Origin of the sequence: Rhizobium sp. BK060, assembly GCF_014193145.1 — a bacterium.
GTDB lineage: Bacteria > Pseudomonadota > Alphaproteobacteria > Rhizobiales > Rhizobiaceae > Rhizobium.
In genome coordinates this window covers 1-112,232 of sequence record NZ_JACHYW010000006.1, presented here as the reverse complement: position 1 = coordinate 112,232, position 112,232 = coordinate 1, and the positions used below count along the sequence as shown (strand labels likewise).

General features: G+C 60.4%; 108 protein-coding genes, 1 tRNA gene, 1 other RNA gene, 1 pseudogene and 1 riboswitch (1 of these 112 running past the window's edge). Of the genes and pseudogenes, 61 read left to right on the top strand and 50 right to left on the bottom strand.

What is annotated here, in order from left to right; all coding sequences use genetic code 11:
* From FHT71_RS08730 to FHT71_RS08705, 6 genes are all read left to right on the top strand, one after another.
* Window positions 1–295, top strand: partial view of a CheR family methyltransferase gene (locus FHT71_RS08730; protein WP_132589210.1) — the final stretch only. 560 nt of this gene lie to the left of the window's left edge; 295 of the gene's 855 nt are visible here — the last part of the coding sequence; the start codon falls outside the window, past its left edge; the stop codon is at window positions 293–295.
* An 11-nt stretch (window positions 296–306) separates the two neighbouring features.
* Complete coding sequence (locus FHT71_RS08725) at window positions 307–1,401, top strand: chemotaxis response regulator protein-glutamate methylesterase (protein ID WP_132589211.1); 1,095 nt, start codon at window positions 307–309, stop codon at window positions 1,399–1,401.
* 166 nt (window positions 1,402–1,567) lie between these two features.
* Window positions 1,568–2,368, top strand: coding sequence for an inositol monophosphatase family protein (locus tag FHT71_RS08720; protein WP_132589212.1), 801 nt, complete (start codon window positions 1,568–1,570; stop codon window positions 2,366–2,368).
* Between the two features lie 100 nt (window positions 2,369–2,468).
* Complete coding sequence (locus FHT71_RS08715) at window positions 2,469–3,569, top strand: flagellar motor protein MotA (RefSeq protein WP_132589213.1); 1,101 nt, start codon at window positions 2,469–2,471, stop codon at window positions 3,567–3,569.
* A gap of 3 nt (window positions 3,570–3,572) precedes the next feature.
* A complete protein-coding gene (locus FHT71_RS08710) occupies window positions 3,573–4,604 on the top strand; it encodes a peptidoglycan -binding protein (protein ID WP_132589214.1) in 1,032 nt (343 codons plus the stop codon).
* A gap of 194 nt (window positions 4,605–4,798) precedes the next feature.
* Window positions 4,799–6,439, top strand: coding sequence for an FAD-binding dehydrogenase (locus FHT71_RS08705; RefSeq protein ID WP_165933071.1), 1,641 nt, complete (start codon window positions 4,799–4,801; stop codon window positions 6,437–6,439).
* A gap of 30 nt (window positions 6,440–6,469) precedes the next feature.
* Here FHT71_RS08705 and FHT71_RS08700 read toward each other — a convergent pair whose 3' ends face one another.
* The 3 genes from FHT71_RS08700 to FHT71_RS08690 form a co-directional block, all read right to left on the bottom strand.
* Window positions 6,470–6,658 (bottom strand): YegP family protein, encoded by a 189-nt coding sequence (locus FHT71_RS08700; RefSeq protein ID WP_007802528.1) that lies wholly within the window; start codon window positions 6,656–6,658, stop codon window positions 6,470–6,472.
* 150 nt (window positions 6,659–6,808) lie between these two features.
* Window positions 6,809–7,033 carry a hypothetical protein gene (locus FHT71_RS08695; RefSeq protein ID WP_132589215.1) on the bottom strand — a complete coding sequence of 75 codons (225 nt, stop codon included), beginning with the start codon at window positions 7,031–7,033 and terminating at the stop codon, window positions 6,809–6,811.
* Window positions 7,034–7,181: 148 nt separating this feature from the next.
* On the bottom strand, window positions 7,182–8,984 hold the full coding sequence (locus tag FHT71_RS08690; RefSeq protein WP_132589216.1) for an ABC transporter transmembrane domain-containing protein: 1,803 nt from the start codon (window positions 8,982–8,984) through the stop codon (window positions 7,182–7,184).
* Window positions 8,985–9,176: 192 nt separating this feature from the next.
* Between FHT71_RS08690 and rpmE the strand changes: the two genes are divergently transcribed.
* On the top strand, window positions 9,177–9,398 hold the full coding sequence (gene rpmE, locus FHT71_RS08685) for a 50S ribosomal protein L31 (protein WP_007527409.1): 222 nt from the start codon (window positions 9,177–9,179) through the stop codon (window positions 9,396–9,398).
* 164 nt (window positions 9,399–9,562) lie between these two features.
* Here rpmE and FHT71_RS32300 read toward each other — a convergent pair whose 3' ends face one another.
* From FHT71_RS32300 to FHT71_RS08665, 5 genes and pseudogenes are all read right to left on the bottom strand, one after another.
* The gene (locus FHT71_RS32300) at window positions 9,563–9,760 is read right to left on the bottom strand and encodes a winged helix-turn-helix transcriptional regulator (protein WP_348632817.1); all 198 of its coding nucleotides are present in this window, start codon (window positions 9,758–9,760) and stop codon (window positions 9,563–9,565) included.
* A gap of 43 nt (window positions 9,761–9,803) precedes the next feature.
* Window positions 9,804–9,872: pseudogene (locus FHT71_RS32295) on the bottom strand (transcriptional regulator); the annotation flags it as partial.
* A gap of 468 nt (window positions 9,873–10,340) precedes the next feature.
* On the bottom strand, window positions 10,341–10,856 hold the full coding sequence (locus FHT71_RS08675; RefSeq protein ID WP_007802538.1) for a DUF1465 family protein: 516 nt from the start codon (window positions 10,854–10,856) through the stop codon (window positions 10,341–10,343).
* 376 nt (window positions 10,857–11,232) lie between these two features.
* On the bottom strand, window positions 11,233–11,424 hold the full coding sequence (locus FHT71_RS08670) for a DUF1192 domain-containing protein (RefSeq protein ID WP_007802539.1): 192 nt from the start codon (window positions 11,422–11,424) through the stop codon (window positions 11,233–11,235).
* Window positions 11,425–11,446: 22 nt separating this feature from the next.
* Window positions 11,447–12,727 (bottom strand): MFS transporter, encoded by a 1,281-nt coding sequence (locus FHT71_RS08665; protein WP_007802542.1) that lies wholly within the window; start codon window positions 12,725–12,727, stop codon window positions 11,447–11,449.
* Between the two features lie 172 nt (window positions 12,728–12,899).
* On the opposite strand from FHT71_RS08665, the gene FHT71_RS08660 reads away from it, so the two are divergent.
* On the top strand, window positions 12,900–13,064 hold the full coding sequence (locus FHT71_RS08660) for a hypothetical protein (RefSeq protein ID WP_007802544.1): 165 nt from the start codon (window positions 12,900–12,902) through the stop codon (window positions 13,062–13,064).
* Here the strand turns inward: FHT71_RS08660 and FHT71_RS08655 are convergent.
* The 8 genes from FHT71_RS08655 to tkt all read right to left on the bottom strand — a co-directional run bounded on the left by FHT71_RS08655 (window position 13,061) and on the right by tkt (window position 22,670).
* On the bottom strand, window positions 13,061–13,978 hold the full coding sequence (locus FHT71_RS08655) for a PhzF family phenazine biosynthesis protein (protein WP_132589217.1): 918 nt from the start codon (window positions 13,976–13,978) through the stop codon (window positions 13,061–13,063). The two genes, FHT71_RS08660 and FHT71_RS08655, sit on opposite strands and share 4 nt — an antisense overlap.
* Before the next feature lie 140 nt (window positions 13,979–14,118).
* Complete coding sequence (locus tag FHT71_RS08650; protein WP_132589218.1) at window positions 14,119–15,144, bottom strand: class I fructose-bisphosphate aldolase; 1,026 nt, start codon at window positions 15,142–15,144, stop codon at window positions 14,119–14,121.
* Window positions 15,145–15,365: 221 nt separating this feature from the next.
* Window positions 15,366–16,568, bottom strand: coding sequence for a phosphoglycerate kinase (locus FHT71_RS08645; protein WP_183719470.1), 1,203 nt, complete (start codon window positions 16,566–16,568; stop codon window positions 15,366–15,368).
* 69 nt (window positions 16,569–16,637) lie between these two features.
* Entirely contained in the window at window positions 16,638–18,488 is a 1,851-nt protein-coding gene (locus FHT71_RS08640; RefSeq protein WP_132589220.1) for a potassium/proton antiporter, read from the bottom strand.
* A gap of 361 nt (window positions 18,489–18,849) precedes the next feature.
* Complete coding sequence (locus tag FHT71_RS08635; RefSeq protein ID WP_007802556.1) at window positions 18,850–19,170, bottom strand: hypothetical protein; 321 nt, start codon at window positions 19,168–19,170, stop codon at window positions 18,850–18,852.
* A gap of 92 nt (window positions 19,171–19,262) precedes the next feature.
* Window positions 19,263–19,403 (bottom strand): hypothetical protein, encoded by a 141-nt coding sequence (locus tag FHT71_RS08630; RefSeq protein WP_007802558.1) that lies wholly within the window; start codon window positions 19,401–19,403, stop codon window positions 19,263–19,265.
* 122 nt (window positions 19,404–19,525) lie between these two features.
* Window positions 19,526–20,536 (bottom strand): type I glyceraldehyde-3-phosphate dehydrogenase, encoded by a 1,011-nt coding sequence (gap, locus tag FHT71_RS08625; RefSeq protein WP_007802560.1) that lies wholly within the window; start codon window positions 20,534–20,536, stop codon window positions 19,526–19,528.
* A 154-nt stretch (window positions 20,537–20,690) separates the two neighbouring features.
* Window positions 20,691–22,670: a transketolase gene (gene tkt / locus FHT71_RS08620; protein ID WP_183719468.1), complete on the bottom strand. Its 1,980-nt coding sequence runs from the start codon at window positions 22,668–22,670 to the stop codon at window positions 20,691–20,693.
* A gap of 335 nt (window positions 22,671–23,005) precedes the next feature.
* Between tkt and FHT71_RS08615 the strand changes: the two genes are divergently transcribed.
* The 7 genes from FHT71_RS08615 (at window position 23,006) to FHT71_RS08585 (ending at window position 31,511) form a co-directional block, all read left to right on the top strand.
* Window positions 23,006–23,281: a DUF4164 domain-containing protein gene (locus FHT71_RS08615; RefSeq protein WP_024315384.1), complete on the top strand. Its 276-nt coding sequence runs from the start codon at window positions 23,006–23,008 to the stop codon at window positions 23,279–23,281.
* A gap of 13 nt (window positions 23,282–23,294) precedes the next feature.
* The gene (locus FHT71_RS08610; RefSeq protein ID WP_007802567.1) at window positions 23,295–23,672 is read left to right on the top strand and encodes a cell division protein ZapA; all 378 of its coding nucleotides are present in this window, start codon (window positions 23,295–23,297) and stop codon (window positions 23,670–23,672) included.
* A 59-nt stretch (window positions 23,673–23,731) separates the two neighbouring features.
* Window positions 23,732–23,890: non-coding RNA, 6S RNA (gene ssrS / locus FHT71_RS08605), on the top strand.
* A gap of 128 nt (window positions 23,891–24,018) precedes the next feature.
* The gene (gnd, locus tag FHT71_RS08600) at window positions 24,019–25,038 is read left to right on the top strand and encodes a phosphogluconate dehydrogenase (NAD(+)-dependent, decarboxylating) (RefSeq protein WP_132589222.1); all 1,020 of its coding nucleotides are present in this window, start codon (window positions 24,019–24,021) and stop codon (window positions 25,036–25,038) included.
* Window positions 25,039–25,145: 107 nt separating this feature from the next.
* The gene (locus tag FHT71_RS08595; protein WP_183719466.1) at window positions 25,146–27,275 is read left to right on the top strand and encodes a mechanosensitive ion channel family protein; all 2,130 of its coding nucleotides are present in this window, start codon (window positions 25,146–25,148) and stop codon (window positions 27,273–27,275) included.
* A 253-nt stretch (window positions 27,276–27,528) separates the two neighbouring features.
* Window positions 27,529–30,132, top strand: a complete 2,604-nt coding sequence (gene mprF / locus FHT71_RS08590) for a bifunctional lysylphosphatidylglycerol flippase/synthetase MprF (RefSeq protein WP_183719464.1) — start codon at window positions 27,529–27,531, stop codon at window positions 30,130–30,132.
* Window positions 30,129–31,511 (top strand): virulence factor family protein, encoded by a 1,383-nt coding sequence (locus FHT71_RS08585; RefSeq protein ID WP_165933072.1) that lies wholly within the window; start codon window positions 30,129–30,131, stop codon window positions 31,509–31,511. The genes mprF and FHT71_RS08585 overlap by 4 nt, the downstream gene beginning before the upstream one ends.
* A gap of 22 nt (window positions 31,512–31,533) precedes the next feature.
* Here FHT71_RS08585 and FHT71_RS08580 read toward each other — a convergent pair whose 3' ends face one another.
* The 4 genes from FHT71_RS08580 to ruvC all read right to left on the bottom strand — a co-directional run bounded on the left by FHT71_RS08580 (window position 31,534) and on the right by ruvC (window position 34,415).
* Complete coding sequence (locus FHT71_RS08580; RefSeq protein ID WP_183719462.1) at window positions 31,534–32,097, bottom strand: DinB family protein; 564 nt, start codon at window positions 32,095–32,097, stop codon at window positions 31,534–31,536.
* A 37-nt stretch (window positions 32,098–32,134) separates the two neighbouring features.
* A complete protein-coding gene (gene ruvB / locus FHT71_RS08575) occupies window positions 32,135–33,175 on the bottom strand; it encodes a Holliday junction branch migration DNA helicase RuvB (protein WP_007802580.1) in 1,041 nt (346 codons plus the stop codon).
* 78 nt (window positions 33,176–33,253) lie between these two features.
* Window positions 33,254–33,871, bottom strand: coding sequence for a Holliday junction branch migration protein RuvA (gene ruvA, locus FHT71_RS08570; protein ID WP_007802582.1), 618 nt, complete (start codon window positions 33,869–33,871; stop codon window positions 33,254–33,256).
* 31 nt (window positions 33,872–33,902) lie between these two features.
* A complete protein-coding gene (gene ruvC / locus FHT71_RS08565; protein ID WP_007802584.1) occupies window positions 33,903–34,415 on the bottom strand; it encodes a crossover junction endodeoxyribonuclease RuvC in 513 nt (170 codons plus the stop codon).
* A gap of 240 nt (window positions 34,416–34,655) precedes the next feature.
* On the opposite strand from ruvC, the gene FHT71_RS08560 reads away from it, so the two are divergent.
* From FHT71_RS08560 to FHT71_RS08525, 8 genes are all read left to right on the top strand, one after another.
* Window positions 34,656–36,965: a methyl-accepting chemotaxis protein gene (locus FHT71_RS08560; protein ID WP_132594195.1), complete on the top strand. Its 2,310-nt coding sequence runs from the start codon at window positions 34,656–34,658 to the stop codon at window positions 36,963–36,965.
* A gap of 126 nt (window positions 36,966–37,091) precedes the next feature.
* Window positions 37,092–38,093 carry an LLM class flavin-dependent oxidoreductase gene (locus tag FHT71_RS08555; protein ID WP_037084471.1) on the top strand — a complete coding sequence of 334 codons (1,002 nt, stop codon included), beginning with the start codon at window positions 37,092–37,094 and terminating at the stop codon, window positions 38,091–38,093.
* A 190-nt stretch (window positions 38,094–38,283) separates the two neighbouring features.
* Window positions 38,284–38,670 carry a cytochrome c family protein gene (locus FHT71_RS08550; protein WP_007802591.1) on the top strand — a complete coding sequence of 129 codons (387 nt, stop codon included), beginning with the start codon at window positions 38,284–38,286 and terminating at the stop codon, window positions 38,668–38,670.
* A 145-nt stretch (window positions 38,671–38,815) separates the two neighbouring features.
* A complete protein-coding gene (locus FHT71_RS08545) occupies window positions 38,816–39,625 on the top strand; it encodes a cytochrome c oxidase subunit II (protein ID WP_132594191.1) in 810 nt (269 codons plus the stop codon).
* Window positions 39,626–39,679: 54 nt separating this feature from the next.
* Window positions 39,680–41,455 (top strand): cbb3-type cytochrome c oxidase subunit I, encoded by a 1,776-nt coding sequence (locus FHT71_RS08540; protein WP_183719460.1) that lies wholly within the window; start codon window positions 39,680–39,682, stop codon window positions 41,453–41,455.
* The gene (locus tag FHT71_RS08535) at window positions 41,452–42,162 is read left to right on the top strand and encodes a cytochrome c oxidase subunit 3 (protein ID WP_132594187.1); all 711 of its coding nucleotides are present in this window, start codon (window positions 41,452–41,454) and stop codon (window positions 42,160–42,162) included. The genes FHT71_RS08540 and FHT71_RS08535 overlap by 4 nt, the downstream gene beginning before the upstream one ends.
* Window positions 42,163–42,172: 10 nt before the next feature.
* Window positions 42,173–42,898 (top strand): heme-copper oxidase subunit III family protein, encoded by a 726-nt coding sequence (locus FHT71_RS08530; protein ID WP_007802601.1) that lies wholly within the window; start codon window positions 42,173–42,175, stop codon window positions 42,896–42,898.
* Between the two features lie 9 nt (window positions 42,899–42,907).
* Window positions 42,908–43,243 carry a cytochrome C oxidase subunit IV family protein gene (locus FHT71_RS08525; RefSeq protein ID WP_007802603.1) on the top strand — a complete coding sequence of 112 codons (336 nt, stop codon included), beginning with the start codon at window positions 42,908–42,910 and terminating at the stop codon, window positions 43,241–43,243.
* A gap of 121 nt (window positions 43,244–43,364) precedes the next feature.
* Here the strand turns inward: FHT71_RS08525 and FHT71_RS08520 are convergent, their stop codons facing one another.
* Window positions 43,365–44,111 carry a YebC/PmpR family DNA-binding transcriptional regulator gene (locus tag FHT71_RS08520; RefSeq protein WP_007802605.1) on the bottom strand — a complete coding sequence of 249 codons (747 nt, stop codon included), beginning with the start codon at window positions 44,109–44,111 and terminating at the stop codon, window positions 43,365–43,367.
* 172 nt (window positions 44,112–44,283) lie between these two features.
* Between FHT71_RS08520 and FHT71_RS08515 the strand changes: the two genes are divergently transcribed.
* The gene (locus FHT71_RS08515) at window positions 44,284–44,787 is read left to right on the top strand and encodes a pyridoxamine 5'-phosphate oxidase family protein (RefSeq protein WP_007802607.1); all 504 of its coding nucleotides are present in this window, start codon (window positions 44,284–44,286) and stop codon (window positions 44,785–44,787) included.
* Window positions 44,788–44,919: 132 nt separating this feature from the next.
* Here FHT71_RS08515 and FHT71_RS08510 read toward each other — a convergent pair whose 3' ends face one another.
* Window positions 44,920–45,891 carry a pyridoxal-phosphate dependent enzyme gene (locus FHT71_RS08510; protein WP_132594185.1) on the bottom strand — a complete coding sequence of 324 codons (972 nt, stop codon included), beginning with the start codon at window positions 45,889–45,891 and terminating at the stop codon, window positions 44,920–44,922.
* Window positions 45,892–45,980: 89 nt separating this feature from the next.
* Here FHT71_RS08510 and FHT71_RS08505 point away from each other — a divergent pair, with 89 nt between their 5' ends.
* Entirely contained in the window at window positions 45,981–46,442 is a 462-nt protein-coding gene (locus FHT71_RS08505; RefSeq protein WP_132594183.1) for an Lrp/AsnC family transcriptional regulator, read from the top strand.
* Between the two features lie 67 nt (window positions 46,443–46,509).
* Here the strand turns inward: FHT71_RS08505 and FHT71_RS08500 are convergent, their stop codons facing one another.
* From FHT71_RS08500 to FHT71_RS08470, 7 genes are all read right to left on the bottom strand, one after another.
* On the bottom strand, window positions 46,510–47,346 hold the full coding sequence (locus tag FHT71_RS08500; RefSeq protein ID WP_132594181.1) for an MBL fold metallo-hydrolase: 837 nt from the start codon (window positions 47,344–47,346) through the stop codon (window positions 46,510–46,512).
* A 118-nt stretch (window positions 47,347–47,464) separates the two neighbouring features.
* Window positions 47,465–48,289, bottom strand: coding sequence for a TIGR00282 family metallophosphoesterase (locus tag FHT71_RS08495; RefSeq protein WP_007802617.1), 825 nt, complete (start codon window positions 48,287–48,289; stop codon window positions 47,465–47,467).
* A gap of 2 nt (window positions 48,290–48,291) precedes the next feature.
* Window positions 48,292–48,879: a 5-formyltetrahydrofolate cyclo-ligase gene (locus FHT71_RS08490; RefSeq protein ID WP_037084472.1), complete on the bottom strand. Its 588-nt coding sequence runs from the start codon at window positions 48,877–48,879 to the stop codon at window positions 48,292–48,294.
* Between the two features lie 96 nt (window positions 48,880–48,975).
* A complete protein-coding gene (locus tag FHT71_RS08485) occupies window positions 48,976–49,707 on the bottom strand; it encodes a hypothetical protein (RefSeq protein ID WP_132594177.1) in 732 nt (243 codons plus the stop codon).
* A gap of 77 nt (window positions 49,708–49,784) precedes the next feature.
* Window positions 49,785–50,669 carry an NAD(P)-dependent oxidoreductase gene (locus FHT71_RS08480; RefSeq protein ID WP_132594176.1) on the bottom strand — a complete coding sequence of 295 codons (885 nt, stop codon included), beginning with the start codon at window positions 50,667–50,669 and terminating at the stop codon, window positions 49,785–49,787.
* Window positions 50,666–51,490 (bottom strand): glycosyltransferase, encoded by an 825-nt coding sequence (locus tag FHT71_RS08475; protein WP_132594174.1) that lies wholly within the window; start codon window positions 51,488–51,490, stop codon window positions 50,666–50,668. The genes FHT71_RS08480 and FHT71_RS08475 overlap by 4 nt, the downstream gene beginning before the upstream one ends.
* Window positions 51,487–52,707, bottom strand: coding sequence for an NAD-dependent epimerase/dehydratase family protein (locus tag FHT71_RS08470; RefSeq protein ID WP_132594172.1), 1,221 nt, complete (start codon window positions 52,705–52,707; stop codon window positions 51,487–51,489). Before FHT71_RS08470 ends, FHT71_RS08475 begins: the two co-directional genes overlap by 4 nt.
* Window positions 52,708–52,826: 119 nt before the next feature.
* Here FHT71_RS08470 and ybgC point away from each other — a divergent pair, with 119 nt between their 5' ends.
* From ybgC to FHT71_RS08395, 15 genes are all read left to right on the top strand, one after another.
* Window positions 52,827–53,291 carry a tol-pal system-associated acyl-CoA thioesterase gene (gene ybgC / locus FHT71_RS08465; protein ID WP_132594170.1) on the top strand — a complete coding sequence of 155 codons (465 nt, stop codon included), beginning with the start codon at window positions 52,827–52,829 and terminating at the stop codon, window positions 53,289–53,291.
* Window positions 53,292–53,739: 448 nt separating this feature from the next.
* Window positions 53,740–54,459, top strand: coding sequence for a protein TolQ (tolQ, locus tag FHT71_RS08460; RefSeq protein ID WP_007802632.1), 720 nt, complete (start codon window positions 53,740–53,742; stop codon window positions 54,457–54,459).
* Window positions 54,460–54,482: 23 nt separating this feature from the next.
* Window positions 54,483–54,944 carry a protein TolR gene (gene tolR, locus FHT71_RS08455; RefSeq protein ID WP_007802633.1) on the top strand — a complete coding sequence of 154 codons (462 nt, stop codon included), beginning with the start codon at window positions 54,483–54,485 and terminating at the stop codon, window positions 54,942–54,944.
* 8 nt (window positions 54,945–54,952) lie between these two features.
* Complete coding sequence (locus FHT71_RS08450; RefSeq protein ID WP_132594168.1) at window positions 54,953–56,089, top strand: hypothetical protein; 1,137 nt, start codon at window positions 54,953–54,955, stop codon at window positions 56,087–56,089.
* Window positions 56,090–56,111: 22 nt separating this feature from the next.
* On the top strand, window positions 56,112–57,422 hold the full coding sequence (gene tolB / locus FHT71_RS08445; RefSeq protein WP_007802637.1) for a Tol-Pal system beta propeller repeat protein TolB: 1,311 nt from the start codon (window positions 56,112–56,114) through the stop codon (window positions 57,420–57,422).
* A 156-nt stretch (window positions 57,423–57,578) separates the two neighbouring features.
* Window positions 57,579–58,109: a peptidoglycan-associated lipoprotein Pal gene (pal, locus tag FHT71_RS08440; protein WP_007802639.1), complete on the top strand. Its 531-nt coding sequence runs from the start codon at window positions 57,579–57,581 to the stop codon at window positions 58,107–58,109.
* A gap of 160 nt (window positions 58,110–58,269) precedes the next feature.
* A complete protein-coding gene (gene ybgF / locus FHT71_RS08435) occupies window positions 58,270–59,274 on the top strand; it encodes a tol-pal system protein YbgF (protein WP_183719458.1) in 1,005 nt (334 codons plus the stop codon).
* Between the two features lie 11 nt (window positions 59,275–59,285).
* A complete protein-coding gene (gene tilS / locus FHT71_RS08430; protein WP_132594164.1) occupies window positions 59,286–60,611 on the top strand; it encodes a tRNA lysidine(34) synthetase TilS in 1,326 nt (441 codons plus the stop codon).
* Between the two features lie 98 nt (window positions 60,612–60,709).
* On the top strand, window positions 60,710–62,641 hold the full coding sequence (ftsH, locus tag FHT71_RS08425) for an ATP-dependent zinc metalloprotease FtsH (protein WP_007802644.1): 1,932 nt from the start codon (window positions 60,710–60,712) through the stop codon (window positions 62,639–62,641).
* Window positions 62,642–62,880: 239 nt separating this feature from the next.
* On the top strand, window positions 62,881–64,233 hold the full coding sequence (gene glmM / locus FHT71_RS08420) for a phosphoglucosamine mutase (RefSeq protein ID WP_007802648.1): 1,353 nt from the start codon (window positions 62,881–62,883) through the stop codon (window positions 64,231–64,233).
* A 178-nt stretch (window positions 64,234–64,411) separates the two neighbouring features.
* Window positions 64,412–65,179 carry an outer membrane protein gene (locus FHT71_RS08415; protein ID WP_183719456.1) on the top strand — a complete coding sequence of 256 codons (768 nt, stop codon included), beginning with the start codon at window positions 64,412–64,414 and terminating at the stop codon, window positions 65,177–65,179.
* A 183-nt stretch (window positions 65,180–65,362) separates the two neighbouring features.
* The gene (locus FHT71_RS08410) at window positions 65,363–66,163 is read left to right on the top strand and encodes an outer membrane protein (protein ID WP_132594160.1); all 801 of its coding nucleotides are present in this window, start codon (window positions 65,363–65,365) and stop codon (window positions 66,161–66,163) included.
* Window positions 66,164–66,312: 149 nt separating this feature from the next.
* Window positions 66,313–67,491, top strand: coding sequence for a phosphoserine transaminase (locus tag FHT71_RS08405; protein WP_007802654.1), 1,179 nt, complete (start codon window positions 66,313–66,315; stop codon window positions 67,489–67,491).
* Between the two features lie 84 nt (window positions 67,492–67,575).
* Window positions 67,576–69,171 (top strand): phosphoglycerate dehydrogenase, encoded by a 1,596-nt coding sequence (serA, locus tag FHT71_RS08400; RefSeq protein WP_007802656.1) that lies wholly within the window; start codon window positions 67,576–67,578, stop codon window positions 69,169–69,171.
* Between the two features lie 151 nt (window positions 69,172–69,322).
* Window positions 69,323–69,481, top strand: coding sequence for a hypothetical protein (locus tag FHT71_RS08395; protein ID WP_007802658.1), 159 nt, complete (start codon window positions 69,323–69,325; stop codon window positions 69,479–69,481).
* Window positions 69,482–69,542: 61 nt separating this feature from the next.
* On the opposite strand, the gene FHT71_RS08390 is transcribed toward FHT71_RS08395, so the two are convergent.
* Window positions 69,543–69,866 (bottom strand): hypothetical protein, encoded by a 324-nt coding sequence (locus FHT71_RS08390; protein WP_132594158.1) that lies wholly within the window; start codon window positions 69,864–69,866, stop codon window positions 69,543–69,545.
* A 423-nt stretch (window positions 69,867–70,289) separates the two neighbouring features.
* Entirely contained in the window at window positions 70,290–72,515 is a 2,226-nt protein-coding gene (locus tag FHT71_RS08385) for a heavy metal translocating P-type ATPase (protein ID WP_183719454.1), read from the bottom strand.
* Between the two features lie 71 nt (window positions 72,516–72,586).
* Here FHT71_RS08385 and FHT71_RS08380 point away from each other — a divergent pair, with 71 nt between their 5' ends.
* Together FHT71_RS08380 and FHT71_RS08375 are read left to right on the top strand one after the other, a co-directional pair.
* The gene (locus tag FHT71_RS08380; RefSeq protein ID WP_132594154.1) at window positions 72,587–73,009 is read left to right on the top strand and encodes a helix-turn-helix domain-containing protein; all 423 of its coding nucleotides are present in this window, start codon (window positions 72,587–72,589) and stop codon (window positions 73,007–73,009) included.
* 176 nt (window positions 73,010–73,185) lie between these two features.
* Window positions 73,186–75,276 carry a bifunctional diguanylate cyclase/phosphodiesterase gene (locus FHT71_RS08375; RefSeq protein ID WP_183719452.1) on the top strand — a complete coding sequence of 697 codons (2,091 nt, stop codon included), beginning with the start codon at window positions 73,186–73,188 and terminating at the stop codon, window positions 75,274–75,276.
* A 178-nt stretch (window positions 75,277–75,454) separates the two neighbouring features.
* On the opposite strand, the gene FHT71_RS08370 is transcribed toward FHT71_RS08375, so the two are convergent.
* A complete protein-coding gene (locus FHT71_RS08370) occupies window positions 75,455–76,069 on the bottom strand; it encodes a DUF1442 domain-containing protein (RefSeq protein WP_183719450.1) in 615 nt (204 codons plus the stop codon).
* Between the two features lie 298 nt (window positions 76,070–76,367).
* On the opposite strand from FHT71_RS08370, the gene FHT71_RS08365 reads away from it, so the two are divergent.
* Window positions 76,368–77,138: a siderophore-interacting protein gene (locus FHT71_RS08365; protein WP_183719448.1), complete on the top strand. Its 771-nt coding sequence runs from the start codon at window positions 76,368–76,370 to the stop codon at window positions 77,136–77,138.
* Window positions 77,139–77,325: 187 nt separating this feature from the next.
* The gene (locus tag FHT71_RS32290) at window positions 77,326–77,562 is read left to right on the top strand and encodes a DUF2798 domain-containing protein (RefSeq protein ID WP_132594148.1); all 237 of its coding nucleotides are present in this window, start codon (window positions 77,326–77,328) and stop codon (window positions 77,560–77,562) included.
* 43 nt (window positions 77,563–77,605) lie between these two features.
* Here FHT71_RS32290 and FHT71_RS08355 read toward each other — a convergent pair whose 3' ends face one another.
* Window positions 77,606–78,814, bottom strand: a complete 1,209-nt coding sequence (locus FHT71_RS08355) for an MFS transporter (protein WP_183719446.1) — start codon at window positions 78,812–78,814, stop codon at window positions 77,606–77,608.
* 263 nt (window positions 78,815–79,077) lie between these two features.
* Here FHT71_RS08355 and FHT71_RS08350 point away from each other — a divergent pair, with 263 nt between their 5' ends.
* The 5 genes from FHT71_RS08350 (at window position 79,078) to FHT71_RS08330 (ending at window position 84,704) form a co-directional block, all read left to right on the top strand.
* Window positions 79,078–79,893, top strand: coding sequence for a sulfurtransferase/chromate resistance protein (locus FHT71_RS08350; protein ID WP_132594144.1), 816 nt, complete (start codon window positions 79,078–79,080; stop codon window positions 79,891–79,893).
* A gap of 1 nt (window position 79,894) precedes the next feature.
* Window positions 79,895–81,304 carry a chromate efflux transporter gene (chrA, locus tag FHT71_RS08345; RefSeq protein WP_132594142.1) on the top strand — a complete coding sequence of 470 codons (1,410 nt, stop codon included), beginning with the start codon at window positions 79,895–79,897 and terminating at the stop codon, window positions 81,302–81,304.
* Window positions 81,305–81,483: 179 nt separating this feature from the next.
* On the top strand, window positions 81,484–82,683 hold the full coding sequence (gene mnmA, locus FHT71_RS08340; protein ID WP_132594140.1) for a tRNA 2-thiouridine(34) synthase MnmA: 1,200 nt from the start codon (window positions 81,484–81,486) through the stop codon (window positions 82,681–82,683).
* A gap of 109 nt (window positions 82,684–82,792) precedes the next feature.
* Window positions 82,793–82,869, top strand: a tRNA-Met gene (locus tag FHT71_RS08335).
* A gap of 1,097 nt (window positions 82,870–83,966) precedes the next feature.
* Window positions 83,967–84,704: a hypothetical protein gene (locus tag FHT71_RS08330; protein ID WP_007802684.1), complete on the top strand. Its 738-nt coding sequence runs from the start codon at window positions 83,967–83,969 to the stop codon at window positions 84,702–84,704.
* A gap of 4 nt (window positions 84,705–84,708) precedes the next feature.
* Here the strand turns inward: FHT71_RS08330 and FHT71_RS08325 are convergent, their stop codons facing one another.
* Window positions 84,709–85,092: an acyltransferase gene (locus FHT71_RS08325; RefSeq protein WP_224563311.1), complete on the bottom strand. Its 384-nt coding sequence runs from the start codon at window positions 85,090–85,092 to the stop codon at window positions 84,709–84,711.
* A 633-nt stretch (window positions 85,093–85,725) separates the two neighbouring features.
* Between FHT71_RS08325 and FHT71_RS08320 the strand changes: the two genes are divergently transcribed.
* Both FHT71_RS08320 and FHT71_RS08315 read left to right on the top strand, forming a co-directional pair.
* A complete protein-coding gene (locus FHT71_RS08320; protein ID WP_183719444.1) occupies window positions 85,726–86,313 on the top strand; it encodes a hypothetical protein in 588 nt (195 codons plus the stop codon).
* 694 nt (window positions 86,314–87,007) lie between these two features.
* Window positions 87,008–87,268 carry a hypothetical protein gene (locus FHT71_RS08315; protein ID WP_007802691.1) on the top strand — a complete coding sequence of 87 codons (261 nt, stop codon included), beginning with the start codon at window positions 87,008–87,010 and terminating at the stop codon, window positions 87,266–87,268.
* A gap of 51 nt (window positions 87,269–87,319) precedes the next feature.
* Here FHT71_RS08315 and FHT71_RS08310 read toward each other — a convergent pair whose 3' ends face one another.
* The 5 genes from FHT71_RS08310 to FHT71_RS08290 all read right to left on the bottom strand — a co-directional run bounded on the left by FHT71_RS08310 (window position 87,320) and on the right by FHT71_RS08290 (window position 91,918).
* Window positions 87,320–87,934 carry a transglutaminase-like cysteine peptidase gene (locus tag FHT71_RS08310; protein ID WP_245505590.1) on the bottom strand — a complete coding sequence of 205 codons (615 nt, stop codon included), beginning with the start codon at window positions 87,932–87,934 and terminating at the stop codon, window positions 87,320–87,322.
* Entirely contained in the window at window positions 87,934–88,323 is a 390-nt protein-coding gene (locus FHT71_RS08305; protein ID WP_165933218.1) for a hypothetical protein, read from the bottom strand. The genes FHT71_RS08310 and FHT71_RS08305 overlap by 1 nt, the downstream gene beginning before the upstream one ends.
* Window positions 88,324–88,580: 257 nt before the next feature.
* Window positions 88,581–89,204: an outer membrane protein gene (locus FHT71_RS08300; RefSeq protein ID WP_183719442.1), complete on the bottom strand. Its 624-nt coding sequence runs from the start codon at window positions 89,202–89,204 to the stop codon at window positions 88,581–88,583.
* Window positions 89,205–89,406: 202 nt separating this feature from the next.
* Entirely contained in the window at window positions 89,407–90,972 is a 1,566-nt protein-coding gene (locus tag FHT71_RS08295) for an EAL domain-containing protein (protein ID WP_132594924.1), read from the bottom strand.
* 382 nt (window positions 90,973–91,354) lie between these two features.
* Window positions 91,355–91,918 carry a histidine phosphatase family protein gene (locus FHT71_RS08290; RefSeq protein WP_132594932.1) on the bottom strand — a complete coding sequence of 188 codons (564 nt, stop codon included), beginning with the start codon at window positions 91,916–91,918 and terminating at the stop codon, window positions 91,355–91,357.
* Between the two features lie 101 nt (window positions 91,919–92,019).
* A riboswitch (cobalamin riboswitch) is annotated at window positions 92,020–92,092 on the top strand.
* Window positions 92,093–92,141: 49 nt separating this feature from the next.
* On the opposite strand from FHT71_RS08290, the gene FHT71_RS08285 reads away from it, so the two are divergent.
* From FHT71_RS08285 to FHT71_RS08275, 3 genes are read left to right on the top strand one after another with little or no spacing between them, the layout of a single operon-like run.
* Window positions 92,142–92,351, top strand: a complete 210-nt coding sequence (locus FHT71_RS08285; protein ID WP_132594922.1) for a CbtB domain-containing protein — start codon at window positions 92,142–92,144, stop codon at window positions 92,349–92,351.
* A gap of 13 nt (window positions 92,352–92,364) precedes the next feature.
* Window positions 92,365–93,108: a CbtA family protein gene (locus tag FHT71_RS08280; protein ID WP_007801798.1), complete on the top strand. Its 744-nt coding sequence runs from the start codon at window positions 92,365–92,367 to the stop codon at window positions 93,106–93,108.
* 41 nt (window positions 93,109–93,149) lie between these two features.
* Entirely contained in the window at window positions 93,150–93,761 is a 612-nt protein-coding gene (locus FHT71_RS08275; RefSeq protein ID WP_183719440.1) for a hypothetical protein, read from the top strand.
* Here FHT71_RS08275 and FHT71_RS08270 read toward each other — a convergent pair.
* The 3 genes from FHT71_RS08270 to FHT71_RS08260 form a co-directional block, all read right to left on the bottom strand.
* Window positions 93,758–94,393 carry a helix-turn-helix transcriptional regulator gene (locus FHT71_RS08270; RefSeq protein ID WP_244423834.1) on the bottom strand — a complete coding sequence of 212 codons (636 nt, stop codon included), beginning with the start codon at window positions 94,391–94,393 and terminating at the stop codon, window positions 93,758–93,760. The genes FHT71_RS08275 and FHT71_RS08270 overlap by 4 nt on opposite strands.
* Before the next feature lie 333 nt (window positions 94,394–94,726).
* Window positions 94,727–95,389 (bottom strand): sulfite oxidase-like oxidoreductase, encoded by a 663-nt coding sequence (locus FHT71_RS08265; RefSeq protein ID WP_183719438.1) that lies wholly within the window; start codon window positions 95,387–95,389, stop codon window positions 94,727–94,729.
* 111 nt (window positions 95,390–95,500) lie between these two features.
* A complete protein-coding gene (locus tag FHT71_RS08260) occupies window positions 95,501–96,151 on the bottom strand; it encodes a glutathione S-transferase family protein (RefSeq protein WP_007801790.1) in 651 nt (216 codons plus the stop codon).
* Window positions 96,152–96,328: 177 nt separating this feature from the next.
* Here FHT71_RS08260 and FHT71_RS08255 point away from each other — a divergent pair, with 177 nt between their 5' ends.
* Entirely contained in the window at window positions 96,329–97,300 is a 972-nt protein-coding gene (locus FHT71_RS08255; RefSeq protein ID WP_132594916.1) for a DMT family transporter, read from the top strand.
* Window positions 97,301–97,376: 76 nt separating this feature from the next.
* Here FHT71_RS08255 and FHT71_RS08250 read toward each other — a convergent pair whose 3' ends face one another.
* Entirely contained in the window at window positions 97,377–98,192 is an 816-nt protein-coding gene (locus FHT71_RS08250) for a LuxR C-terminal-related transcriptional regulator (RefSeq protein ID WP_183719436.1), read from the bottom strand.
* 194 nt (window positions 98,193–98,386) lie between these two features.
* Here FHT71_RS08250 and FHT71_RS08245 point away from each other — a divergent pair, with 194 nt between their 5' ends.
* From FHT71_RS08245 to FHT71_RS08220, 6 genes are all read left to right on the top strand, one after another.
* On the top strand, window positions 98,387–99,487 hold the full coding sequence (locus FHT71_RS08245; RefSeq protein WP_132594914.1) for an ABC transporter ATP-binding protein: 1,101 nt from the start codon (window positions 98,387–98,389) through the stop codon (window positions 99,485–99,487).
* 23 nt (window positions 99,488–99,510) lie between these two features.
* The gene (locus tag FHT71_RS08240) at window positions 99,511–100,674 is read left to right on the top strand and encodes a spermidine/putrescine ABC transporter substrate-binding protein (RefSeq protein ID WP_132594912.1); all 1,164 of its coding nucleotides are present in this window, start codon (window positions 99,511–99,513) and stop codon (window positions 100,672–100,674) included.
* 79 nt (window positions 100,675–100,753) lie between these two features.
* The gene (locus FHT71_RS08235; RefSeq protein ID WP_132594930.1) at window positions 100,754–101,620 is read left to right on the top strand and encodes an ABC transporter permease; all 867 of its coding nucleotides are present in this window, start codon (window positions 100,754–100,756) and stop codon (window positions 101,618–101,620) included.
* The gene (locus FHT71_RS08230) at window positions 101,620–102,432 is read left to right on the top strand and encodes an ABC transporter permease (RefSeq protein ID WP_132594910.1); all 813 of its coding nucleotides are present in this window, start codon (window positions 101,620–101,622) and stop codon (window positions 102,430–102,432) included. Before FHT71_RS08235 ends, FHT71_RS08230 begins: the two co-directional genes overlap by 1 nt.
* A 12-nt stretch (window positions 102,433–102,444) precedes the next feature.
* Window positions 102,445–103,206, top strand: a complete 762-nt coding sequence (locus tag FHT71_RS08225) for an SDR family oxidoreductase (protein ID WP_132594908.1) — start codon at window positions 102,445–102,447, stop codon at window positions 103,204–103,206.
* Window positions 103,207–103,309: 103 nt separating this feature from the next.
* Window positions 103,310–104,485, top strand: coding sequence for a M20 aminoacylase family protein (locus FHT71_RS08220; RefSeq protein WP_132594906.1), 1,176 nt, complete (start codon window positions 103,310–103,312; stop codon window positions 104,483–104,485).
* Between the two features lie 64 nt (window positions 104,486–104,549).
* On the opposite strand, the gene FHT71_RS08215 is transcribed toward FHT71_RS08220, so the two are convergent.
* The 7 genes from FHT71_RS08215 to FHT71_RS08185 all read right to left on the bottom strand — a co-directional run bounded on the left by FHT71_RS08215 (window position 104,550) and on the right by FHT71_RS08185 (window position 112,012).
* Window positions 104,550–106,340: an adenine deaminase C-terminal domain-containing protein gene (locus FHT71_RS08215; RefSeq protein WP_132594904.1), complete on the bottom strand. Its 1,791-nt coding sequence runs from the start codon at window positions 106,338–106,340 to the stop codon at window positions 104,550–104,552.
* Window positions 106,337–107,257, bottom strand: a complete 921-nt coding sequence (locus FHT71_RS08210; protein ID WP_132594902.1) for a nucleoside hydrolase — start codon at window positions 107,255–107,257, stop codon at window positions 106,337–106,339. Before FHT71_RS08210 ends, FHT71_RS08215 begins: the two co-directional genes overlap by 4 nt.
* A gap of 4 nt (window positions 107,258–107,261) precedes the next feature.
* Complete coding sequence (locus FHT71_RS08205; protein WP_132594900.1) at window positions 107,262–108,287, bottom strand: ABC transporter ATP-binding protein; 1,026 nt, start codon at window positions 108,285–108,287, stop codon at window positions 107,262–107,264.
* The gene (locus FHT71_RS08200; protein ID WP_132594898.1) at window positions 108,280–109,059 is read right to left on the bottom strand and encodes an ABC transporter permease; all 780 of its coding nucleotides are present in this window, start codon (window positions 109,057–109,059) and stop codon (window positions 108,280–108,282) included. Before FHT71_RS08200 ends, FHT71_RS08205 begins: the two co-directional genes overlap by 8 nt.
* The gene (locus FHT71_RS08195) at window positions 109,056–109,883 is read right to left on the bottom strand and encodes an ABC transporter permease (protein WP_183719434.1); all 828 of its coding nucleotides are present in this window, start codon (window positions 109,881–109,883) and stop codon (window positions 109,056–109,058) included. Before FHT71_RS08195 ends, FHT71_RS08200 begins: the two co-directional genes overlap by 4 nt.
* Before the next feature lie 61 nt (window positions 109,884–109,944).
* Complete coding sequence (locus FHT71_RS08190; protein ID WP_183719432.1) at window positions 109,945–110,967, bottom strand: ABC transporter substrate-binding protein; 1,023 nt, start codon at window positions 110,965–110,967, stop codon at window positions 109,945–109,947.
* A 19-nt stretch (window positions 110,968–110,986) separates the two neighbouring features.
* Complete coding sequence (locus FHT71_RS08185) at window positions 110,987–112,012, bottom strand: LacI family DNA-binding transcriptional regulator (RefSeq protein WP_132594892.1); 1,026 nt, start codon at window positions 112,010–112,012, stop codon at window positions 110,987–110,989.
* Between the last annotated feature and the right edge of the window lie 220 nt (window positions 112,013–112,232).

The window sequence follows — 112,232 nt, the reverse complement described above, 5'->3', positions numbered from 1 at the left end:
CGCTAAGCAGCCCGGACGACGCGAGATCCGTATCTCGCCCTTGTTGCGCAGCAGGGTTGGATTTTCCCGGATGAACCTGATGGACGACAAATATCCGGTCGGCGATGTGATGCACATGATCTTCTGCCGCAACGTGCTGATCTATTTCGACAAGCCGACGCAATCGGCCGTGCTGACGAGGCTCTGCAATTGCCTGGCGAAGGGCGGTTACATGTTTATCGGCCACTCGGAATCGATCGCCGGCTTCGATCTGCCGCTGAAGCAGGTCTCCAACACTGTCTTCCAGCGCGTTTGAGTAAGGCCGCCATGGGCAAGAAGATCCGCGTTCTCATCATCGATGATTCAGCCAGCGTCCGTCAGACGCTCGTGCGCCTGTTGCAGGAAGACCCCGACATCGAAGTTATGGGGGTTGCGACCGATCCCTTCATGGCGGCCAAGAAGATCCAGGAAGAGATTCCCGACGTCATCACGCTCGATGTCGAAATGCCGCGGATGGACGGGATCACCTTCCTGCGTAAGTTGATGGCGCAGCGGCCGATCCCTGTCGTGATGTGTTCGTCACTCACCGAGGCCGGCTCGGAGACGCTTCTGCAGGCGCTGGAATCCGGCGCCGTCGACGTCATTCTGAAATCGAAGATCGGTGCGGCGGACAGTCTTGCGGATGATGCGGTTCGCATCCGCGAGGTGGTCAAGAGCGCCTCACATGCACGCCTCGCCAATGTTTGTCGCGCCGCAGGCGCCCTGCGCCCCGGCAGCGAAGCACCGGCACGGAAATTGACAGCCGACGCCATGCTGCCGCCGCCGACCGGCCGTGCGATGGCGAAGACGACTGAGATGGTCGTCTGCGTCGGAGCCTCGACAGGCGGGACAGAAGCATTGCGCGAATTTCTCGAGGCGCTTCCTGCCAACGCGCCCGGCATCGTCGTCGTGCAGCACATGCCGGAAAAATTCACGGCGGCATTTGCCAAGCGGCTGAACGGTCTTTGCGAAGTCGAAGTCAAGGAAGCCTTGGACGGCGATCCTGTCCTGCGCGGCCATGTGCTGATTGCGCCCGGCGATAAGCATATGCTGCTTGAGCGGCAAGGCGCGCGTTACCACGTCTCCGTCAAGCAGGGTCCGCTGGTGTCGCGCCATCGCCCGTCCGTCGACGTGTTGTTCCGCTCGGCTGCGCGCAGCGCCGGCTCGAACGCGATGGGCATCATCATGACAGGCATGGGCGATGACGGCGCAAAGGGCATGCTAGAGATGCATCAGGCCGGCGCCTATACGGTGGCACAAGACGAGGCGACATCGGTCGTCTTCGGGATGCCCAAGGAAGCGATCGCCAAGGGCGGCGTCAATCGCATTCTTCCGCTCGACCAGATTGCGCGTGAGGTGCTGATGGCGCAGCAGAAATTCTAGATACTGTCGACGAGCCTTGAGGGCTGTGCGGCTCTCCTCTTGAAATTTTCCCGATTTTGTGGTCTTGAGGCCGCCAATCTTATCGAGCGCTGCCTTCTCCGGCGATCAGGGACCTTTCCCGCCCTGACAGCGCGTACCGTATTATCGCTCAAGGAAAAGTGCTCACATGGCTCGTTCAGCTCTCCTCAATGTCATGGTTCAGGCTGCCATCAAGGCAGGAAAATCGCTGGGGCGTGATTTCGGAGAAGTCCAGAACCTGCAGGTTTCAGTGAAGGGCCCGGGCGACTTCGTGTCGAATGCCGATCGCAAGGCGGAGAAGATCGTCAAGGACGAACTCCTGAAGGCTCGCCCGACTTACGGCTTCCTCGGCGAGGAGAGCGAGGAAATCAAGGGTACGGACGGTGCGCACCGTTGGATCGTCGACCCGCTCGACGGCACCACGAACTTCCTGCACGGCATTCCGATGTTTGCGGTATCGATCGCGCTTGAGCGCAACAATGAGATCGTCGCCGGCGTCGTCTTCAATCCGGCAACGGATGAGCTCTACACCGCCGAACGTGGCGGCGGCGCCTTTCTGAACGATCGCCGTCTGCGCGTCGGCGCCCGCCGTGTGCTTTCGGATTCCGTCGTTGCCTGCGGCGTACCGCACCTCGGCCGCGGCAATCACGGCAAGTTCCTCGTCGAGCTCCGTCACGTGATGGGCGAAGTTGCCGGCATTCGCCGCATGGGCGCGGCTTCTCTCGATCTCGCGTATGTGGCCGCCGGTCGCTTCGACGGCTACTGGGAAACTGCGTTGTCGGCCTGGGATATTGCGGCGGGTATCCTGCTCATCCGCGAAGCCGGCGGCTATGTGTCCGACTGGGACGGCGGTACGTCCATTCTCGAGACGGGCTCGGTGGTTGCCGGCAACGAGTATATCCAGAGGGCGTTGCTCGAAGTCGCCAAGCGCCCCGTCCCGACCCGGTAAATCGCTGTTGTAAAGACACGGTTTTCGTTTCCGCATACTTCAATTCGGCACAATGTTGCTCTAGTCTCCGGCTGAAATGAATCCGGAGGCTGCGGAACCTATGGAAAATGTGAATGTGGCGGAGTTCGGCTCGACCGAAAAAACCACGGGCAACTACAGCTATAAACTTTCCAGTCCGATGCCGTTTCTTTGGACGATGGTGCTGTTTCTGACCATCGTCGGGTTCATTGCCGCCATCCTCTTCCGGCAGACGCAGACTGCCTTCATGCACAATCCGGGCCTCAACGGCTTGATCCTTGGCATCCTGGCCGTTGGCATCATCCTCGTCTTCAGCCACGTGCTGTCGCTCAGACCGGAAGTGCGGTGGTTCAACTCGTTCCAGGCAGCGGGCAGCGCCGACAAAGTCGGCCGCAACCCCAAGCTGCTTGCTCCGATGCGGACGCTGATTGGCAGCCGCAATGCCTCGGCAGGAATTTCGACGGCGGCGTTCCGCTCAATTCTCGACTCGATTGCCAACCGGCTCGATGAGTCACGCGATGTGTCGCGCTATCTCATCGGCCTTCTGATCTTTCTCGGCCTGCTCGGAACATTCTGGGGCCTCATCGGCACAATCGGCTCGATCAGTGCGGTCATTCAGTCGCTCGATGCGGGAGCGAACGGTTCCAGCGATGTTCTCAGCGCTCTGAAGGAGGGGCTTTCCATGCCGCTTTCGGGCATGGGGCAGGCCTTCTCGTCATCCCTCCTTGGTTTGTCCGGCTCGCTTATCCTCGGCTTTCTCGATCTGCAGGCAGGCCGTGCTCAAAACCGGTTCTACATGGAACTGGAAAACTGGCTTTCCTCGGTAACCGACGTCGGGCACGATGTAGCCATGCCTGCCATCGGCGCGAATTCCGCAGTCTCTCCGGATGACGTTCGCGCGCTATCCGATTACATGCGCCGGATTTCGGAAGAGGGCAGCGGCGGCACCCAGAGATCGGTTGCGGCGATGGCGAACCTTGCCGAAGGCATTCAGGGCCTCGTCAAGAATATGCGCAATGAGCAGCAGATGCTGCGCGACTGGATCGATGCGCAGCAGGACGAGACGAAGGCGATGCGCCGCACGCTCGATCGCCTGGCCGAACGGATCGGTTCTCAGGAAAGGCACGGTTCAAGCGAACGCTCACAGCGGATGCCGCAAACCGAAAAGACCGAGGGCAAGTAAGCCATGGCTCTCGCCCGCAATCGTCGCCCCCAACGCGCGGTGGACTACTGGCCAGGATTTGTCGATGCGCTGTCGACGCTGCTGATCTCCATCATGTTCATTCTGACCGTCTTCGTCGTCGGTCAATACATCCTGAGCCGGGAAATTACGGGCCGGGATGAGGTGCTCAACCGTCTGAACAGCCAGATCAACGAGCTGACGCAGCTTCTGGCCCTGGAGAAGGGGAGCAAGCAGGACCTCGAGGACAGCGTTGCCAATCTGCAGGCCTCCTTGGCGTCGGCTGAGAGCGAGCGATCGCGGCTGAAAGCGCTTCTTGATGCCGGCTCGGGGGGGCAGAGTGCTGCGCAGGCGCGTATCGGCAGCCTCACGAAGGAACTGGACGAACAGAAGCAGATGAGTGACCGGGCGATGAGCCAGGTCGAGCTATTGAACCAGCAGATCGCCGCATTGCGCAGCCAGATTGCTGCCGTGGAAGCGGCTCTGCAGGCCTCCGAGCAGAAGGATCAGACCTCGCAGACAAAGATCGCCGATCTGGGCCGCCGTCTGAACGTTGCGCTGGCGCAGCGCGTCCAGGAGCTCAACCGCTACCGGTCCGATTTCTTCGGCCGCCTGCGCGAAATCCTGTCCGATCGCGAGAACATCAGGATTGTCGGCGACCGCTTCGTCTTCCAGTCGGAAGTGCTGTTCCCCTCTGGCGGCGCGGATCTCAATCCAGATGGGCAGGGCGAGATGGCAAAGCTTGCGACGGCCCTTCTCGACGTTGCCAAGGAAATCCCGCCGGAAATCAACTGGGTTCTGCGTGTGGACGGCCATACGGATAACGTGCCGCTCACCGGCACCGGCAGGTATGGCGACAATTGGCAGCTGTCTTCAGCGCGCGCGATTTCGGTCGTCAAGTTCCTGATCTCGCGCGGTGTCCCTGCCGACCGTCTCGTCGCCGCCGGCTTCGGCGAGTTCCAGCCGATTGCGCCGGGAGACACCCCGGAGGCGCGCGCCACGAACCGTCGAATCGAACTCAAGCTGACCGAGAAGTAGGCGTTCGGCCTGGCGCATCATCAATGCCGTCAGTCTAGCCAGTATCCGAAAGATCGGCTGCTTCGGCACGGCCGGCTGGACGCGGCGTAAGGCGTCTCTCCGCGTCCGGTTGCAAAGAATGTCATCGAGGAAAAAGTGGCGTTGTCGCTGAGCGGGCTCCGCGTGGGCTCGCGGAGATTTTGGGGGAGAATGCTTTGATCGAATGCGATGTGCTGGTCATCGGCGCGGGTCTTGCCGGGCTTGTGGCGGCGGCGGAGGCGGCGGATCGCGGGCGGAATGTCTGCATCGTCGAGCAGGAGGGCGAACAAAGCCTCGGTGGGCAGACATTCTGGTCGCTGGGCGGACTGTTCTTCGTCGACAGCCCGGAACAGCGCCTGCTGGGCATCCGTGACACCCTTAGCCTGGCACGGCAGGACTGGATGGGGTCTGCGTCGTTCGACCGGCCGGAAGACTATTGGCCGCGTCGCTGGGCGGAGGCCTATCTCGAATTTGCCGCAGGCGAAAAGCGCTCGTGGCTTCATCAGCAGGGAATGCGCTGGTTCCCCGTAGTCGGCTGGGCCGAGCGGGGAGGCGGCCTGGCGCACGGCCACGGAAATTCCGTGCCACGCTTCCATGTGACGTGGGGAACCGGGCCGGCTGTGCTTGCGCCATTCATTCGCCGTGTGCGCGAGGCGGAGGCGAAGGGACTTGTCACGCTTCTGTTCCGGCATCAGGTGGATGACCTTCTCGTGCAAGACGGCATCGTATGCGGCGCTCGTGGCACGGTCCTCCAGCCGGACGCTTCCGTTCGAGGGCGGGAGACGAACCGCATTTTTTCGGCACTTTTCGAGATAAGGGCCGACGCGACGATCGTCACGTCCGGAGGCATCGGGGGCAATCACGAGGCGGTGCGCAGGAGATGGCCGATCGATCGGCTCGGACGGCCCCCCGCTGATATGGTCGCGGGTGTGCCTGCCCATGTCGACGGGCGCATGATCGAGATTACCGAGCGCGCGGGCGGGCGAGAGATCAATTCGGATCGGATGTGGCACTATACGGAGGGGTTGAAGAACTGGGATCCGATCTGGCGCAATCACGGCATACGTATCCTGCCCGGTCCGTCCTCCTTCTGGTGCGATGCCGATGGTAATCGCTTTGCCGCGCCTGCGATGCCCGGTTTCGATACGCTGGCGACGCTGAAGGCAATCTGCGCCACGGGGCATGACTACAGCTGGTTCATCCTGACGAAGGCAATCATCAAGAAGGAGTTTGCCCTTTCCGGCTCCGAGCAGAATCCGGATATCACGGGCAAGGATCTTCACCTGCTTCTCAAGCGATTGGGCAAGGAGCCGCCAGGCCCCGTTCAGGCCTTCATGGATAAGGGAGAGGATTTCATCGTTCGCGAGACGCTGGAAGCACTTGTCGACGGCATGAACGGTCTGACGGGCGAAGGCCGCGTGGATGCAAGCCGTCTCAGGACGCAGATCGAGGCGCGCGACAGGGAGATCGGCAACGCCTTTTCGAAGGACGCGCAGGTTATCGCCATTCGCGGCGCCCGACGCTACCTCGGGGACCGGCTGATGCGTACGGCAAAGCCGCATGTGCTGCTTGACCCACGGGCCGGGCCATTGATTGCGGTGCGGTTGCATATCCTGACACGCAAGTCTTTAGGTGGTCTGGAGACGGACCTTTCCGCACGTGTGATTGGCCATAGTGGGGATCCGCTGCCGGGGCTCTATGCGGCGGGCGAGGTGGCCGGCTTTGGCGGTGGCGGTGTGCACGGTTATAACGCGCTCGAGGGAACATTCCTCGGCGGCTGCATCTTCTCCGGCAGGGTTGCCGGTCGGGCAGTGTAAAGGCGGCGCTTTTGGCGCCGCCTGATTTGATCAGGCTTCAGCCTTCGTCGTGTCAACGACTTCTGCGCCGGAAGAATTCTTTTTGATGGATTCGATGGCGCTCAGCGCCGACGCCTTGGCCTTATAGCCTTCTGAGGCGAACATGGATTCACCATTCGGCGCCTTGAAACGGAAACGGAACTCGCCAGCCTTGTCCTTGTAAACTTCGAATTTATACATCGATTTTTCTCCCGGAATCAGGATGTTGTCCTATCTACAGGTGCAGCCTAGAACAAAAGACGCAACTATTCCATCGGGATATTTTTGCGCGTTACAACCAGCACAAGCGAGGCCTCTCGCAGGGCGGAATGCGCCCGAAGTCGAACTCCCTCAGGCTTGAAGATCGAGAAGACCGACGAGAACTTGTTGATCAGGTATGGCGCGAGGAGTTGTCCTGTTGGAAGGGTGTGCCTGCGGCGTCAATGGGGCTCCGGCCGCTTCGGTCTTCGACCAATCGCGGGCCTCCCGAAGCGAGCGATAGCACAGCAGCATCGATATGACGACGGCCACGGCGACGCGTGCGATCAGCGTATCGGCAAAGTCTATCGAGTTCACCAGAGCCTCCCTCACAGCGCGGCGACCTTAAAATCCGTCCATAAACCGAGTGTAATCTCTGCGTGTATAATGGAATATGTACGCAAAGATTACACGTCGATGCAACTGGCGGAGGCTGGCGGCGGACGAGGAACGTGTAATCGGACGATCACTTTACGGCGGCGAGAAAGTCTCCGGCGCCTGTCTCGAACTGCAGCTTGGCGAGCTTGGCATATATGCCGCCGTCTCGAATAAGGGTTTGATGTGTTCCCTCTTCGACGACGCGACCCTGATCCATCACGAGGATCCGGTCGGCCTTCAGCACGGTCGCGAGGCGATGGGCGATGACGAGGGTCGTGCGGCCGGTCATGAGCCCATCGAGGGCCTTTTGCACAAGGGTTTCACTTTCGGCGTCCAGCGCTGACGTCGCCTCGTCGAGGAGCAACACCGGTGCGTTCTTCAGGATCGCACGGGCGATGGCGATACGCTGGCGCTGGCCGCCCGACAGGGTGATGCCGCGCTCGCCTGCCTGTGTGTCGTATCCCTTGTCCAGGCGAGCAATGAATTCGTCGGCCTGCGCGGCGATTGCGGCGGCACGGACCTCTTCGCGGGTCGCCTCGGGGCGGCCGAAGGCGATGTTGTCGTGAATGGAGGCCGCAAAGATCGTGACATCCTGCGGCACGATCGCGAGGCGCTTGCGCAGCTCGTGGGGATCGGTGCTGTGTGCATCGACGCCGTCGATCATCACCGCGCCCTGCTGCGGATCATAAAAGCGGAGCAGCAGCGAGAAGACCGTGCTCTTGCCGGCCCCGGAGGGGCCAACGATCGCCACGGTCTCGCCGGGGGAGACATCGAAGCTCAGGCCATGCAGAGCGGATCGTTCGGGACGCGAGGGATAGGCAAAGTGTACGTCGGTGAACAGGACACGACCTTGCGCCGGAGCGGGCAGAGCAACCGGCGTGGTGGGCGCTGCAATCGGGGAGACTTCATCGAGCAGTTCCGTCAGCCTCTCGGCCGCACCAGCGGCTTGTGAAAGTTCGCCCCAAACTTCGGAGAGAGCGCCGAGAGAGCCGGCGGCGATGACGGCGTAGAGAAGGAACTGGCCGAGCGTGCCCGGTGAAAGCGTGCCGGCCAGGACGTTGTGGGCTCCAACCCAGAGAACGGCGACGACGCTGCCGAAGATAAGGGTGATGGCGATGCCCGTCAGCAGGGCGCGCGAGCGAATTGCGGCGCGGGCAGCGCCATAGGCGGTTTCGACGGCCGTCCCATAACGCGAGGCGGCGGCGTCCTCGCCGCCAAAGGCCTGGACGGTGCGGCTGGCGGCAATCGTTTCGTTGGCGAAAGCAGATGCGTCCGCCAGCGTATCCTGGGCTGAGCGCGAGCGCTTTCGGACAGAGCGACCGAAGCCGACGAGCGGAAAGACGATCAACGGAATCGCACCGATCACCAGGCTGGACAACTTTGGCGAGGTCACGATCATCATGCCCATTGCACCGAGGCAGAGAATGAGGTTGCGCAAGGCGACGGAGGCGGTCGCGCCTACCGCCGACTTGATCTGCGTCGTGTCCGCTGTGAGGCGTGAGACGATCTCGCCCGACTGGTTGACGTCGAAGAAGGCAGGCGACAGCCGTGTCACGTGGCTGAAAACATCGCGGCGAAGGTCGGAGACCACACGTTCGCCGAGCGTGATAACGAAGTAGTAGCGAAGGGCGCTGGCAATCGCGAGCACGATCGCCATGATCATCAGCATGACAAAATAGCTGTTGATGAAGCTGCCGTCGGCCTGTGTGAAGCCATGGTCGATCATGCGGCGGACGGCGAGGGGCAGCGTGAGCGAGGTGACGGCGGCAAGCGCAAGTGAAGCGAGGGCGCCGGCGACCATGCCGCGGTAGCGCGCGACATAGGGCGTCAGCCGGCCGAGCGGCTTCAGCGATCTCGACTTCTTTTCTCCTGCTTGCCCTGGGTATGCCAATTCGTCTCCGATCGCCTACAACACCGCTCGTCCGCGGCTGATGGCTCTTGTTATCCTGCCGCCCTTCATGTATAGGCAGCCCATCCTAATGGGAAGCCGTAGCCTTTGCGTCTGCGGCTTCATTTATTCAATCGGTCCTCTTGTCGCAACGAGTATGCGCCAAATTGGACGTTGCATGGCAGGAAGATTGTTATGAAGGCAGATATCCATCCCGACTATCACACGATCAAGGTAGTCATGACCGACGGCACCGAATACGAAACCCGCTCGACCTGGGGTTCTGAAGGCGCAGTCATGAACCTCGAAATCGACTCCAAGTCGCATCCGGCATGGACTGGTGGTAACCAGCAGCTCATGGACCGTGGCGGCCGCGTTTCCAAGTTCAACAAGCGTTTCGGCGGCCTCGGCCTCTAATCGCTGCCACTTGGTGGAATTTGAAAGAGCCCCGCTTCGGCGGGGTTTTTTGTGGAACTATGTGGCAAATGCCACCCAGCGGATTTCGAACATCCGCCAAGGCAGGTTTGCGCGCCAATTGCGGTCATGCGGCGATAGAAGGCAAATTCTAAACCCCAGCAAACTTACGCGGCAGATGACACTCCCGTGTCTTTTTCCGACAGGTGGTCGTCGCGGGCAACCAGGTTGCGGCGGGTCAACGATCCGTGTCCCCAATCGCGCAAGCCGAGCAGGATCGGTGCCAACGTCCGGCCCTCTTCGCTGATCGAATACTCTACCTTGGGCGGGAATGACGGCGAAGACCTTGCGCTCGACAAGGCCATCCTCTTCGAGCTCCCTGAGCTGCTTGATCAGAAGGCGCTGAGAGCAGTCGCCAAGCTCTCTTTTCAACGCGTTGGTTCGCAAGGTGCCCTTGAGCAGATGGTAGAGGATCATGCCTTTCCATTTGCCGCTGATAAGATTGAGTGCCGCCTGCATCGTGCAGCCGGGTACCTCGTCGTCGTTCCTGTCTTTGTTCATTCAAAACTTTGCGGCTCCTGCTGGACTCGTGAAGCGGCATCCATCCTGGCGGTGAGGATTACCAGCGTTGGCGGTAATATGCCCGGTGACCGTAGAATATTGGCGACGTTCGAACCGGGACCGGATTTTCCGCTGAGGAAACCGGAGGTGAGAATGAGGCGGTCGGGACGTGCGCCCGTGAGAAGCCCTTCGGCGGCACGCGATGTTCGGGAGCTCGTTGCGACAATTGTTTACAGGACGTTTCAACGCTGCCATGTAGCACGGCGTCGGCAAGATTGGTTCCCTTTTCCACCAGCAGCACGTCAAATCCGCTTGCTGGTTGTGGGCACAACAAAAAACGGCTGCACGGATGCAGCCGTTTTCATGAAATCCGACCCAGGCGTTTCAGTTGTTGCCGAAGGCCGTTTGCAGCAGGCTCAGTTGAGCCTGAACGCTGTTCTGGTTATCGGGAACGATCGGGGCCTCGGCCGGGCGATAGATTTCGCGATCGAGCAGGGCAACGCGGTTCTGCAGGCGCAACGAGCGTTCGATCAGGTCGCGGAAGGATTCCGGCAGATCGCCCCAGCCCGGTGCGTTGCGATCGACGTTAAAGCCGTCGAGGCGAACCTTGTTCTTCTCCGCCAGAACCTGATCGCGCGACATCTCGCCATTGTTGACGGCTCGCTGCAGCAGCAGCCAGGAGGCCATCTGCATGAGGCGGGTGGTCAGGCGCATCGATTCTGCAGCATAAAGAACGGACGCCATGCGTGGCAGAACCTTCGAGGCTGCGCGGCCCTGGCCATCGAGGTAGGCGGCGGTTTCTTCAACCAGCGACATGCCTTCCGAATACAGTGCCTTGAACTGCGAGGATGCGGCAGCGCGACCTGCAAAACTGATTGTGTTCAATCCAAGCTCTGACATTTAAACAGTCCCTGTTGCACGCATCTACTTATGGTCAGGTAACATCAGCCGAAGGGAAAAGGGTTCTCCGGCCGCTCTTTATGCTTTTAAGATGGTAGCTTTAGCCGAATTGCGCAAGGCGTTTCTTAAGAAAGGGTTAACTTCCACAGTTTCATGGAAATGGTCCCCAGCGCAATAAAAAAGAAGAGCCGCAAAAGCGGCTCTCAAGGTAAAACAGGGAGAAAAATCAGACCAATTCACCGCATGGAAAACTGTCTGAGATCCAGAGAAGATCTGGATGAGTACAGTAATACCTTATAAGGCTTAATAGCCGCTTAAACCTGTCCCGGATTAACACTTTTCAAGCGCCAGTTTGCTGTAATAGCCCGCTGGCGAATTACGAGCGGAAGAGGCTTTCTGCCGCCGATCTTGTCGATGTCTTGCTGGTGGCCTCTGCTTCGATTCTCACGATCTCGGCTTTGAGCAGCTCGACGCGCGCTCGCAACTCGTCGACCGATAGGGTGGAGAGGTCGCAACCAATCTCGTGCGCAACCTTCTTCTGCGGCCGGCCTTCGTCGATAAAGCTCATCTGTAATCCTCCCTTGTCTGCCTCAGCTATATTTTAGGGCAGGATCGCCAGTTTCGGGAGTCTTGCTAGGTCCGGGGTTGGCAAGCGACATACTTTCGGGTGTCAGCGTTTGCGATGTGGCCGTCGGGATGGTCGTGTAGGCGTCGCGGTCGCCGACCGGAACGGCGGCACGCATGCGGCTGCGAATGATGGCATAGGCGGTGATCAGAACATGGGCGACCGCCGTCACCAGGAAGAGGGCGTGCGGGTTGATCATCGACATGACCGGGCCGCCGATGGTCGGGCCGATGATGGTGCCGATGCCGTAGAGGAGCAGCAATCCGCCTGATACCTTCACGAAGTCCTCGGCGGAAGCATAGTCGTTGGCATGTGCAACGGCGATGGGATAAAGCGTGTTGGCGACGGCGCCGTAGAGCACCACCAGACCGATGATGAAGTAGGGCGAGGAGGGCTGCAGGATCGCCAGCAGCAGCCCAGCGAGAGCAGCAATGGCAGACATTGCCGCAAGTACGTGGCGGCGGTCGATGCGATCGGAGAGGCGACCTGCCGGCAACTGCATCAGGGCACCGGCGAAAATGGTGGCGCTCATCATGATGGCGATGCTGGTATCGGAAAGGCCGGAGCCTGCGCCGAAGACCGCGCCCAGCGTACCATAGGCACCGTTGGCGATGCCGACGAGGAGAATGCCAAGGCAGGAGACGGGGGAGTTGCGGTAGAGGGCCGGCAGATCGAGCTTCACGGCCTTCAGCGGCTGCGGCGAAGCGGCGGTGGAGAGCGTCGTCGGAAGCATCGCGATGCAGTAGAAGATGCCGCAGATCATGAACAGGACAGGCGTGCGTACATCCTCCAGCGGGATCATCATCTGGCCCGCCACGACGCCGAAGAGCGTGATGGCGATATAGAGCGAGAAGATCGCGCCGCGGCTCTCGTTGGTGGCGCGCTCGTTCAGCCAGCTCTCGATGATCATCGACGTGCCGGCGGTCGCAAAGCCGGTGACGGCGCGCAACAGCACCCACCAGACCGGGTGGATGATGATGCCGCTGACGAGCGAGATAATTGCGATAATGGCAATGAAACCCGAAAAGGCGCGGACGTGGCCGACACGGCGCACCAGCTTCGGCGCGACGAGGCAGCCGATGACGAAGCCGGCTGCCCAGGACGTGCCGAGCAGGCCGAGAGTCGTCGTCGCATAGCCTTCCAGGTTGCCGCGCACAGGAAGCAGGATGCCCTGCAACCCGTTGCCCATGAAGAGAAAGAGCGTCCCGAAGAGAAGCGAGGCGACGGACAGCAGATTTCTTTTCATATAACCAGACTCTACGCGTTGAATGTCAAAGGTCATGTGGCGACACGCAGTGTCGCCCAGCCTCGAGAAGATTGATTGTGCCCCCAAATGCCGTTACGGCATGAATAAATGCAGTCGTGACGCGAAAAAATGTCCGTCCTGTGACATTCAGAAAAGATGGAAAAATAAAGACATGACGAAGCTGATCGCGCTGCTGCTCATCCTGGCGATGGCGATTCAGCTGATCAAGCCGCTGGGTGTTCCCGGGCTGCGACGACGCATGGATTTCTGGAAGATCGCGTTGATTGCCTTCGCCATTTGGGCGGTGGCGCTGATCGGGCGCGATCTTTTCGTCTAATACGAGACTTCGCCGCGCATGGCGGGCGTGCAGCTGCCCGAGATCGTCACGTCTGTAACAATGCCGTTCTTCTTGATGACATCGATACCGATGCTGCTGCGGCGTCCCATCTCGACGCCTTGCTCTATGGTCAGCGAAACGTTCATGTTCGCATCCGGCTCGAGCGAAACGAGATAGGCGCCAAGTGCCGCCGAGGCGCTGCCGGTCGCCGGATCCTCCGGCACGTTATCGAGCGGCGCAAACATTCGTGCGCGGATCGTCCATGGTTCTTCTTGAGAGCGAACGTAGACGAACAGCGAGAAGTCGTGGTTGCCTTCGGCCGTCTGTCTGGCTGCATCCTGAAAATATGCAAGGTTTGGGCGGGCACGGCCGAGGGCGGCAAGATCTGCAAGTTCGGCAACGACGAAGCTCAGACCTACCGATGCGAGAACCGGTCGATGCTTTGCTAAGCGGATTTCTTGTGGCTCGATCGCGATGCAGCGGGCAACTGTCTGCTCAGGTATCGCGTTGCCGATGGCGAGCCGCTTCGGTGCGCGAATGGATGCCGACAGCACCTCATTGCCGCTGCGTTTCAAATCGACTTCGACGAGGCCGGCCTTCTCTTCGAAGCGCAGGCTATCGCCGACCGGTCGCCCGAAGACCTGACCCTGCTGGCCGAGCACATAGGCTGTTCCGACGTTCGGATGGCCTGCAAAGGGAACCTCCATGGTGGGCGTGAAGATGCGGACACGGGCGGTGTTTGCCGGATCTTCCGGCGGCAGCACGAAGGTCACCTCCGAATAGCCGAACTCGGCGGCGATGTTCTGCATGTCAGTATCGGCAAGCCCGCGTGCATCCGCCATCACAGCTAGCGGGTTGCCCTCGAAGCGGGTGGAGGTGAAGACATCGACGGTCGTGAAGGCAACGGTTTTCATTGTGGCTCCAAACTGGCTGATGCCACGATCTCTACCGACGATCCGCCGGCTGAAGAAGCGGAAAACTTGTCGCGGTTACAATGGAAAAAACCGGCCGCCTTGGCGACCGGTCTCTTCTGTTTCATCAGTCGAGAAGAGGCTTACGCGGCCTGCTCAAGGTCCTTCTTCCAGCTGCCCTTGGCGGCGAGGCTGTTCATTTCGGCGCGATGGGCAAAGGCGCGCTGGCCGGCGGCGACGTTTTCCGGCTTGCCGCCCCAGGCTTTCAGAGCCGTATCCTGCAGCGCGCGGCCGTAGGAGAAGGTGACAGCCCACGGCAGGTCGTAGCCGGAGTTGATTGCGGAAAGATGCGCCGTCGCTTCTTCGCTGGACTGGCCGCCGGAGAGGAAGGCAATGCCAGGGACGGCGGACGGAACGGTGCGCTTCAGCACCTCGACCGTGCGCTCGGCGACCTCGGCTACCGATGCCTTGCGAGCGTTCTTGCCATCAATGACCATGTTCGGCTTCAGGATCATGCCTTCGAGGCTGACGCGGGCGTCGGCCAGCTCTTCGAAGACAGTGCGCAGTGTCCACTCGGTGACTTCGGCGCAGCGATCAATGTTATGGTCGCCCGGCTTGCCGTCCATCAGGCATTCCGGCTCGACGATCGGCACGATGTTGGCCTGCTGGCACAGTGCTGCGTAGCGGGCGAGCGCGTGGGCATTGGCCTTCATGGAGCCCCAAGTCGGAAGCGTGGAGGAGATTGCGATCACGCCGCGCCACTTGGCGAAGCGGGCGCCTGCTTCATGGTACTTCGCCAGGCGGTCCGCCAGGCCGTCGAGGCCTTCGGTGATGGTTTCGCCCGGATAAGCCGCCATCGCCTTTGCGCCAATATCGACCTTGATGCCAGGAATGCTGTCAGCCGCGCGGATGATATCGACGAAGGGCGTGCCGTCTGCTGCCTTCTGGTGGAGGGTCTCTTCGTAGAGGATCACGCCGGAAATATACTGACGCATCGCGTCGTCCGTGCGGAACAGCATTTCGCGGTAGTCGCGACGGCTCGTTTCCGTCGATTCAAGTCCGATCGTATCGAACCGCTTACCGATCGTGGCTGTCGATTCATCTGCTGCAAGCAGCCCGCGGCCGCCAGCTACCATACGCACGGCAATGTCTTCCAAACGTTCGCTCATATCGTTCTCTCCACAGCAAAAAAATCGTCAACCAATAGATATAGGTCGCGGATAACAGAAGTTTATGGGTGGGAAAACGGCGGCAAAATTGTTTGAAACGTTTGAATTTTTTTTAATCGTTTGAAAGTTTGGGCTTTTGTATTCGTTGTGAGCAAAAGACCACGACGCTTTCGCGCCGCGGTCTATCTACATGTAAAATTTGTTAAATCTGCTTGTGCCGATTACTTGGCTTTGGCCAGGACGGCAACGCCGGGAAGTACTTTGCCCTCCATCCATTCGAGGAAGGCGCCGCCTGCAGTCGACACATAGCTGAAATCGTCGGCAACGCCGGCATGGTTCAGAGCCGAGACCGTGTCGCCGCCCCCGGCAACCGAGGTAAGCTTGCCGGCCTTGGTGCGCTCGGCCGCATATTTCGCTGCTGCAACTGTTGCCTTGTCGAACGGTTTGATTTCGAAAGCGCCGAGCGGGCCGTTCCAGACAAGCGTATTAGCGCGCTCGATCCAGGCCTTGATCGCCTCGATCGATTTTGGGCCGACGTCAAGCACCATCGCATCACTGGGGATTGCATCGATCGCGACCGTTTCATTGGCGGCGTTTGCCTTGAATTCGCGGGCAACGACGCCGTCTTCGGGAAGAATGATGGCGCAGCCGGCCGTGGCCGCTTCGATCATGATCTGCTTTGCGGTCTCTGCCAAATCATGCTCGCAGAGCGACTTGCCGACATTGGTGCCACGCGCGGCAATGAAGGTGTTCGCCATGCCGCCACCAATGACCAGTGCATCGACCTTCTTGACGAGGTTCATCAAGAGGTCGATCTTGGTCGAGACCTTGGCACCACCGACGATGGCGACGACGGGGCGGGCCGGGTTGCCGAGACCGCTTTCCAGCGCCTCAAGCTCGGCCTGCATCGTGCGGCCGGCATGGGCAGGAAGGTGATGCGCGAGACCTTCCGTCGAGGCATGCGCGCGGTGGGCGGCGGAGAACGCATCGTTGACGTAGATATCCCCATTTGCCGCAAGCGCCTTCACGAAGTCCGGGTCGTTCTTTTCCTCGCCCTTGTGGAAGCGGGTGTTCTCGAGAAGCAGGATGTCGCCGTCCTTCATCGATGCGACCGCGGCCGCCGCTGCATCGCCGATGACGTCGCTTGCGGTGGACACGGGGTGATCAAGCACCTCTTCGACCGACGGAGCGATCAGCGACAGCGAGAGGTCCGGCGACGGGCCGTCCTTGGGGCGACCGAAATGCGCGAGCAGGATGACCTTGGCGCCCTTCTGCGAGAGTTCCAAGATCGTCGGGGCAACGCGCTCGATGCGCGTGGTGTCGGTCACTTTGCCGTCTTTGACCGGAACATTGAGGTCAACGCGAACGAGGATACGCTTGCCGGCAATGTCGTTGAGGTCGTCGAGGGTCTTGAAGGAAGGCATGGAAAAGTCCGTTCGTTATTGCCCAAAGATGCGGGGACCATAGCAAGGATGACCGCAGACGCAAGGCGGTCATTGCGGGTTTTCATCGGCCCTGGCTGACGTCGCAGCGGCGGCTGCTTCCCGGTTCCTGCGACCCTTGAGACGGTCGCGGATACGGTCGATGATGTCGTGGAGATTGAGGAAGATCGGCAAGGCGGTGGCAGGCTCCAGAGCCTCGAGCGACATGCCGACCGAGGTAATGTGATCCTGGTCGTCGAGGTCGCGGACGATGAGGATGATGGAGCCGAGGCGCACCCTGTCGGCATAGTCGGCTTTGCCGCCCAGACGGTGTTTCATCAGCTCGGCGATCGTCAGGCCCTTCTCGGATTCGTTCAGCAGGCCTGGGCCATAGGCGGCGTCGAGATCGGCGGCCGGCCGGGCCGGAGACAGCGCGAAGGCGCCGAAGAAATCGGCATCGTCCTCCTCGACCGGCGCGCGGCTGGCAAAGAGCTTGTCGAGAAGCCGCGAATAGGAAGGAACGACGAAGAGATAGACGAGATCATTCTCGCGCAACCGGCCGGCATATTGGTAGCGCATTGACTTGCCGTCGCGGATGACGAGCGACGGCGTTGCCCAGCGCGGGATGCGCTCGCCGCGCAGCACCGGGCTGTCCTTGACGACGCGGTAGGATAGAAGCTCGTGGTTTGCTGCGCCAGGCAGATCGACTTCCACCTTGTCGACGGCGCCCATGCGCGGTGGAATGATGAGCCCAAGCTTCTTGGCGACCGGCTTGATGGTCCAGCCCTGCACCAGAAGCGAGACGAGCACGATGATGAAGGCGGTATTGAAATAGACCGGACCATTCTCCAGGCCGCCGAGAATAGGCATGATGGCGAGCAGGATCGAAACAGCACCGCGCAGACCGACCCACGCGACAAAGCCGATCTCCTGCTGCGTGTAGTCGAAAGGCAGCAGCGAGAGCCAGATGGCGAGCGGGCGCGCGATGAAGATCAGGAACAGGGCGAGCAGCACGGCGGGGATGGCGATCGCCGGAAACTGCGACGGGGTCGCCAGCAGGCCAAGGACGAGGAACATGATGATCTGGGCAAGCCAGGTCATGCCATCCTGGAAGCGCTTGATGGAGGCATAGCCCTGCAGCTTGCGATTGCCCGCGTAGATGCCGGCGACATAGACAGCGAGGAAGCCGCTACCGCCGACCGCGCCGGTAGCCGAGAAGACCAGCAGCGCCAGGGCCAGCACGAAGATCGGGGTCAGGCCACGATCGGTTTCCAGCTGGCTGACGATTAGCGAGATCATCATGCCGCCGAGCAGGCCGAGAATCACGCCGAGGCCCATTTGCTGCACGAACATGGCGAGCATGCCGATGTTGATGCCGTGGTAGCGTTCGCCGCTGGCCAGAATCTCGACGAGGGCGATGGTCAGGAAGATCGCCATCGGGTCGTTGGTTCCGGATTCCACTTCCAGCGTCGAGCGGACCTTGTCGCGAATGTTGATGCCGCCGATGCGCAGCAAGAAGAAGACGGCGGCTGCATCGGTCGAGGCGACGATGGAGCCAAGCAGCAGGCCCTCTAGCCAAGTGAAATTCAGCAGCCACATGGCTGCGACGCCAATGAGTGCCGCCGTCATCAGGACGCCGACCGAGGCGAGCGTCAGAGAGGGCACCGCGGCAAGCTTAAAAGCTTGCACCGGCGTTCCGAAGCCGGAGTCGAACAAGATGACAGCAAGCGCGATGGAGCCGAGGATATAGGCGAGATAATTGTTGGTGAACTCGATGCCGAGACCATCCGTTCCCGCAAGCAGGCCGATCGCCAGAAAGAGCAGCAGCAGGGGAGCGCCGAAGCGGAAGGCGAGCAGGCTGGAGAATGCGGCCAGAAGCACGAGCGTCGTCGATACCAGTACGACGATGTAGAACGCTTCCATGCCTGTCCCCTTACCCACAATTCAATGCAGACCGCCCCCGGTCCCGCAGCCCATTTCTGATCGCCCTTTCGTGGTCACTCAAGCCCGCTATGAGTAAACGGCAAAACAAGCAGGATGGGTAGACCTTGCGGTCAAACCCGTGCTGTTTTGCGGCTTCATGCTGCTGTTTTGGCGTGCCGGACGGCAAAGCCGGATGAGCGCTCGCGAAGGAGCTATGAATCGAGTGTATGAGCAAATCGGGCGATAGCAGGGCAGAAGCCGCGCTCTAGCGCTTTTCCTCGCAATCAGTGATGGCCACAAGAGCCGCGCCGGGCTTCAGCAGGCGCGCTTCTAGAGCGCTCGCTTATCTGATCGCTACGGCTCAGGCGTCGTCGCCCTCATCGTCCCGGTCTTCGGCGATGTCGGAAATCGGGACCAGAAAGACGACAAATTCATCGTCGATGGTGCGCTCCGGATCGTCGTCGAACTCGTAGGCGTGTTCGACTTCGCTTGCCTCTTCGGCAGTCGCCTTGCGCAGCGTGAGCATGGTGGCCCCATCCCAAACCGGCTTGCCCTGCGATTGCAGGACCGTCAGGTCCTCGCGAAAATCCTCGGCCTCGAAGAAATTCTTGGCATCATCGGCATTCTCGGAGCGAAAACTTGCGATCGCTTGTCCGCCGATCTCGATCGTAAAGTAGTCCATCAAATTCTCTTTCGCTTCTGTGCAGTCTGCCTTCGATGGACAGTACGGTGATCGGCCGGGCCGCGCCAGTCCTATCGTTCTCAGGGAGCGGATTATCGAGGCCCCATGACGCGTGTGGACGCCATCAGCGGCTGCCCTTCGGCGATCTGCTTCGAACTGCGCCCGCCAACGACGCTCAAGCTCAACACGCTCGCGACCATAAGGAAAACGATGATCGTCATGAGAATTTTCATGGGTAAATCCGCCAGCCATTCATCCGGCATTTTCTTGTGGCTATGACGCTAGTCAGTTTGGCGCCAAAAGAAAAGCGGCCCGGTTACCCGAGCCGCTTTCGACGATTTATCTCGCGATGCTTTTAGATGAGCTTTGCGAAAGCAACGGCGGTGTCGGACATGCGGCTGGAGAAGCCCCACTCGTTGTCGTACCAGGACAGGACACGCACGAAGTTGCCTTCCATGACCTTCGTCTGATCAGTTGCGAAGATCGAGGAGTGGCTGTCGTGGTTGAAGTCGCGGGAAACGAGCGGCTCGTCGGTGTAGCCGAGGATGCCCTTGAGCTTGCCGTTTGCTGCAGCCTTGATCGCTTCGTTGATTTCGCCGACGGTCGTTGCCTTCTTGGCGACGAACTTGAAGTCGACGACCGAGACGTTCGGGGTCGGAACGCGGATCGAGGTGCCGTCGAGCTTGCCCTTCAGATGCGGCAGGACGAGGCCAACGGCCTTCGCAGCGCCCGTCGACGTCGGGATCATCGACAAAGCCGCAGCGCGGGCGCGATAAAGATCCTTGTGCATCGTGTCGAGCGTCGGCTGGTCGCCGGTGTAGGAGTGGATGGTGGTCATGAAGCCGTGGTCGATGCCGACAGCGTCATCGAGAACCTTCACGACCGGCACGAGGCAATTCGTCGTGCAGGACGCGTTGGAGATGACCAGGTGGTCCTTGGTCAGCTGGTCGTGGTTGACGCCGAAAACGACGGTCAGGTCGGCACCGTCGGCAGGAGCCGAGACGATGACGCGCTTGGCGCCGGCCGCCAGATGGAGGGCCGCCTTGTCGCGAGCGGTAAAGATGCCGGTGCACTCCATCGCGATGTCGACGCCGAGTTCCTTGTGCGGCAGCGTTGCCGGGTCCTTGATCGCCGTCACCTTTATCGGCTTGCCACCGCCTACAGTGATCGTGTCGCCCTCAACCTTTACCTCGGCCGGGAACTTGCCGTGGATTGAATCGTAGCGCAGCAGGTGGGCGTTGGTCTCGACCGGGCCGAGGTCGTTGATGGCAACGACTTCGATGTCGGTGCGGCCGGACTCAACGATAGCGCGGAGAACGTTACGGCCGATGCGGCCGAAGCCGTTGATGGCAACCTTTACAGTCATGTGCATTCACTCCCTAGAGATGGGGCTTGCGGATTGAGATGGAGAGCGCCTGAGCGCTCCCTATAGCGCTCAGGCGCATATGACGCGCGATGGACGCTATAGTACTTGGAAACTGCGCATAATCCTTTCTTCAAATCGGAGCCGATTTGAAGGGTTATGCGCTGAGTTTTGCTTCTGCGGCAGCGACCACGGCGTCCGCGGTGATGCCGAAATGCTTGAAGACGTCCTTGGCCGGGCCGGACGCGCCGAAGCCCTTCATGCCGACGAAAGTGCCTTCCGGCCCGATGAAGGCATCCCAGCCTTCGCGGACGGCAGCTTCGACGGCGATCTTGACCGGCGAGTTGCCGATGACTTCCTTGCGGTAAGCGTCCGGCTGCTCGAAGAATAGTTCCGTGCAGGGGACTGAGACGACACGGACGCTGACGCCCTTGGCTTCGAGCGTTGCACGGGCGGCAACGGCGAGCTCAACCTCGGAGCCCGAAGCGAAGATCGTCACCTTTGCGTCGGCCTTGCCGGCGAGCGTGTAGGCGCCCAGTTCGCAAAGATTCTTCTCGCTGTACTCGGTGCGCACCGTCGTCAGGTTCTGGCGGGTGAGTGCGAGTGCGGACGGATGGTTCTTCGCCTTGATGGCAATCTGCCAGCACTCGGCCGTTTCGGTGGCGTCGGCCGGGCGGAAGACCTGCAGGTTCGGAACTGCGCGCAGGCCGGCGATCTGTTCGACCGGCTGGTGGGTCGGGCCGTCTTCGCCGACGCCGATCGAGTCATGCGTCAGGACGTGTACCACGCGGATGCCCATGAGAGCTGCCAGACGGATCGGGGGGCGGCAATAGTCCGAGAAGATCAGGAAACCGCCACCATAAGGAATAAGACCGCCATGCAGCGCGATGCCGTTCATGGCCGAAGCCATGCCGTGCTCGCGGATGCCCCAGTGCATGTAGCGACCGGCAAAATCCGTCGGCGTGATCGAATGCATCTGGCTGGTCTTGGTGTTGTTGGACGGCGTCAGGTCGGCCGAGCCGCCAAGCGTTTCCGGCAGGAGGCCGTTGATGACCTCAAGCGCGTCTTCCGAAGCCTTGCGGGTGGCGATCGTCGGCTTGGTTTCGACGAGCTTCTTCTTGTAGGCGCTGATCGCGGCATCGAAGCCTTCCGGCAGGTTGCCGGCGAAGCGGCGGCTGAACTCAGCCTTGTGCGCGGACTTGGCGAGCCCGTCTTCCCACGACTTGACGAGGTCAACAGAACGGCTGCCGGCAGTGCGCCATGCATCGAGAACGTCGGAGGGAACGACGAAGGGCTCGTATTCCCAGTTCAGCGCCTTGCGGGTGGCTGCGATTTCTTCGGCGCCGAGCGGGTTGCCGTGGACCTTGTGGGTGCCCTGTTTGTTCGGGGCGCCGAAGCCGATGATCGTCTTGCAGGCGATGAAGGTCGGACGGTCGGACTTGTGGGCGGCTTCGATGGCAGCGGCGATGGCAGCCTGGTCGTGACCGTCGACCTCGATCGTGTTCCAGTGGACGGCCTTGAACCGGGCAATCTGGTCGGTCGAGTCCGACAGCGAGACGGCGCCGTCGATGGTGATCGAGTTATTATCCCAGAAGAGAACGAGCTTGTTCAGCTTCAGGTGGCCGGCGAGCGCGATCGCTTCATGGCTGATGCCTTCCATCAGGCAGCCGTCACCGCAGATGGCGTAGGTGTAATGGTCCTGAAGCTCAGAGCCGAATTCATCGCGTAGCTTGCGCTCGGCGATCGCCATGCCAACGGCGTTTGCAATGCCCTGGCCGAGCGGGCCGGTGGTCGTTTCGATGCCGGTCGCGTGGCCGTATTCCGGATGGCCGGCGGTCTTGGAGCCAATCTGACGGAACTGCTTCAGGTCCTCGATCGTCATGTCGGGGTAGCCGGTCAAATAGAGCAGCGAGTACAGCAGCATCGAGCCGTGGCCGGCCGACAGTACGAAGCGGTCACGGTTCGGCCAATGCGGCTTCTTCGGGTCAAACCGCAGATACTTGGTAAACAGAATCGTCGCCACGTCGGCCATGCCCATCGGCATGCCGGGATGCCCGGAATTGGCCTTTTCGACTGCATCCATGGCGAGGAAACGGATTGCATTTGCCATCCGGTCGTTTTGTTCAGGGGAGGTCATGGCTATTCCACGGGTTCCGTTGTCGGGGGATGGCCTCAAGCCTGTGGAGACCATCAATGAGAGCGGGTGACACATAGCAGTTGGAACGGCCAAGTCAACAAATGGAAGGCGCCCCAAAGGCCTCTCCAATCGATTTTAGACATTTGACCATCAGTTTTTACAAAAGTTGAACGGTGCCGCTGCCGGTAGTTTGATTTTCGTCATCCACAGAATAGGTCGGCAGCCGCGGCGCCGGCTTTATTGACGCACCGTTGGCGAGGTGCGTATCCTTTTGGAAATACTGGATCGGTCTCGGGCGCCGATTCGCGGGTCTTGTGCGGGGAACCGGAAGAGACATGACGCCTACAGGCAAAATCATGGAAGCAGCACTTAACGAGCTGCGGCAAGCAATCTCGGGGCTCGAGAACGCAGTTGAGATGCGTATCGAGCACCAACGAGAGCAAGGCGAGATCGAAGGCGAGGTTCGCCGTATTCATGCCGATCGCTCGAAGCTTGCCCAGGAGCTGGATCAGGCCGAGTTCCGCGCGAACCGGCTCGAGGAAGTCAATCGCGAGGTCTCGCGGCGGTTGGTAACGGCCATGGAGACGATCCGCGCGGTTCTGGACCGATAGAAAGGCGCGGCACATGGCGCAGGTAACTGTAACGATCGACGGCAAGGCCTATCGCATGGCCTGCGAGGAAGGGCAGGAAGATCACCTGACAGACCTCGCGACGCGCTTCGACAACTACGTCGGCCATCTCAAGGGCCAGTTCGGCGAAATCGGCGACCTTCGCATTACCGTGATGGCAGGCATCATGGTCATGGACGAAATTTCGGAGCTGAACCGCCGCGTCGCGGATCTCGAATCCGAACTGGGCACCCTGCGCAATACCAGCGACACTGTGTTGGCGGCGAATGCCCGCACTGAAGAGAGTCTTGCAGCGGCGCTTGGAGAGGTGACGAGCCGTATCCGCGGCATTACCGACAAGCTGAACGGCAGGGCGCCCGCCGAGCTCAATTAAATAAGGGCGGCCTCCCAGGCCCTCTGGCGCGCCGCGGAATTCGGCCTTATATATCGGAATGCGGTCTGCGCCTCTCGACAGGAACCACAATCCCTGGGGCCATACTCGATCCAAAGGGAGCTGTCCCTGACCAGGCTCGTGGGCCTGGACACACGGTGCCCACCTACGTTTGTAGGCGCCCAGGATCGTAAACATCCATCGGTTGCCGTGGATCGCACTTTGCTTTCTACCCCCTTTCGTGCTGTGCTGCTGGCGCAACGCAGATGTGACGGACACTTCACTTGCTTGCAGCGATCCGAATGCTAATTTCCGGAATTATATCGATTTAGTTTCCAGGAGATTTCAGATGCAGCTTGGCATGGTGGGTTTGGGCCGCATGGGCAACTACATGGTCCAGCGATTGTTGCGCGATGGCCATGAATGCGTCGTCTACGACGCCAAGCCGGAAAGCGTTGCCGATCTCGTCGGCAAGGGGGCCGTCGGCAGTGCCTCGCTTGAAGAGTTCGTCTCGAAGCTGTCGCGGCCACGCGCTGTCTGGCTGATGTTGCCGGCAGCCATCACCGATAAGGTCATTGCCCAGCTTCTGCCGCTGCTGCACGACGATGATATCATCATCGACGGCGGCAACTCATACTATCATGACGATATCCGGCGTGGTGCCGAACTGATCACCAAGGGCATCCACTATGTTGATGTTGGTACCAGTGGCGGTGTCTTCGGCCTGGAACGTGGCTATTGCCTGATGATCGGTGGCGAGAAAGGGATCGTCCAGTCTCTGTCGCCGATCTTTGCGTCTCTGGCGCCGGGGCAGGGGGACATCGCTCCTTCCGCGGGTCGTAGTGCGCATCCAGATAGCACTGCGGAGCAGGGCTATCTTCATTGCGGTCCGCACGGCGCCGGGCACTTCGTCAAGATGGTGCACAATGGCATCGAGTATGGCCTAATGGCCGCCTATGCCGAGGGGCTGAATATCCTGAAGCATGCCAATGTCGGTGCGGTCACGCACGAGGTCGACGCCGAAACCGCACCTTTGGCGCATCCCGAATACTATCGCTACGATCTCAATTTGCCTGATATTGCCGAAGTGTGGCGCCGCGGCAGCGTCATTACGTCGTGGCTGCTCGATCTGACGGCCGACGCGCTGCATGCGGATCCCGTCCTCACGAAGTATACCGGCCGCGTTTCCGATTCCGGCGAGGGCCGCTGGACGATCATGGCTGCGATCGATGAAAGTGTGCCGACGCCGGTACTGAGCGCCGCGCTCCACGGCCGATTCTCGTCGCGCGACAATGACGAGTTCGCCAACAAGGTGCTCTCGGCGATGCGTGCGGGCTTCGGCGGCCACGTCGAGAAGCCAAAGGCATAGAGCCGCGATCCCTTGCTATTAATTAAGCCCGCGCAGCGTCATCTGCGCGGGCTTTTCTTTCATACAGCACGATATATTGTTGAGAGATCGTATCGGGGGCAAGGAAGATGGGTTTCGCAATTGGGGCACGTGGGATGTTGCAGCGGCTGATATCGGCGGTGTTCCTGCTTGCCGTCGCGGGGGCTGCTGTCGCCCAAACTGCCACTCCTCCTTCGGTCCCCCCTGCAACCACCGCAGCTCAACCACCGGCGGAAGTTCGGCAGATGCTCGAGCTGATGCAAACGCGGCAGGTGAAAGAGTGGATGGCGACCCAAATGAAGGCGGCGCCGACTGCCACCCAGACAGAAGCTGGCGAAATGTCGGCGCTCTCGGAACTCGTCGGTCACGCCCGCCGCCATGTCGAAATGGTCTCCGATGCCGCAATGGAGCTTCCCGGTGAAGTCGAGTCCGCTTCTGATATCGTCGAGCGTGAGGTTGCGCCGACCGGTTGGGTGCTGATAACGACGAAAGTCATTGCCCTCTTTCTGACCGGAGCGGTTGTCGAGCTGCTGTTCCGTCTGGTCGTGCCGAAGCCGCGAATCCGACGGACCGACGACGAAGTCGTCACCGTTGCCCATCACGCTACAGCAAACCTGCTTTATCGCATTGTCCCGGCAATCGTCTTTTCCATGGCGACATTGGTACCTTTGCTTGCTTTCAACTGGCCGCCTGTCACGCGATCCATGGCCATCGCGATTGCGATCGCGCTCGTGGTTGCCCGCTTTACCATCGCGTTCGGACGGCTCCTAGTCGCCCTTGCCACCTTGCCGCGCGCGGATGGCGAGCGCCAGATTTCGCGAGCCCAGGCCCTTTTCTGGTTCCGGCGTTGCGCGCTCTTCGTGATTTACTTCGCGTTCGGCTGGGCAGCGATCCAATTGATGGTGCCGCTTGGCTTTTCCGAAGGCGCGCGCTACTTCGTCGCCTACATCCTCGGTATCGGACTGTTTGCCATCGCGGTCGAGGCAGTCTGGTCCCGCCCGGTTGAGGAGGGACAGCATCGTAGCATCGGCGTTTCCTGGGGACTGACGCTCTATTTCGCTCTGCTCTGGATTCTCTGGGTTTCGGGGTTCAACCTACTGCTGTGGCTTGGGATTTATGCCGTGCTTTTGCCGCGCGCACTTTCCGTCGCAACGCTGGCGGTTCGTTCCTTGCATCAGGCGGAGGCAGGCTTTCTCGCCGGGCGCCGGATCGCTACCGTGCTGCTTGACCGCGGTGTTCGCGCGCTCATCATCACAGCTGCAGCCTTCTGGTTCGGTCGCATGATCGGGCTCGTGGCCGACCGGATGGCTGCGGGAGAGACCATGATCGACCGCCTTGCCCGTGGTGCGATCGGCGGCATCGTCATCCTGCTGGCTGCCGATTTGTTGTGGCACCTGGCGCGTGCCTACATCAACGGCAAGCTCGATGACTCTCGTATCGAAGGCGCGATGACGGACGAGGAGAGGGCCAGCCGCGCCCGCCTGCAAACCTTGTTGCCGATTTTCCGCAATATTCTCGCCGTCGTTATCGCGGTTATTGCTGTTCTCATGGTGCTCTCGGGCCTGGGTGTCCAGATCGGTCCGCTGATTGCGGGCGCCGGCGTGGTCGGCGTTGCCGTCGGTTTCGGGGCGCAGACCATCGTGAAGGACGTCATCAGCGGCATGTTCTATCTTTGGGACGATGCCTTTCGCGTCGGCGAGTATATCGAGAGCGGCAGCCACAAGGGCGTCGTCGAGGCCTTCAGCCTGCGTTCGGTGCGGCTGCGGCATCACCGTGGGCCGCTGACGACGGTGCCCTTCGGCGAACTCGGCGCGGTCAAGAACCTCAACCGTGACTGGACCATCGATAAGATCACCCTCAACGTGACCTACGACACCGACCTTGTGAAGGCGAAGAAGGTGATCAAGCAGATCGGGCAGCAGTTGCTGGATAATCCCGATTACAGCCCGCACATCATCGAAACACTGAAGATGAAGGGCGTTGAACAGTTCGGCGAGTTTGCGATCGTCATCCGGCTGGCAATGATGACCAAGCCCGGCGAACAGTTCGTCATCCGCCGCAATGCGTTGGCCATGATCCGCAATGCCTTCAAGGAAAACGGCATCGAATTTGCTGTGCCGACGGTGCAGGTTTCCAGCGAAGGGCACGAGGCTGAGGCACACGCCGCCGCCGCCCGTCACCTTTCGCAACGCCCAAGTTCGGATGAGCCTGCAGTGTAGCGTCCGACGTGCTTGCTGTCGGATCAAGCCGACCTCGCGCAATCCTCCTATTGCCGCCCCAGCCTTGTCAACGTTACGAAATTGCAATGTGCGCGGGCGCGCCCTGCGCCAAATTTGCCCCAATTGGAGATGAAGCAGGCGACAACGGTGGGTCAGGGCGGGGCAGGCTACGCATTCATAGAGCTTGCGGGCCGCCCATGTTACGTGTTTCGAACATGATTCCCACCAAACTGGAATATTGCGACGGTACGAGATGTCGGGACACGGCAAGTTGGAAGAAATCGAAGACGCCGACGAATCTTCGGTGCGTGGATTGTTCAGACGCTATCGCGCGCTCCTGACGGCATTGGCGACACTCGCGCTGTTCTGTCTCGTTGGCTTTGCGATTGTGCAGCTGACGAACGAGGTGCGTTACGACGATGTGGTTCAGGCGCTGGCTGAGACCAAGGTCAGCTCGATCGTGCTTGCGCTGGTCTTCACGGGCCTGAGCTTCCTCGCCCTTGTCTTCTATGACGTGAACGCCATCGAATATGTTGGCCGCAAGCTGCCGTTTCCACAGGTGGCGCTGACCGGCTTCAGTGCCTATGCGGTCGGCAACACGGCAGGTTTTGGCGCACTGAGCGGCGGTGCAATCCGATATCGCGCCTATTCGCGCCTCGGCTTGACGCCTGAGGAGATCGGCCGGGTCATTGCATTCGTGACGCTGTCGTTCGGGCTCGGGCTTGCAGGGGTCGCGGCAATCGCGCTCCTGATCATTGCTGATGAAATCGCGCCACTGATCAATGTCGGTAGCCTCACTCTCAGGCTGTTGGCCGGTGCCGTCATCGCGGGCCTTGGCGTCATCATGTTCATGGGGCGCGACGGGCGGGCGATCCACCTTGGGCCGATCGAGATCCGACTGCCGGACTCGCGTACTTGGTCGCGGCAGTTTCTGGTCACCGCCTTCGACATCGCCGCCTCGGCGACCGTCCTCTATGTGCTGCTGCCGCAGGCGGCGATCAGCTGGCCGGTGTTCCTGGCCGTCTATGCGATTGCTGTCGGCCTTGGCGTCTTGAGTCACGTGCCAGCCGGTCTCGGCGTGTTCGAGACCGTTATCATCGCCTCGCTCGGCAGTGCTGTGAACATCGATGCGGTGCTTGGCTCGCTGGTGCTCTATCGCCTGATCTATCATGTTCTGCCGCTGTTGATCGCCGTCCTTGCGGTGTCGGCGACCGAGCTTCGCCGATTTGCGGATCACCCGGTTGCGTCAGGCATCCGGCGGATTGGCATCCGGTTGATGCCGCAGTTGCTCTCGACGCTGTCGCTGCTCCTCGGCGTCATGCTGGTCTTCTCGAGCGTGACGCCGACGCCGGACCAGAACCTCGAGTTTCTTGCGAACTATCTGCCGCTGCCGATCGTCGAAGGCGCGCATTTCCTGTCGAGCGTTCTGGGGCTGGCGTTGGTCGTTGCCGCACGAGGCCTCGGCCAGAAGCTCGACGGCGCCTGGTGGGTATCCATCCTGTCGGCCGCAGCGGCGTTGACGCTATCTCTGCTGAAGGCGATTGCGCTGGTCGAGGCATGTTTCCTCGGCTTCCTGATTTTCGGCCTCTTCGTCAGCCGTCGACTGTTCCGCAGACATGCCTCCCTTCTCAACCAGACGCTGACGGCATCGTGGCTAACGGCCATCGCCGTCATCTGCGTCGGTGCGATCGTGATCCTGCTCTTCGTCTACCGCGACGTCGAGTACAGCAGCGAGCTCTGGTGGCAGTTCGAATTCGCCGATGAAGCGCCACGTGGTCTGCGTGCTGTGCTCGGCATCTCCATCATTTCCTCGGCGATTGCGATCTTCAGCCTCCTTCGTCCGGTGGCGGTCAAACCGGAGCCCGCGTCAACGGATGCCTTGCAGCGGGCGGTGGACATCGTCGAGAAGCAGCGCTTCGCCGACGCCAATCTGGTGCGCATGGGCGACAAGAGCATCATGTTTTCCGAGAAAGGCGACGCCTTCATCATGTACGGCAGGCAGGGGCGATCGTGGATCGCTCTTTTCGATCCGATCGGCGAGCGCAGCGCCATTCCAGAGCTGGTCTGGCGTTTCGTGGAGTCCGCGCGAGCCGCCGGCTGCCGCGCGGTCTTTTACCAGATCTCGCCGGCGCTTCTTTCCCACTGTGCCGATGCGGGCCTGCGCGCGTTCAAACTGGGTGAGCTTGCCGTCGCCGATCTGAAGACTTTCGAGATGAAGGGCGGCAAGTGGGCAAACCTGCGGCAAACCGCGAGCCGCGCGCAGCGTGACGGCCTTGAATTCGAGGTGATCGCGCCGGAAAACGTTCCCGCTGCGATGGATGCGCTTGCCGCGGTCTCGAATGCCTGGCTCGAGGATCACAATGCCAAGGAGAAGGGCTTCTCCCTCGGTGCGTTCGATCCTGACTATATCGTTGCCCAGCCGGTTGGCATCCTGAAGCGTGAAGGCAGGATTGTCGCCTTCGCCAATATCCTGATAACGGCAGCGAAGGACGAGGGGACCATCGACTTGATGCGGTTCTCACCGGATGCGCCGAAGGGGGCGATGGACTTCCTCTTCGTCCAGATCATGGAATACCTGCGCGACCAGGGATTTTCGCATTTCAATCTCGGCATGGCGCCGCTCTCGGGCATGTCGAAGCGCGAGATGGCACCGGTATGGGACCGCATCGGCAGCACTGTCTTCGAGCACGGCGAGCGGTTTTATAACTTCAAGGGCCTCAGGGCTTTCAAATCAAAGTTTCATCCGCAATGGCATCCGCGATATCTTGCGGTTTCGGGTGGAGGCAATCCGATGCTCGCTCTGATGGACGCAACATTCCTGATCGGCGGCGGATTGAGAGGGGTAGTGAGGAAATGATGAAAAGACACCTTCTTGCAGCCGTCTGCGCCCTGTCACTGTCCGTTCCGGCTGCAATGGCGGCGACCGAGACGACGCAGAGCTTTGAGACCGGGCTTATCCCTTCTCCGCATATCTTCCTGCCCGATGGCGACGTGAAAGGGGCCGTCGTGCTGATATCGGATGACGCCGGCTGGGGCGACAACGAAAAGGCGGAGGCCGACCGGCTCGTCGAACAAGGGGCCGTCGTCATCGGCATCGACTTCGCCTCCTACATGGAAGCGCTGAGGAACTACGACGTCAGCCAGAATGATGGCTGCATCTACATGGTGTCCGATATTGAATCGCTGAGCCAGCAGGTCCAGCGCGCGGCTGGTAACAGCGCATACCATCTGCCGATCGTGGCCGGCGTCGGCGAGGGCGGCGCGCTGGCACTTGCGATTGCTGCGCAGACCCCCGATGCGACCATCGGCCAAACGCTGGTGATCGATCCGGTTGCGGGCATCCCGCTTACCAAGGAGCTCTGCACGCCGGCGAAGAAGCAGACGGTCGGCGATCGCATGATCTATGGGCTTAGCGACACATCGTTGCCGGACCCGATCATCGCGTCGTTCACGGCATCAGCAAACAAGGACGGTCGCGCGCATGTCGAGGAGCTCAAGAAGCAGCATTCCGACATCGAGATTCGCGACTCCGGCGATGATGCGCAGACCACGCTTGGCGACACGCTCTCGGACCTGATCGACGCCTCCGGCAGTGCCGACAATCCGCTCGGCCTGCCGCTCACCATTCTGGATGCCAAGCCGGCCTTCGATACGATGGCGATCATTTACTCCGGTGACGGCGGCTGGCGCGACATCGATAAGGAGGTCGGTGCGGCGCTGCAGAAGCAGGGCGTCCCTGTGGTCGGCGTCGACTCGCTTCATTATTTCTGGTCGGAACGGGAGCCGCAGCAAACGGCAGACGATCTCAGCAAGATTATCGAGCTTTATCGCAAGCAGTGGAAGGTGAAGCACGTTTTGCTCATCGGCTATTCCTTCGGCGCCGACGTCGTGCCTGCCGCCTATTCACGTCTGAAGCCTGCCGCCAAGGCGGCTATCGCGCAGATGTCGCTGCTGTCCCTCTCGCACGAGGTGGATTACCAGATCTCCGTCATGGGATGGCTCGGCCAGAAGACCGAAGGTGCCGGTGGCGACCCGGTTGATGACCTGAAGAAGGTCGATCCGAAGATCGTCCAGTGCATCTACGGAAAGGAAGATGACGACGAGGTGGCTTGCCCTGATCTGAAGGACAGCGGTGTGGATGTGATCGCCCTTGCCGGCGACCACCACTTTGATGAGAACTATGAGCTCCTAAGCAAGACGATCATCGACGGGCTGAAGGCGCGACTGCAGGACTAGAGCGCATCGTTCCCTTCACAGGTTAGCGCATCAAATAGTCTTCACTCCAGCCGAGAGCGGCGAGATCGCCGCTCCGGAAGCGACCATCGTCTGCAACGATGAATTCGTCGAGCTGTGGCGGCGGCACGCTCGTTCCCGCCAGCATCGCGTGAACCTGGCCGCGATGATGCGTCTGATGCTGGAACAGATGGTTCAAAACGTCTTCCATCCGCTCGCGCTGGATGCGTTCGCTGCGATGGATCTCGGTCACCGACGCCAGCTTTTCCGGGGTGGCGGCTTCGCAGAGCGCGACCAGCCGACGATCGACTTTGGCCTGCTCGGCTGCAAGCTTTGCGATATCGTCGAACGGTTCCTCGACGTCCCAGGCGGCAGGCCCAAGCATGCCGCCTTCGAGCGCATCGATGTAAAACCAGTCGACCGTCAGAATATGGTTGAGTGTCGCCTTGATCGACGGAAAGAAGCTTACCCGCACAGCCTCGAACTCTCCCGGCAGCAACCGGCCGCAAGCCTCATGCAGCCGGTGGTTCGCAAGCGCATTGTTAAAGGCAAGTTTGCGGGCGGTCCTGCAGGGGTCGAACGTCGGCATCAGATAACTCCCTTCTTGACCGGGCCACCCGCAAGCGTCAGTCGTCTTCCTGGAACAAACGAAACTGCGCCGCTTCGAGATCCTTCGGGGGCTGCATGCCGAGATGCTTCCAGGCGGTCGCCGTCAGAACGCGGCCGCGTGGGGTACGCTGGATGAAGCCCTGCTGAATCATGTAAGGCTCGATGATGTCCTCGATCGCATCGCGCGGTTCGGAGAGCCCCGCGGCGATGGTCTCGATTCCAACGGGGCCGCCGCCGAAATTGACCGCGATCATGTTGAGATAACGCTTGTCGAGCTGGTCGAGGCCCATATTGTCGACGAGCAGCCGCGTCAACGCCTCGTCGGCAATCTCGCGGGTGACGGCCTCGGCCTTCGCCACTTCGGCGAAATCGCGCACGCGGCGTAACAGGCGACCGGCAATACGCGGCGTGCCGCGGGCGCGACGGGCGATTTCCCGCGCACCCTCATCGGTCATGGGAAGGTTCATCAGGCGCGCGCCGCGCCGCACGATCAGCTCCAGTTCCTCGACGGTGTAGAAGCTAAGACGGACGGGAATGCCGAAACGGTCGCGCAGCGGCGTGGTCAAAAGGCCGAGACGCGTCGTTGCCGCGACGAGGGTGAATTTCGACAGGTCGATCTTGACCGAGCGCGCGGCAGGGCCTTCGCCGATGATGAGATCGAGCTGGAAATCCTCCATCGCGGGATAAAGGATTTCCTCGACAGCCGGGTTGAGGCGGTGGATTTCGTCGATGAAGAGCACGTCGCGCTCCTCGAGATTGGTCAGAAGGGCAGCAAGATCACCTGCCTTGGCGATAACCGGGCCGGAGGTGGAGCGGAAATTGACGCCGAGTTCCTTCGCCATGATCTGCGCAAGCGTTGTCTTGCCGAGGCCGGGCGGGCCGACGAAAAGCACATGGTCGAGTGCTTCGCCGCGATTCTTCGCCGCCTCTATGAAGACCTTCAGATTCGCACGCGCCTCCGCCTGGCCGGTGAACTCATCAAGCGATTGCGGCCGCAGCGTCACATCCAGGTCCTCTCCTCGCTTTTCCGAGGATATCAGGCGCGCGGCTTCACTCATGCTGACATTTCCCAATCTTCAAACGCTCGTGACCAATACACCAAGCCAGCGGCTTTGACACCCGCCTGGGCAGAGGGATCAGCGAGCCAATTCCTTCAACCCGAGCCGGATGAGCTTCGCGCTGTCAGCGCCTTCACCGGCGGTTTTCATCGCTGCGGCAACGGCGTTGGCCGCCTGATCACGCGAATAACCGAGGTTTGTCAGCGCGGAAACCGCGTCCGCGACCGGGGCGGCGGCGACGCCTTCGCCGAGCTCCTGCTTGAGGCCGATGGTGCCGGAGGCTTCGCCTGCGAAGGCCGGCGCCTTATTCTTAAGTTCGGTGACGATGCGCACGGCAACCTTGGGGCCAACACCCTGGGCGCGCGAGACGGCCGTACGATCCTGCAGCGCGATGGCGTTGGCAAGTTCGCTCGGGGGCAGCGTCGACAGCACGGCGAGAGCCACCTTCGCACCAACCCCCTGAACGCTTTGCAGAAGATTGAACCATTCCCTCTCCAGGGCGGTCATGAAACCGAAGAGTTTCAATTGGTCTTCGCGAACGTAGGTCTCAATGAAGAGCACGCAGGCCTCGCCCACCGAACCGAGGCGGGACAGGGTGCGCGCCGAGCAGAAGGCGACGTAGCAGACGCCGTGGACATCAACGAGGACATAGTCGTCGCCGATTTCTTCAATGGTGCCTTTAAGCTTGCCGATCATGCATTTGGTCCGTGTGGGTTCTCAGTGAAGATTAGCCGGCAAGCGCTGCCTGCCGCATGCGGCTGCTACCGCGGTTGTGAGCATGGCAGATGGCGATCGCCAGCGCGTCGGCCGCGTCGTCGCCTTTGAATTCGACCTTCGGCATCAGGATCTTCAGCATCATGTGGATCTGTTTCTTCTCGCCGTGGCCGACGCCGATGACCGCCTTCTTGACGGCGTTCGGGGCATATTCGGCAACCGGCAGGCCGGCGCGAGCGGGGACGAGCATTGCAATGCCACGGGCCTGGCCGAGCTTCAGCGTCGCAACGGCATCCTTGTTGACGAAAGTTTGTTCGACGGCAGCCTCATCCGGCTGGTAGCTATGCACGACATCCGCCAATCCATCGTGCAGTTGGCAAAGGCGCGAGGCTAGATCCATGTCTCCGTCCGAGGTCACCGTGCCGGATGCGACAAAGCGCAAGGAGTTGCCGAGCGTGTCGATAATTCCCCAGCCCGTGCGGCGCAGGCCCGGATCGACGCCGATGATGCGAATCGTATTTTGCATGCTTCACCCTATTGCAGTCACGAAATAACTGCCATCGATAAGTGAACAAAACAAAAACATTCGTTGTTTTTCAGGGCGGCTGTTTACGGCAATTTAAGCTCCATAGCCGACTTTGAACCATAAAATGTCAGAGGAGCTCCCTTCCACAGAAGGCAAGGCTCCCGTGTTCTGTTTACAGGTCAACCGGTCGGACGTTCCGCGTTCTGCCGGCATGTGCCGTTCCGGAAGGGTTCATCGTTCATGGTTCAGAGATTTCAATCCCTGTCCTTCAAGGTCATCGCTACCTTCATTCTGCTCACCGCGCTCTCGATTGCGGTCATCAACGTTCTCGCTTACTTCGCCAGCAGCCGTATTTCCGGCGAACAGGCCCTCAAGGCAAAGGAGAGCGTCCTGATCTTCCGCGGCGACATGCTGCAGGATCAGCTGAAGCAACTGGAAAACCAGGCAAACTCGATTGCGCGCATCGAAGCGCTGCAGATGTCGATCACGAGCCTGAAGAGCGGCTGGAAGACCATCGAGAAGACGTCGGGCGATACCCGCGCCGAATTGAAGAAGGTGTTCATTACCAACAATCCGAACCCGGCCGACCAGCGCGAGAAGCTGATGAAGCCGGAAGCGCCAAGCGGCTTCTACTATTCCAACCATGAGACGACGCAGAGCGAAGTGGCTCGGGACCTCGAAAACACCGCCTTCAGCGACCTGCTGATTGCCGATCTCGACGGGAACGTCCTCTACTCCTACAAGAAGAACGACGATTTCGCCGAAAACCTGAAGACCGATGCCTGGAAGTCGACCGGCGCCGGTCTCGCCTTCGCCAAGGCGATCGAGAACACCGCGAAGGCGACGGATGATTCCGCCCCCACGGGCTTCTCCGGTCTTCGCGTCGATGCCGCAAGCGGCAGGTCGGCAATCTTCTATGCCGTGCCGATCGTCAAGCTCGGCGCCGCGAAGGGCGTGATGCTCTTCAAGGTGCGCGAAGACATCATTACCAGCATTCTCGCCAAGGGCATCGTGGCCGACAGCACGGCGCAGGCGGCAATCATCTCGGATGACGGCTCGGCGATTGGCGTCAACGCGACCGGCCAGCTCGTGACGCTCGATACCGCGCCTTTCACATTCGCGAAGGACGCGTTGTCGGCAAAGGGCATGACGGTCGACGACTTCGATCGCGCCGATGGCTCGGCGCGAGCCTATGTCCGCGGCATCGATTATAAGGGTTCGCGCTTCCTCGTCGTGGAAAGCGTGCGCCTCAGCGAGCTTAACGCCGGCTCCTTGGAAATCGCCACTCTGCTGACGATGATCGCGTTCGGTGTCCTCGTCGTCATGGCCGTTGCGACGTGGGCAATCACCAAATTGCTCTTCTCGCCGCTTGCTCGCCTTGCCGGCGCCACCCGCGATGTTGCCGATGGCAACCTGGAAGTCGAGATCGGTAGCCAGAACCGCGGCGACGAAATCGGCACGATGGCCAAGGCCTTGGCGCGGTTCAAGCAGTCGCTGGTCGAAAGCCGCGAGCTCGAAGCTGCCAGCAACGAAACGCGAGCGCGCGCGGAACGGGATCGCCAGCAACATATGGCCGAGCGCGAGGCTGAGGCCCGGACACTGCAGGAGGTCGTTCAAGCGATCGACGAGGGTCTGCACCATCTTGCCAATGGCGATCTTGCCTATCAGATCGAGACGCGCTTCCCGAACGAACTCGAAAGCCTTCGCGTCAATTTCAATGAAGCCTTGGCGGTGCTCAGCGAAACGATGACGGCAATCGGCGGCAACTCCATGGCGGTGCGTGCGGGCTCCGAGGAAATGCGCACCGGTGCCGATGAGCTGGCCGGCCGCACCGAGCGCCAGGCCGCCTCGATCACCGAGACTGCAAACGCCATCGATGCAATCACCCAGTCGGTCCGCGTTCAGATCGAGCGTGCCGAACAGGCCGAACGGATCGCCCGTGACGCCAAGCGGGAGACGACCGGCTCCAGCCAGATCATGCGCGAGACGGTTGCCGCGATGGAGGCGATCCAGGCCTCGTCGCGCCAGATCAATTCGATCATCGCCGTTATCGATGCGATTGCCTTCCAGACCAACCTTTTGGCGCTCAATGCCGGCGTCGAGGCAGCGCGCGCAGGCGAATCCGGCAAGGGCTTTGCAGTCGTCGCCATGGAAGTGCGTGAACTGGCGCAGCGTTCATCGAGCGCTGCAAAGGAGATCGCGAGCCTGCTGCAAAAGTCCACGCATGAGGTGGAAATGGGCGTATCCCTCGTCGAGCGTGCCGGCGACGCGCTGACCGGGATCGGCAGCCATGTCGAGGCGATCAACGGCCAGATCAGCGAGATCATGGAAACGACCCGCGAGGAAGCCGACACGCTGCGCCAGATCAACACGGCGGTATCCGAACTGGAGGCGATGACGCAGCAGAACGCTGCCATGGTCGAGGAAACAACGGCAGCGATTCACCGGCTAGCCACCGAAGCGGTCGAAATGGACCGTCAGCTGGCGAATTTTACGCTGACGCAGGCGCACCAGAGTGCTGCGGTGCACGTCCTTAGACGTCGGGCCTGAGCAGGTCGATTGGCAGCGTGAACGAAAGGGCCGGGAGACCGGCCCTCTTTCTTTTCCGAGTTGTTTGGAATGGGCGGCATCCAGACCTACATAAACCTGTCCTTTCAACGACCGACAGGCTTCGCCATGGTTCCCTTTTCCATTCTTGATCTCTCTCCCGTTCCAGAAGGCGGGACGATCCGCCAGTCGCTCGAGAGTTCGGCGCGCATGGCGCAGAAGGCCGAAGAATTCGGATACAGCCGTTTCTGGCTGGCGGAACATCATGGCATGCCGGGGATTGCCAGCGCGGCGACGGCTGTCGTGATCGGCCATGTCGGCGCCGCGACCAAGCGCATTCGTATCGGCTCGGGCGGCATCATGCTACCGAACCATTCGCCGTTGGTCATTGCCGAGCAATTCGGGACGCTGGAGGCGCTGTTCCCGGGCCGGGTCGATCTCGGTCTTGGCCGGGCGCCCGGCACCGACATGCGTACCGCACAGGCGCTGCGGCGCAATCTCGACGCCGGGGCGCAGAGCTTCCCGAACGATGTCGTCGAGTTGCAGCAGCTGCTTGGCGCGCCGATTGAGAACCAGGCGACCCTCGCTGTTCCAGGCATGAATTCCAACGTGCCGATCTGGCTGCTTGGCTCCAGCCTCTATAGCGCACAGCTCGCCGCGATGCTCGGGCTGCCCTATGCCTTCGCCTCGCACTTCGCGCCGGATTCGCTGCTCGATGCCATCGACATCTACCGCAGCCGATTCAAGCCGTCTGCCGTACTCGACAAGCCCTATGTCATGGTCGGCGTCATGGGTTCAGTCGCCGCGACGGATGAGGAGGCGCAGTATCATTTCACCTCCGCCCAGCAGCAGTTCGTCAACCTGCGTCGCAACGTGCGCGGTCAGTTCCCGCGCCCGGTCGAGGATATGGAGAGCTTCTGGTCGCCGATGGAAAAGCTGACCGTGGAGCATACGCTTCGCTACGCCGTCGTCGGTTCGCAGAAGACGGCTGAAGCAAAGCTCACGCAGTTCCTGGCCGAGACGGAAGCCGACGAGGTCATCATTTCGATGCCGATCCATGACGTCGAGGCAAGATTGAAATCGGTCGAGCTTTTTGCTGGGCTCGGAAACTTCCTCCGCGCTGCGGCCTAATGTCGCGCATCCCGGGCGGTTCAGGTCCCACAGCCATTTGTGTGAATTGACTTAACGCCGCCGGACCATAGCTTTGCTTGATCACACATGTCGTTTGCACGACATTGCGGCGATACAAATGTGATGGACGGCGCACGCCGCAAATCGCGCGCGGTCGGTTTCGAGCAACCTTTGGAGGATCAGGCTTGCTATGCGTTACCGTGGTCTTGCTGTTTTGATTTCACTGATCTGTCTTCCCGCTTCGGCCGCCATTGCCCAAGAAGGCGATGCGGCGGCCGGGGAAACGGTATTCAAGAAGTGCGCGGTCTGTCATGTGGCGGATACCGACAAGAACAAGGTGGGTCCGTCGTTGAACCACCTGTTCGGCCGAACCGCCGGCACGCATCCGAATTTTGCCTATTCGCCCGCGATGAAGGCCGCAGGCACAGCCGGGTTGGTCTGGGATGAAAATTCGTTACGCGATTATCTTCACAACCCAAAGCTGAAGGTTAAGGGCACAAAGATGGTGTTCATCGGTCTGAAGGACGACGGCGAGATTCTCAATCTGATCGCCTATCTCAAGCAATTCTCGAAATAAAATCAGCTTATTGAAGCTTCGTCGACAGTCTGGCGAGGTTCCTCTCGTGCCATTGCCGTGATGTCCTGTTTATGAGATAGTCCTAACGTAAGTGCCGACGGATTGCGGGTATTTTCCGCGGCCGGCAGGGGCTTGGGAGGAACGCATGGTTGTCGTGCTGGTTCTCGTTCTGATCGTTGTCGGGTCGGTGGCATTCCACTTGTTCAGCCCGTGGTGGTGGACTCCGATCGCCTCGAACTGGAACTACATCGACAATACCATCATCATCACGTTCTGGATCACCGGTATCGTCTTCGTCGCCGTGATCTCTTTCATGGCCTATTGCATCTATCGTTTTCGGCATAGGCCCGGTAACCGGGCGGCCTACGAGCCGGAGAACAAGCGCCTGGAATGGTGGCTTGCCGGCAGCACGGCCCTTGGCGTGGGAGCGATGCTCGCGCCGGGCCTCGTCGTCTGGAACCAGTTCATCACCGTCCCGGCGGGAGCGGCAGAAGTCGAAGTCATCGGTCAGCAATGGCTGTGGAATTTCCGGTTGCCGGGCGCCGACGGTCAGCTGGGCAGGGCGGACAATCGTGCCGTTTCCGCCGAAAACCCTCTCGGCGTGATCAGGAACGATCCGGCCGGCCTGGACGACATCATCATCGCAGGCGGCGAACTGCATCTCCCGATCGGCAAGCCGATCCGCGTCCACCTGCGCTCGATCGACGTGCTGCATGATTTCTATGTTCCGGAGTTCCGCGCCAAGATGGACATGATCCCAGGCTCGGTCACCTATTTCTGGTTCACGCCGACGCGAACGGGCACCTTCGAGGTGTTGTGCGCGGAGCTTTGCGGCGTTGCACATGCGCAGATGCGAGGAACGGTCGTCGTCGACGAGGCGGACGCCTATCAGGAGTGGCTGGCGCAGCAACAGACATTCTCGCAGCTGATGGCAGCGGTTGAACCGGCCGAGTAGGCCGGCGTCGCGGCCGAGGAGCGGCCGTGACGGGAGGAGGAAGGAAGGCATGCGATGGTTGATATTCCGACCAGTGCCGGCGACGTCATCCCGCCCGCCGAGGTCGCGGACGTCGAGCTCTATCATCCGAAGAGCTGGTGGACGAAGTATGTCTTCAGCCAGGATGCCAAGGTCATCGCCATCCAGTATTCCCTGACGGCGTTCGCCATTGGCTTCGTAGCGCTCGTTCTATCCTGGCTGATACGCCTGCAGCTCGGCTTTCCCGGCTATTTTTCCTTCATCGACGCGGATCATTATTACCAGTTCATCACCATGCACGGCATGATCATGGTGATCTATCTGCTGACGGCGCTCTTTCTCGGCGGCTTCGGGAACTACCTCATTCCGCTGATGGTCGGCGCGCGCGACATGGTGTTCCCCTATGCGAACATGCTGAGCTATTGGCTCTACCTGCTCGCCGTCATCGTGCTCGTCACGGGCTTTTTCGCGCCGGGCGGTCCAACGGGTGCGGGCTGGACGCTCTATCCGCCGCAGGCATTGACATCAGGCACGCCGGGTGGGCGCGACTGGGGCATCATCCTGATGCTGTCGTCGCTCATCATCTTCATCATCGGCTTCACGATGGGCGGGCTGAACTACGTCGTCACCGTACTGCAGGGGCGCGCGCGCGGCATGACACTGATGCGGATGCCATTGACCGTCTGGGGCATTTTCACCGCGACCGTGATGGCGTTGCTTGCCTTTCCGGCGCTCTTCGTCGCGGCGGTCATGATGCTGTTTGACCGGCTGCTCGGCACCAGCTTCTTCATGCCGGCAATTGTCGAAATGGGCGAGCAACTCCCGTCGGACGGTGGAAGCCCGATCCTCTTCCAGCACCTCTTCTGGTTCTTCGGGCACCCCGAGGTCTATATCGTGGCGCTTCCCGCCTTCGGCATCGTCTCCGATCTTATCAGTACGCACGCGCGCAAGAATATTTTCGGCTACCGGATGATGGTCTGGGCGATCGTGATCATCGGAGCCCTGAGCTTCGTTGTCTGGGCGCACCACATGTATGTCAGCGGCATGAACCCGAACTTCGGATTCTTCTTTGCCACGACGACCCTGATCATAGCCGTGCCGACTGCGATCAAGGTCTACAACTGGGTGCTCACGCTGTGGCGAGGCGACATCCACCTGACACTGCCGATGCTGTTTGCCATCGCGTTCATTGTGACATTCGTCAATGGCGGTTTGACGGGACTGTTCCTTGGCAACGTCGTGGTCGACGTGCCGTTGTCCGATACGATGTTCGTGGTCGCGCATTTCCACATGGTGATGGGAGTGGCTCCCATCATGGTGGTCTTTGGCGCGATCTATCACTGGTATCCGAAGATCACCGGGCGGATGCTGGACGAGGTTCTCGGGAGGATCCATTTCTGGGTCACCTTCGTCGGCGCCTACGCGATCTTCTTCCCCATGCACTACGTTGGTCTCGTGGGTGTGCCGCGCCGCTATTTCGAGCTTGGCGACACGGTCTTCATTCCGCCGTCAGTGCATACGCTGAGCATGTTCATTTCGGTCGCCGCGCTTGTTGTCGGCGCGGCGCAGATCGTGTTCCTGTTCAATCTTGTTTGGAGCCTGTTCCATGGTCGCGAGGCCGGCGGCAACCCGTGGCGCGCGACGACGCTCGAATGGCAGACGCCTGAGACGCCGCCTGCTCATGGCAACTGGGGCAAGGATCTTCCGATCGTCTATCGCTGGGCCTACGATTACAGCGTACCCGGCGCTCCCGAAGACTTCATACCCCAGAACCAGCCGCCCATGGTCGGACTGTCGAGGGCGCCGGCATGACCGTCATCCTCGTCTTTCTCGCGGGAGTAGCCGCGATCATCATCTGGTGGCTCTCCGGGCAAAGGTTGATGTCGAAGCCATGGGCGGAGATCGGGACGCTTGACGACATCCAGGGCGCGGCGAGGCCGCCGATTCCCGTCGCCAAGTTCGGTCTCGGTATTTTTCTCGCGGTTGTCGGTGCACTCTTTTCTCTGTTGGCCAGCGCGTATCTTTCGCGAATGAGCGGCTCCGATTGGTGGGCGATCCCCATTCCGCGGCTTCTATGGGCAAATACAGCCATGCTGATCGGCAGCTGTGCAGCTCTGCAATGGGCTGTCGTCGAAGCGCGCCGCGGCGCCGACGAAGGCGTGCGACTGGGGCTCGACGTGGCGCTCGCCACCACGGTTCTTTTCCTCGCCGGGCAGATCGTGGCCTGGCTGCAGCTCGTCGCGGCGGGCTATCTGCTCGTCGACAATCCGGCGAACAGCTTCTTCTACATGCTGACCGGGCTGCATGGCCTCCACATTGTCGGCGGGTTGGCAGTGCTGGCGCGGACCAGAGGGAGATCGCGCGGAGCGGGCACCGCGACATCAGCCAGGCTGCGCCTCGGCATCGAGCTCTGCGCCACCTACTGGCATTTCATGCTCGTCGTTTGGCTGCTTCTCTTCGCACTCTTCACTGGCTTGGCGAACGACTTCGTCGATCTTTGCCGCCAACTCGTTTCCTAAGGGGTAGACGATGGCCGAATTGACCCGAATGGACACCGAAGATGTAGCCCTTCATCCCCCCGCAGGTCTGCGAGGGGTCGCGGCCGATTTTGCCTCGGACCAGCGGGCATTCAAGAACGTTTCCTGGGGTAAGGCCATGATGTGGATCTTTCTCCTCAGCGACACCTTCATCTTCGGCTGCTTCCTGCTCGCCTACATGACCGCGCGAATGTCGACTCCGGTGCCGTGGCCCAATCCAAGCGAAGTCTTTGCGCTTCATATCGGCGGGCAGGACGTTCCGCTGATCCTGATCGCGATCATGACCTTCGTTCTGATCAGCAGCAGTGGCACGATGGCCATGGCCGTCAACTTCGGTTATCGCCGTGAGCGCGGAAAAACGGCTGCCCTGATGCTTCTGACTGCAATACTTGGCGCCACATTTGTCGGAATGCAGGCCTTCGAATGGACGAAGCTCATCACCGAAGGCGTGCGCCCCTGGGAAAACCCATGGGGGGCGGCACAATTCGGATCATCCTTCTTCATGATCACCGGCTTTCACGGGACGCACGTGACCTTCGGCGTGATCTTCTTGCTGATTACCGCGCGCAAAGTCTTGCGCGGGGACTTCGATACCGGTCGGCGCGGCTTCTTCACCAGCCGCAAGGGCAATTATGAGATCGTCGAGATCATGGGCCTCTATTGGCACTTCGTCGACCTCGTCTGGGTCTTCATCTTCGCGTTTTTCTATCTGTGGTGAGGTCGCAATATGGCACAGGCACAAGCGCATTCCGGCCAACAGCATCCGATCCGGCTCTACCTCGTCGTCTGGGGATTGCTTTTCGTCCTCAGCACCTTTTCCTATCTCGTCGATTATCTCGGCATTCAGGGCTATCTGCGCTGGACGCTCATCATCGTCTTCATGATGCTGAAAGCGGGGCTGATCGTTGCCATCTTCATGCACATGGCATGGGAGCGGCTGGCGCTCGTCTACGCGATAATGTTGCCGCCGCTGCTCGTTCTGGTCTTCGTGGCGATGATGGCGTCCGAGTCGCACTACACGATCTTCACCCGGCTTGCCTTCCTCGGCGGCGCCGGTTCCTGACCGGCGCGCCCTGGCTAGGGATAACCAAGCTGTCACCGATCCATCGGATGTGAATGGACGGCCGAAAACAACAAAGCCGGCCACGTTTCCGTGACCGGCTTGCAGAAAAAATGGTGATTGGTCAAGCCGAAAGCTTGGCCAGAACTTCTTCGTCGACTTCGAAGTTCGAGTAGACGTTCTGGACGTCGTCATCGTCTTCGAGGCTGTCGATGAGCTTCAGCAGCGATTGCGCCTTTTCCTCGTCGACCGGCACGTTGTTCTGCGCACGCCAGACGGCCTTGACGGTCTCGGCTTCACCGAGAGAGCCTTCGAGGGCCTTGGCGACTTCACCGAGAGATTCGAAGGCGGTCGTGATGTAGTGGCCTTCTTCATCGGTTTCGACGTCGTCGGCACCGGCTTCGATGGCAGCTTCCATCACCCTGTCGGCATCGCCAGCGGCAAGCTTGTAGGTGATCTCGCCGACGTGATCGAAAGAGAAGGAAACCGAGCCGGTTTCGCCGAGTGCGCCGCCGGCCTTCGTAAAGATCGAACGGACGTTCGACGCGGTACGGTTGCGGTTGTCGGTCAGGGCTTCGACGATGATCGCCGTTCCGCCCGGGCCGTAACCTTCGTAGCGGACCTCATCGTAATTCTCGCTGTCGGCACCGGCTGCCTTTTTGATGGCGCGGTCGATATTGTCCTTCGGCATGGACTGGGCCTTGGCGTTCTGGATAGCCAGGCGCAGGCGGGCGTTCATCGTCGGGTCGGGCAGGCCGGCCTTGGCGGCAACGGTGATTTCGCGCGCGAGTTTGGAGAACATTTTCGACCGCACGGCATCCTGACGGCCCTTGCGATGCATGATGTTTTTAAACTGTGAATGGCCAGCCATGGCACCCCTGTTCACGTCCTATTGTCGGAATGGGCCGCCTTATAAGAGCGAAATGGGCGGTATTCAAGGGAAAACGGCTTCATTCTCTCGGGACTCGCTCGTCCGGAATTACGGAACAAAGCCCCGAAGTTGGCGTTTCAAAACACGGACCCTTGAAACGGAAGGAAGTGCTATGGCTAGTTTCAACGAGGCGCGGAAACACCCAGCACGTCAGCTCTGGGATCAGGTCAACGACATTCATGCCGGCATGCTCGGCGTGGACGGAGTGGACATGCACATGCAGCCAATGGCGCCACATGCCGATCCGAAGACCAATACGATCTGGTTCTACTCGAAATCGGACGCAGAAATCGCCCGTGCCATCAAGCCGGGCACCAGGGCACATTTCTGCGTCGTCGGAAAGCATCACGACTATCACGCTTGCCTTGCCGGCAAGATCGAGGTGCGGTCCGATCCGTCGAAGATCAATGAGTATTGGAATTCCGTCGTCGCCGCCTGGTATGAGGACGGCAAGAAGGATCCGAAGCTGACGATGCTTGTGATGCATGTTGACGACGCGGAGATCTGGGTCTCTACCGGCAGTAAGCTCAAATTCGGTTGGGAGATTGCCAAGGCCAATCTCGATGATGACAAGATGCCCGATGTCGGCATCCGGCAGCACTTGCAGTTCGCTTGAGAATACTAGACCCGGCGTGATCCCTAGCCCTAACTGGAATATGGAATACTTTCAGTCGCAAATATCTGTCGCGAAATTGGCGAAACAAATTCGGACATGATGGGGAACAGCTAGAAGTCGATTTGCTTTGCTCTAACAGGCGCTGTCCTTTACGGCAGATGGAAGCCATACCTTGATCTGTTGATCCGTGAGGTTAGCACCACACAACATGGTCGCTACACGGCAGCCTTTCAGGGCAGATGCCTGCACAAGAATGGCCGCGAGCCCCGCCGCCCCGGCCGGCTCGACGAGACGCTCCCAAGCATCATGAGCAAACCGCATTGCGTCCAGAAGTTGATCATCATCAACGAGAACGATGTCATCGATAGTATCTTTGAGCCATTCGATCGCGGACGGCACGGGATTCCGGACGGCAATTCCATCGGCAATCGTGCGTGCCTCCGACGTCGAGATCACGTCACCCGCATTGTAGGACAGAGCCATGCATGGCGCACCCTTTGCGGCGACGGCGATGACCCTTGTTCGCGGTGATCGCGATTTGAACCAGCATCCTATTCCGGCCGCCAAAGCACCGTTTCCAAGCGGGATGAAAACGGCGTCGATGTTTTCGACGTTTTCAGTCAGTTCCGCCGCAATCGTTCCAGCCCCTTCCGCAATGGCTGCACTCGCGCCGTCCTCGACGAACTGCAGCTTCCGTTCGAGGGCGTAGATTTTGGCAGCCTCCTTCGCAGCGTCAAAATCCTCCCCGGCGAGAAAGACCACTGCCCCAAACCTGCGCATGGCCTCGATCTTCAGCGGATTGGCGTTTAGACTGGCAAAGACAATCAGAGGTCGCCCATGCCGCGCGGCATTATAAGCAAGCCCCTGACCGAAGTTCCCGGCCGATGCCGAGACCAGAGGAGTTCTCTCGTCGGCGAGATCGGCGAGAAAATATCCCGTACCTCGCCCCTTGAAGCTGCGGATCGGATTTTCCGTTTCGTCTTTGACGACTAGCGACAGCGCGAGCCTATCGGAACACAGCAAATTGGTGTTCAGAAAAATCGGATCGATGCGCTTGCGTGCGTCTTCGATGTTGATGGCTGAGAGAGGTGCTTGTTTTGTCATGGAGCGATGGTATGAATTTATGACGCGTGAAAATCGCGCCAATAACAAATTTATAGCGGATTTTCCGCGTGGAAGCTTGGTTATGCGCTGTGGACGATATTGACCGAACTATTCTTTCGATGCTGCAGGAGAATGCCGACATTCCCGGCAAGGTCATTGCTGATGCGGTCAATCTTTCTACCTCGGCCATCGAACGCCGAATCAGCAAATTGAAGCAGGATGGGATCATCGAGAGGATCGTGGCGGTGGTCAGTCCGAAGGCCGTCGATCGCACCCTGTCCGTTCTGGTCGAGCTTGAAATCCAGAACGAACATCGACACACACTGCAACAATTGCAGCGATGGTTGGACCGTGCGCCTGAAGTTCAGTCATGCTGGTATGTGACCGGCGATATGGATTATGTGCTGCTTGTAGCCGTCCGCAACCTTGAGGAATATAACAACTTCATTGAGCGACTTATGAGTGAACAACAAGCGCTCGTGCGAAAATACAAGAGCCTGATTGCACTCAAAACGGTCAAGCACGGCCTGGGACTTCCCGTCATTGAATGAAAAGGCCCTTTGCTGGCGTGGCCTATGTAGCGATCCAGTCGAAAGGGGTTGGGGCGATCCAGGTCTTTTAATGCATGCCTTTCGCGACATAGATCAGCGGCTTTTTCGGCAACGTGCGCAGCGACACGGTGATCGTGTTCGTCGGTGCGTAGCTGATATCGAAATCGGGTCCGAACATCGACAGGAAGCTTTGCAGCGGCCTCGGCTGGTGCATCGGCAGGATGAGAGAGGCGCGCAGCCGCTTGATGACCCGGCTCATGCTGTCCGAACCCATCGTCAGGCCACCATCCACCGGAACCATCACGACATCCAGTCTGCCGATCTCCGTGTAGTGGGTTTCCGTCAGTTCGTAGTGCAGATGGCCGAGATGACCGATGCAGAGACCGGCCACCTCGAAGATGAAGATCGAGTTCCCATCCTGCTGCGGCGCGCCGAAACCGCCCCTGATATCGGTAGTGACGTTGCGGATGTAGGTGTCGCCGACCACGAGGTTTACCTTCGCCTTTTCCCCTGGCACGTCGCTCCATCCATGAAGCACGTATTTAATGGCCGGGTCGGTCACCAAACTGTAATGCGAGGAATGGGCGCGATTCATGGTGACGACCATCGGAACGTGCGGCGGCGAATACCAGCCGCTGTAGTCGGTCGCGATCGTTACGCCGCCCGGCGTTTCGATCAGGAAGGTGGAATGTCCGATGTAGGTCAGCGTGACCGATTGGTCGGCAGCGCCGGCGCCAGCAATCGGTGCTGGGCCCGCGAAACTGGCAAAAGTCGCTTGCGGGATCGATTGGGCGATGGCCTGGCACTGGCTGACGTTTCTTCGTTCCTCCTGGGCCGCGGCTGCCTCCGCGGCGACCAAGACCATCAGGCAGGCGATTGCGAAGACAAGAAAACGCGGCGTCATGCCACTTCCTCCAGCGCTCTCACGGTAAGCTCGGGAGGATGCGGCAAGGCGCCGCAGCGGTCCAGTTGAAATCCCGAGCCACTGCTCACTTTTGCGTCATGGCGCGAGGCTGCCTGAACTAACGCCAAAACTCCGGAATGGTTTCGGCGAGCCGAGGACCGAGGCGCAGCGGCGCGATCTTTTCCGCGAGGCCGGTCGCATCCGATATCTCGACGCCGACGCCACAGATGGTGGCCGGGCCGGTCGCCGCCTCCATGCGGCCTTTCGGCATTTTGGAGATGAAACGGTTCAGCGGCTCCTCCTTGTCCATGCCGAGGGAGGAATCGTAGTCACCACACATGCCTGCGTCGGACATGTAGGCGGTGCCGCCGTTCAGGATCTGATGATCGGCCGTCGGGACATGGGTGTGCGTACCGACGACGAAGCTGGCGCGGCCGTCGACGAAATGGCCGAAGCACTGCTTCTCGCTGGTCGCTTCGGCGTGAAAGTCGAAGATGATTGCATCCGCCTGCTCCTTGAGAGGGCAGGCATCCAGGATCGTCTCGGCGGATTTGAAGGGATCGTCGAGTTCGGGATGCATGAAAACGCGGCCCATGACATTTGCGACAAGCACGCGTGCACCGTTGCGGGCATAAAAAAGCCCCGAGCCGCGCCCCGGCGTGCCCTGCGGGTAGTTGGCCGGTCGCAGGAACTGGTCATGACGTCCGGCAAAGGCGACGGCTTCCTTCTGATCCCAGACGTGGTTGCCCGTCGTGACGACATCGGCGCCCGCGTTGATCGTCTCGAGGAAGATATCCTCGGTGATGCCGAAACCGCCTGCAGCGTTCTCGCCGTTGACGACGACGAAATCGAGCTTCAGGTCAGAAATGAGGCCGGGGAGGCGGTTCCAGACGGCGGTGCGTCCGGTCTTACCCACCATGTCACCCAGAAAAAGCAGTCGCATTGCTATCCAATCCAAGAGGCAAAAAAGCGCAGCCCGCTTTCTGTCAGGAGGGCGTCCAGGCTGACGTCGTGCGGCTCGTCGGGCACATGTGCCACTTCCTGGCAGTCGAATGCAATGCCGATCAGTTTCGGATGCAGGCCTTTTTGCCGCAAACGCTCGATGGCGCGGTCATAATGGCCGGCGCCATAGCCGATGCGGTGGCCGCGATTGTCGAAAGCGGAGAGAGGCACCAGCATGATCTCGGGATCGAGCACGGCGGCGTCCGCGGGCGGACCCGAGGTACCGAAGCCGGTGCTGACCAGTGGGACGCCGCGCACCAGCTCGCGAAAGACAATCGTCTGCTTGTCGAGGATGGCGGGTACGCAAAGCCGTGCTCCACGCGTCTGGAACCGTGCCATAAGCGGCCGGATATCCGCTTCGGAGCGGATCGGCAGGAAGCCGGACACGGTCGTCCCGGGCTCGAATGCGACGGCCTCGCCGGCATGCTCGGCCATGGCAAGGCTCATCTCGATGCGAGTATCTTCCGGGATCGCGTCGCGCAGTGCGAGCCGGCCGGTACGCATTTCAGTTTTCAATTCTCTCGGGGTCATGCGGTCCATCGCGCTGTTTTCAGCAGACGATAAAGGTCTTGCCGATCATTTCAACGGGTCAATGCGACCTTTGACCGCCTGCCTGAGTCGATCAGGTCAAATCGTGATACTGGTTGGTCTGACTGAGGCGCCGGCCTGTGCCTCAAGCGGATAGGCGTCCGTGCCCGATCCCTGCTGGCCGGTTCTTGCGCGCAGTTCGCGCATCGCCTTGTCCATCAGCTGCCGGACTTCCTGCAGGATGGCCTTGAACTCTTCCATCGTCTTGCGATCTTCGGTCGAGATACCGGCAGATGCCTGCCTTCCATCTTCGATCACGCTTTGGTAGGCATTGCGTGCGGCGGTTGCGCCATCGGGTATGTCTGTCTGCTCCGCGCTACCGTCGGAGCTATCCGAAGAAGCCGTTTCGGTTGTCGCCGAGGCATAGGTCGTAGCGTCTGTCGCGCTCGCGCCGGTATCGGCGGTTGCAACGGTGGCATTGGCTGCAGATGCAGGGGGCGTTGCGCTGGCAGCGACAGCCGAGGCAAACTCCGCCGCAGCGGCGCTGATCTTGTGAGCAAGTTCGGCCGCAAGCCGGGCGACGACCTCTGGCGGGTAGCCGCCGCTCTTCAGCATTTCGAGCTGCTGCTTGGCTTCCTCAAGCTTGCGTGCGGCACGGGCTTTCGCGGCTTCGGCCGATGTCGTCATGCTTTCGCGCAGGCTTTCCTGTGCCTTTGCCGAATTCTGCAATATCTTCAGTCGCGCGCTGGTGCCGTCGGCCGGCGTATTGAGATTATCGGCCGAGTAGGTGTTGCGCAGGATGTTGAGCGCTGATGCGGAACCGACTTGCATACTATCCTCCGGATTGCACTATCCGTGGCAGTCTGCAACTTCAGGCTTGCGTGGGCCTGTGTGCCGTTACCTGCCGCCTATGTGCCCGTGGCCAGCGCATGGATCGTTTCATTAAACAGGGGCATGCCCCCAGGCAACCAACCGAGCGCGCGGATTTTCGCCGTGTCCATCGGTGTGAGCAGCGATTTGTCGGCGGGGAGCGGCAGCCTGTTCAGGCAATCGTGCTCCCATCGAATGGGTTCCAGGATGTCCCAGGTATCCAGCGCCACGTCGGACACGTTGAAGGTCTCGCCGGAGATACGCGGGGGGTCTGTTTCCAACATGAGCCGCACCGCTTTGCCGACGTCTTTTCCGTGGACCTCGGTGCCGGCACGTGAAGGCAAGGGACGACCAGCGAGGTAATCTCCGATCAGCTTGTCCCATTTGCCGGGTCGAAGGTCGCCGTAGACGCCGGTCAATCGGAGACTGGCCGTTGCGAAACCCGGCGCTGCAAGATGTGCCAGACTGCGTTCGGCATCCAGTTTGACCTGACCATAAAGGGTCTCCGGCTTGTCAAGCATCCCTTCTTTCAGCGTGGTTCCAGGCGCGTGCTCTCCATAGGCGGCACGGCTGGAAATGAAGATGCAACGCCGTGTGCCGGCGCGTTTTGCCGTTTCGAAAAGCCGGACGCTGCCGTCCAGATTGAAGCGCCTGAACGTCTCCGGGTCGTTACCCTCCCCACCGCGGTATTTGCCGGGCACGTGGTGGAAGGCGGCGTGAACGAAGAAATAGGCGTCGTCGAAGGCTTCGATATGATCGTGGGCCGGATCGAGCGAGAGCGGGGCGAACTCGACCGGGCGCGAAAAGAAGCGTGGCAGCGGCGCGTGGCGGCCGCCGATGATCACGGTATAGCCGCCGGCGAGCAGTTCTTCGACGATGTAGCGTCCGACGAAACCCGTTCCGCCCGATACCAGTACCTTCATGCCGCCTCTTTGGGGTTGGCCATTGCCGAGATATCCGGCGGATCATCGCCGGCATAGAACGCGTGCCACAGGTCGATCAGCGGCCGCAGTTTCTCGGCCTTCGGATGATTCGCCTCCCATGGCTTCTCGTACTGGTAGTGCAGGACGGAAATGCTCTGCCAGTCCCAAAGCCGAGGCATGGTGAACCATACATATTGGAGCATGTTGAAATAGACCGGCAGGCCGTGCCAATCCGGGAAAAAATCCTGCAGGAAGGTCTGGTCCGTCCGCTTCCAGAACATGCCTGGCTTATCCAGTCGCTCCAGCATGCGCTGAAACGTGGCTTCGGACGGTTGCGCGACGAAGACGCCGGAATTCAGTCGGTGGAAGTCTGCAAGAGATTCGTAGACATTCGGCGCGGCCGAAAACTCCGGATAGCGAAAGAGCTTGTCGATGTTGCGCAGCACGATCGCATCGGCATCGATGAAGACGCAGCTGGTGTACTCGGTCAGCTGCCAGAGGCGCAGCTTGCAGAAGTTGTCGAGCGGCGAGTGAAACGCCGGCTTGCGTCCCTTCGTGAAGGGGGCCGCGGCGTGCAGATTGGATCGAGCATGGCGCTCATTGAACGCGGCTGACAGCGGCATATGCTTGACCGGCACCAGGCGGCAGTCGAGCTGCAGGAGCGGGGCAAGGCTGGCCAGCTCAGCGCCTGGCGTATGGAGGATGACGATGTCGGCAGGGGTGTCGGTTCGGCGCAACGACGCCGCGAGCGCCTTGGCACCCATGGCGTAGTCGTTGTTGGTGACGAGGGTGACGTAGGCGTGCCGCAGGGACTCACTCATGAAACGGACTTCAGCCTCTTGCCTTCCGGATCGTGGTTGATCGTGGCGGCAATGTCTTTCGTCCAGGCGGAAACGGCGGGCACGCGCGACCGATCGACGCGATAGCTAAACTTCTTGGCGACGTCGACGATTTCACTGAGAAGCCCCGCCCGCAGGGTGATCGGATCGAGGCCAAGATTACGGAACTTCTCGTTCTTGACGATAAGCTCATTCTCCGGCGCCTCCTTGCGCGGGTTCGGCAGCCAGGCGATCTCGGCACCACTCATCTTGGCGATCATTTCCGCCAGATCGCGCACGCGATGCGTCTCCGTCATCTGGTTGAAGATGTCGACACGGGCGCCGCGGGCTGGCGGATTGTTCAACGCCAGCTCGATGCAGCGTACGGAATCCTGGATGTGGATGAAGGCGCGGGTCTGGCCGCCGGTGCCGTGAACGGTCAGCGGGTATCCAATCGCCGCCTGGATCAGGAACCGGTTCAGCACGGTGCCGTAGTCGCCATCATAGTCGAAGCGATTGATGAGTTGGGCGTGCCGGCGCGTCTGCTCGGTGTGCGTGCCCCAGACAATCCCCTGGTGCAGGTCCGTGATGCGCAGACCGTCGTTCTTGGCGTAGAAATGGAAAAGCAACTGATCCAGGCACTTGGTCATGTGATAGATCGAGCCGGGATTGGAAGGATAGAGGATTTCCTGGCTGACGGTCTCGCCATCCGCCGTCTCGATGCCAACGGGCAGATAGCCCTCGGGGATCGCCGCCCCGACCGTCGAATAGCCGTAGACGCCCATCGTGCCGAGGTGGATCAGATGCGCGTCGAGCTGGAGTTCGACGAGCGCATTCAGGAGGTTATGGGTGGCGTTGACGTTGTTGTTGACGGTGTAGTTCTTGTGGCGGTCGCTCTTCATGGAGTAGGGGGCGGCACGCTGCTCAGCGAAATGAATGACGGCATCCGGACGGTTTTCGGCCAGCCACGTCTTCAGGAGCTCGTAGTCCTTGGCGAGATCGATCAGGTTGAAGTGAACGCGCCGGCCAGTTTCGGCGTGCCAAATGCGCGTGCGCTCCTGGATCGAGTCCATCGGCGTCAGCGACTGGACCCCGAGTTCGGTGTCGATCCACCGTCGCGAGAGATTGTCGAGGATATGGATGTCGTGTCCCGCGTCGGAGAGATGCAATGATGTCGGCCAGCCGATGAATCCGTCTCCGCCCATCACTGCAATCTTCATCGGCTCGTCTCCTGCTTGATTGTCTCTGTCAAAAAATACTTAGGAAGCGTGACAATTGTTCAATGCTTGCAAGGCGGAAAGTCTTCCGCCAAAGAGGGCGCGTGACTTTGGAGAAAATTATGGCGGACAACGGTTTTTCGATTTCGGGTGAACTCACGGAAACGGGTCACCGGCTCCTGCAGCGCGTCTATTACGAGGACACGGATTTTTCCGGTCTCGTCTACCATGCTCGCTATCTGCACTTCCTCGAGCGCGGCCGCACCGATTACCTCCGTTGTCTCGGCGTCGAGCAGCGCGAACTCATCAATGCGGACGAGGAGGGGCTTGTCTTCGTCGTCCACCGCATGGAGATCGACTTCAAGCAACCGGCGCGGATGGATGACATCCTGATGGTGCTGACCCACACCGAAAAAGCAGGTGGCGCCAAGATGGTCCTCAATCAGGAAATCCGGCGCGGCGAAACGCTGCTGATCGCCGCCAAGGTGATCATCGCCGTCATCAACGCCAATGCGAGGCCGCGACGACTGCCCGAAGCGCTTGCCGAGAGATTTCTGGAAGGCAGCAAGCCGCTCCGTGGACCGTGAGCCTTTGCGGCCGCAGCCCGATCCCGCCGTTTCAACATCGTTTGCCTGCGGCGATTCGCGCAGGTTGATCGCGAAGCAATGAAAAGACGCTGGATTCCGGCCTTGCATAAACATGAGTTTTGTGTGAAGGAATTCGCGCGCTGGAAGTTAAGCGCTGTTGTGGTCATCGACCTAGATCTGACCAAGTAATCCAAGGGATAACTCTTTCGCCGATAGTTTCGCTGTCATGATCTGGCGCTAACGAACTGTTAACCATAATAGTGTCTTACTCGGATTGTCAGAGTTTGTGCGGTGCACGCCTTCCTTTGACCAAATTTGACGGCAAGGAAGGCGGATAAGAGCTTGGAAGCTTGACCAGGGCTTTGGGCGGCCGCCAGACACTTCTTGCGAGATCACTTTGTGCCGCCCGGTCAAGTACCGGGCGTTTGGATTCGGGGATTTTGGATCAATGGAACAAGTAGGATTGGCAGCAGCAACGGCCGACGTCAGCCTCTGGTCGCTGTTTATGCAGGCAGGTCTCGTCGTCAAGCTGGTCATGCTCGGGCTCATCGCAGCCTCGGTCTGGACCTGGGCGATTGTCATCGACAAGTATCTGGCTTACGGCCGCGCGCGGCGCCAGTTCGACAAGTTCGAGCAGGTGTTCTGGTCGGGTCAGTCGCTGGAAGAGCTTTATCGGACGCTGTCGGAACGCAACAACACCGGCCTTGCCTCGATCTTCGTCTCTGCCATGCGCGAATGGAAGAAGTCGTTCGAGCGCGGCGCGCGCTCCCCGATCGGTCTGCAGATGCGTATCGACCGCGCCATGGACGTCACGCTCGCTCGTGAATCCGAATTCCTCTCAGCCCGTCTCGGCTCGCTGGCGACAATCGGTTCTGCCGGTCCGTTCATCGGCCTCTTCGGTACGGTCGTCGGTATCATGACCTCGTTCCAGGCGATCGCCGGCTCGAAGTCGACGAACCTCGCGGTCGTTGCCCCTGGTATCGCGGAAGCGCTGCTCGCAACCGCAATCGGCCTTGTTGCCGCTATCCCAGCCGTTATCGCCTACAACAAGTTCACTGCCGATGCCGGCAAGCTCTCTGCTCGCATGGAAGGCTTCGCGGATGAATTTTCTGCCATCCTTTCGCGCCAGATCGACGAGAAACTGCAGCCGCGTCAGGCCGCGCAGTAATCGACGGGAACGGAATCAACGATATGGGTATGGGTGCTCCAAGCGGTGGCGGTAGCGGCAGTGGCCGCGGTGGTCGTCGTCGCGGTGGCCACAGAGGTGGTGCCATCTCCGAAATCAACGTGACGCCGCTCGTCGACGTTATGCTCGTGCTTTTGATCATCTTCATGGTCGCCGCACCGATGATGACCGTCGGCGTGCCGGTCGATCTGCCGGAAACGCAGGCGAAGGCGCTGAATTCCGAAACGCAGCCGATCACGATCTCGGTCAAGAATGACGGCCAGGTCTTCCTGCAGGAAACGCCGATCCCGGCCGAGGAGATTGCCGCGAAGCTCGAGGCGATCGCAACGACCGGCTACAATGAGCGCATCTTCGTTCGCGGCGACGCGACCGCGCCTTATGGCGTGATCGCCGACGTCATGGCCCGCATCCAGGGTGCCGGCTACAAGAACATCGGTCTCGTGACGCAGCAAAAGAAGGACCAATAGCAAACGCTATGAAGGCCAGTATCGTCACATCTGCGGCTCTGCACTGTGCACTGCTTGCCTGGGCACTGATCTCGATCGGCTCCCCGGAGCAGTTCAAAGTCGAGGATTTCGAGGCGATGCCCGTCGATCTCGTGCCTGTCGAAGAGATGTCGCAGCTGCAGCAGGGTGACAAGACGGCGCCCCCGAAGGAAAAGGCGGCGCCGAAGCCGACGACCAAGCCGGCGACAGTCGATAACGCGGAAAACATGGGCGATAACAATATCGACCTCAAGACGCCGCCGGTCCCGAACGCCAAGCCCAGCAACAATGAGAGCGCCGCTGCCCCGAAGGCGGCCGAAAAGCCTCTTCCGCAGAACGATCCCGTGCCCAACGAGGTGAAGGAGATCGTGAAGGAGGAGACGGACGTCGAGCCGAAGCAGGTCGCTTCCATCACGCCGCCGAAGCCGGAAATCACCCCGCCGACCCCGACGCCGCCGAAGGCTGAGGAACCGCCGCAGGAACAGGCCGAGCCGCCGAAGCCGGACGCTGAGGCGCTGCCGGACAAGGTTCCGACTCCGGTCGTGAAGCCGCAGCCAAAACCACCGGAACAGAAGCCAGCCGAAAAGCCCCCGGAAAAGAAAACCGAGGACCAGGCGACGGCCGACGACAAGCCGACGGACAAGAAGAAGGCTGAGAAGAAGCAGGAGAAGGCCAAGTCTGCCTCTTCCAAGCAGAGCGATTTCAACGCTGACGATATTGCGGCTCTGCTGAACAAGCAGGATCCTTCTTCCGGCGGTGCCAAGCGCTCGACAGAAGTTGCGTCACTCGGTGCGAAGAAGACCACGAGCGGCTCCAAGCTCTCGATGAGTGAGATGGACGCGCTGCGCAGCGCGATTGCCGGCAACTGGTCGGTTATCCCCGGGATGGAAGGCGCAAGCGAAGTTCGCATCAAGGTCCACATGAAGCTAGACCCTGATGGCAACATCATCGGCTCACCCGATGTTGAAGCGACCGGCGGCACAAACGAGGCGACGCGGATGGCGTTGGCAAGCGGTGCCAAGCGCGCCGTCATGAAGTCGTCGCCCTTCACGAACCTTCCGAAAGACAAATATGACGCCTGGGGCGAAGTTATCGTCAACTTCGATCCTAGCGATCTAGCCCTTTAAAATGCTGAAAGGCTTGTCCTCCATGACCAAGTGTTCCCTCATCCGCGCCTTGATGGTCGCCGTCGGCATGATAACCACTGCGGTTGTCGCCACGCCGGCGAACGCGCTTGTCGAAATCAACATCAACAAGGGTAACGTCGAGCCGCTGCCGATCGCGATCACTGACTTCCTGCAGGGTGACATGGGCGCGCAGGTATCGCAGGTTATCGCTGCCGATCTCCAGCGCTCCGGCCTCTTCGCGCCGATCAACAAGAACGCCTTCATCGAGAAGATCTCCAACCCGGATGCCGCTCCGCGCTTCGAGGACTGGAAGGTCATTAATGCACAGGCCCTCGTCACCGGTCGCGTGACGCAGGAAAGCGACGGCCGCCTCCGCGCCGAATTCCGCCTTTGGGATACGTTTGCCGGCACGCAGATGACCGGTCAGCAGTTCTATACGCAGCCGGAGAACTGGCGCCGCGTAGCCCATATTATCGCCGATGCGATCTACAAGCAGATCACCGGCGAGGAGGGCTACTTCGATACCCGCGTCGTCTTCGTGTCCGAATCCGGCACCAAGCAGGATCGCAAGCGTCAGCTCGCCATCATGGACCAGGATGGCTTCAACGTCCGCATGTTGACGAACGGCAGCGACCTCGTTCTGACGCCGCGCTTCTCGCCGAACCGTCAGGAAGTCACATACATGTCCTTCGCCAACCAGCAGCCGCGGGTCTACCTGCTGCAGCTTGAGACGGGACAGCGCGAGGTCGTCGGCAACTTTCCGGGCATGACCTTCTCGCCGCGCTTCTCGCCCGATGGCCAGAAGGTCGTGATGAGCCTGCAGCAGGAAGGCAACGCCAATATCTACACGATGGACCTGCGTTCGCGCACCACGACGCGCCTGACCTCGACAGCCGCGATCGATACGTCGCCGTCCTATTCGCCGGATGGCGGGCGCATCGTGTTCGAAAGCGACCGCGGCGGCAAGCAGCAGATCTACGTCATGAACGCCGACGGCTCCGGCCAGACGCGCATCTCCTTCGGTGACGGCAACTACTCCACACCGGTCTGGTCTCCGCGCGGCGATCTGATTGCCTTCACCAAGCAGTCGGGTGGCAAGTTCTCGATCGGTGTGATGAAGCCGGACGGTTCGGGTGAGCGCATCCTGACGACGGGCTTCCACAACGAAGGCCCGACCTGGGCGCCGAATGGCCGCGTCATCATGTTCTTCCGCCAGGCGGCGGGTGCCGGTGGTCCGCAGCTCTACTCGATCGATCTGACAGGCTACAACGAGCAACTCATCAAGACCCCGACCTACGCTTCGGACCCAGCCTGGTCGCCGCTTCTCGAGTAGTAAAGCTTGTGAACGTGCCTTTTTGTCGCCGCAAAAATCCCTGATTGGGGCGGCTGAGGGACAAATCAACCATCTGTTAACCATAATTCTTGAATGCCGATTAACCCAACGAGGTTACAGTCCGGCAACCTTAATCAAGTCGCAAGGAGACCGGCCATGAGCCGAATTCACACCCCGGCAATGAGCCGCATGCAGAATTTTGCCCGTAACCCCGTCATGATCGCGCTTGTCGCCGGTCTTGCTCTGGCCGGTTGCGCCAACAAGAAGAACATGGCGAACAGTGCAGGCGACCTCGGCCTTGGCGCCGGCGCCGCAACGCCTGGTTCCGCCCAGGACTTTACCGTCAACGTCGGCGACCGCATCTTCTTCGACACTGACTCCACCTCGATCCGCGCGGACGCTTCCCAGACGCTCGATCGTCAGGCTCAGTGGCTCGCCCGCTATCCGAAGTACGCGATCACCATCGAAGGCCACGCCGACGAACGCGGTACGCGCGAATACAACCTCGCTCTCGGTGCTCGCCGTGCAGCCGCCACCAAGGATTACCTTGCTTCGCGTGGTGTTCCGGCTCAGCGCATGAAGACGATCTCCTACGGCAAGGAACGTCCGGTTGCCGTCTGCGACGATATTTCCTGCTGGTCGCAGAACCGCCGTGCCGTTACCGTTCTCGGTGGCGCCGGTATGTAATTGCCGGGAAATATTACAATTTCGAAAGGCGGCTCCATCGCGGGCCGCCTTTTCTTTTTGAACACACTTTGGCCAGTTTCCGTTGCTTTTTGAAAGCAATTGGCAAAATCTCCTGTTCGCGCCAATGGGCGCGAAGAATCACAGGGACAGGACAAACCATATGAAAAAACTTGTCGTTGCGGGCATGCTGTGCCTCGCGGCCGTGGCCGGGGCGGGCCAATCGGCGAATGCGACGTCGCTCTTTGGGTGGCAGATCGGCGGCAAGGCTGCGGATCGGCAGCCGCAGGCACCGGTTGTAGACGTGCAGGCCGCCGGCGGCGCCGAAGTTCGCGTCCAGCAGTTGGAAGAGCAGCTGCGTCAGCTGAACGGCCGCATCGAGGAGATGAGCTTCCAGCTCCTGCAGATGCAGGAAACGATCCGCAAGGCGCAGGAAGACAATGAATTCCGTTTCCAGGAACTGGAAAAGGGCGGCGGCGGTAGTGCCGGCAGCAGCTCCAAGACGATGAAAAAGAGCGAGGCCAATGTGCCTCCTCCGGTTCAAGGTCAGGGCGGTGGTGACGATGTCGCCCGCGTTATCCAAGCACCGCAGGGAGCCGAGACGGCTCCCTCGACCGATGTTCCGGCAAACGATGGCCTCGGCCAGCCGCCGAAGCAGCTCGGTTCGATGGAGTTCGACCAGAACGGCAATCCGATCGGTGGCTCGGTCAACGAGGGTGCCACAGTTGGATCCGGCCCGCTTCCGGGCGTCGATTCCGGCCGCTCGTCGCAGACTGCCTCGCTCGGCAGCGAAGCCGACCAGTACAAGGCTGCCTATGGCCACGTCCTCTCGGGTGACTACTCGACGGCCGAGCAGGAGTTCACTCAGTACATCGCTCAATACCCGAGCAGTGCTCGAGCAGCCGATGCCAATTTCTGGCTTGGCGAGGCGCTCTACTCGCAGGGCAAGTACAACGAGGCCGCCAAGACGTTCCTCGATGCTCACAAGAAGTATGGCAGCTCTGAAAAGGCGCCGGAAATGCTGCTGAAGCTCGGCATGTCGCTTGCCGCGCTCGACAATATGGAAACCGCATGCGCCACGCTGCGCGAAGTTTCGAAGCGTTATCCCAAGGCTTCTCGTGCCGTGATAACCAAGGTTGCCAGCGAGCAAAAGCGTCTCGCCTGCTAAGGACTTCCGGTTTGCGCCCGGACGGCCCCCTTCTACCCGAGACGGCAGCACGCCGTTTTCTTGACTCGCTGATCAAGCCCTCGCGCATCCTTGTCGCGATTTCGGGTGGAAGCGATTCAACCGGCCTGCTTCTGGCGCTCGCCGAAGCACTCGAGGCCGCGCCCAACTCGAAAATATCCCTTTGTGCCGCAACCGTCGACCATGCGTTGCGCACAGACTCGGCCGAGGAGGCGCACCAGGTTGCAGCCTTCTGTCGGTCGCTCGATATTCCGCACCTCACCAAGACATGGCGCGGTGAAAAGCCCAAGACTGGTACGATGCTGGCGGCACGCGAAGCCCGTTACGCTCTGCTTGCCGATGCCGCTGAAAGCCTGAACGCAGATATTGTCGTGACCGCGCATACAGCCGACGATCAGCGCGAGACACTCGCCATGCGACGGGAGCGTTCAGAACAGCCAAGCACCGGCATTGCCGATCTCGTTCTCTTTGATCGCCGCTTGTGGGTAGCTCGACCGTTGCTTGGTTGCCAGCGGGAGGCGATCCGCGATTACCTTCGCGCGCGGCAGGTCGCCTGGATCGACGACCCAAGCAATGAGGACCCGAAGTACGAACGTGTGCGGATACGGTCGCGCCTTGCTGAAGAGGCTGATGTTGTTCCGGCTCCGGACGAAGTGGGCGATTTACGAGCGGGCGTCGCCGTTTTGGCGGCTCGATGGTTGGATCAGTATTTCGTTTTACATTCTCCCTTGATCGGCCACGTGATCCCGGCCGGGCTCGTCGCCGAAAGGCAGATCCTTAGCTACGCCGTCGCCCGCCTTGCAGCGGTATTTGGTGGGCAAGCGTTCGCGCTCGGTCGCAAGCAGATAGACGATGTGCTGGCGTTTATCGAAAAAGGTGGGGTGGGCCGGATGACGGCGGGGAGGGTGGTTTTCGACCTTCGGCGCGACGGGCTCTTTCTCGTTCGCGAGAACCGCGGCATCCTGCCGTTGACGCTGGCACCCGCCACGCGCGCTGTCTGGGACGGCCGATTCCTGGTTGAAAACGCAGCTCATACGGAAATCGGCATCGTTGCTGGCAAAACAGTGGCACAGAGCGGTCAGCTACCTAGGGGCGTCGTCAGGCGGGCCCTGGTGGCCATCCCACGTATCGTCGACGTGGCAGGGCACGAGGCTCCTGGCAGTATTGCGGAGAAAGTCCGGATCACAGCCTATTTTTCGCCCTTCGACCGTTTTTTGACACGATTTGATTTCATCTTTGCGCAGAGCCTTGCGGCTACCTTTGGAACACGCCCCTATCCAAAACCGCCTTTAGGTCGTATTGACGGAAAATCTATCTAACAGTCCAGTTTGCCTTGGCAATCACCTGCGGCAATCCTATGTTAGAGGCCAAATAAGACGGTCGCCATGAGGCGGTTGTTCCAGTGCTGGGGAGTTCGATGAACCCTAACTTACGTAATTTCGCCTTGTGGGCAATCATAGCGCTTCTGCTGATTGCTCTGTTCAGCATGTTCCAGACGTCGCCGGCGCAGACCAGCTCCCGCGAAATCCCTTACTCGCAGTTCCTGCGTGAAGTGGATGCGGGCCGCGTCAAGGAAGTCGTCGTCACGGGCAACCGCGTTTCCGGCAGCTATGTTGAAAACGGCACCACCTTCCAGACCTATACGCCAGTCGTTGACGACAACCTGCTCGATCGTCTGCAGCAGAAGAATGTTCTCGTTTCCGCGCGCCCGGAAACCGATGGTTCGTCGGGCTTCCTGAGCTATATCGGCACGCTGTTGCCGATGCTTCTGATCCTTGGCGTCTGGCTGTTCTTCATGCGGCAGATGCAGGGCGGTTCGCGCGGCGCGATGGGCTTCGGCAAGTCCAAGGCTAAGCTTTTGACCGAAGCGCATGGCCGCGTGACCTTCGATGACGTCGCAGGCGTGGACGAAGCCAAGCAAGACCTCGAGGAAATCGTCGAATTCCTGCGCGATCCGCAGAAGTTCCAGCGTCTCGGCGGCAAGATTCCGCGCGGTGTTCTGCTGGTTGGCCCTCCCGGTACCGGTAAGACACTGCTCGCCCGCTCTGTCGCCGGTGAAGCAAACGTTCCGTTCTTCACGATCTCGGGCTCCGACTTCGTCGAAATGTTCGTCGGCGTCGGCGCGAGCCGTGTCCGCGACATGTTCGAACAGGCCAAGAAGAATGCGCCTTGCATCATCTTTATCGACGAAATCGATGCCGTCGGTCGCCACCGTGGCGCCGGTCTCGGCGGCGGTAACGACGAACGCGAGCAGACGTTGAACCAGCTGCTGGTCGAAATGGACGGCTTCGAGGCAAACGAAGGCATCATCTTGATCGCGGCGACCAACCGGCCCGACGTTCTCGATCCGGCGCTTTTGCGTCCGGGCCGTTTCGACCGTCAGGTCGTCGTTCCGAACCCCGACATCGTCGGCCGCGAGCGTATCCTCAAGGTGCATGCCCGCAACGTGCCGCTGGCACCGAATGTCGATCTCAAGGTTCTGGCGCGCGGTACGCCCGGCTTCTCCGGTGCCGATCTGATGAACCTCGTCAACGAAGCTGCCCTGATGGCTGCGCGCCGCAATAAGCGCGTCGTCACCATGCAGGAGTTCGAAGACGCCAAAGACAAGATCATGATGGGCGCCGAGCGCCGCTCTTCGGCGATGACCGAAGCGGAGAAGAAGCTCACGGCCTATCACGAAGCTGGTCATGCGATCACAGCGCTCAACGTTGCCGTCGCCGATCCGTTGCACAAGGCAACGATCATCCCGCGCGGCCGCGCGCTTGGCATGGTCATGCAGCTCCCCGAGGGCGATCGCTACTCGATGAGCTACAAGTGGATGGTCTCGCGCCTCTGCATCATGATGGGCGGCCGCGTCGCCGAAGAGCTGACGTTCGGTAAGGAGAATATCACTTCGGGTGCATCCTCGGACATCGAGCAGGCCACCAAGCTTGCCCGTGCGATGGTGACCCAGTGGGGCTTCTCCGACGAACTCGGCCAGGTCGCCTACGGGGAGAACCAGCAGGAGGTCTTCCTCGGCCATTCTGTTTCGCAGTCGAAGAATGTCTCCGAAGCGACAGCCCAGAAGATCGACAATGAAGTGCGCCGCCTGATCGACGAAGCCTACACTCAGGCTCGCGACATCTTGACGGACAAGCACGACGAGTTCGTTGCGCTTGCCGAAGGCCTGCTCGAATACGAGACGCTGACTGGCGAGGAAATCAAGGCGCTGATTCGTGGCGAGAAGCCGTCGCGCGATCTCGGTGACGATGCACCGCCCAGCCGCGGCTCTGCTGTGCCGAAGACCGGTACGCGGCCGGTGGCAAAGGGTGACGAGCCGGAAGCCGGCTTGGAGCCGCAGCCACATTGATTTCTCTTGAAGAATGACGGCAAGGCCGGGGTCCATTCTGGACGCCGGCCTTTTGCGTCGGTAACGCGATGTAATGGGTTTTCTTGCTAATTTACGTGATGGTCACCGCGATTTGTGTCATGCCGGTGACATAGCGAGGCCTCATTTGGGGCTCTTGTAGCGATATTCCGCCTGTGGCGGCTGATTTTTTGCAAGTGATGATGCGCAGCCTGAAGGCGCGCCAAGGCACAGGGGTGCATATGAAAAGACGCTATTTCGGTACGGATGGCATTCGCGGTCAATCCAACGTGTTCCCGATGACACCGGATCTTGCGATGCGGGTCGGCATTGCAGTTGGGACGATCTTTCGCCGAGGCAACCATCGTCACCGCGTCGTCATAGGTAAGGACACGCGCCTTTCAGGCTACATGTTGGAAAACGCGATGGTTGCCGGCTTCACCGCCGCCGGCGTCGATGCGTTCGTTCTCGGTCCTATCCCGACACCGGCCGTTGCGATGCTGACGCGTTCGCTGCGCGCCGACATTGGTGTCATGATCTCTGCCTCCCACAATCCCTATCAGGACAATGGCATCAAGCTCTTCGGGCCTGATGGCTACAAGCTTTCCGACGATCTGGAATCGCAGATCGAAGACCTGCTTGAAAAGGATCTCTCCACGCAGCTTGCGAAGGCCGATGATATCGGCCGCGCCAAGCGCGTTGACGGCGTTCACGACCGCTATATCGAGCATGCCAAGCGTACGCTGCCGCGCGACGTCACATTGCAGGGCTTGAGGATCGCGATCGACTGCGCAAACGGGGCCGCCTACAAGGTGGCGCCTGCCGTGCTCTGGGAGCTCGGTGCTGATGTCGTGACCATCGGCAACGAGCCGAACGGCACGAACATCAACCTCAATTGTGGCTCCACGAGCCCGGTCGCGCTGCAGAAGAAGGTCGACGAAGTGCGCGCCGATATTGGCATTGCGCTCGATGGCGACGCCGACCGTGTCATCATCGTCGACGAGAACGGTGCGGTCGTCGACGGTGACCAGCTGATGGCCGTTATCGCCGAAAGCTATGCCGAGAGCCAGCAGCTTCGCGGCGGCGGTATCGTCGCGACGGTCATGTCGAATCTCGGGTTGGAGCGCTTCCTCGGCGATAAGGGACTTGGTCTTGTGCGTACGATGGTCGGTGACCGTTACGTTGTCGAACACATGCGCCAGCACAACTACAATGTCGGCGGCGAGCAGTCCGGCCACATCGTGCTGTCCGACTATGGCACGACAGGCGACGGTCTCGTGGCGGCCCTGCAGATTCTTGCTGCGGTCAAGCGGACCGGCAAGACGGTGAGCGAAGTTTGCCGTCGCTTCGATCCGGTGCCCCAACTGCTACGCAACGTCCGCATCTCCGGCGGCAAGCCGCTGGAGGATATCCTGGTGCAGAAGGCGATCGCCGATGCAGAGGCCGAGCTTGCCAAGAACGGCCGCCTCGTCATCCGTCCGTCCGGCACCGAGCCACTGATCCGTGTCATGGCCGAGGGCGACGACCGCGCCCAGATTGAACGCATCGTCAATGATCTGACCGGCGTGATCGGTGGGGTGCGCGACGCGGCGTGAAGGCGGCCGCGCATGCGGATGTCGATTCGACCCCGCTATGCACTTTTTTGCCTAAGGTCATGATGAATATCTTGTAAACTTAATCGGACATTAACTCTGATTTGTAAGACTTCGGGACGAATAAGAGCCGTATGCGGTCGATTGGCACGCGGACTATTTGTGTTCCTGGAGAATTATTATGAAGAGATTTTTGATTGCCGTGGCTACGGTGCTGGTGGGAACTACCCCAGTTCTCGCGGCCGATCTCTATGTTGACCCGCCGGCACCGGCGCCTGTCTTCGGCGGATGGTATTTGCGCGGCGAATTGGGCATGAGCAACCAGCGTCTTGGCGGGTTGCAACAAGAATTGTTTGACGAAGTCGAGCTCCATCCATTTCTGGACGATGGCGGCTTCGACAGCGCGCCGTTGGGTGGCCTGGGTGTAGGCTATCAATTCAACCAGTGGCTACGCGCTGACGCGATCGTCCAGTATCGCGGCAAGGCCGACTTCTCCGCACTCGATCGTTATGGACACACCGATGCATCCGGGACGGCTGTTTGGGATGGCACCAATGACTATGACGGTGCCAAGTCGGAATGGCTGCTGATGGCCAACGCCTATGTCGATCTGGGCACCTGGTACGGCATCACGCCATATGTCGGAGCCGGTATCGGTACCTCTCGCAACACCATCTCCGGTTTCAGGGACATTAACGTCCCGACGCAAGGCGTCGCTTATGCCGATAGCGACTCCACCTGGAACTTTGCCTGGGCGCTGCATGCGGGCCTCGGCTATCAAGTGACAGACCGTCTTACCGTCGATTTCGGTTATACCTACCTTGATCTAGGCGATGCAAAGACCGGCCGGATCCACTCCTACGACAACACGGTGGACACCGGGCCGATGCATTTCAACAACATTACCTCGCACGATTTCAAACTCGCCTTGCGCTACTCATTGCAATAACCAGCCACGTTCTTTGTTGCATGAGTTCTCACTTACAAGGCTGCCTTCACGGCAGCCTTTTTCGCGTGGGTCGAACGCTGATCGCAGTTAACGAATATGGTTAACCGCGCGTTAGCATCTCGCTGGAATAATGTCCGCGTAGTCAGTCATGCGGGCGTTCTATTGCCCGGCCGGGAATTTGCAATGAAATCGTCCAAAGTGATCCCCGCCACTGTCGCAAGCCTTATGCTGCTCGGCAGTCCGGTGGCGGCGGAAGAACCACTGATTACGGACGTACCGGAGGTTAGCATTGCCGGCAGCTCAATGACGACCGGATGGTATCTTCGGGGTGATCTCGGCTATGCGCCGTGGACGGGCAACGAAAAACCGACTTATCACGTCGGTGGTGCCGGCGACGGCGAGTTCGATCCGGCGCGCTTCTCCCAGCCCGTTTCCGGTGGCGTCGGGATCGGTTATCAATTCACCGACATCTGGCGCGCCGATTTAACGACGGATTTCTTCAAGAGCGATTTTTCCGGTACAGCACGCCTCGATCTGCCTTGTGCGGCCTCTGCTCCCGCCGGAACCGGTTGCGCCTACGGCACACGTGCCGATGTTCGGGCGTATGGCATCATGACAAACGGCTACGCCGACCTTGCGACCGTTGCCGGCTTCACCCCCTATGTCGGTGCCGGCTTGGGGATAACGAACGTCAGATGGGGGAGCGTGAGATCCCAACCGGAGTGCGTCGACGGCGCCTCGACATGCGCGGCAGCCACGTTCGCCCCACAGAATTTGAATGGCGAAAACAGCTGGCGCTTCACCTATGCCCTGATGGTTGGCGTCAGCTATGAAGTCGCCGATAACATCAAGGTCGATTTTGGCTATCGCTTTTCCGATATTGCCGGCGGCAGCATGTTTACAGGTCCCTACCCGGAAAGCGGGCGCGATCACGGGATGACCCGGCACGAGGTCCGTGTCGGCCTGCGCGTTGCTGGCTGGTAGGCCGGCCGATCCGCGACGCAATGACGCGTATAGACCAAAAATTTCTCTCGTTGCGCCGCCGACTGCTTGACTTCGATCTCACCGCCCTATAACGACGGCGGCGGGACACTCCTCCCCAACGAGGAGCTATCTATCTGGAAGGATAGCACATGGCGAAGACCGCAAAGCCGGACGTACGTCCGCAAAATACCCATTTTTCTTCTGGCCCTTGCTCGAAGCGCCCCGGTTGGTCGCTCGAAGCCCTTTCCGACGCGCCGCTTGGCCGTTCGCACCGCGCGAAGATCGGAAAGACGAAGCTCAAGCAGGCCATCGATCTCACACGTGAAGTGCTTGAAGTGCCCGCGGATTACCGCATCGGCATCGTTCCTGCCTCCGATACCGGCGCCGTTGAAATGGCGCTCTGGTCGCTGCTCGGCGAGCGTGGCGTCGATATGGTCGCCTGGGAAAGCTTTGGCGCCGGTTGGGTCACCGACGTCGTCAAGCAGCTGAAGCTGAAGGACGTTCGCAAGATCGAAGCCGGTTACGGCGAGTTGCCTGATCTTTCGACCATAGATTTCGACCGGGACGTCGTCTTCACATGGAACGGCACCACCTCGGGCGTTCGCGTTCCGAACGGCGATTTCATTCCCGCCGACCGCAAGGGTCTGACGATCTGCGATGCGACCTCGGCCGCCTTCGCGCAGAACCTCGATTTCGCCAAGCTCGATGTCGTCACCTTCTCCTGGCAGAAGGTTCTCGGCGGCGAGGGCGCCCATGGCGTCATCATCCTGTCGCCGCGCGCCGTCGAGCGCCTGACGACCTATGCACCGGCTTGGCCGCTGCCGAAGATCTTCCGCATGACCTCGGGCGGCAAGCTGATCGAGGGCATCTTCACCGGCGAAACCATCAACACGCCGTCGATGCTTTGCGTCGAAGACTATATCGATGCGCTGCTGTGGTCGAAGCAGGTCGGCGGTCTCAAGGGCCTGATGGCCCGCGCTGATGCCAATGCCAAGGTCATCGCCGACTTCGTCGCTGCCAACGACTGGATCGCCAACCTTGCGGTGAAGGCTGAGACGGCTTCGAACACCTCCGTCTGCCTGAAGATCACCGACAAGGACGTTCTGGCACTCGACGCCGACGGCCAGGCGAACTTCGCCAAGGGCATCGTCAGCCTGCTCGACAAGGAAGGTGTCGCCTATGACATCGGCCACTATCGCGATGCGCCGTCCGGCCTTCGCATCTGGGCAGGTGCGACCATCGAAACTGCTGACATGCAGAAGCTGATGCCGTGGTTGACCTGGGCGTTCGAGACCCAGAAGGCTACGCTTTCCCAGGTCGCTGCCTGAGTTGATCGCATCCGGCTCCGCCGAATGGGCGGAGCCTCGCATCCTGATTTCATCCATCGTTGAACTTTTTGAAGGAAGCCCCCAATGGCACCTCGCGTTCTCGTATCCGACGAACTGTCGGAAACCGCCGTCCAGATCTTCCGTGATCGCGGCGTCGAAGTCGATTTCCAGCCGCAGCTCGGCAAGGACAAGGACAAGCTCGCCGAAATAATCGGCAATTACGACGGTCTCGCCATCCGCTCCGCTACCAAGGCGACGGAAAAGCTGATCGCCTCCGCGACCAACCTCAAGGTCATCGGCCGCGCCGGCATCGGCGTCGATAACGTCGACATCCCGGCCGCATCGCGCCGCGGCATCATCGTCATGAACACGCCGTTCGGCAATTCGATCACCACCGCCGAGCACGCCATCGCGCTGATGTTCGCGGTCGCCCGCCAGCTGCCGCAGGCCGATGCCTCGACGCAGGCCGGCAAGTGGGAAAAGTCGAAGTTCATGGGTGTCGAAATCACCGGCAAGACGCTTGGCGTCATCGGCGCCGGCAATATCGGCGGCATCGTGTGCAAGAAGGCCATTGGCCTCGGCATGCATGTTCTCGCCTATGATCCTTTCCTGTCGGCCGAACGCGCGCAGGAAATGGGCGTCACCAAGGTCGAACTCGACGAGCTGCTGGCCAAGGCCGATTTCATCACCCTGCACGTGCCGATGACCGACAAGACTCGCGGCATTCTCGGCAAGGAAAACCTCGCCAAGACCAAGCCCGGCGTTCGTATCATCAACTGCGCCCGTGGCGGCCTGGTTGACGAAGCGGCACTCGCCGAAGCCATCAAGTCCGGTCATGTCGCCGGTGCAGGCTTCGACGTCTTCGAAGTCGAGCCCGCCAAGGAAAGCCCGCTCTTCGGCCTGCCAAACGTCGTCTGCACGCCGCATCTCGGCGCCTCGACCACGGAAGCCCAGGAAAACGTTGCGCTGCAGGTTGCCGAGCAGATGTCGGACTACCTGGTGAAGGGTGCCGTTTCCAACGCCATCAACATGCCGTCGATCACGGCTGAGGAAGCGCCGATCCTGAAGCCGTTCATCCGGCTCGCCGACGTTCTCGGCGCCTTCGTCGGCCAGGTCACGGAAGAGCCGATCAAGGAAATCGAAATTCTCTTCGATGGTGCGACCGCCACGATGAACACGCGCGCCCTGACGAGCGCGCTGCTTGCCGGCTTGATCCGCACGCAGGTTGCCGACGTCAACATGGTTTCGGCCCCCGTTATGATCAAGGAAAAGGGTATCGTTCTCTCCGAGGTCAAGCGCGACAAGACGGGCGTCTTCGACGGTTACATCAAACTGACTGTCAAAACCGACTCGATGACCCGCTCGATCGCCGGCACGGTGTTCTCGGACGGCAAGCCGCGCTTCATCCAGATCAAGGGCATCAACCTCGATGCCGACGTCGGTTCGCACATGGTCTACATAACCAACACCGACGTCCCCGGCATGATCGGTTTCATCGGTACGACGCTTGGTTCTGCTGGCGTCAACATCGCGAACTTCCAGCTCGGCCGTGACAAGCAGGGCGGTGATGCTATCGCACTGCTTTATGTCGATGGCCCGATCGGCGACGAGGTGCTTGCCAAGCTTACGGCGAATCCGGCGATCCGCCAGGCAAAGCCGCTGGTCTTTGCGGTCGATTAAGTGTTGCTCCCAAGGCAATGAGAAAGCCCGGCGCGGGAACCGGCGCCGGGCTTTTTCTTTTGTCTCTCGGTCGACCAAGTTGATCACTGTCACGCGGGCGACTATCGTTATCTTTTAGCGGTTTGTTCCAATATCAATTTCAGGAGCTTCCATGACAAAGTCAGCCGTCGCTATTGCCATTGCGCTCACATCGCTTATTGGGCTCTCTTCATGCGCAAACACCGCGAACGGACTTGCCAAGGATGGCAGGGAGGCGGGCAATGCGCTGGATGCCAGCACGCATCGCATTCTCAAGGCCGGCGCGAACTAAATCGCACTGCCGGCCCTCTGCCTGCGCGTAGCGTAGCCCGCCAGACCAAGCGGGCTCGCGATCACTGCGGCGTTGCCGGAGCCGGAGTAGCCGGGGCCGGAGCGGCGGGAGCTGCAGGGGTTGCCGGAGCTTCAGCGGGTGGGTTCGCTGCTGGTGGCGTTGCTGGTGTTGCCGGTGCAGTCGATGCAGGCGGTGGCGAAGCCGGCTCGGAAGCCGTCGGCGCTGGCGCAGCAGGTGCAGTCGTGGTCGATGTACTCTGTGATCTCGGCCAGTAGGTGGCTGCGAGGGCCACGATGACGACGATCGCTGCCAGCACAATCCATATGGTCTTGCTCTTCGACGCCGACGTGTTCATCGGGTTTGGTTTGTTGAAATCATTTGTCATGTTACTCCTCCTCTAAACGTTAACTCCCTGGCGCGTAAAATGTTCCAATACGCGCAAATCTCCGTGAATGCTCTATGAAGGCTGCCGGCGTGATGCGCTCGTATCGGCGGAAGCTCACAAGGGCTTGCAGGCGCCATCTTAGCGATTTTACAGTAACGAACCTCCAATTTACACTTGCTCGTGTCTCGCTTCGCACCGCCGCTTCGCGTGTATCTGGACCTTGACGGTGGGCGGGAGGCCAGGCTCGACAGCCTTGCTGCGGAGAATCTTTTCGATGTTGGAGGCCGGGTGCGAAGAGTATGACGGCAATCCTCTTTGCGGCTCTCTTCGCGAGCAATGCAGGCATGGCTGAAGCGGTAAGCGAACGAGCGGTGCCTGCGTGATCGGATTTCGCAGAGGATGGATCGCCGGTAACGGCGACCCTCACTCGACCGGTTTCAGCAGTCTCAGCGCATTGATGGTGACCAGCACCGTGGCGCCGGTATCGGCCAGAATGGCGGGCCAGAGGCCGGTAATGCCTGCAATCGTTGTCACCAGGAACACGGCCTTCAGGCCGAGTGCGATGGTGATGTTTTCGACGATGTTTCGCATGGTGCGCTTGGAGAGCGCAATCATTGCCGCAATGTCGCTGACGCGGCCATGCAGGATCGCAGCGTCAGCGGTTTCGAGCGCCACATCGGTGCCGCCGCCCATAGCGATGCCGACATCCGCGGTCGCAAGGGCGGGGGCGTCGTTGATGCCGTCACCGACCTTGGCAACGATCAAGCCGTCACGCTTCAACTCGTTCACGATGCGCTGCTTGTCCTCGGGCATCAGCTCGGCGCGTACCTCGATGCCGAGCTGCCTGCCAATGGCCTCCGCCGTGCGGTGATTGTCGCCGGTGAGCATCACGATCTTGACGCCTGCCTCAGTCAATTCCTCAAGGCCGGACTTGGCGTCATCGCGCGGTTCGTCGCGCATGGCGATGGCTCCCGCCAGCGTGTCGCCGACGATGAGCACGGACACAGTCTTTCCATCGTCATTGAGCGCGCTGATGCGGGTGGTCTGATCGGACGAAAGAGGAATTCGTTCGCCGGCAGCCTTGGGAGATCCGAAGAACACCGGCTGGCCCGCGACCGCCCCGGTGATACCTTTTCCTCCTAGAGCCTTGGCGTCGGTCGCTGCGGGGAGGGTGACCCCCGCCGCTGTTGCCCTTGCCAGGATCGCGAGCGCCAGCGGATGGCTAGATCCTGTCTCAAGCGCAGCCGCATACTTCAGGACTTCCGCTTCGTCTTTTCCAAAAGCGATCACATCGGTCACCTGCGGCTTGCCTTCCGTCAGCGTGCCTGTCTTGTCGAGGGCAACGGCGGTGACTTTGCCAAGGGTCTCAAGGACCGCGCCGCCTTTCAGCAGCAGTCCACGGCGCGCGCCCGAAGAAAGCGAGGCGGCAATTGCGGCCGGGGTCGAAATCACCAGGGCGCAGGGGCAACCGATCAGCAATATGGCGAGGCCCTTGTAGATCCACTCGTCCCAAGCGCCACCGGCAAGAAGCGGTGGCAGGATTGCGACAAGAGCAGCGGCGACGACCACACCGGGTGTATAGTAGCGAGAGAAACGATCGATGAAGCGCTCCGTCGGCGCCTTGGATTCCTGCGCCTCCTCCACCAGCCGGACGACGCGGGCTATCGTGTTGTCGGCGGCCGCCGCCGTCACCTTGACCCGAAGTGCCGCGTCACCGTTGACGGTGCCGGCAAAAACCATGTCGCCTTCGCCTTTGCGCACCGGCGTGCTTTCGCCGGTGACTGGCGCTTCGTCGATTGCGCTCTCGCCGGAAAGGACGGTGCCATCCGCTGCGACGCGGTCGCCCGGACGAACCAGAATAGTCGAACCGACAGAGAGGCTTTCGGCTGGCACTTCCCGGGTCGTACCGCCCTCTTCAAGGAAGGCACGCTTCGGTACCAGCGTCGTCAGAGATTGGATGCTCGCGCGCGCCTTGCCGGCGGCGACGCCTTCCAGCAGTTCGCCGACCAGGAACAGGAAGACCACTGCGGCGGCTTCCTCGCCGGCATCGATGACCACTGCGCCGACCGCCGCGATCGTCATCAGCATCTCAATCGAGAAAGGGGTGCCCGCGAAGGCGGCGACGACCGCGCGCCGAGCGATCGGAACAAGCCCGACGAGCATTGCCACGTTGAATGCATAGGGTGCAATTGCCGGCACAAGGTGACCAATAGCGTAGGCCACAACGAGCGCTGCGCCGGAAAGGATTGTCAGGCGGCCTTCCTTGCTTTGCCACCAAGGTCCGGCCATCGGGGCGTCGTGACCGTGCAGACCTTCAAGTGCGTCCGTCGCCTTTTTCCCTGCGGGTTCGTGGTCGGCATGATCATGATCAGTGTGGACATGATGGTGGTGGGCATGGCTCGTCGGTGGGGTTTCCGCCGGCGACCTTCCGACGAGTTGCGAGACGGAATAGCCAAGGCTCGTCACTTTCCGCTCGATGGCGACAAGGTCGCTGTTGCCATTGTGGCGTACGGTCATCGCTCCTGCCGTCACGGAGACCGAAACGTCTTCGACGCCTGGCATACGCCGCACGGCCGTATCGATCTTGGCTGCGCAGCCGGCGCAATCCATGCCGTCAACCCTGTAACGTTTCTCGACCGTTTCACCCATGATCCGCTTCCTTGTCACAAAGAAGCATCCTTCCTACATCCTCTAGCGACTAGAGGTGCAAGAGGAAAATCATGAAAAAGATTACGATCGGCGAAGCCTCCCGGAAAAGCGGCGTCAAGGTACCGACGATCCGCTATTACGAGAGCATCGGCCTCTTGCCAGAGCCGAACCGCAGCGAGGGCAATCAGCGCTCGTACGAGCTGGCAGATCTACGCAGGCTCGCCTTCATCCGTCATGCCCGAGAGCTTGGGTTCGAAGTGGAAGCAATCCGCACACTGCTGACCCTGCAGGACGATCCACATCAGTCCTGCGCTTCCGCCGACGCGATCGCCAAGGCCCGTCTGATCGAAGTCGAGCAGAGAATCCGCAGCCTGATGGCGCTGAAGGCGGAGCTGGAGCTAATGGTGGAAGGCTGCGGTCACGGTCGCGTCGATCAGTGCCGCGTCATCGAGGTTCTGGCGGATCACGGTCAATGTAGTCACCCGCACGACTGACGGTCGGATACCAGATCGGTAAGCTCCAACGAGACGACAATAGGCTGGAAGATATACTCCGTTGCACAATACAAAGGCGTTGCGCCTAAAGTTTGTGCGAACTATGATTCTGATTTTATTTAGCTTTTTTGTCTATAACCTGTCGATCCGCTGCCATTATTTTATGTGATTTCCTCATGACCGGTCTCCAGAAAGCATTTGTTCCGATCGATGCGCCGAATGATGATTTTCAGTCGCTGTTTGCAACCCATCCGTCGCCGATGTGGGTCTACGATCCCGGCAGCCTTCGCTTCCTGATCGTCAACAACGCTGCCGTCGATCTCTACGGCTATTCGCGCCAGGACTATGCGCGCATGACGGTCCTCGACATTAGGCCGGAGCAGGAGCGCAAGCGAATGCTCGATGCCGTGCAGCGTCGAACCGACATGGAACGCGCCGAGCGTTGGACGCATCTGAAGGCCAACGGCGAAACCCTTGAAGTGCTCACCTATGGACGGGCGGTTCGTTTTGACGGGCGGGATGCGATCCTGGCGATTGTTCAGGACCGGACCGAGGTCAACGCAGCCCAGAGGCAGGTGAGCGATACGCGCTCGATGCTCGACAGCATCGTCGACAACCTGCCCGTCGGCGTCTTCGTGAAGGATATGGAAGAAGACGGACGCTATGTCCTTTTCAACGAGGCGTGCGGTGGCATCGTCGGCTATGATCCGAAGGACATTGTCGGCAAGAGCGATCGCATCATATTCGACGACAGGCAAACGGACATCTTTCGCGAGCAGGACTCCAGGGCTCTTGGGGCCGGAACAACCATCAGCTTCGAGGAGACGATGCAGCGTGCCGATGGGACACCGCGGATTCTGCGGACGATCAAGCGTGCACTCCCTGCGCTGGATGGCGGAGCGCCGCGCTATGTACTCGGCATTTCCCACGACGTGACCGAGGAGCGATCGGTCGAGGCCCGCCTCGCTTATATGGCAATGCATGATGCACTGACCGGCCTGCCGAACCGCGCATTCTTCGCCGATCATATCCAACGGGAAGCACGGATTGCCACCGCGGAAAATCCGCTCGCGCTGCTTTACCTCGATGTCGACCATTTCAAGCACATCAATGACAGCAAGGGCCATGCGGCGGGCGATGCACTGCTCTGCCAGGTCGCCGCGCGTCTGATGCAACTGGTGGCGGACGGCGACCTCGTCGCTCGTCTCGGCGGCGATGAATTCGCGCTTCTTCTGTCTTCGGAGCAACGCGAGAGCATCGAACGCTTTGCCGAACGCCTGCTCAGGTCGTTATCGGCCCCGTTTGATCTCGACGGCGTCAACGAGCACGTCACCTGTAGCATCGGCATTGCGCTTGCGCCTGAGCATGCCGAGGACGACGATGTCCTGATGCGGAACGCGGACCTTGCGCTCTACGCAGCCAAGGAAAGCGGCCGCTCGACTTACCGCTTCTATCTGCCGGAAATGCGCCTGGAAGCAGAGCGCCGGCACATGCTCACGGCCGAACTTCACGAGGCGCTGCTTAAAGGTCAGTTCGAACTTCACTACCAGCCGATCGTGCAACTTGATGACGATGGCCTTGCGGGCTTCGAGGCCTTGATCCGCTGGCGCCATCCCGTTCGAGGACTGGTCCCGCCGATGGAATTCATTCCTCTCGCCGAGGAGACCGGCCTCATCGTTCAGATCGGTGAATGGGTGCTGCGCGAAGCCTGCCGCGCGGCGGCCGCCTGGCCTAGCCATTTGAAGATCGCGGTCAATCTCTCCGTGTGCCAGTTCCGGCACAACAGCCTGCTTGCGACGGTCGTCTGCGCACTCGACGAGACCGGCCTTCGTCCGGAACGCCTCGAGATCGAGATTACCGAATCCGTCTTCCTTGCCGACGTCGAGCAAAGCCTGCCGCTGCTGCGGGCATTGAAGGAACTTGGCATCCGCATCGCCATTGACGATTTCGGCACCGGCTATTCGTCCTTCAGCTACTTGCGGGCCTTTGCCTTTGATAAGATCAAGCTCGACCGCAGCTTCGTCTCTGGCATTGAAACGGATCCGGGCAATCTGGCGATCGTACGTGCGGTCGTCGGTATCGGCTCCGGCTTCAATGCGACGACGCTTGCGGAAGGGATCGAAACCGAGGAGCAACTGCAGAAATTGCGCGCCGAAGGCTTCAGCGAGGTGCAAGGCTTCCTGCTCGGCAGGCCGATGCTAGAGGCCGAGGCGCAGGCTCTGATCGAAGGCGGCGCCTCGCCCTTGCCAATCGGAGCTCGTGGCTGAAATCGATCGCATCGAAGGTGTCGGCGGTCATGCTGCGATAGCATTCCTGATGGCGCAGCAGAAAGAATGGCCGGGCGGTGATGCAACGTGGGCCTGCGTGAGACTTCCTGCCGGCAGCAACGGTGCGACGATGCTGCACGACATCAGTGTTGCTCTCAACGCTCAGTTAATCTCGGTTTCATCGGTGGAAGCGACTGACCTCGATGCCGCTGCCGACGGGCAAAAGCACACTGGTAATGCCCGGCTTAGCCCGGATAGCTTTGCCGTATTGCCTGACGTTCTCGTCGCCCGGGCGCAGCATGTTGTCGGCAACGACGATCGCGCCCGGATTGAGCTTGGGATAAAAAGCCTCAAGGCAAGGCAGGTACAAGTCTTTCCAGAGATCCACCAGGACAAAGTCGATGCCATCCATGAGTTCGCCGATCAGCTGGACTGCGTCGCCGATCCTGAAATCGATCCAATCGGCAAGCCCGGCCCTTGTCGCCATCTCCTTGGCATGTGTCGACTTGTACTCGTGCAACTCCATGGTGATCAGTTTGCCGCCTGCGGCCCGGGCAGCTTCCGCCAGCCAGATGCCGGAATAGCCGAAGGATGTGCCGAGCTCGAGCATGACCGGCTGCTTGAGGCTCTTGGCGAGAATGTTGATGAACTGCCCGGTTTCGCGGCCGACCGCGCGCAAGCGCATGTCCTGCCCTCCGTCGCGACCGCCGGGCGGAAGCTCGCGTGGGCAGTTTTGCTCCTCGCGGATCATGGCATGATAGGTGTCAAGCACGTCCTGGATCTTGCTATCCATGGTTCGTTCCTCGTTCGGGCGGCGTCCTGAGGTAAACCGCTCCAGAGCGGCCTGTCGGTTGGCGAGTTTTGACCGGCTGGAACTCCCGCGAAAGTTAAACTTTCGCAACAATCGACATTTGCTGGCGGCTGTTGTTGCAGAGCTTTGAGATGTCGACTACATCGGGTTCGTCAATGGCCCGGATATCCTGGCCACGTAAGCGTTAACGTCACTCAACGCGTATGATCGAACGGCTCTGCGGCTTCGATCTGCGCGACTGTGTCCTGCGGATCGAGGTGAAGAGCCTCTGAAGGACACAATGGATAACAATCAAAACCCAACTCACAGCCTGCCAGCTCCCCTGGTCGAACGGGTTCGTCACGAACTGCGTCGCCGCTCTCTGACGGTCGCCGAAGTCACCGACATCACGCCGGGCATGCGCCGCATCGTCCTCACGGGTGAAGATCTTGCGGACTTCGTCAGCCTGGCGCCCGATGACCACGTGAAGATTTTCGTTCCCGCGGCCGAGGGCGAAGCGCGCCGCGACTACACGCCACGGCGGTACGACAGCAATGCCCGCACATTGACCATCGACTTTGCCTTGCATGAGGCGGGTCCAGTGACCCAATGGGCGATCGATGCGTCTGCGGGCGATACGCTCTCAATCGGTGGGCCGCGCGGCTCAGCGGTGGTCTCCGCAAGTGTGACAAGGTGGCTGCTGGTCGGCGATGAAACTGCCCTACCAGCCATGGGACGTCGGATCGAGGAAAGCGACACCGATACAGTGATCACCGCGATCGCGGCGGTGACCGGTCCGGCAGAGAGACAGATCTTCGAAACAAAGGCGGACCTGTATATGCATTGGGCGGACCGTCCCCTTTCGGACGCGACGGACGCCCGGCCGCTCCTGAACATCTTGCGCAGTATAGACATCGAGCGCGGGACGTTCGTTTGGGTCGCGGCAGAGGCTTCGGTCACGCGTGCCGTCCGCGAGTATCTTGTGACCGAACGAAGCCATCCGCTGCACTGGATCAAGGCGTCCGGCTATTGGGTGAAGGGGAAGGCAGATACGACTGAGAAGTTCGACTAGAAGCGGGCTTTGAGGCAGGCGACGGCTCGCTGTTCCTTTGCCCTGTCGATTGACAGACTCTGTAAGCCGCAATAACCAGAGCGGGCCGAAAAATGATCGACCGGCTGGTTATTCGGGCCCTCGCACCAGCGGGAATTAGTCGCCAGAAGCGAACCCACGGCACCTGACCTTATCAAGAGGCGGTGCTGTGTCTTCGAAGAAAGCTTCTGGCGCAGTCCACGTCAGCGTGGAGAACAATAATGACCGATACAAAGACCCTGCTGATCGCCCAACTGCTGATCGCCTGCATGATGCCTTTTGCATGACGGGATTGTTTAGCTTCCTGAAACTTCAACTGACAGCCGAATGGTTGCACGAATGGCTGAAAGCTTTCTTCACCGCCTGGCCGCGTGTTCGCTACCGGGCACGCGGATTTTCGTTGTGAGGTTCGTCATTCATTCAATACGCCGGATCACCTGCTTCTGGCTTTACGAAGCACTTCTTAGTCGCTTCCTCAGCGGCAGCAGCGAAAGGCCGGCGAGCAGCGCGAAGGCCGCGCCGGCGAGGAAGGTCATCTGGTGTCCGCCCCAATCCCAAAGCGCACCGGCAAGTACGCTCGCGGCGAGAAGCGCGACACCGGCAATCAGGTTGAAGATGCCGAAGGCGGTTCCGCGCAGCTCGGCGGGTGCGGCATCCGCAACGAGGGTGGCTAACAACCCTTGCGTAAATCCCATGTGGAGACCCCACAGCAATACCCCGATCCCGAGGCCCGCCAACCCGGGAAGAAGCGCAAGGCTGAGGTCGGCGAGAACGAGAAGCACGAGCCCGACAATCAACAGTGTTATTCGGTCGACACGATCCGCCATGACGCCTGCGGGGTAAGCCGAGAACCCATAGGCAATATTCATGACGATCAGGACGATCGGCACGAACATGACGGGAAGTCCCATCTGTTGGGCGTCGAGGATGAGGAAGGCTTCGCTGAAACGTGCGAGCGTGAAGACTGCGGAGACGGCAACGACCAGCCAGTAGATCGCAGGCAACCGGACGAGTTCCGAGCCTCTAAGCGGCACCCGGGCGCGCCGTTGGTCAGCATGTGGCGGTTCCTTAACGACAAAGAGGATGATCGCGACGGAGCAGAACGCTGGGATGACCGCGATCCAGAAGACTGTCGAATAGTGCTCGGCGGTCCACCACATCAAAACAAGAGCCAGCGCTGGCCCAAGGAATGCGCCGACCGTGTCGAGCGACTGGCGCAGACCAAAACTTGCGCCGCGGATTTCCTTCGGGCTGATATCGGCGATCAGGGCGTCGCGCGGCGCCCCCCTGACGCCTTTCCCGATGCGATCTATGAAGCGGGCCGCCACCAGCCAGCCCAGCGACGGCGCCAGGGGAAACACGGGCTTTGTCAACGCAGCCATGCCGTAGCCCAGGGCGACAAGCAGCTTTCGCTTGCCAAGCCAATCGCTCAGTGCTCCGGAAAACACCTTGGTGATGGCGGCGGTCGCCTCGGCAATACCCTCGATCAGCCCGACTGCAAATGCCGAGGTGCCGAGGACGGCAACCATGTAGACCGGCAGCAGCGCGTGGATCATCTCCGAGGAGATGTCCATGAACAGGGAGACGAAGCCAAGAGCCCAGACGCCTTTCGGGATCGCCCGCAGGACCGCGGGTCTTGAACCGGCAACGTCGACCATGCGAACTACCTTTCACAAACTAACCCGCCATGGGTTTTTTGCTTTTGAAATCTGACGGCGACCTGAAGACTCTTCAGCTTGGCTGCTGCGGCATCGCCCCAGTTCAGTCGTTACATCTCAATTGCCCGGCAGCGCAAGCGGATGGAAAGTGTTGACATAGCCCATCCACCGTGGATCATATGGCTCATGGGGTCGCGATCACCCCACGAGGCGCCAGCCGAAGAGTCGCGTCCAACGAAACCGCTAAAACGGAGGGACGCGCCATGCCGTCATTCACCGAAATCTCGAGCGATAAACTGAACCGCCTCATCGGCACGCCGGGTGCGCCTGTCTTGATCGATGTGCGCAATGACGAGGACTTTTCCGCCGATCCCCGTCTCATCCCCGGATCAGTCCGCAGGCCATTCAAGGATGTGGTCCAATGGGGCGCTGAAATTCAAAGCCCGGCCGTCATCGTCTGCCACCATGGCGCCAAGCTCAGCCACGGCGTTGCCGCGCATCTTCGCGTCATGGGAGTGCAAGCCGAAACACTCGAAGGCGGGTTCGAGGCATGGATCAAGGCAGGCGGTCTCGCGGTGCCCGAGGATAAGCTGCCGTCTCGCAACGCGAAGGGGCGGACGGTTTGGGTCACGCGTGCCCGCCCGAAGATCGACCGTATCGCGTGCCCCTGGTTGATCCGCCGCTTCGTGGATCCCTTGGCCGTCTTCCTGTTCGTTCCCACCGCGGAAGTGCTGATGGTCGCCGATCGGTTTGGGGCAACACCCTTCGATATCGAGGACGTCTTCTGGAGCCACCGTGGCGATCGATGCTCGTTCGATATCATGGTGGAGGAGTTCGCCCTTCAATCCGGGCCGCTGCTTAGGCTTGCTACAATCGTCAGGGCTGCAGATACCGCAAGGCTTGATCTCGCGCCCGAAGCGGCAGGATTGCTGGCAGCCTCACTCGGGCTTTCGCGGATGTTTGCCGACGACCTCGAGCAATTGGAGGCAGGCATGACCTTGTACGATGCCTTCTATCGATGGTGCCGGGACGCGACCGAAGAGACCCACAATTGGCCCTCCGTGAAGAAGGGAAGCTGAGATGGCCAACCCTGTCACCGAGCCGCACGCGGAGGGCACGGCGGACAACACGAGCCACGGCATCTCGTTCGGCGAGGCGCTTCGCGTCTGGTTGCGCGTGGCGGCGCTGAGCTTCGGCGGCCCGGCCGGGCAGATCGCCGTCATGCACAGGATCGTCGTCGACGAAAAGAAGTGGATCGGCGAACAGCGCTTTCTGCACGCCCTGAATTACTGCATGCTGTTGCCTGGGCCAGAGGCGCAACAACTCGCGATCTACATCGGCTGGCTTATGCACAGGACGGCAGGAGGGCTTGTGGCCGGCATCCTGTTCGTTTTGCCCGGCTTCCTGTCCATCCTGGCCCTCAGCTACGTCTACGTGCTGTTTGGAAGCGTCGACGCCATCGAAGGCATGTTCTTCGGTCTCAAGGCCGCGGTGCTTGCGGTCGTCGTGCAAGCCGTCATTCGGATCGGGGGCAGGGCGCTCAAGAATCCTGCCATGGTCGCCATCGCCGCCGCCGCATTCATAGGGATCTTTGTTCTTCATGTCCCATTCCCGCTGATCATTCTGGCTGCGGCGATGATAGGTTTCGTGGGTTCCAAATCCGGCTCGAGCCTTTTCCAGGCAGGCAATGGCCACAAGGCAGCCTCCGGCCGTGTCCTGGCTGACGCCGACTCCGCTCTTGGCGAGGAAACGCCGGTCCATGCGCGGCCGAACCTGGTGTGGTCGCTGAATATCTCGGCTGTCTTGCTCACGCTTTGGCTCGGGCCGCTTCTGCTGCTTTATGCCTTCCGCGGCGGAGATGATGTGTTCACGCAGATTGGCGTCTTTTTCAGCAAGATGGCCGTGGTGACCTTCGGTGGCGCATACGCCGTGCTTGCCTATGTCGCGCAGGAGGCGGTTCAGCACTATGGCTGGCTGCGGCCGACGGAGATGCTCGACGGGCTGGGCATGGCCGAGACGACGCCAGGACCGCTGATCATGGTGCTCCAGTTCGTCGGGTTCATGGGCGCCTATCGCGATCCGGGCAGTCTCGATCCGATCACGGCCGCCACGCTGGCTGCGATCCTCGCGACGTGGGTGACGTTCGTACCGTGCTTCCTGTGGATCTTTCTCGGCGCGCCATTCATCGAAAAGCTCAGGGGCAATGCGGCGCTCGCGAGCGCGATGTCGGCCATCACCGCTGCCGTGGTCGGCGTCATACTGAACCTTGCCATCTGGTTCGGTCTGCACTTCCTGTTCACCGAGGCGCGCATCCATCGGTTCGGCCCCATATGGATCGAACTGCCCGTCTGGTCGTCGCTGGCCCTGCCTTCGCTCGTTCTCAGCGTCGCCGCAGCCATTGCGATCTTTCGGCTTAGACTGTCGGTTATTCCCACACTGCTCGGATGTGCTGTGGCTGGGATGGCTTGGAGGCTGTTCGGGATACTCTGAAACAATTGCGTAAGGGTTGAAATCTATCTCCGAGATCTCAGCAAATTCCCCGCCTCTTGCGCCGGAACCCAATCCTTTCTATATCCTCGCCAACGAAAGTCCGGCGGCCGATCCCGCGGACATGAAATCCGCCGGCTCTGATGGGCGGATCGCAGCAAGCTTAGAATTGGCAGCCACCCGTGAACACACTGGATTTTGACAAGAAGCCGGAAGATACCCGTGTTGTCGTCGCCATGTCCGGCGGCGTTGATAGCTCCGTGGTCGCAGGCATTCTCAAACGCCAAGGCTACGACGTGCTCGGCATTACGCTGCAGCTTTATGATCACGGCGCGGCCGTTCACCGCGCCGGTTCCTGCTGTGCCGGCCAGGATATCGACGATGCCCGTCGCGTTTGCGAGACGCTCGGCATCCCGCACTACGTGCTGGATTACGAGAAGCGGTTTCGTGACACGGTGATCAATCCGTTCATGGAAAGCTATGTCGCGGGCGAGACGCCGATCCCCTGCGTCTCGTGCAATCAGACCGTCAAGTTTGCCGACCTGCTCGCGACCGCGAAGGAACTCGGCGCCGACGCGCTGGCGACCGGCCACTACATCCGCTCGCGGCCCAATCCGGTGCCTGGTAATCCCGGCCGCCGCGCCCTTTATCGTCCTGCTGACGCCGACCGCGACCAGAGCTACTTCCTGTTCGCGACGACGCAGGAGCAGATCGACTATCTGCGCTTCCCGCTTGGCGGCCTGCCAAAGGCCGAAACCCGCAAGCTTGCTGAAGAGATGGGCCTTGTGGTCGCCAAGAAGGCTGACAGCCAGGACATCTGTTTCGTGCCGCAGGGCAAATATTCCGACATCATCAACAAGCTGAAGCCGAATTCGGCGCTTGCAGGCGAGATCGTCCATCTCGACGGCCGCGTGCTGGGGCAGCATGAAGGCATCCTGCACTACACCATCGGTCAGCGCCGCGGTATCGGCATCGCTACGGGCGAGCCGCTCTATGTCGTCTACCTCGATGCCCGGTCCCGCCGGGTCATCGTCGGGCCCAAGGAAGCGCTGGAGACACACCGCGTCTATCTGCGCGATGTCAACTGGCTCGGCGACGAGCCGCTTGCTGAGGCTGCCTCGGACGAAGGCTTCGCATGCTTTGCCAAGGTCCGCTCGACGCGTGCCCCGACACCGGCCGTCCTGCACGCCGATGCAAGCGGCATCTATGTCGATCTAGCGATCGGCGAAGCCGGCGTTGCACCAGGCCAGGCCTGTGCGCTTTATTCAGCGCCCGGCGACAACGCCCGCGTCTACGGCGGTGGTTTCATCGAGCGCTCCGAGCGGGAACCGGCAGCGGAAGCCTCGCTGAAGGCGCTGCTGGCCAGCCCCGTCGCCGCCTGAAAATGCCTGTGGCATTTTCTCGATCATGTGCTTGACACAAAGCCGAAGCGCACCTTATAAGCCGCTCATCCCACGGGCCACCGCATTGCGAACGGTACCGTTGACCAGTGGCGGAGTAGCTCAGTAGGTCAGAGCAGAGGAATCATAATCCTTGTGTCGGGGGTTCAAATCCCTCCTCCGCTACCATCTTTATTACAGATAGTTCTGTGTTTGACCGAGCCGGAAAGCTAAGCCTTTGTAGCCGGTCGCTTCATTGCGGAATTCTTCGAGATCATGATCAACGGACTTGACGTGTTGCCGCTTGTTGCGGCCGAATAGCGGTGGGCAATAGTCGTAAACTCGGCGCGACCAAGGTCCAATGCCGACCTTGCATCATTCACCTCTATTTCCGTTGCCAGGGTACTCCCGGTGGCTCGGGCCGGATGTTGAGGGGGATCGCGTCGGTTCGAACCAAAGGGAACTCGCAGTTCGGCTACCGCAGGCTGCGAGGCTTCCCTTTGAGACATCAAGAAAAGAAGTCGGACCTATTAGCGGGCCCCTGAGGCTGGTTCACAGGGTCTGGTCCATTCCTGAGGGTCACACGCCAAGTTGCTCGAAGAACGTGCACGCTTTACCTGCGACGGGCAGCCCGATCAATATACGCTCACTCCGTCTTACTCGCCACTGATGCTCAAGGCATCGGGCGCTAACGCATTGGCAAGCGCGATCGACAGGCCCTCACGCGTCCGGAAACCGGCTTCGATCAGGTCAAGTGCCGTGGCAATTACCGCCCGAGCGCACTCGCTTTCCGGGTCTATTTGGTTTGTTTGGCACCAGGCTTGGATGACGGACGCGAGGACTTCAACCTCTCCATTGTCCAGTGTGAATGTAGGGAATTGCATGGTGGCGTTCCCCCATAACGACAAGAGCGCTAGACCCTTGATCGAACCGTGCCGTGCATCTGGTCCAACACGATAGCCTACGCCTCATTCGCAAGACCGTCATTAAAAAAGCCTCGCGATCTTGGCGGGCCGAGCCCGTCGACGGAAAGGTCGCGCTCTCGCCCGGGTAGATGAAGAAACGGCGGTATTCGCCAGCACGGAAACTCTGCTGCCGCCGCATTTGTAAGAGCTGCTTCTTGCGCAATATCCAACGCGCCACTAGCATCGCATCGGGTGCAAGAGGGAGGCTGCGCGCTGAGGCGGGATCTACTGCTTCTTCTTGCGAGGGCATTGTATTTCGCGATCGTGATCATCGTCGAATTTTATTAGACCGGGAAAAGCGCCGAGGAGGGACAGCAGAGCATGTCGTACTTCGAAGAGCTGATACGCGCTAAGCGCTATTTTAATCGCTGGCTAAGGTATCGGTTGGCTGCTCCGCGAGTTCCAAAGTTGGAGCGCCTCTTTCTTGGAAAAGCCGTCGTGGTCGCTGGCTCCGCACCCTTTTCCACGAGGCCTCAGGGCTGGAACGATTCATTTCGCGTATTGACGATAAATGCCTCCCAGGTGGCGGCCCAAGGTTGGTTAACCCAGCCGCCTGACGCGACATTGATGCAGTTCAATCAGATTGAAGGGCTCAATGCGGCCGCGGTCGAGGTTCGCAAAGTGCTCCAACATAAGAAAACAGGACTACTTTGCGTTCTCAATTGGCGGCACGAGCTCGATCGGCTCGTGAGAGGACTTGATACATTCGACTACCGTTACAACGAATTGATGCTGATCAGCCGCCATGAGCGCATCGCCCTGATGCATCGGATGACGGGAAGACTGAATCTTGAATTGGAGGGTGAGGCCAAGTGGTCAAACGGCATCGTTGGCGCGGCTCTGGCACTCGCAAGTGGCGCGGCGAATGTGATTCTCACCGGCATCGATCCGCTCTCGAAGGGCCACCAATACAATTCGCTAAATCTTTCCCGCATGCATCGAGAAACCGACCTGCAAGCGCTTCAGATATTCCGTGAGCAGAGGCTCCCGGTCTTTACCGCCGACCCGCACGTCGCTCAGTCTACGAAACTGGCACTTTGGCCTCCTCGAGGGATCTAGCACTTCAACGTCCACGCAGTCTGACGAGCCGAGCCGGCGCGCCGACATAGATGCCGCCAGGAACCGTGGTTCCCTTGACGACGCTATTGGCTCCGATCACGCAACCGCGACCGATATGGGCGCCGGCCAATATCTTAGCGCCGGCTCCGATCCAGACGTCGTCCTCAATCACGACCGGTGCTTTCCGCAGCGGTTGGTCCTTTATGGGGGCAACCGGATCGTCGAAACCATGCTCGAAAGAAACAATGGCGGTTTGAGCAGCGATCCGTACGCCATTCCCGATGCGGATACCCCCGTGGCCGAGCAGTACCGCAAAGTCGTTGAGTGAAACATTGTTGCCGATCTCGACGCGTCCGCTCTGGGCGTCGATCACGACGCCGTAGCGCATCGAGACGCGATCGCCAATTGCTATCGTTCCTTTTCGCCATCTGAAACGTGGCCAATACAGCATTTTGGGTTTCGCTCCGATCGTGAGGCGCCCACCGGAGAAAACCGAGTAAAATTTGACGAGCGCGCCAAAGTTCACTGCTTATACCGGGGCCAACTGCAGCTCGATCGCGAGCGCCTTGTCGAGCCACTTTTGGGCATACTCGACATCCTGCCAGTTCTTGAACCAAGGGCCGCCTTTGGTGTAGTGCCCTTAACTTCGTCGGCAATATCTTCGCGGGAATTCCGTCCAATACAGACCGAAAGTTCTGCCACCAGCCCTCTCCCTTGAATTAGCCTCTGCTGAGGGTGGACGACGAACGTTTGCAAAGTCAAGGCCGCGCCGAGTCGGAATCGGCAGCGACCGGATCAAAGGGCGCTAAAACAACGGTTCCCACGCGGTCGATTGGCGTCTTCGTGGAACGACCTGTCCCGATGCTCCGTGTTGCGCCGTTCACGCTCAGGCCAGCTCAGTTCCGACGATGGTTGAACTACGTCCAAAGACGAACTTGGCGAAGAGCGCGCGAACCGCAAGGATTGCACTTGAAGAGGTGCTTGGCTTGCATCTTGAGGGCCAGCATCTTGAGGGTCGAGAGTGGCGCACGATTTCAATTGGGAACCGGGCATTGGTGACCCTACGATCGGGGGATGGATTACCGTCATCCTGTACCTGCTGGCCTGTGCGAGCTGCTGGAAGACGACCGGGGTCGTCGCTCGGCAATGTTGGAACGAACGATCCGACGGCTATATCTGGCGTGCCATCTCCGTGGTGTTTTTCTTTCTCGGCATAAACAAGCAGCTCGATCTCCAGTCTGCGATGACGGAACTGGGCCGCATGGTCGCTTTCTCTGGCGGGTGGTATGAGCAACGCCGGGCAATGCAAGTCGATTTTATTATCGGTGTAGCCGTCATGTGCGCGGCCACCGTACCGGCTTTTCTCTTCTGGGCCAGAAAATCCCCGATCCAGACTTGGCTAGCGCTCGTCGGTTCAACGTTTGTATTGGGGTATGTGCTAATTCGAGCGGCATCCTTTCATCATTTTGACCGCTTCATCAGTAGCCATTTCCTAGGCTTCAAGTGGAATTGGATTCTGGAAATGACTGGGATCGCGATGGTGTTGCTTGCGAGCGAGTCGCGACGAGCAAAAGTCTTTCAGCAAATGGGTCGGCGGGTCGCCCGCTGACAGGCGCTTGCGATCGCCAGCAGGCGCGGCTCGGGTCCTTATTTTTCATTTCTCCGGTGCGGACTGAATTTCAACCTGTCGCCTTGGCACTAGCGCGCTACGGTTTGCTCCAAACTATGATGATAATCGTAAACTGGGCCCTTCTATAGTTCACCAAAACGCCGCAGCAGTCGCCACTGAAGCCGCAATCGATAGTATCCACCAGAACAATTCCGTTCCGTTCCGGTCCGTGCACTGCCACCCATAGCATTCTCTTAGCGGGCAAATGCGCAATCACGATCATTCATTTCCAGGAGCGGGCGCTTAAAGCTGTAAATAAGACGTAGGTACTCCGCGGGAGTCCCTTGGAGGACCCCAAAAATGCGCCAACGATCGCACAACGAAAGTCGTTTTTGACTACAGCGATGGTGCTATGGCGACAACGGACGCTGGCGGTCGGCGTCGCGTCAACCATTGAAGACGATCGAAAAAAGGGGCGGCGTCACGTAGCATCGACACGGCTTAGCGTGATCCCGGAGATGGGTTGAAACGGGCTTCCCTACCAGTCGAATGACGCATTTTCTTCTGTGGAACTTCTCGTAAACTTCGACTTTGGGTCTTTCTCTGCTGCTTACGCTATGCACGATGGTGGCCTACAAGGCGTGTCATCATTGCCGCTTAAACTGCTCGTCGAAATCACGGATCGGATTTGAGAATGGCGAAGAAGCCGAAGCTGGAGCATTCCGACCTTGCGGGTGAGTTTACCGATGATGGCGTGACGGTGCTCGTCGACATCTTCCGCCCGGCAGGCACGAATGGCGACTGGAAAATGGAAGTCGTGACCCAGCACGAGGACCTCATCGAATGGGAGGAGCCTTTTGCCACCGATCGCGAGGCGTTTGACGAGTTTCTGGCGACGGTCGCACGCGAGGGAATCAGAACATTTCTGGAAGAAGAGGACCCGTCGGTCCACTAACCCTTGTCTGGTCGCGTGACGGCACGCGGCTGGCTGGATAAATCCCGCCCCTCACGTTCCGGAAAATTGGCCCGCTCTCGGGCCGGCCAGCGTTACTTGCCAGGCGCTCCTGTTGCTGAAATCCTGGCTCGCCAAAAAAGTATATCCTGTGCTTTCCCAAGGTTTTACTTTGCCTGCGAGATTGTCGAGGACATCGTCGCCGGACCTCAGTCGCGCCAGCAGGACGACATGGTTGTTGCCGCCGCGGTCGATGACGACCGAAAGCACCAGCTTGTTCGACGCAAAGCCGGCGCCGAGGAGCGTTTTCAGTTTCAGCAGAGCGTAGTCTTCGCAGTCGCCTTTGTTGTTAATGGGCAGCGACCAGTATTCCGGTTTTCCTGATGTCTGTGCGTCCGCTGCCGGCGCGACACCGGCATTGACCTGCCGATTGACCTTTTGAAGCAAAGGCATAGCCTCTTCGTCAGTCATCTCGCGACCGCCGCTTCCACGGCAAAGCCAAGCGTAGCGCGCGCATGCCGAGGGAAAGCCAATCGGCGCTCCGATCGCGCGTGATGCGCGCAGAGCCAGCGGCTCAATTGTCAGGTGGTGCGGCCAGGCACGATTGAGGAACGATTGTGTGGGCCGGTAGCGTCCATCAATCTTAACCCTTTTGCCGATCCTGATCATCACGGTGACCGACTGCTGGGAGGCAGGCGGACCGCAAGCAATTCCTCTGGGGGAGGGAATGGCGGCGGCTCCAACGCCGGTAGCGGCGACGCCGACAGTGGCGGCAGCAACGGAAGCGGCAGTAACGGAAGCGGCGGCAACGGAAATGGCGGCAGCGGCAACACGGGCGAAGGTCCGGTGACGCCGGCGATGACGATAGCGGCCGCAGCAGCGGCAATGGCAATGGGAATGGTGACGACGGCGGTAATGGCAGCAGCAGCGGTGATCGTCATGGCGGAGCACACCATCACCATGGTCCGAAAGACCACCACGGTCTCAAGGATCATCGCCTGCGCGGTGACGGTCCTAAAGGTCACCACGGTCCGAATGGTGACGGCCCGAGAGATCATCACGGCTCTAAGGGGGCGGTCCCCAGGGCGATGGTCCAAAAAACCAGCACGCCTCCAAGGGCGACAGTCAGCATGGTGGTCGTAACCAGGGCGGTGAGAACCGGGCGGCGGTAGCGAGGGTGGCGGCAACCAAGGGGGCGGCAACCAGGGTGGCGGCAACCAAAGTGGCAACCAGGGTGGTGGCCGCGGCGGAAACCACCAAGAGGCTACCTTACGCGACGACCATCATGTCAGAGAAACGCAACGGTTGAGCGGTCTCAGAATTTGAAACCAACGCCGACGGTGACGATGTTCTGATTGAAGTCGGTGTCTACACCGAGCAGGTCCTTGCTGCCGTAATCGTTGTAGCGATATTCGACCCGCCCGAAGATGTTATCGGTGAAGGCGTAGTCCAGGCCGGCTCCAACGGTCCAGCCCGAGAACGTGGTGTCGTCGTCGCCGACGGGCGTGCTTACATGGCCTCTCGCACCGGTCCAGCCGGCGGCTCCATAGAACAGAGCGTGATCGAGAGCGTAACCGACGCGAGCGCGGACGGAGCCGGTCGTGTCGAATTTATATTCATTGCCGCCAACTGTTTCCTCGTTCCAATTGTAGGAAACGTCGCCTTCGACACCGAGCACGATATTGTTGTCGAGTTGCCAGTTGTATCCGGTGAAGCCGCTGATGAGGCCGCCGTTGAGATTGGCGTCGCCGATGCCGGAGAAGTCACCGTTGCCCCAGGCGCCCCCACCTTGCAGGCCGACATAGAAGCCGTTCCAGGTGAAGACGGGTGCAGCTTGTGCAACCGGAACCGTTGGCGGCTCATTCACAAGGTCAGCGGCCGACGCAGCCCCCGCAAGACCAATAAAGGCCGCAGAAGCCGCAACTATACGAAAATACATGATAAATCCCTCTCCTATGACAAGGGTCCACTCAGTCTGCGCACCAATCGAGCCGGGCCCGATCGATGATCGCGGCCCATGCGGCATGCAGACACACTTTCAGTGGAAATGTCCGCCCACAGGACCAACGAGCTAACGTTGGCCCGTCTGAAAGGGTTCCATCACGAATTTCTGATGTGCGGAGGTGCGGATTTCGTGGCGGTCAGCCACCAGCCAACACCTCGTCGCGATTGAAAATGAAGGAGCGCGTCTCTTCGGCAGGCATCGCTTTGCCGAAGAGATAGCCTTGGCCGACGTCGCAGCCGAGCTGAAGCAGGTGGCCGAGTTGGCGATGCTCTTCGATGCCTTCGGCAGTCGTCTGTATATTGAGGCTGCGGCCGAGCCCAAGCATGGCACGGATGATTTTTTCCTGGCGCTCATCATCGCGGCAAGTCGCGATGAAGCTCTTGTCGATCTTGATCTTGTCGAAACGATACCGGGCGAGTTGGGCGAGGCTGGAGTAGCCCGTGCCGAAATCGTCGAGGGCGATCTGGACGCCAGCGTCGTGGAGCTCATCCAGAATGATGGCGGCAACTGCCGGATCCTGAATCAGGGCATTTTCGGTGATCTCGATCTCCAGGCGGCGCGGTGGCAGGCCGTTTGCCGACAGCACCTTGAAGATGCGCGAGGCCAGCAGCTTGTCTTCCATCTGCACTGGAGAGACGTTGAAGGACAGCATGACGTGGTCGTCCCAAGCCAAGGCATCCTGGCAGGCCTGCGCGAGCAGATCTTCGAAGAGCTCGGTGATCATTCCGGTTTCTTCGGCAATGCCGATGAAGACGGGCGGCGGAATGGCAACACCCTCCTCATCCGTCCAGCGCGCCAGCGCCTCGAAGCCGCAGACCGTGCCGCTCTTCAGGTCGACTAAGGGTTGATAGAATGGCCGGATCGCCTTTTTCTGGATCGCGATACGGAGCTTCGATTCCAGCGTGGCGCGTTTTGCCACCTTGTCCTGCATCGAGGCTTCAAACGCCATGTGCTGGTTGGGGCCGCGTGACTTGGCCTCGTACATGGCGAGGTCGGCACGGTGGGCGGCGTCCTCCAGCGGTTCGCGACCCTGTTCCCAGCGATCGTAACCGACGCTGGCGCCGACTTCGACGGCAAACCCATTGATATGGATAGGGCGTGTTACCGCCTGGATGAGCAAGCGCGCGAAGCGCTCTTCGTGCCGCGGCGAGAGGCCGAGCGCAACGACGACGAACTCGTCGCCGCCAAAACGATAGACGCAGTCGGCATTGCCGATCGCGCAGATGCGCTTTGCCACTTCGATCAGCAGCGCGTCGCCGCCATTGTGGCCGACAAGGTCATTGACCTTCTTGAAGCCGTCGAGGTCGATACAGAAGATCGTAACGTTCTGCTCCCATTCGTCGCCCTCGACGTCGGTCTTCGTCCTTCGCGGAAGGACCTTGCGCTCGAATGCATAGCGGTTTGGAAGCTTGGTCAGGTGATCGTGGGTTGCCGTCCAGTCGGCCTTGGCCTGGGCGCTGGCTCGCAATTCCATCTCTTTGCGCAGGTCGACGATGCGCAGCATCGAATAGACGAAGCTCATGGCGCCGCCGATGCCAACCCCGAGGACGAGCTTGTCTGCTCCATAGTTCTCGTAGGCGCCGACGAAGGCGACCAGCCAGTTATCCAATTCGAGGATCGCACCGACGAGCCACAGCGTTACCCCCAACGCCATGACCAACAGGCATTGCCTTCCGGCCCTGCTCTGGAAGAATACCGGCATGCCTCACTCCATCTCCACCCGGGCGCCGGTGTATCATTGAAGTCTGAAGCGTTTGTTGAAACCAAAGGGCGAATTCTTGGGATCTGCGGCTAACCTGGAGCATGCGCCGCTCGAAAGGTGCCCGGCAGACCAGGCGAGCGGCGTGGCCGCCCGCCTGTTGTCTTCAAAGTCTGATCAGCAAAGATGCGCCGATGACAATCAAGAGAAGGGTCAATGCGCTGGTCATGCGCAGCAGGCGCGCGCGTCGCATCCGCGCGCCGCTCCAATCATATGGCATGCTTGTTCCTCCTTGGGGCGAGGATTGACGGCCCGACCGTGCCGGGTCGGAAAGCTATGCCATGGCTTGCTTGCGTAAGGCTTGCCTAAATTATCACCTTGAGTATTAGGCGGTCGTGCCTTCCACGCGCAGCGACCACCGGCTTCCATTGCTGGTCATGTGGACGATCGCGAGTGGTTCGATATCGGCGATCCAGAAGGACGATACGGGTGCGTTCAGCGTAGTTATGATGGCAGCCCTGACAACCGCAGCATGGGTAATGGCGACGATGTGGCCGCCCGTCTGCAAATGCTCGTTCATCCAGGCTTTCACGCGCGCGCATACGGCGGCGATAGCCTCGCCGCCATGCGGGGCTTCCTCCGGCCGCGCCATCCAGGCCGCCAGATTGTCAGGCTCGGCTTGCTGGATCTCGGCGATCGATCGTCCCGCCCAGCGGCCGAAATCGCAATCGCCAAGCGCATCGGAGAATATGGGCTCCAGGCCAAGCGCATCAGCCGTCTGCCGGGCGCGCAAAGTCGGGCTGGCGAATACGCCGTCGGCATGCTGGAGGCGAGGCGCGATTGCCCGCGTGGCACCGATTGCCTTCTCGTTCAGCGGCTCGTCCAGTGGAAAGCGTGCCTCGCGGTTGGCCGCAGTCGAGCCGTGGCAGATCCAGGTGAGGCGCGTCATCACGATGGTCGTCTCCGCAAACGGGGATGATAGGCCTGTCGCTGCATGAAGTTTCGTTGACAGGTTCGAAGTCGCAGATATAACGATGATGTTGTGGGTTTGGAAACCGGTGAAATTCCGGTGCGGTCGCGCCACTGTGATCAGGATGGGGATACCTCGGACTGGAAGTCAGACCCTACCACGCAACAATTCTCGACTGAACGCGTCATTCCAGGAGGAATTCATGTCTGACATCACTTTCGCGTCCGTTGCCGCACCGGCTCCGATTCCGGTTGGTGAGCTTTTGCCCTGGGCGATCTTCGGCGGCCTGCTGATGCTCATCGTCATCTACTTCGTCGGTACCGAAGAAGGCGCAATGTCGCTTCTCAACAGCATGTACGTGCACGAGTTCGTGCATGACGGTCGGCATCTCCTCGGCTTCCCCTGCCACTAAGGGAGTTTCGGACATGGTTGGAAATCTCTTACTTCGCGGAATGCTCGCGGGGCTGATCGCTGGTGTCCTCGTTTTCGCCTTTGCCCATATCTTCGGCGAGCCACTTGTCGACCAGGCGATCGCGTTTGAGGAAGCTGCTGCCCAGGCGGCGGGCGAAGCTGGCGAACCTGAAATCGTCAGCCGTGCCACACAGGCGGGGATCGGTCTCTTCACCGGCGTGATGGCCTACAGCATCGCCGTCGGCGGCCTGTTTTCGCTCGTCTTCGCTTTCGTCCAGGGGCGCTTCAGCAATCTCGGCGCACGGGGAACATCTGCCGTCATCGCGCTTGCCGCCTTTGTCGCCGTCGTCATCGTACCCAGCATCAAATATCCCGCCAATCCGCCGGCGGTCGGCAATCCTGACACTATAGGCATCAGGACCGAGCTGTTCTTCCTGATGATCGTTGTTTCGATCGCCGCGCTCGTTGCGGCAATTGCTTTTGCACGCCGCCTGACTCCGCGGTTCGGCGTGTGGAATTCAGCAATCGCAGCAGGCCTCGCCTATGTCGCCTTTGTCGGGCTCGTGCAGTATCTGCTGCCGCCGATCAACGAGGTGCCGGAGAATTATTCGGCTATGGTCCTCTGGCGTTTCCGCACGACTTCGATCGGCATGCACGTGGTCCTCTGGGGCGTCCTTGGCATGGCTTTCGGTGCACTCGCCGAGCGCAAACTTGGTGTCGGTGCGAAGCTGCGTAGTCGCGCGCCGGCTTTCCATTGATCGGAGAAGGCTCCGGAGCAATCCGGAGCCTGCACCAAGTGATGACCTGTCGACGTTCCATTTTCCTTACAGCCATGATCGCGTTGCTGCAGCTTTGGCCTCTTGCGGCCAGCGCGCACCTGCGGAGCAGCAGCGGTCCCCATACCGGAATTGCAATTGCCGAGATCTCACATGGCGAAATGATCATGATTGCGGAGTATCGCGATCGGATCATCGATCTCGCTGCACGCGCCACGGACACGAACGAGCCGTTTCGACGCGTGCTCAACTATGCACAAATCCAGCATGCCTATTGCCTCTGGGGCAAAATGCCCGGCGGCGTGACGGACGAGGCGAGCCCGTTCAACGAGTGCTCGCACGCCTATCTCGCGGCAACAAAGGCCGTGCTGCTATCGATGCGGAGCATGGGCGGCGAGGCGGTCGAAGCCGAGACGATCGTCTCGGCGATCGATGCCGGCATGGTGCTGCGCGGCCTGGCACTGATCACTTGCCAATTCAGCGGTGAGGCGTTCAATACTGCAGATGTCATTCGTCCGTCGTGGAAGGACGTTCCGCTGCATCCCGCCAGTTTGGCGACGTTGACGGCGCTCGCGGCGGCAATCCTGGCTCTCGTCTATTGCGGGTGGCGCCTGCTTCGGTGGATCACGCCCTAGCTCTTCTCCACATCGCGGTCGAAGTGCGTCGCAACCAGCATGGCTGCGAGGTGGACGGTATTCTTCGCGCCGTAACGCTCCTTCATGCGCTCCAGGCGGTGCTCGACTGTCCGATGCGAGATTCCGAGATCAGCAGCGATCTCCTTGGCCGTCGCGCCTTCGGTCAAGAGCTGGATCACCGCTTCGTCGGTCGCATCCATGCGGGCCTGCTGTTGCGGCGGATTGAACATGAAGCGGCCGTTCGAGACGGTCAAAAGCCAGGATGGGCGCCGCGCCGTTGTCTTTTGCGGAAGGATCAGCCGCTCATATCCGAGGTTGACGCCAAGCACCCTCGTCTTGACCAGTTCCATGGACGGCTTCTGGGTGGCGATCACCTCGCGATAACGCGGGATGACGGCCGTCTCCATGTAGGCGCGATCCTTGAATTCGCCGATGCGTTGATCGGCGAAGAGCTTGTTGATGTTGAGAAGACGCGAACTGAAGCCGGAGGGGCGCACGACCTTCAGTTGCCATTGTAGTGGATCCTCACCGTCGAGAACGACAAGCGTCATCCTCATCCTGATCGTCAGAAGGTCGAGGACGTCCCGATAGATGTCTTCCGGCGCGGCAGGCGACTGTGATGTGGTATGCAACCACGCATCCAGCAGCTTCTGCGTGACAGTGTGAAATGAAGTGTCCTTATTCATCAACCCATACGCGATATCTGGAATCGATGTGCCACAACAACCCAAAATGGCTAACGGTTCAATAGCCGACAATGCTCAATTCGTCGTAAGGCTTTAATTTGAAAAATATATTGCTTTCCATATCTATCCTGAGGTGAATTTGCACTTGTACGAATTACTCGTTAAACGGGTTCGTGGTCGCGGGTATCGAGAGGCAGCGGCAAGGCATCTGGCAAAACTATAGCGCGTAGATTGCAGTAACGGCTCTGTCATCTGGCGCCCGGTGAACCGTCACTGGTATCAATCCCCGGAGTAGCGCTGTTCACGCCAGGGATCGCCATACATGTGATAGCCGTTCTTTTCCCAGAAGCCTGCAGCATCGCCCGTCAGCAGCTCGATACGCCGCAACCATTTTGCGCTTTTCCAGAAATAGAGATGCGGAACGACGAGCCGCATCGGGCCGCCATGATCTCGCGTCAACGGCAAGCCTTCCCAGGAGATTGCGAGGATCGCATCCTCGGCAGCGAAATCGGAAAGCGGCAGGTTGGTCGTATAGCCATCATAGCTTGTCAGCATGACATAGTGCGCTTCCGGCTTCGGTATTGCCTGATCGAGCAGGTCGCGGGTCGATACACCCTTCCATTTGTTGTCGTAGCGCGACCACGTCGTCACGCAATGAATGTCGGTGACCTTGGTGCGCTGCTCGAGGGCCTGGAAGGCCGTCCAAGTGAGATCAAGCGGGGTTTCGACAAGTCCGCGGACTTCCAGACGCCAGGTATCGGTCGAGATGATCGGCTGCTGGCCGAGATCGAGGACCGGCCAATTCTTAACGAGGTGCTGACCGGGTGGCAGGCGCTCGGTTTCCGGGCGACTGATACGGCCCGTCAGGAATTTTCCTTCGGATGCCCACCTGCGCTTCGACGTGGTGAGCTTGCTGTCTGTCGGGGTTTGATCGTCGCTCATCGGTGGGCACTTTCGCGTTGCGGCGATTAGGGCATTCGCCTTCAAGCACTGTCAAGCGCGACATTGGATGGCAAATGCCGCGAGCGCAGGGCCGCCCTAAGCGGCACTTTCTCAGCCGGCGGAAGCGGCGGTGAAAACCGCCAACTGAGCGGCGAAGGCACGCTTGTATGCGGGCCGCGCTTCACCGCGCGCGACATAGGCGGAAAGATTAGGATAATCGTCGAGCATGCCCGATCCTTTCACCCTCAGCAGCACCGACACCATCTCGAGGTCACCAGCACTGAATTCGCCGTCGAGCCAGTCGGCATCGCCAAGCCGGGCGGAAAGTTCCTTTAGCCGCTTTCGGATGCGTTCCTCGATCATCGACCGGCGCTGCTCGTACCAGGGCTGGTCGCCTTCCAGGTACCTGGCGATTTCGCGATCAACGATCGGCGGCTCGATCGTGGTGAGCGCGGCGAACATCCATGTGATCGCTCGCGCTCGGGCATTCGCGTCGTCCGGCAGCAGGCCAGCATGGTGCTGTGCGATATGGAGCACGATTGCCCCCGATTCGAATATGGCGAGATCGCCTTCTTCATAGGTCGGAATCTGCCCGAAAGGTTGAAACGCGAGGTGCGCGGGTTCCTTCATGGCCTTGAACGAAAGAAGACGAACGTCGTAAGGCTGCCTCACTTCTTCAAGGGCCCAGCGAACGCGCATGTCGCGCGCCAGGCCCTTGCCGCGATCGGGCGACCTTTCAAAGGCGGTGATTGTGATCGTCATAGCTGCTCTCCATAGCTTGTCTGTCTTGAAGACGACTGACTAAACGGGATTCCGACACTTCATGCTCGAGATAATCCTCGCGGTCAGTTCAACCACCGCTGAAAGGATACATTCCCGGTTTTCTCGCCAGCGAAGGCTCATCTGTGCAGCGCATGGGAACTGTGGCATAACTAAGCCATGGCGATACATGTCTTGGCAGTCCATCGCGAGACGGTCGGGACGGAACAGGCGGCGGGCGGTTCGCTTGCAACCGCCTATTCCGTGGGTGTTCTCTGCTGGCTGCTATCGGCCGGCGTCTATATTGCCGCCAAATGGGTTTCTTCTGAAATGCCACCCTGGGCGCTTTGCTTTTGGCGTGTGTTGATCGCCTGGGCGATCCTGATGCCGATCGTGCACAAGCACTTTGGCGACATGGTCGCACTGGTGCGGGCGCGCGTCCTTGAACTGCTTGTGATTGGCGGCATGGGGCTTGCGATTTGTCAGGGTCTGATCTTCGTCGGCCTCGAACATGCCGACGCCACCACCGCCGGCATCATCATCGCCCTGATCCCGATCATCACCATGATCCTTGCCCGGTTAATACTGGCCGAGCCGATGGGAAGCTGGCAGGTGATCGGATCGATCCTGGCTTTTCTCGGGATCGTCGTCATCATCATCAAGGGCAGTCCGGCCGCGCTGATGCGTCTCGACCTCAATCCCGGTGAACTATGGATCGTCGCTGGCGCGTTCTGTTTCAGCCTCTATACCGTGTTGCTTCGCCGGGCGAAATTCGATGGGAACCGGCTTGCGCTTCTTGTCCTGCTTCTCGGTGCGGCGGTGCTGACGGCGCTGCCGTTCTATCTCTTCGAGCTTGTTTCCGACGAACGTTCGACGCTCAACAGCAGCGGGCTCATTGCGCTCGCTTATGTCGCCATCCCCGGCGGGGCGATTATGTATTACCTCTTCAATCGAAGCATCGAGGCCCTGGGTGCTGCCCGGGCTGGTGTCCTCCTCTACATCCAGACGATCTTCATCGCCGTGCTCGCCTACCTAATCCTCGGCGAGCAATTGCAGCGCTACCACCTCGAGGGGGCGGCACTCATCGTTGCCGGCTTGCTTCTGATAATCCTGTTGAAGCCGAAGACGAAGGCTGGGGCTGTCAAGGCCTGACGGGCGAGTGCTGTGATGTCAGTCGCCAGCAGGAAGGCGCGCAGATGGTAGTGGTCCACAATTGGCCGAGCGCGTCTCACGAAAGATTCTTTAGATACAGCGATAGCAGTTGTGTCTGTGAGGAGATCCCGAGCTTGCGATAGACATTGCGCCGGTGAACCTTCACGGTTCCTGTCGAGATGTTGAGCTTCAGGCCGATCGACTCCGAGGAGTGGCCCTGAAGAACGAGATCGACGATCGCGGTCTCGCGGCTGGTGAGATTAAGGTCGCGCCACACTGCTTCGGCAGGTTGCAAGGAGCTTCCACTGGCGTCGCGCTTGCGATTGCCACGAACTCGAGAATGCAGTTGTGCGTCAAAGCGGGCCGCGAGCCCGGCCCAGTAGTGGCGGACCATGTTTGCGATCAAGGGTTCGGCTTTCTTCAGCAAGGCAAATTCCGCGGGCGGGAAGGGGCCGGTCTTTTCCCGGCGCATGAGAGAAAGAACGATGGTGATATCGTCATCGGCCGTGACGAAAAAGCCGATTTCCTCGGCAAGCCCTGTCTGGACATAATAAGTCCGGTAGTACTCGCTGGAGAAGAACCGGTCGGGCGCCAGCTCTCGCATGCGAAACACGCCGGCGCGGCGCTCGTTGGCGGTGTGATAGAAAGGATCGAGCAGATATGGGCCGGCCTGATAGAGGGTCACGAAAATGATGTGCTCCTTCGGGTCGAAGGTGCTGTAGAGGTCGATCGGCCGCTCCTTGCCGCGATAGGCAAAGACAACGACATAGTCGAAGCGCACAAGCGCCGCCATCATCTGCCGAAAGATCTCGCCGAACTCCGGATCGTTCATCGTCTGCACGCCGATGGTGGAATTGAAGGCTTGAAACAGCGCCTCCAAGTCAGTGCTCATTCCCGGGACCTCCTGATCGCCTCGCGCGGAAATTTGCGCTCCTTCGTGTATATACCTTCCACGAAGGCTTTATGGCTAAAATACCCCTCTCGGGGTATATACCGTGAGGGAAGGCCGAGCTTAGTCTTTCCTCAACGACGGTGGCAAAAGGCAGCGCTAGACTGCCCAATCCAAACCAACCGCAGGGAACAGACGTGGCATCCGCTTCGACGAACGATATCGAATTCCGTTCGGTCACAAAGAACTATGGCGCCGTGACCGCCGTAACGGACATCAACCTCAATGTGCCGAAGGGCGCCTTTCTGGCGTTGCTCGGTCCTTCCGGCTGCGGCAAGACCACTTGCCTGCGCATGATCGGCGGCTTCGAGCAGCCAAGCGAAGGCACGGTGCTGATCGACGGGCGCGAGATGAACGGTGTGCCTGCCTATCGGCGCCCAGTGAACATGGTCTTCCAGCACTATGCATTGTTTCCGCATTTCGACGTCCGACAGAACGTCGCCTATGGTCTGAAACAGATGCGGCCCAAGCTTGCGGCGACCGAAATCGACCGGCGCGTCAGCGAGGCGCTTGAAATGGTTCGGCTCGGCGGCTTTGCCAAGCGCCGCATTCACGAAATGTCCGGCGGGCAGCAGCAGCGCGTGGCGCTGGCGCGCGCGATCGTCAATCGTCCGTCGGTACTACTGCTAGACGAACCGTTGGCCGCGCTCGACAAGAAGCTGCGCTCGGCCATGCAGATCGAACTGCAGACATTGCAACGCGAGCTCGGCATTACCTTTGTTCTGGTCACCCACGATCAGGAGGAAGCGCTCTCGATGGCGGATATCGTCTGCGTGATGAGCGCAGGGCGCATTCGCCAGCTGGGCTCGCCGCAGGAGGTCTATGACCGCCCGGCCGATCTGTTCGTGGCCGATTTCGTCGGCAAGACCAATCGGGTGAGGGCGACGATGGAGGCGGATGGCGCGACGCTGCGTCTGGCGGACGGTTCAGCAATCGCCGCGGGGAGCCGGGCGCGTGTTTCGACGGGTGAGGCAATCGTCGCGATCCGCCCGGAATCGATCCGCCTGACACGGACGCAGGCGCCTGATGCGACGAGCTTCAGGGGGACGGTCACTCACCGCATCTTCTTGGGTTCGTCGGCAGAATACGCCGTCACGGTGCCGGGGCTGGGCGATTTTCTGGTGACCGCCGACCGTCGCAGCATGAATGAAAACGATCTCGTCGAGCCCGGCGAGGCCGTCTACCTCGGCTTCGATCCTGGCGCGGCCCATGTCTTCTCAGCATCAAGTGCAGCCTAAAATCAAAACAAGGGAACAGCATCATGAGCAAAGACTACAAGGATAATCTTCCCATTTCCGCCGAAGGCTTCATGGACGAGTTCATGCGCCTGAAGCGCGGCTCCGTCAGTCGCCGCCATTTCCTCGGCATCACCGGCCTTGGTCTTGCCACCGCCGTTTTGTCGCGCTTCCCAGGCGCCTTGTCGACACCAGCCCATGCTGCTGAAGACCTCGGCACGCAGATGTCGATCGCGACTTGGCCGAACTACCACGATCCGGCGACCTTCGAGAACTTCAAGGTGGCAACCGGCGTTGCCGTCGAAGTAAACGTCTTCGGCTCGAACGAGGAAATGCTGGCAAAGTTGCAGGCGGGCGCGTCCGGCTGGTCGCTGTTCGTGCCGACCAACTACACCATCTCCACCTACCACAAGCTCGGCCTGATTGACGAACTCGACCTTGCCAAGATCACCAATTTCAGCCAGTCGACGGAGAGCCCGCGCTTCACCAAGGAAGGCCAGATCGACGGCAAGGCCTATGCCCTGCCAAAGAACTGGGGCACGACCGGTTTTTCGGTCAACACCTCCAAGATCAAGACAAAGCTGACGAGCTGGAAGGACTTCTTCGAGATCGCTCAGACGGAGGCTGATGGTCGCGCCATGGTACACGACTATCAGTTGACGACGATCGGCAGCGCGCTGGTGTCGCTGGGCTACGGTTTCAATTCGATCAAGCCGGAGGAACTGGCGAAGGCCGAGGAGCTGTTGATCAAGGTGAAGCCGCATCTCTTCGCCATCAACAGCGACTATCAGCCGGCCATGCGCGCAACCGATGCATGGATGACGATGTGCTGGACCAATGACGGGGCGCAGCTCAACCGCGATATCCCCGAGATCGACTTTGTGCTCGGCAAGGACGGCGGCGAAATCTGGACGGATTACTACGCGATCCCGAAGGACGCGCCGAACAAGGCTGCCGGCTATGCGCTGCTGAACTACCTGATGGACCCGGCCAACGCCGTGAAGGAGCACATCGCCAACGGCGCGCCGGCCACCGACAGCCGTGTCATCTCGCTGCTGCCGAAGGAGATTACCTCGAACAAGATCGTCTATCCGGACGAGGCATCGCTGACACCGCTGGAGTTCGGCGCCGCCGTGACGCTGACGGATCCGGGGCGTGCCGAGTTGATGGCACGGTTCAAGTCGGCGTGAGCTTGCCTTCATGCAACGCCTCTCCCCGGTTTTGGGAAGAGGCAGCCGCCTCGTGAACTCCAAACAGCGAACCTTCGGAATGGCCCTGTCACCGGATAGCACAAAACGCCTGATCACTGCGGCTCTCGTCGCGCCGGCAAGCGCATGGCTGTTCGTGTTCCTGGTCTTGCCGTTCATCGCCATCGTTGTTTTCTCCTTCGGCGAGCGGGCGCCGGAGGGTGGTTACCAGGCGGCATTTACACTTGCCCAATTCGCCAATCTCGGATCCCGTGCCGCCGCTTTCAAGAATACGTTGGTGCTTGCGCCGATCGGGGCGTTCACCTGCCTGCTGGTGGCCTATCCGGTCGCCTACTATCTGGCGGTTAAGGCAAGTCCACAGCATCGGTTGTTGCTGGTGTCGCTCGTTGTGGTGCCGTTCTGGACCAGCCTGCTCGTTCGCACTTATGCATGGATGTATATTCTCGGTGCGCGCGGCATCCCGCATCTGCTGGAATTTGTCGGTATCGAGAACGTGCGACTTCTGAACACGCCGGGCGCAGTCCTTCTCGGCATCGTCTACGGCTATCTGCCGCTGATGATCATGCCTATCTATGTCAGCCTGGAAAAGCTGGACCGGCGGTTGCTGGAAGCTTCTGCGGACCTCGGAGCAAGACCGCTCTCGACTTTCTTCGGCATAACGCTGCCGCTGTCGCTGCCGGGCGTGATGACGGGCGTGGCGCTGGTCACCATCCTGTTGCTCGGCGAGTACCTGATCCCGCAGTTGCTGGGCGGCGGCAAGGTATTCTTCATCGGCAACGCGCTGGTCGACCTCTTCCTGCAATCGCGCAACTGGCCGTTCGGCTCCGCGATCGCCGTCACCCTCGTTGTCGTCGTCGTCATCGTGCTTCTCGTCGCCATGCGGATTGCGTGGCGCGTCGCGGGCACCCGCCAGGTGGACCTTGTCTGATGCGTGGGCTCGTTACGGCAGTCTATCTGTTTCTCTATGCGCCGATTGCGCTGGTGGTGCTGTTCTCGTTCAACGCGGGCCGCAACGCCTCGGATTTCACGGGATTTTCCACGCAATGGTACGGTAAGGCGCTGTCCAACACGTTCCTCATGGAAGCTCTTCAGAACAGCCTTATCATCGCGCTTACCAGCGCAGTCCTCGCGGCCATCTTCGGCACCATGGCTGCACTCGGCATGGAGCGGCTCGGCGCCCGGACACGGGCCGTGTTCGATGGTCTGTTTGCCGCGGCAATCGTCGTTCCGGGCGTCGTGATCGGCATCGCGACGCTGGTCGCCCTCGTTGAAGTCTTCGGTTTCATCAACCCATTGCTGGCAGCCGTCTGGCCTGGCGACCAACCGCCGAAGCTGTCGCTCGGTTACGGTTCGATCATCGCCGCGCACGGACTTTTCACCATGGCGCTGGTAACGATGATCGTCAAAGCCCGTATCGCCAGCCTCGGGCGCGATATCGTCGAAGCGTCGAGCGATCTTTACGCGACGCCGCTGACGACCTTTCGCCAGATCGTGCTGCCGCAGATCCTGCCGTCGATCCTGGCGGGCTTCCTGCTCGCTTTCACCTTCTCCTTCGACGATTTCATCATCGCGTTCTTCGTCGCGGGATCGAACACGACGCTGCCAATCTACGTCTTTGCCTCGATCCGTCGCGGCGTGACGCCGGAGATCAACGCGATCGCCACCATGGTGCTCGTCGCATCGCTTGCCCTCATTCTCATCGCGCGTTTCCTGATGCGCGAAAGGATAACAACAACCTAAGTGGGAAACACCATGATCCTCAAGAACCGTGTTGCAATCGTCACCGGCGCCGGGTCCGGTATCGGACAGGCCGGCGCGCTCGTCATGGCGAAAGAGGCCGCCCATGTCGTCGTTGCCGACATCGACTTCATGAATGCCGAGGAGACAGTCAGCCAGATTCGCGCGTTTGGCGGCAGCGCCGAGAGCATGGTGCTTGACGTGACCGACGACAAGGCGCTGGAGGCGGGCATTGCCGCAGTGGCAGAGCATCACGGCCGCATCGACATCCTGCACAACCATGCCGGTGCGCAGGTCGCCGGCGACCTGGAGCAAGTCGCGATCGACGGCTTCGACAAGTCCTGGAGCCTGAATGTCAGGGCCCATTTCATGGCGGCGCGCTTTGTCATGCCAGTTATGAAGAAGGCGGGCAAAGGCGTGATCCTCAACACCTCGTCCTCATCAGGCGTGCTCTATGATCGCGAGATGATTGCCTATACCACCACCAAGCATGCCGTCATCGCCCTGACACGACAGATGGCGGGCGACTATGCCAGGTTCGGCATCCGCGTGAACGCGCTTTGCCCGGGCTGGGTGGACACACCCTTCAACGAACCCTTCATTGCCCAGATGGGCGGACGTGACGCGATCGAGGCCTATATTGCGGAAAAGGTGCCGCTTGGGCGCTGGGCCGATGTGTCGGAGCTCGCTGAGCCGATCCTCTTCCTCGTGTCGGACCGCTCCTCTTACATGACCGGGCAGATCCTGGTCGTCGACGGTGGCGAGACCGTGGTCTAACCCGGTTCAGGCGGTTGAATTCTCAGGCCAATTGCTAAATAACGGATGGACTATGACGGGCGTCGTTCTGGCGCCCGCCTGCATTTACAGGACATCCAGGCCCATGCCCATTCCCGCCCGGATCGAGACCGATCTGCCCTTCCTCACCGAGTTGCGTCGCGACCTGCACGCACATCCCGAGCTTGGCTTCGAGGAGGAGCGCACGAGCGGCATCGTTGTGAGATTGCTAGATGAGGCCGGCATCAAGGTTCATCGAGGGCTCGGCGGTACGGGCGTCGTCGGCACGCTGCGGGTCGGCAATGGCACGCGGACGATTGGATTGCGGGCGGATATGGACGCGCTTGCGATGCCGGAGATGGCGGATCGCCCTCATAAATCCAGATTTGATGGCAAGATGCATGCCTGCGGGCATGATGGGCATACAACGATGCTGGTCGGCGCGGCGCGGCATCTGGCGGCAACACGTGACTTTTCCGGAACCGTGCATTTCATCTTTCAGCCGGCCGAGGAGGGCAGGGGCGGCGCCCGCAAGATGGTCGAGGACGGACTGTTCGAGCTGTTCCCGTGCGACGCCGTCTACGGCCTCCACAATATGCCGGGCCTGGCCGTCGATGAAATAGCCGTCGTCGAAGGGCCGCAACTTGCCTCGTCCGATAGTTGGCGCGTGACCTTTCGAGGCACCGGAACGCATGGCGCCAAGCCGCACCTCGGCAAGGATCCGATTACGGCCGCCGGCACGTTCCTCACGTCGTTGCAGACGATCGTCGGGCGCGTCGTCGATCCACTGCAGCCGGCCGTCGTCAGCGCCTGCTCGCTGCAGGCCGGTGACCCGAAGGCGTTGAATGTCATACCTGATATTGTTGAGATCGGCGGCACCGCCCGGGCCTATTCGCCGGAGGTTCGCGATCAGCTTGAGGAAGAAATCGGCCGGCTTGCGAATGGCACGGCGGCAATGTTCGGCATTGCGGTCGACTGTCAGTTCGAACGGCGTATCCCGCCTGTGGTCAACGACAGCGACGCGACCGCGCGTGCGCTCGGGGCAGCCGGCGCAGTTTTCGCAGAGAGGGTGCGAACGCGTTTTCCTCCCTCGACGGCGGGGGATGATTTCGCGTTCTTCGGCCAGAATGCTCCGGGCTGTTATGTCTGGCTCGGCAACGGTCCTGCTGTCGATGGCGCCCTGCACCACAATACAGCTTATGACTTCAATGACGGTGCAATCGGCTACGGCGTGGCCTTTTGGACGACGCTGGTCGAGCGCGAGCTGAAGGCGGCGCTTTAGCGCGTTCGCTTACTGGGCTTGATGAACACTCCTCGCCGTGGCGGCAAAAGACGTCCGGATGCGGCTATGCCCCGCGATCGAGAATCTCGATCACTGGGTTTTGGAGTACCTTGCCGGTCAGGACGTCAGCGGTCCCGCGATCCGTCTGGTGCGGACCGGTATTGCAGGCAAGCGTTGCGCCGAAGCAGGCCTTGAACACAAGGTAGGGCGGCTTCCAGTCGACGATCTTCTCCATCGCCTTTCGGATCGCCCGGAAGGAAGCGGCCGCCTCTTCCAACGGCGCCTCGGTGACAAGGCCCGATACTGGAAGAGGCAGAAGGACTTCAACCTTGCTATCCCTGGCCACGGCCATGCCGCCGCCTGCGGCAATCACGGCGTTGGCAGCGACCGCCATGTCGCGCGCATTGCCGCCGAAAACGGTGAGGTTATGGCTGTCATGCGAAACCGTCGTACAGAAGGCTCCGCGCCATGTTCCCCAACCGGTGAGGAAGCCGACACGCGGCCGTCCGTCCACCGTTCCGTGCCGATGTGCGACCGCAATCTTGGTGCTGCCGGCAGGAGGCACGACGAAACCGTCCTCTACGACGGTTTCTGCCTCGCCCCATTGTGTAAATCGGGGACGATCGATTGTGGCTACCCGAACGCGCTTGCCCGCTGACGGAACCCGGAAGTCGCTCTCCGTTAGCGGCGGCAGCTTGACCGAGTTTTGCAGGGCTGCGGTCTCGAAGGAAGGCATCCGGGCTTTGATCTCGCCGCCCGTCGATACGATCTCTCCATTTGCGATGACCGCCCTCGTGGCGAAGCCGATCAGATCCTCGAACAGCACGATATCGGCGCGCCGGCCGGCAGCGATGAGGCCAAGATCCGAGCGCTTCAATCGCTGGGCTGCGTTGAAGGTCGCTGCCCTCAGCGCCCACTCCGGCTTCATTCCATAGCGGACAAGCCGGCGGATCACGTCATCGAGACCGCCGCCGTCCTTCAGTTCGTCAGGGAAAACGTCGTCGGTGCAGAGCGTAACCGTCGACGGCAGATGGCCGATGCCGTTGAGGGCGGTTACGAACTCCTGCAGCAGGTGATCATGCGAGCCGCGGAGTTCGATGGTCATGCCGGCGGCCAGCTTTTGCAGCAGATCGGCGCTGGAGGTCAGCTCGTGATCGGAGGTGACGCCGGCAGCCATGAAGGCGTTCAGATCGGCACCTTCAAGCCCACGCGCATGGCCGCAGACCAGTTTTCCGGAGGCGAGCGCGGCGTTGACGATATCAGTCATGCGTGGATCGCCGTCGATGACGCCGCGCATGTTCATCACTTCGGCAACGCCGCCGATGCCAGGCCATCGGAGCATTTCGGCGACTACCGACGCGTCGAAATCGGCGCCGGCGACTTCAAGCCCTGGGGCGGAGGGAACGCAGGAAGGAGCGAGCACGATCGTGCGCAGAGGCAGGCCGCGGGAAGCTTCGATCGCCCAGCGCACACCATCGAGGCCATGCACATTGCCAAACTCGTGCGGATCCCAGACGATCGTCGTGACGCCACGCGGAACGACGGCTGCAGCATACTCGGCCGGCGTCACCATCGAGCTTTCGATGTGCATATGCGTATCGATGAGGCCGGGCGAAATGATGCTGCCTGCGGCATCGATAGTTTCTGCGGCATCCATGCGGCTACCCGGTGCGTGGACGCTTGAGATCAACGGTCCGACGATGCCGATGTCGGCTTCGCGGATCAGGCCGGTGACGACATCGAGCAGGCAGCCGCCCGATATCAGGATGTCGAAGGCCGCATCGCCACGCGCGGCGACGACGGCACGCGCGCGAAGCGTGGGATCGTTGAGGTCCTTCGGTTCCGGGCTGCTCATCGGCGGGCCTCATCGATCAGTGCGCCGAGGATAAGAGCGCGCGCTTTCTCTACATCGATGTCAGCAGCGTATTCGGCATTGAATGCGGCGTGCGTCACCCTCGTCTCGACGACGGTGCGGCCGCGTGTATGCTGGCCCTGCAATTCAGCGTCGATGCGGGCAGGACCGAAGCTGACGATGTCGGGCGCGACGAAGGCTGCGGCGGCGGAGGGGTCGTAGATCGCCATGCCTGATCTGCCGCGGCTCGTGCCGATGCCGATGTAGCCGTCGAGCATATCGGCCAGCAGCGTCGCATTGCTGCCGCCGGCGCCTCGTACTGGCACGACATCGTCAGGCGTTGCGATGACCTTGCGGCAGAGATCGAGATCGACCATGCGCAGCGGCAGGCGGTGGGCGAGAACGATGGCGAGCGCTTCCGGATCCGCCAGTGCGTTGAACTCGGCCGATGCCGTGTGATTGCCTGACGTTACGCCGCCGCCCATCCAGGTTAGTTCGGTGATGCGAGCTGCGAGGTCGGGACGTGCCAATGCAAGGGCGGCTAGATTGGTCAATGGGCCGAGCGCCAGGATGCGGTGCGGGCCGTCCGCCTCCAGCCAGCGGCAAAGGGCGGTAAACGCGTCGCTTTCCGCCAAGGGCGAGGCGTCGGGCAGGCCTTTTCCGGTGGTAGCAATTCCCGTCTCGCCGAGGATCGCCTGTGCCGTTTTAAGCGCGCCGAGAACCGGCATCGCGCGGCCGGTGTGGATCGGGAAGGTCCAGCCGAAGGCCTTGGCAGCGCCAGCGGCGTTGACGCGCACCTGCAGCAGTGGCGTGTTGCCGAAGACGAGCGAGACGCCTGCTATGTCGAGCTTTGCGTGCGTCGCCACGAGGATCGCGGCGATATCGTCGAAGCCCATGTCGGTGTCGATCCAGACGCCCATGATGTTACCTGTAGCGTGAGAGGGGCGCTGCTGCCGCAAGCGGCAGGTCGAAGGGAAGCGTGGAGCCGATCGCGTACGTCGGCAGCTCTGCGTCGATCTCGGCCTTGATGGGGCCAAGCGGTGTGTCGAGCAGATATTCGCGGGTGTTTCCGGCAAACGAGGTGCCGCGCACGGTGCCCTGGTAAGGACCTGAACCAAGGTTGACCATGCGGGGACGCCAGGCCAGGCCCTTTGCGGCCTGCGGCGCTCGACCGGAAAGTTCGACGAGGTTGTTGGATGTCGCGAGCTTGCCGTTGTCCAGCGCAAAGACGTTTTCGAAGCCGACGAAATCGGCGACGAAGGCCGAGACGGGTTTGTTGTAGATTTCTTCAGGTGTGCCGATCTGTTCGATGCCGCCGTTCAGCATCACCACGATCCGGTCGGCGAGAGCGAGCGCCTCGATCTGGTCGTGGGTCACGAAGATCATGGTGACGCCGGTTTCCTTCTGGACGCGCTGCAGCTCGGCGCGCATTTCGAGGCGCAGGCGGGCATCGAGGTTGGAGAGCGGTTCATCGAGCAACAGGACCTTCGGCTCCATCACCATGGAGCGGGCAAGCGCCACGCGCTGTTGCTGGCCGCCCGAAAGCTCGGCGGGCTTGCGATCGGCAAACTCGGCAAGGCCGACAGACTTGATGCCGGCGTTGACCTTGGCATCGAGATCCTTGCCGCCGATGCCCTTCAGACGCAAACCGAAGGCGATGTTCTCATAGACAGTCAGATGCGGGAAAAGCGCATAGGACTGGAAGACGAGGCCCACATTGCGCTTGTTGGCAGAAACGCGGGTGATCTCGTCGCCGTCGAGCGTGATACGGCCCGAAGCCGGGGCAAGCAGGCCGGCAATCGAGCGCATTGTCGTCGTCTTGCCGCATCCGGAGGGGCCGAGCAGCGCAACGAGCTCGCCCTTGGCGATCGTGAGATCCAGATCCTTCACCGCGACCGTATCGCCGTAGGCAAGCGTCAGCTTGTCGAGTTTCAGATAGGCGTCAGACATAACGAGAAAATCCCAGGAAGCGTTCGGCAAGGAAGACGATGCCGATGGAAAGGAAGGCGAGCAGCGAGGAGAGTGCCGCAATCGACGGATCGTAGGTGGTTTCCATGTAGCCCAGCATGTCGATCGGCAGCGTGCGTACGCCCGGACCGGAGAGGAAAAGCGAGACTGGAACCTGGTTGAAGCTCGTCACGAAGCCGAGAATGAAGGCCGCCAGGATGCCGCCGCGGATATTCGGCATAACGACGCGGAAGAAGGCGCCGACGCGCGAAGAGCCGAGCAGGACGGCGGCCTCTTCCATATCGGAGCGCAGGTTGTTGAGGCTGGCTGAAACGACGCGCACGGCATAGGGAAGGACGAGCGCCGTGTGGGCCATGAACAGGGCCAGCGTGATGTTGAAGCCGAACGGCACGACGAGATAGCGCAGCAGCGCCAGACCGACGATGATGCCGGGAACGATGATCGGCAGCGAGACGATCGTGCGGACCGTTTCGCCGAAGGGCAGCTTGTAGCGCGAGAGCGCGTAAGCAGCGGGGATGCCGAGGATCAGTGCGGCCAGCGTTCCGAAGACGGCAAGGAACATCGACATGGCGAAGCTCTCGCGGAAGCTGTCGATTGTGAAGACCTTGGCGACCCACTTTAGGGAAAGACCCTGAGGTGGGAAGGCAAGCGTGTCGCCGGCCGAGAGCGATGCAGCGATGATGATCAGGAACGGGCCGATCAGGAATATCATCAGCAGGCCGAGTACGAGCGGCGAGAGAATACGGGCGGTCATCGCTTGTTCCTCGCCGTGGCAAGGCGCTTGAGCAGGATGTTGGCAGCAAAGCTCATGACGATCAGCATGAAGGCGATCACGCTCGCAGAGACGAAATTGTTGGCCACCGACACCTGCTGATAGAGCAGCGTTTCCAGCATCAGCACCTTCGATCCGCCAAGCACTGCAGGCGTGATGTAGGCGGTCAGCGATCCGGTGAAGACGAGCGTGCCGCCGACGACGAGGCCCTCACGTGTCAGTGGCAGGATCACCTTCCAGAATACCTGGAACCAGTTGGCGCCGAGCACGCGGGCAGCGAGAATGGCATCCTTCGGCATGTTTTCGAGCGCACCGATCAGCGACAGGATCATCAGCGGCAGGAAAAGCTGCAGCAGGCCGATGAAGACGGCCGTTTCGGTAAACAGCAGACGCAGCGGCGTATCGCTGAGGCCAAGGCCGGTGATGGCCTCGTTGACGATGCCGGTGCGGCCGAGAATGACGATCCAGGCGTAGGTACGGGCGACCGGCGAGATCATCAGCGGCAAGGTGACGAGGCCGATCATCCGGCCCTTGCCCGAAGATGGCAGGTTGACGATCGCAAAGGCGGCGGCATAGCCGATCACGGCAGAGACCGCGGTCACCTCAAGCCCGAGCCGGAACGTCCGCAGGAAGACGGTACGGTTCAACGACTCGGAAAAGAAACCGGTATAGGCGCCAAGCGTCCAGCCGCCGTCGATACGGAAGCCCTCGGAGAGCAGAACGACGACGGGGAGCAGGAAGACCAGCGCGGCAAAAACTGCTGCGGGCAGGGCAAGCACCAGGGCTTCTGCGCGGTTCTGAAACATGAATCGACCTTCAACGGGTGAAAGATCCGGCTCCTGCAAGCGTCGGAGCCGGCGGTGAAGATTACTGGCCGACCTTCTCGTTCCATTCCTTCAGCCAGGTGGCGCGGTTGTCGAGCGCGGCTGCGGAGGGGATGAGCTTCAGGCTCTTGGCGGTCTCTTCGCCATAGGTCAGGTTGTTGGCGGCTGCCTCGGAGAGCTTGACCTCCTTGTTCGCCGGGCTGTCGACCAGCTTTTCGGCGAGCTTCGTCTGGATTTCGGTGGAGAGCCAGAAATCCATGAACTGAAGGGCCAGATCGCGGTTCTTAGAGCCCCTTGTGACGACCATGACGTTCATGCCGCCGGTCTGGCCTTCCTTCGGGGTCGCCCATGCGACGGGAACATCGAGCTTGGTGAAGCCGGCCCAGGAGAAGCGGCCGATCGGAGCGGCCCAGATCTCTTCCTGCTGCATCAGCTGCACCAGCTGTGAGGACTTCTCATAGAAGGTGACGATCTCATCCTTCTTCTCGCCCAGCGCCTCGATCGGTGCCTTCAGATCCGGGTTGTCCTTGCCGAGTGCCTGGCCGAGCATGTAGAGCGCTGGTGGACCCTGATTGGTGGTGACGTTCGGGAAGGCGACGTGGCCGATATATTCCGGCTTCAGCAAGTCTGCCCAGGACTCGATCTTCATCTTGTCGGAGCGGTAGGCGATCGAGGTGGCGTAGAAGGTGTAGCCGACACTCATGCCGTCGGCGTTCGGATCCCTGGCGAGGTCGTAGAGCTTGCCGAAATTGGAGAGCTTCGAGGTATCGATCTTGTCGATGAGATCCTTTCGCGAGGCGGACAGGGCATCGGCCATGGAGACGACGGCCATGTCGATGACGGGGTTCGCCTTGTTGGCGTCCATCTTGGCAAGACGCTCGACGCTGTTGCCGGTCTCGACGACCAGCTTGCAGCCGCACTTCGCCTCGAAGGGATCGTAGACGATCGTCTTGAAGTCGTCCTGAGCGAAGGCGTAGACGGAAATCGTCAGCGTCTTGTCCTGCGCTTTCGCGGCGAGGGGCGACAGCGCCAGTAGCGCGGCGGAAGCGATGAGGGCATTCTTCATGTCAGCTGTTCTCCGTCTGTCAGGATATTCTCGTCGGGTCCGCCGGCCCAGAGGACTGGCGAACGATCAGTTGCATCGGAACGCGGTCGGTCTCGGACGTGACAAGTACGCCTTCGCGGCTGCCGCGGGTCTGTATGGTGCGCAGCAGAGACGAGATGGCGATCTCCGCGATCGTGTGCATGTCCATCGCCACCGTCGTCAGCGATGGGGTGACGACGGGCGACCAGATGAGGTCGTCGAAGCCGGTAACGCTCGCCATGCTGGGCACGTCGATGCCGTCACGCTGCAGTTCGGTGAGCGCCCGCAGCGCCTGCAGGTCCGAGAGCGCGGCAAACGCCGTATAGCCCTCACGCACCTTTTCAGCGAGGCCGAGGCTGCATCCTCTGCCGCCCTGCCGTTCCAGCGCCTCGATCCAGAGAGTTGCCGAACTCATCCCGGGACGGAGACCTGAACGGATACCGCCTGCGCGGTCGTTCTGTACGTTCGAACCGGGATTGTTGCCGATGATGAGGATACGCCGATGTCCAAGCTCGGCCAAATGGTTGGCGATCGCCCAGCCGCCCTGCATGTGATCGGCAGCAACGGTGTTGCCAGGTGTGGAGGTCGTATCGATGACGGCAACCGGACAAGCTGCTGCAGAAATTCGCGTCGCCCGGCGCGGTACGATTACCATGCCTTCGACGCCACGCTCTACCAGTCGGTTGATCGCCTCGGTCTGGGTGGCAACGTCTCCCCGGGAGTCGGCAATCAGCACGCCGTAGCCGGCAGCGCTGGCGGCGAATTCGATGGCTTGCGCGAGCTTGGGGAAAAGCGGGTTAGCAATATCCGGCAGCACAAGGCCAAGGACGCCGCTACGACCGGTGCGCAGCGCGCGTCCAGCCTGGCTCGGAACATAGCCGAGTTCGGCTGCATGTTCCTTGATCCTCTCCGCCAGCTGCTCGGAAACACGGCCCTTGCCTGAGAGCGCATTGGAAACCGTCGCGACGGAGACGCCTAGCGACGTTGCAATCCTGCTCAGATTCGGTCCAGGTCGCGTTGCAGGCATGGTTTCCGATGTACGTAGATTAATCGTTTAATCACCGCGTACATCACGCCACTGGCCTTGTCGAATCCAAAATTGCCGACGCGGTCAATTATCCGCATGGAAGCGAGTGACAATAATAGAAAAGCCCCGCGATTGCGGGGCTTTTTGTCTGCTGTCGTTCAGCTTGCCTTTGGCGGCGCGGTGGTCCTGGGTGCGCCGGGATTGTAGCCGCCGCCGATGG

Excerpts from the sequence above, each read along its gene's own strand:
- FHT71_RS08700 (WP_007802528.1), bottom strand. The coding sequence starts at position 6,658 with ATGTATAAATTCGAAGTTTACAAGGACAAGGCTGGCGAGTTCCGTTTC.
- FHT71_RS08385 (WP_183719454.1), bottom strand. The coding sequence starts at position 72,515 with ATGGGTGAAACGGTCGAGAAACGTTACAGGGTTGACGGCATGGATTGC.
- FHT71_RS08370 (WP_183719450.1), bottom strand. The coding sequence starts at position 76,069 with ATGGATAGCAAGATCCAGGACGTGCTTGACACCTATCATGCCATGATC.
- FHT71_RS08310 (WP_245505590.1), bottom strand. The coding sequence starts at position 87,934 with ATGATCAGGATCGGCAAAAGGGTTAAGATTGATGGACGCTACCGGCCC.
- glmM (WP_007802648.1), top strand. The coding sequence starts at position 62,881 with ATGAAAAGACGCTATTTCGGTACGGATGGCATTCGCGGTCAATCCAAC.
- FHT71_RS08220 (WP_132594906.1), top strand. The coding sequence starts at position 103,310 with ATGCCCATTCCCGCCCGGATCGAGACCGATCTGCCCTTCCTCACCGAG.
- FHT71_RS08415 (WP_183719456.1), top strand. The coding sequence starts at position 64,412 with ATGAAGAGATTTTTGATTGCCGTGGCTACGGTGCTGGTGGGAACTACC.
- FHT71_RS08330 (WP_007802684.1), top strand. The coding sequence starts at position 83,967 with ATGTCGTACTTCGAAGAGCTGATACGCGCTAAGCGCTATTTTAATCGC.
- FHT71_RS08280 (WP_007801798.1), top strand. The coding sequence starts at position 92,365 with ATGGTTGGAAATCTCTTACTTCGCGGAATGCTCGCGGGGCTGATCGCT.
- chrA (WP_132594142.1), top strand. The coding sequence starts at position 79,895 with ATGGCCAACCCTGTCACCGAGCCGCACGCGGAGGGCACGGCGGACAAC.
- FHT71_RS08530 (WP_007802601.1), top strand. The coding sequence starts at position 42,173 with ATGGCCGAATTGACCCGAATGGACACCGAAGATGTAGCCCTTCATCCC.
- FHT71_RS08485 (WP_132594177.1), bottom strand. The coding sequence starts at position 49,707 with ATGCAAGTCGGTTCCGCATCAGCGCTCAACATCCTGCGCAACACCTAC.
- FHT71_RS08365 (WP_183719448.1), top strand. The coding sequence starts at position 76,368 with ATGGATAACAATCAAAACCCAACTCACAGCCTGCCAGCTCCCCTGGTC.
- FHT71_RS08660 (WP_007802544.1), top strand. The coding sequence starts at position 12,900 with ATGACGAAGCTGATCGCGCTGCTGCTCATCCTGGCGATGGCGATTCAG.
- FHT71_RS08555 (WP_037084471.1), top strand. The coding sequence starts at position 37,092 with ATGGTTCCCTTTTCCATTCTTGATCTCTCTCCCGTTCCAGAAGGCGGG.
- FHT71_RS08500 (WP_132594181.1), bottom strand. The coding sequence starts at position 47,346 with ATGACGCCGCGTTTTCTTGTCTTCGCAATCGCCTGCCTGATGGTCTTG.
- FHT71_RS08380 (WP_132594154.1), top strand. The coding sequence starts at position 72,587 with ATGAAAAAGATTACGATCGGCGAAGCCTCCCGGAAAAGCGGCGTCAAG.
- serA (WP_007802656.1), top strand. The coding sequence starts at position 67,576 with ATGGCACCTCGCGTTCTCGTATCCGACGAACTGTCGGAAACCGCCGTC.
- ftsH (WP_007802644.1), top strand. The coding sequence starts at position 60,710 with ATGAACCCTAACTTACGTAATTTCGCCTTGTGGGCAATCATAGCGCTT.
- FHT71_RS08375 (WP_183719452.1), top strand. The coding sequence starts at position 73,186 with ATGACCGGTCTCCAGAAAGCATTTGTTCCGATCGATGCGCCGAATGAT.
- tolR (WP_007802633.1), top strand. The coding sequence starts at position 54,483 with ATGGGTATGGGTGCTCCAAGCGGTGGCGGTAGCGGCAGTGGCCGCGGT.
- FHT71_RS08325 (WP_224563311.1), bottom strand. The coding sequence starts at position 85,092 with ATGCGCTACGGCGTCGTGATCGACGCCCAGAGCGGACGCGTCGAGATC.
- ruvB (WP_007802580.1), bottom strand. The coding sequence starts at position 33,175 with ATGAGTGAAGCCGCGCGCCTGATATCCTCGGAAAAGCGAGGAGAGGAC.
- tolQ (WP_007802632.1), top strand. The coding sequence starts at position 53,740 with ATGGAACAAGTAGGATTGGCAGCAGCAACGGCCGACGTCAGCCTCTGG.
- FHT71_RS08610 (WP_007802567.1), top strand. The coding sequence starts at position 23,295 with ATGGCGCAGGTAACTGTAACGATCGACGGCAAGGCCTATCGCATGGCC.
- FHT71_RS08645 (WP_183719470.1), bottom strand. The coding sequence starts at position 16,568 with ATGCCTTCCTTCAAGACCCTCGACGACCTCAACGACATTGCCGGCAAG.
- FHT71_RS08240 (WP_132594912.1), top strand. The coding sequence starts at position 99,511 with ATGAGCAAAGACTACAAGGATAATCTTCCCATTTCCGCCGAAGGCTTC.
- FHT71_RS08715 (WP_132589213.1), top strand. The coding sequence starts at position 2,469 with ATGGAAAATGTGAATGTGGCGGAGTTCGGCTCGACCGAAAAAACCACG.
- FHT71_RS08205 (WP_132594900.1), bottom strand. The coding sequence starts at position 108,287 with ATGTCTGACGCCTATCTGAAACTCGACAAGCTGACGCTTGCCTACGGC.
- tolB (WP_007802637.1), top strand. The coding sequence starts at position 56,112 with ATGACCAAGTGTTCCCTCATCCGCGCCTTGATGGTCGCCGTCGGCATG.
- FHT71_RS08670 (WP_007802539.1), bottom strand. The coding sequence starts at position 11,424 with ATGAGCTTTATCGACGAAGGCCGGCCGCAGAAGAAGGTTGCGCACGAG.
- FHT71_RS08450 (WP_132594168.1), top strand. The coding sequence starts at position 54,953 with ATGAAGGCCAGTATCGTCACATCTGCGGCTCTGCACTGTGCACTGCTT.
- gnd (WP_132589222.1), top strand. The coding sequence starts at position 24,019 with ATGCAGCTTGGCATGGTGGGTTTGGGCCGCATGGGCAACTACATGGTC.
- FHT71_RS08390 (WP_132594158.1), bottom strand. The coding sequence starts at position 69,866 with ATGACAAATGATTTCAACAAACCAAACCCGATGAACACGTCGGCGTCG.
- FHT71_RS08470 (WP_132594172.1), bottom strand. The coding sequence starts at position 52,707 with ATGAAGATTGCAGTGATGGGCGGAGACGGATTCATCGGCTGGCCGACA.
- FHT71_RS08615 (WP_024315384.1), top strand. The coding sequence starts at position 23,006 with ATGACGCCTACAGGCAAAATCATGGAAGCAGCACTTAACGAGCTGCGG.
- FHT71_RS08225 (WP_132594908.1), top strand. The coding sequence starts at position 102,445 with ATGATCCTCAAGAACCGTGTTGCAATCGTCACCGGCGCCGGGTCCGGT.
- FHT71_RS08190 (WP_183719432.1), bottom strand. The coding sequence starts at position 110,967 with ATGAAGAATGCCCTCATCGCTTCCGCCGCGCTACTGGCGCTGTCGCCC.
- FHT71_RS08515 (WP_007802607.1), top strand. The coding sequence starts at position 44,284 with ATGGCTAGTTTCAACGAGGCGCGGAAACACCCAGCACGTCAGCTCTGG.
- FHT71_RS08250 (WP_183719436.1), bottom strand. The coding sequence starts at position 98,192 with ATGAGCACTGACTTGGAGGCGCTGTTTCAAGCCTTCAATTCCACCATC.
- ruvA (WP_007802582.1), bottom strand. The coding sequence starts at position 33,871 with ATGATCGGCAAGCTTAAAGGCACCATTGAAGAAATCGGCGACGACTAT.
- rpmE (WP_007527409.1), top strand. The coding sequence starts at position 9,177 with ATGAAGGCAGATATCCATCCCGACTATCACACGATCAAGGTAGTCATG.
- FHT71_RS08535 (WP_132594187.1), top strand. The coding sequence starts at position 41,452 with ATGACCGTCATCCTCGTCTTTCTCGCGGGAGTAGCCGCGATCATCATC.
- FHT71_RS08490 (WP_037084472.1), bottom strand. The coding sequence starts at position 48,879 with ATGACCCCGAGAGAATTGAAAACTGAAATGCGTACCGGCCGGCTCGCA.
- FHT71_RS08585 (WP_165933072.1), top strand. The coding sequence starts at position 30,129 with ATGATGAAAAGACACCTTCTTGCAGCCGTCTGCGCCCTGTCACTGTCC.
- FHT71_RS08595 (WP_183719466.1), top strand. The coding sequence starts at position 25,146 with ATGGGTTTCGCAATTGGGGCACGTGGGATGTTGCAGCGGCTGATATCG.
- FHT71_RS08655 (WP_132589217.1), bottom strand. The coding sequence starts at position 13,978 with ATGAAAACCGTTGCCTTCACGACCGTCGATGTCTTCACCTCCACCCGC.
- FHT71_RS08405 (WP_007802654.1), top strand. The coding sequence starts at position 66,313 with ATGGCGAAGACCGCAAAGCCGGACGTACGTCCGCAAAATACCCATTTT.
- FHT71_RS08520 (WP_007802605.1), bottom strand. The coding sequence starts at position 44,111 with ATGGCTGGCCATTCACAGTTTAAAAACATCATGCATCGCAAGGGCCGT.
- FHT71_RS08725 (WP_132589211.1), top strand. The coding sequence starts at position 307 with ATGGGCAAGAAGATCCGCGTTCTCATCATCGATGATTCAGCCAGCGTC.
- FHT71_RS08395 (WP_007802658.1), top strand. The coding sequence starts at position 69,323 with ATGACAAAGTCAGCCGTCGCTATTGCCATTGCGCTCACATCGCTTATT.
- FHT71_RS08480 (WP_132594176.1), bottom strand. The coding sequence starts at position 50,669 with ATGAAGGTACTGGTATCGGGCGGAACGGGTTTCGTCGGACGCTACATC.
- tkt (WP_183719468.1), bottom strand. The coding sequence starts at position 22,670 with ATGACCTCCCCTGAACAAAACGACCGGATGGCAAATGCAATCCGTTTC.
- FHT71_RS08200 (WP_132594898.1), bottom strand. The coding sequence starts at position 109,059 with ATGACCGCCCGTATTCTCTCGCCGCTCGTACTCGGCCTGCTGATGATA.
- FHT71_RS08540 (WP_183719460.1), top strand. The coding sequence starts at position 39,680 with ATGGTTGATATTCCGACCAGTGCCGGCGACGTCATCCCGCCCGCCGAG.
- FHT71_RS08210 (WP_132594902.1), bottom strand. The coding sequence starts at position 107,257 with ATGGGCGTCTGGATCGACACCGACATGGGCTTCGACGATATCGCCGCG.
- FHT71_RS08265 (WP_183719438.1), bottom strand. The coding sequence starts at position 95,389 with ATGAGCGACGATCAAACCCCGACAGACAGCAAGCTCACCACGTCGAAG.
- FHT71_RS08545 (WP_132594191.1), top strand. The coding sequence starts at position 38,816 with ATGGTTGTCGTGCTGGTTCTCGTTCTGATCGTTGTCGGGTCGGTGGCA.
- FHT71_RS08665 (WP_007802542.1), bottom strand. The coding sequence starts at position 12,727 with ATGAAAAGAAATCTGCTGTCCGTCGCCTCGCTTCTCTTCGGGACGCTC.
- ybgF (WP_183719458.1), top strand. The coding sequence starts at position 58,270 with ATGAAAAAACTTGTCGTTGCGGGCATGCTGTGCCTCGCGGCCGTGGCC.
- FHT71_RS08650 (WP_132589218.1), bottom strand. The coding sequence starts at position 15,144 with ATGAGCGAACGTTTGGAAGACATTGCCGTGCGTATGGTAGCTGGCGGC.
- FHT71_RS08640 (WP_132589220.1), bottom strand. The coding sequence starts at position 18,488 with ATGGAAGCGTTCTACATCGTCGTACTGGTATCGACGACGCTCGTGCTT.
- FHT71_RS08305 (WP_165933218.1), bottom strand. The coding sequence starts at position 88,323 with ATGATCTCTCGGGCCGTCACCATTCGGACCGTGGTGACCTTTAGGACC.
- FHT71_RS08215 (WP_132594904.1), bottom strand. The coding sequence starts at position 106,340 with ATGAGCAGCCCGGAACCGAAGGACCTCAACGATCCCACGCTTCGCGCG.
- FHT71_RS08235 (WP_132594930.1), top strand. The coding sequence starts at position 100,754 with ATGGCCCTGTCACCGGATAGCACAAAACGCCTGATCACTGCGGCTCTC.
- FHT71_RS08580 (WP_183719462.1), bottom strand. The coding sequence starts at position 32,097 with ATGCCGACGTTCGACCCCTGCAGGACCGCCCGCAAACTTGCCTTTAAC.
- FHT71_RS08185 (WP_132594892.1), bottom strand. The coding sequence starts at position 112,012 with ATGCCTGCAACGCGACCTGGACCGAATCTGAGCAGGATTGCAACGTCG.
- FHT71_RS08255 (WP_132594916.1), top strand. The coding sequence starts at position 96,329 with ATGGCGATACATGTCTTGGCAGTCCATCGCGAGACGGTCGGGACGGAA.
- FHT71_RS08195 (WP_183719434.1), bottom strand. The coding sequence starts at position 109,883 with ATGTTTCAGAACCGCGCAGAAGCCCTGGTGCTTGCCCTGCCCGCAGCA.
- FHT71_RS08630 (WP_007802558.1), bottom strand. The coding sequence starts at position 19,403 with ATGAAAATTCTCATGACGATCATCGTTTTCCTTATGGTCGCGAGCGTG.
- FHT71_RS08275 (WP_183719440.1), top strand. The coding sequence starts at position 93,150 with ATGACCTGTCGACGTTCCATTTTCCTTACAGCCATGATCGCGTTGCTG.
- FHT71_RS32300 (WP_348632817.1), bottom strand. The coding sequence starts at position 9,760 with ATGGCCTTGTCGAGCGCAAGGTCTTCGCCGTCATTCCCGCCCAAGGTA.
- ybgC (WP_132594170.1), top strand. The coding sequence starts at position 52,827 with ATGGCGGACAACGGTTTTTCGATTTCGGGTGAACTCACGGAAACGGGT.
- FHT71_RS08410 (WP_132594160.1), top strand. The coding sequence starts at position 65,363 with ATGAAATCGTCCAAAGTGATCCCCGCCACTGTCGCAAGCCTTATGCTG.
- FHT71_RS08550 (WP_007802591.1), top strand. The coding sequence starts at position 38,284 with ATGCGTTACCGTGGTCTTGCTGTTTTGATTTCACTGATCTGTCTTCCC.
- mprF (WP_183719464.1), top strand. The coding sequence starts at position 27,529 with ATGTCGGGACACGGCAAGTTGGAAGAAATCGAAGACGCCGACGAATCT.
- gap (WP_007802560.1), bottom strand. The coding sequence starts at position 20,536 with ATGACTGTAAAGGTTGCCATCAACGGCTTCGGCCGCATCGGCCGTAAC.
- FHT71_RS08230 (WP_132594910.1), top strand. The coding sequence starts at position 101,620 with ATGCGTGGGCTCGTTACGGCAGTCTATCTGTTTCTCTATGCGCCGATT.
- FHT71_RS08525 (WP_007802603.1), top strand. The coding sequence starts at position 42,908 with ATGGCACAGGCACAAGCGCATTCCGGCCAACAGCATCCGATCCGGCTC.
- FHT71_RS08300 (WP_183719442.1), bottom strand. The coding sequence starts at position 89,204 with ATGTATTTTCGTATAGTTGCGGCTTCTGCGGCCTTTATTGGTCTTGCG.
- FHT71_RS08710 (WP_132589214.1), top strand. The coding sequence starts at position 3,573 with ATGGCTCTCGCCCGCAATCGTCGCCCCCAACGCGCGGTGGACTACTGG.
- ruvC (WP_007802584.1), bottom strand. The coding sequence starts at position 34,415 with ATGCAAAATACGATTCGCATCATCGGCGTCGATCCGGGCCTGCGCCGC.
- pal (WP_007802639.1), top strand. The coding sequence starts at position 57,579 with ATGAGCCGAATTCACACCCCGGCAATGAGCCGCATGCAGAATTTTGCC.
- FHT71_RS08510 (WP_132594185.1), bottom strand. The coding sequence starts at position 45,891 with ATGACAAAACAAGCACCTCTCTCAGCCATCAACATCGAAGACGCACGC.
- FHT71_RS08260 (WP_007801790.1), bottom strand. The coding sequence starts at position 96,151 with ATGACGATCACAATCACCGCCTTTGAAAGGTCGCCCGATCGCGGCAAG.
- FHT71_RS08350 (WP_132594144.1), top strand. The coding sequence starts at position 79,078 with ATGCCGTCATTCACCGAAATCTCGAGCGATAAACTGAACCGCCTCATC.
- FHT71_RS08475 (WP_132594174.1), bottom strand. The coding sequence starts at position 51,490 with ATGAGTGAGTCCCTGCGGCACGCCTACGTCACCCTCGTCACCAACAAC.
- FHT71_RS08285 (WP_132594922.1), top strand. The coding sequence starts at position 92,142 with ATGTCTGACATCACTTTCGCGTCCGTTGCCGCACCGGCTCCGATTCCG.
- FHT71_RS08720 (WP_132589212.1), top strand. The coding sequence starts at position 1,568 with ATGGCTCGTTCAGCTCTCCTCAATGTCATGGTTCAGGCTGCCATCAAG.
- FHT71_RS08315 (WP_007802691.1), top strand. The coding sequence starts at position 87,008 with ATGGCGAAGAAGCCGAAGCTGGAGCATTCCGACCTTGCGGGTGAGTTT.
- FHT71_RS08560 (WP_132594195.1), top strand. The coding sequence starts at position 34,656 with ATGGTTCAGAGATTTCAATCCCTGTCCTTCAAGGTCATCGCTACCTTC.
- FHT71_RS08295 (WP_132594924.1), bottom strand. The coding sequence starts at position 90,972 with ATGCCGGTATTCTTCCAGAGCAGGGCCGGAAGGCAATGCCTGTTGGTC.
- FHT71_RS08290 (WP_132594932.1), bottom strand. The coding sequence starts at position 91,918 with ATGACGCGCCTCACCTGGATCTGCCACGGCTCGACTGCGGCCAACCGC.
- FHT71_RS08635 (WP_007802556.1), bottom strand. The coding sequence starts at position 19,170 with ATGGACTACTTTACGATCGAGATCGGCGGACAAGCGATCGCAAGTTTT.
- FHT71_RS08495 (WP_007802617.1), bottom strand. The coding sequence starts at position 48,289 with ATGCGACTGCTTTTTCTGGGTGACATGGTGGGTAAGACCGGACGCACC.
- FHT71_RS08355 (WP_183719446.1), bottom strand. The coding sequence starts at position 78,814 with ATGGTCGACGTTGCCGGTTCAAGACCCGCGGTCCTGCGGGCGATCCCG.
- FHT71_RS08675 (WP_007802538.1), bottom strand. The coding sequence starts at position 10,856 with ATGTCAGAGCTTGGATTGAACACAATCAGTTTTGCAGGTCGCGCTGCC.